Annotated in this window: 107 protein-coding genes, 1 other RNA gene, 2 pseudogenes and 1 riboswitch (1 of these 111 cut by a window edge); of the genes and pseudogenes, 44 read left to right on the top strand and 66 right to left on the bottom strand. The window is 69.5% G+C overall.

Going from position 1 to position 115,343, the window contains the following annotated elements; translation table 11 throughout:
- Window positions 1-674, bottom strand: the 5' portion of a protein-coding gene (rarD, locus tag ASG69_RS16980) for an EamA family transporter RarD (protein WP_056446237.1). Its footprint begins 226 nt before the window's first position; 674 of the gene's 900 nt are visible here — the first part of the coding sequence; its start codon is at window positions 672-674; its stop codon lies beyond the left edge, outside the window.
- 107 nt (window positions 675-781) lie between these two features.
- Between rarD and ASG69_RS23290 the strand changes: the two are divergent.
- Together ASG69_RS23290 and ASG69_RS23125 are read left to right on the top strand one after the other, a co-directional pair.
- Window positions 782-916: pseudogene (locus ASG69_RS23290) on the top strand (DUF2256 domain-containing protein); the annotation flags it as partial.
- Window positions 899-1,186, top strand: a complete 288-nt coding sequence (locus tag ASG69_RS23125) for a DUF3253 domain-containing protein (RefSeq protein ID WP_268788590.1) — start codon at window positions 899-901, stop codon at window positions 1,184-1,186. The pseudogene ASG69_RS23290 and the gene ASG69_RS23125, both read left to right, overlap by 18 nt.
- Window positions 1,187-1,198: 12 nt before the next feature.
- On the opposite strand, the gene ASG69_RS16970 is transcribed toward ASG69_RS23125, so the two are convergent.
- On the bottom strand, window positions 1,199-1,966 hold the full coding sequence (locus ASG69_RS16970; protein WP_027505869.1) for an MBL fold metallo-hydrolase: 768 nt from the start codon (window positions 1,964-1,966) through the stop codon (window positions 1,199-1,201).
- A gap of 186 nt (window positions 1,967-2,152) precedes the next feature.
- Between ASG69_RS16970 and ASG69_RS16965 the strand changes: the two genes are divergently transcribed.
- Window positions 2,153-2,806, top strand: a complete 654-nt coding sequence (locus ASG69_RS16965) for a hypothetical protein (RefSeq protein ID WP_321163717.1) — start codon at window positions 2,153-2,155, stop codon at window positions 2,804-2,806.
- A gap of 13 nt (window positions 2,807-2,819) precedes the next feature.
- Here the strand turns inward: ASG69_RS16965 and ASG69_RS23120 are convergent.
- Window positions 2,820-2,936: pseudogene (locus ASG69_RS23120) on the bottom strand (carbonic anhydrase); the annotation flags it as partial.
- Between the two features lie 96 nt (window positions 2,937-3,032).
- Entirely contained in the window at window positions 3,033-3,686 is a 654-nt protein-coding gene (locus tag ASG69_RS16960; protein ID WP_414891731.1) for a SanA/YdcF family protein, read from the bottom strand.
- 92 nt (window positions 3,687-3,778) lie between these two features.
- Here ASG69_RS16960 and ASG69_RS16955 point away from each other — a divergent pair, with 92 nt between their 5' ends.
- Window positions 3,779-4,369: a CHAP domain-containing protein gene (locus ASG69_RS16955; RefSeq protein ID WP_056445548.1), complete on the top strand. Its 591-nt coding sequence runs from the start codon at window positions 3,779-3,781 to the stop codon at window positions 4,367-4,369.
- A 2-nt stretch (window positions 4,370-4,371) separates the two neighbouring features.
- Here ASG69_RS16955 and ASG69_RS16950 read toward each other — a convergent pair whose 3' ends face one another.
- The 3 genes from ASG69_RS16950 to lspA are packed head-to-tail and all read right to left on the bottom strand — an operon-like array spanning window position 4,372 to window position 6,505.
- Window positions 4,372-4,998: a hypothetical protein gene (locus ASG69_RS16950; protein WP_082544517.1), complete on the bottom strand. Its 627-nt coding sequence runs from the start codon at window positions 4,996-4,998 to the stop codon at window positions 4,372-4,374.
- A 5-nt stretch (window positions 4,999-5,003) separates the two neighbouring features.
- Window positions 5,004-5,930, bottom strand: a complete 927-nt coding sequence (locus ASG69_RS16945; RefSeq protein ID WP_027505865.1) for an RluA family pseudouridine synthase — start codon at window positions 5,928-5,930, stop codon at window positions 5,004-5,006.
- The gene (gene lspA / locus ASG69_RS16940; RefSeq protein ID WP_235578982.1) at window positions 5,927-6,505 is read right to left on the bottom strand and encodes a signal peptidase II; all 579 of its coding nucleotides are present in this window, start codon (window positions 6,503-6,505) and stop codon (window positions 5,927-5,929) included. The genes ASG69_RS16945 and lspA overlap by 4 nt, the downstream gene beginning before the upstream one ends.
- Before the next feature lie 69 nt (window positions 6,506-6,574).
- On the opposite strand from lspA, the gene ASG69_RS16935 reads away from it, so the two are divergent.
- Window positions 6,575-7,516, top strand: a complete 942-nt coding sequence (locus tag ASG69_RS16935) for a hypothetical protein (RefSeq protein WP_156380553.1) — start codon at window positions 6,575-6,577, stop codon at window positions 7,514-7,516.
- Window positions 7,507-8,262: a sensor domain-containing protein gene (locus tag ASG69_RS16930; protein ID WP_056445558.1), complete on the top strand. Its 756-nt coding sequence runs from the start codon at window positions 7,507-7,509 to the stop codon at window positions 8,260-8,262. The genes ASG69_RS16935 and ASG69_RS16930 overlap by 10 nt, the downstream gene beginning before the upstream one ends.
- Window positions 8,263-8,324: 62 nt before the next feature.
- On the opposite strand, the gene ASG69_RS16925 is transcribed toward ASG69_RS16930, so the two are convergent.
- The 26 genes from ASG69_RS16925 to ASG69_RS16805 form a co-directional block, all read right to left on the bottom strand.
- A complete protein-coding gene (locus tag ASG69_RS16925; RefSeq protein ID WP_027505863.1) occupies window positions 8,325-8,837 on the bottom strand; it encodes a hypothetical protein in 513 nt (170 codons plus the stop codon).
- Window positions 8,838-9,160: 323 nt separating this feature from the next.
- The gene (locus ASG69_RS16920) at window positions 9,161-9,808 is read right to left on the bottom strand and encodes a cutinase family protein (RefSeq protein WP_056445560.1); all 648 of its coding nucleotides are present in this window, start codon (window positions 9,806-9,808) and stop codon (window positions 9,161-9,163) included.
- Between the two features lie 232 nt (window positions 9,809-10,040).
- Window positions 10,041-10,679: a hypothetical protein gene (locus ASG69_RS16915; RefSeq protein ID WP_056445563.1), complete on the bottom strand. Its 639-nt coding sequence runs from the start codon at window positions 10,677-10,679 to the stop codon at window positions 10,041-10,043.
- Between the two features lie 138 nt (window positions 10,680-10,817).
- Complete coding sequence (locus tag ASG69_RS16910; protein WP_082544558.1) at window positions 10,818-12,110, bottom strand: DNA polymerase IV; 1,293 nt, start codon at window positions 12,108-12,110, stop codon at window positions 10,818-10,820.
- Between the two features lie 55 nt (window positions 12,111-12,165).
- On the bottom strand, window positions 12,166-15,300 hold the full coding sequence (gene ileS, locus ASG69_RS16905; RefSeq protein WP_056445569.1) for an isoleucine--tRNA ligase: 3,135 nt from the start codon (window positions 15,298-15,300) through the stop codon (window positions 12,166-12,168).
- Between the two features lie 246 nt (window positions 15,301-15,546).
- Complete coding sequence (locus tag ASG69_RS22900; RefSeq protein WP_027505858.1) at window positions 15,547-15,705, bottom strand: hypothetical protein; 159 nt, start codon at window positions 15,703-15,705, stop codon at window positions 15,547-15,549.
- Between the two features lie 65 nt (window positions 15,706-15,770).
- A complete protein-coding gene (gene wag31, locus ASG69_RS16900) occupies window positions 15,771-16,631 on the bottom strand; it encodes a DivIVA-like cell division protein Wag31 (RefSeq protein WP_056445573.1) in 861 nt (286 codons plus the stop codon).
- A gap of 215 nt (window positions 16,632-16,846) precedes the next feature.
- Window positions 16,847-17,125, bottom strand: a complete 279-nt coding sequence (locus ASG69_RS16895) for a YggT family protein (RefSeq protein WP_027505856.1) — start codon at window positions 17,123-17,125, stop codon at window positions 16,847-16,849.
- A 181-nt stretch (window positions 17,126-17,306) separates the two neighbouring features.
- Window positions 17,307-18,014, bottom strand: coding sequence for a cell division protein SepF (locus ASG69_RS16890; RefSeq protein WP_056445576.1), 708 nt, complete (start codon window positions 18,012-18,014; stop codon window positions 17,307-17,309).
- An 81-nt stretch (window positions 18,015-18,095) separates the two neighbouring features.
- Window positions 18,096-18,821 (bottom strand): YggS family pyridoxal phosphate-dependent enzyme, encoded by a 726-nt coding sequence (locus ASG69_RS16885; protein WP_056445579.1) that lies wholly within the window; start codon window positions 18,819-18,821, stop codon window positions 18,096-18,098.
- The gene (gene pgeF / locus ASG69_RS16880; protein ID WP_056446252.1) at window positions 18,818-19,543 is read right to left on the bottom strand and encodes a peptidoglycan editing factor PgeF; all 726 of its coding nucleotides are present in this window, start codon (window positions 19,541-19,543) and stop codon (window positions 18,818-18,820) included. Before pgeF ends, ASG69_RS16885 begins: the two co-directional genes overlap by 4 nt.
- A gap of 2 nt (window positions 19,544-19,545) precedes the next feature.
- Window positions 19,546-20,727 carry a cell division protein FtsZ gene (gene ftsZ / locus ASG69_RS16875; protein WP_056446255.1) on the bottom strand — a complete coding sequence of 394 codons (1,182 nt, stop codon included), beginning with the start codon at window positions 20,725-20,727 and terminating at the stop codon, window positions 19,546-19,548.
- Window positions 20,728-20,901: 174 nt separating this feature from the next.
- Entirely contained in the window at window positions 20,902-21,693 is a 792-nt protein-coding gene (locus ASG69_RS16870; protein WP_082544518.1) for a cell division protein FtsQ/DivIB, read from the bottom strand.
- Window positions 21,694-21,707: 14 nt separating this feature from the next.
- The gene (gene murC / locus ASG69_RS16865; protein ID WP_056445582.1) at window positions 21,708-23,183 is read right to left on the bottom strand and encodes a UDP-N-acetylmuramate--L-alanine ligase; all 1,476 of its coding nucleotides are present in this window, start codon (window positions 23,181-23,183) and stop codon (window positions 21,708-21,710) included.
- A complete protein-coding gene (gene murG, locus ASG69_RS22895) occupies window positions 23,180-24,301 on the bottom strand; it encodes an undecaprenyldiphospho-muramoylpentapeptide beta-N-acetylglucosaminyltransferase (RefSeq protein ID WP_056445585.1) in 1,122 nt (373 codons plus the stop codon). Before murG ends, murC begins: the two co-directional genes overlap by 4 nt.
- Window positions 24,298-25,857: a putative lipid II flippase FtsW gene (gene ftsW, locus ASG69_RS22890; protein ID WP_082544519.1), complete on the bottom strand. Its 1,560-nt coding sequence runs from the start codon at window positions 25,855-25,857 to the stop codon at window positions 24,298-24,300. Before ftsW ends, murG begins: the two co-directional genes overlap by 4 nt.
- A complete protein-coding gene (murD, locus tag ASG69_RS16850) occupies window positions 25,854-27,344 on the bottom strand; it encodes a UDP-N-acetylmuramoyl-L-alanine--D-glutamate ligase (protein WP_056446262.1) in 1,491 nt (496 codons plus the stop codon). Before murD ends, ftsW begins: the two co-directional genes overlap by 4 nt.
- 7 nt (window positions 27,345-27,351) lie before the next feature.
- Window positions 27,352-28,431: a phospho-N-acetylmuramoyl-pentapeptide-transferase gene (gene mraY / locus ASG69_RS16845; protein ID WP_027505847.1), complete on the bottom strand. Its 1,080-nt coding sequence runs from the start codon at window positions 28,429-28,431 to the stop codon at window positions 27,352-27,354.
- A complete protein-coding gene (locus ASG69_RS16840; RefSeq protein ID WP_056445587.1) occupies window positions 28,428-29,879 on the bottom strand; it encodes a UDP-N-acetylmuramoyl-tripeptide--D-alanyl-D-alanine ligase in 1,452 nt (483 codons plus the stop codon). The genes mraY and ASG69_RS16840 overlap by 4 nt, the downstream gene beginning before the upstream one ends.
- On the bottom strand, window positions 29,876-31,456 hold the full coding sequence (locus ASG69_RS16835; protein WP_056445590.1) for a UDP-N-acetylmuramoyl-L-alanyl-D-glutamate--2,6-diaminopimelate ligase: 1,581 nt from the start codon (window positions 31,454-31,456) through the stop codon (window positions 29,876-29,878). The genes ASG69_RS16840 and ASG69_RS16835 overlap by 4 nt, the downstream gene beginning before the upstream one ends.
- 203 nt (window positions 31,457-31,659) lie before the next feature.
- On the bottom strand, window positions 31,660-33,576 hold the full coding sequence (locus ASG69_RS16830) for a peptidoglycan D,D-transpeptidase FtsI family protein (protein WP_082544520.1): 1,917 nt from the start codon (window positions 33,574-33,576) through the stop codon (window positions 31,660-31,662).
- On the bottom strand, window positions 33,573-34,373 hold the full coding sequence (locus ASG69_RS16825) for a hypothetical protein (RefSeq protein WP_235578981.1): 801 nt from the start codon (window positions 34,371-34,373) through the stop codon (window positions 33,573-33,575). Before ASG69_RS16825 ends, ASG69_RS16830 begins: the two co-directional genes overlap by 4 nt.
- Window positions 34,370-35,374, bottom strand: coding sequence for a 16S rRNA (cytosine(1402)-N(4))-methyltransferase RsmH (rsmH, locus tag ASG69_RS16820; protein ID WP_027505842.1), 1,005 nt, complete (start codon window positions 35,372-35,374; stop codon window positions 34,370-34,372). Before rsmH ends, ASG69_RS16825 begins: the two co-directional genes overlap by 4 nt.
- A 201-nt stretch (window positions 35,375-35,575) precedes the next feature.
- On the bottom strand, window positions 35,576-36,007 hold the full coding sequence (gene mraZ, locus ASG69_RS16815) for a division/cell wall cluster transcriptional repressor MraZ (protein WP_056445596.1): 432 nt from the start codon (window positions 36,005-36,007) through the stop codon (window positions 35,576-35,578).
- 512 nt (window positions 36,008-36,519) lie between these two features.
- Window positions 36,520-36,948, bottom strand: coding sequence for a DUF3040 domain-containing protein (locus ASG69_RS16810; RefSeq protein ID WP_056445599.1), 429 nt, complete (start codon window positions 36,946-36,948; stop codon window positions 36,520-36,522).
- A 167-nt stretch (window positions 36,949-37,115) separates the two neighbouring features.
- Window positions 37,116-37,556 carry an SAV_6107 family HEPN domain-containing protein gene (locus ASG69_RS16805; RefSeq protein WP_235578980.1) on the bottom strand — a complete coding sequence of 147 codons (441 nt, stop codon included), beginning with the start codon at window positions 37,554-37,556 and terminating at the stop codon, window positions 37,116-37,118.
- Window positions 37,557-37,953: 397 nt separating this feature from the next.
- Between ASG69_RS16805 and ASG69_RS16800 the strand changes: the two genes are divergently transcribed.
- The 5 genes from ASG69_RS16800 to ASG69_RS16780 are packed head-to-tail and all read left to right on the top strand — an operon-like array spanning window position 37,954 to window position 42,920.
- A complete protein-coding gene (locus ASG69_RS16800) occupies window positions 37,954-38,529 on the top strand; it encodes a GNAT family N-acetyltransferase (protein WP_231476337.1) in 576 nt (191 codons plus the stop codon).
- A complete protein-coding gene (locus ASG69_RS16795; protein WP_051613370.1) occupies window positions 38,526-40,142 on the top strand; it encodes a phytoene desaturase family protein in 1,617 nt (538 codons plus the stop codon). Before ASG69_RS16800 ends, ASG69_RS16795 begins: the two co-directional genes overlap by 4 nt.
- Window positions 40,139-40,990 (top strand): carotenoid biosynthesis protein, encoded by an 852-nt coding sequence (locus tag ASG69_RS16790; protein ID WP_056445602.1) that lies wholly within the window; start codon window positions 40,139-40,141, stop codon window positions 40,988-40,990. The genes ASG69_RS16795 and ASG69_RS16790 overlap by 4 nt, the downstream gene beginning before the upstream one ends.
- Before the next feature lie 23 nt (window positions 40,991-41,013).
- Window positions 41,014-41,745, top strand: coding sequence for an LppM family (lipo)protein (locus ASG69_RS16785; RefSeq protein ID WP_056445605.1), 732 nt, complete (start codon window positions 41,014-41,016; stop codon window positions 41,743-41,745).
- Window positions 41,742-42,920 carry a glycosyltransferase gene (locus ASG69_RS16780; protein ID WP_056445607.1) on the top strand — a complete coding sequence of 393 codons (1,179 nt, stop codon included), beginning with the start codon at window positions 41,742-41,744 and terminating at the stop codon, window positions 42,918-42,920. The genes ASG69_RS16785 and ASG69_RS16780 overlap by 4 nt, the downstream gene beginning before the upstream one ends.
- On the opposite strand, the gene ASG69_RS16775 is transcribed toward ASG69_RS16780, so the two are convergent.
- Window positions 42,852-43,898: a methylenetetrahydrofolate reductase gene (locus ASG69_RS16775; RefSeq protein ID WP_081821267.1), complete on the bottom strand. Its 1,047-nt coding sequence runs from the start codon at window positions 43,896-43,898 to the stop codon at window positions 42,852-42,854. The genes ASG69_RS16780 and ASG69_RS16775 overlap by 69 nt on opposite strands.
- 258 nt (window positions 43,899-44,156) lie before the next feature.
- Between ASG69_RS16775 and ASG69_RS16770 the strand changes: the two genes are divergently transcribed.
- From ASG69_RS16770 to ASG69_RS16755, 4 genes are all read left to right on the top strand, one after another.
- The gene (locus ASG69_RS16770) at window positions 44,157-45,224 is read left to right on the top strand and encodes a polyprenyl synthetase family protein (protein ID WP_027505836.1); all 1,068 of its coding nucleotides are present in this window, start codon (window positions 44,157-44,159) and stop codon (window positions 45,222-45,224) included.
- The gene (crtI, locus tag ASG69_RS16765; RefSeq protein WP_056445609.1) at window positions 45,221-46,789 is read left to right on the top strand and encodes a phytoene desaturase family protein; all 1,569 of its coding nucleotides are present in this window, start codon (window positions 45,221-45,223) and stop codon (window positions 46,787-46,789) included. Before ASG69_RS16770 ends, crtI begins: the two co-directional genes overlap by 4 nt.
- A gap of 101 nt (window positions 46,790-46,890) precedes the next feature.
- Window positions 46,891-48,555: an alpha-(1->6)-mannopyranosyltransferase A gene (locus ASG69_RS16760; protein ID WP_056445611.1), complete on the top strand. Its 1,665-nt coding sequence runs from the start codon at window positions 46,891-46,893 to the stop codon at window positions 48,553-48,555.
- Window positions 48,552-49,544, top strand: a complete 993-nt coding sequence (locus ASG69_RS16755; RefSeq protein ID WP_056445613.1) for a phytoene/squalene synthase family protein — start codon at window positions 48,552-48,554, stop codon at window positions 49,542-49,544. The genes ASG69_RS16760 and ASG69_RS16755 overlap by 4 nt, the downstream gene beginning before the upstream one ends.
- Before the next feature lie 12 nt (window positions 49,545-49,556).
- Here ASG69_RS16755 and ASG69_RS16750 read toward each other — a convergent pair whose 3' ends face one another.
- Window positions 49,557-49,925: an Rv2175c family DNA-binding protein gene (locus ASG69_RS16750; RefSeq protein ID WP_027505833.1), complete on the bottom strand. Its 369-nt coding sequence runs from the start codon at window positions 49,923-49,925 to the stop codon at window positions 49,557-49,559.
- A gap of 161 nt (window positions 49,926-50,086) precedes the next feature.
- On the opposite strand from ASG69_RS16750, the gene pknB reads away from it, so the two are divergent.
- Window positions 50,087-52,108 carry a Stk1 family PASTA domain-containing Ser/Thr kinase gene (gene pknB / locus ASG69_RS16745; protein WP_056446271.1) on the top strand — a complete coding sequence of 674 codons (2,022 nt, stop codon included), beginning with the start codon at window positions 50,087-50,089 and terminating at the stop codon, window positions 52,106-52,108.
- 15 nt (window positions 52,109-52,123) lie between these two features.
- Here the strand turns inward: pknB and ASG69_RS16740 are convergent, their stop codons facing one another.
- Both ASG69_RS16740 and ASG69_RS16735 read right to left on the bottom strand, forming a co-directional pair.
- Complete coding sequence (locus tag ASG69_RS16740) at window positions 52,124-53,509, bottom strand: class II 3-deoxy-7-phosphoheptulonate synthase (RefSeq protein ID WP_027505831.1); 1,386 nt, start codon at window positions 53,507-53,509, stop codon at window positions 52,124-52,126.
- Between the two features lie 46 nt (window positions 53,510-53,555).
- Window positions 53,556-54,065, bottom strand: a complete 510-nt coding sequence (locus tag ASG69_RS16735; protein ID WP_027505830.1) for a polyadenylate-specific 3'-exoribonuclease AS — start codon at window positions 54,063-54,065, stop codon at window positions 53,556-53,558.
- Between the two features lie 39 nt (window positions 54,066-54,104).
- On the opposite strand from ASG69_RS16735, the gene ASG69_RS16730 reads away from it, so the two are divergent.
- On the top strand, window positions 54,105-55,382 hold the full coding sequence (locus tag ASG69_RS16730) for a glycosyltransferase 87 family protein (protein WP_082544522.1): 1,278 nt from the start codon (window positions 54,105-54,107) through the stop codon (window positions 55,380-55,382).
- A 1-nt stretch (window position 55,383) separates the two neighbouring features.
- Here ASG69_RS16730 and ASG69_RS16725 read toward each other — a convergent pair whose 3' ends face one another.
- The 6 genes from ASG69_RS16725 to ASG69_RS16700 all read right to left on the bottom strand — a co-directional run bounded on the left by ASG69_RS16725 (window position 55,384) and on the right by ASG69_RS16700 (window position 59,919).
- Entirely contained in the window at window positions 55,384-56,121 is a 738-nt protein-coding gene (locus ASG69_RS16725) for a lysophospholipid acyltransferase family protein (RefSeq protein WP_027505828.1), read from the bottom strand.
- A gap of 190 nt (window positions 56,122-56,311) precedes the next feature.
- Entirely contained in the window at window positions 56,312-57,295 is a 984-nt protein-coding gene (locus tag ASG69_RS16720) for an ROK family protein (RefSeq protein ID WP_056446276.1), read from the bottom strand.
- A 37-nt stretch (window positions 57,296-57,332) separates the two neighbouring features.
- On the bottom strand, window positions 57,333-57,731 hold the full coding sequence (locus ASG69_RS16715; protein WP_056445616.1) for a hypothetical protein: 399 nt from the start codon (window positions 57,729-57,731) through the stop codon (window positions 57,333-57,335).
- Window positions 57,724-58,950 (bottom strand): ArsA family ATPase, encoded by a 1,227-nt coding sequence (locus ASG69_RS16710; protein WP_268788588.1) that lies wholly within the window; start codon window positions 58,948-58,950, stop codon window positions 57,724-57,726. Before ASG69_RS16710 ends, ASG69_RS16715 begins: the two co-directional genes overlap by 8 nt.
- 29 nt (window positions 58,951-58,979) lie before the next feature.
- A complete protein-coding gene (locus ASG69_RS23115; protein ID WP_027505826.1) occupies window positions 58,980-59,417 on the bottom strand; it encodes an SRPBCC family protein in 438 nt (145 codons plus the stop codon).
- 124 nt (window positions 59,418-59,541) lie between these two features.
- The gene (locus tag ASG69_RS16700) at window positions 59,542-59,919 is read right to left on the bottom strand and encodes a polyketide cyclase / dehydrase and lipid transport (protein WP_056445623.1); all 378 of its coding nucleotides are present in this window, start codon (window positions 59,917-59,919) and stop codon (window positions 59,542-59,544) included.
- 135 nt (window positions 59,920-60,054) lie between these two features.
- On the opposite strand from ASG69_RS16700, the gene ASG69_RS16695 reads away from it, so the two are divergent.
- Complete coding sequence (locus tag ASG69_RS16695) at window positions 60,055-61,863, top strand: AMP-dependent synthetase/ligase (protein WP_056445626.1); 1,809 nt, start codon at window positions 60,055-60,057, stop codon at window positions 61,861-61,863.
- Here ASG69_RS16695 and ASG69_RS16690 read toward each other — a convergent pair.
- From ASG69_RS16690 to ASG69_RS16670, 5 genes are all read right to left on the bottom strand, one after another.
- Window positions 61,851-62,975: a glycosyltransferase family 4 protein gene (locus ASG69_RS16690; protein WP_056446279.1), complete on the bottom strand. Its 1,125-nt coding sequence runs from the start codon at window positions 62,973-62,975 to the stop codon at window positions 61,851-61,853. The two genes, ASG69_RS16695 and ASG69_RS16690, sit on opposite strands and share 13 nt — an antisense overlap.
- A 26-nt stretch (window positions 62,976-63,001) precedes the next feature.
- Window positions 63,002-64,318 carry a hypothetical protein gene (locus ASG69_RS16685; protein WP_235578979.1) on the bottom strand — a complete coding sequence of 439 codons (1,317 nt, stop codon included), beginning with the start codon at window positions 64,316-64,318 and terminating at the stop codon, window positions 63,002-63,004.
- Window positions 64,288-65,289, bottom strand: a complete 1,002-nt coding sequence (locus ASG69_RS16680) for a C40 family peptidase (protein ID WP_081821287.1) — start codon at window positions 65,287-65,289, stop codon at window positions 64,288-64,290. Before ASG69_RS16680 ends, ASG69_RS16685 begins: the two co-directional genes overlap by 31 nt.
- Window positions 65,290-65,579: 290 nt before the next feature.
- A complete protein-coding gene (locus tag ASG69_RS16675; protein WP_027505820.1) occupies window positions 65,580-66,149 on the bottom strand; it encodes a C40 family peptidase in 570 nt (189 codons plus the stop codon).
- Between the two features lie 16 nt (window positions 66,150-66,165).
- A riboswitch (cyclic di-AMP (ydaO/yuaA leader) is annotated at window positions 66,166-66,331 on the bottom strand.
- 113 nt (window positions 66,332-66,444) lie between these two features.
- Complete coding sequence (locus tag ASG69_RS16670; RefSeq protein ID WP_082544524.1) at window positions 66,445-66,735, bottom strand: hypothetical protein; 291 nt, start codon at window positions 66,733-66,735, stop codon at window positions 66,445-66,447.
- 175 nt (window positions 66,736-66,910) lie between these two features.
- Here ASG69_RS16670 and ASG69_RS16665 point away from each other — a divergent pair, with 175 nt between their 5' ends.
- Window positions 66,911-68,653: a DEDD exonuclease domain-containing protein gene (locus ASG69_RS16665; protein ID WP_231476318.1), complete on the top strand. Its 1,743-nt coding sequence runs from the start codon at window positions 66,911-66,913 to the stop codon at window positions 68,651-68,653.
- Window positions 68,654-68,717: 64 nt separating this feature from the next.
- The gene (locus ASG69_RS16660; RefSeq protein WP_027505818.1) at window positions 68,718-68,993 is read left to right on the top strand and encodes an Lrp/AsnC family transcriptional regulator; all 276 of its coding nucleotides are present in this window, start codon (window positions 68,718-68,720) and stop codon (window positions 68,991-68,993) included.
- A 1-nt stretch (window position 68,994) separates the two neighbouring features.
- On the opposite strand, the gene trpD is transcribed toward ASG69_RS16660, so the two are convergent.
- On the bottom strand, window positions 68,995-70,038 hold the full coding sequence (gene trpD, locus ASG69_RS16655) for an anthranilate phosphoribosyltransferase (protein WP_056445633.1): 1,044 nt from the start codon (window positions 70,036-70,038) through the stop codon (window positions 68,995-68,997).
- Window positions 70,039-70,049: 11 nt separating this feature from the next.
- Window positions 70,050-70,541 carry a hypothetical protein gene (locus ASG69_RS16650; RefSeq protein ID WP_027505816.1) on the bottom strand — a complete coding sequence of 164 codons (492 nt, stop codon included), beginning with the start codon at window positions 70,539-70,541 and terminating at the stop codon, window positions 70,050-70,052.
- 287 nt (window positions 70,542-70,828) lie between these two features.
- Between ASG69_RS16650 and ctaE the strand changes: the two genes are divergently transcribed.
- The 4 genes from ctaE to qcrB all read left to right on the top strand — a co-directional run bounded on the left by ctaE (window position 70,829) and on the right by qcrB (window position 75,368).
- Window positions 70,829-71,443, top strand: coding sequence for an aa3-type cytochrome oxidase subunit III (ctaE, locus tag ASG69_RS16645; protein WP_027505815.1), 615 nt, complete (start codon window positions 70,829-70,831; stop codon window positions 71,441-71,443).
- A 78-nt stretch (window positions 71,444-71,521) separates the two neighbouring features.
- Window positions 71,522-72,403: a cytochrome bc1 complex diheme cytochrome c subunit gene (qcrC, locus tag ASG69_RS16640; RefSeq protein WP_056446281.1), complete on the top strand. Its 882-nt coding sequence runs from the start codon at window positions 71,522-71,524 to the stop codon at window positions 72,401-72,403.
- A complete protein-coding gene (qcrA, locus tag ASG69_RS16635) occupies window positions 72,400-73,635 on the top strand; it encodes a cytochrome bc1 complex Rieske iron-sulfur subunit (RefSeq protein ID WP_081821261.1) in 1,236 nt (411 codons plus the stop codon). Before qcrC ends, qcrA begins: the two co-directional genes overlap by 4 nt.
- A complete protein-coding gene (gene qcrB, locus ASG69_RS16630) occupies window positions 73,632-75,368 on the top strand; it encodes a cytochrome bc1 complex cytochrome b subunit (protein ID WP_037185718.1) in 1,737 nt (578 codons plus the stop codon). Before qcrA ends, qcrB begins: the two co-directional genes overlap by 4 nt.
- Before the next feature lie 255 nt (window positions 75,369-75,623).
- Here qcrB and ASG69_RS16625 read toward each other — a convergent pair whose 3' ends face one another.
- The 3 genes from ASG69_RS16625 to ctaC form a co-directional block, all read right to left on the bottom strand.
- Window positions 75,624-76,511, bottom strand: a complete 888-nt coding sequence (locus tag ASG69_RS16625) for an alpha/beta fold hydrolase (RefSeq protein WP_056445636.1) — start codon at window positions 76,509-76,511, stop codon at window positions 75,624-75,626.
- A 214-nt stretch (window positions 76,512-76,725) separates the two neighbouring features.
- Window positions 76,726-77,142 carry a cytochrome c oxidase subunit 4 gene (locus tag ASG69_RS16620; RefSeq protein WP_027505813.1) on the bottom strand — a complete coding sequence of 139 codons (417 nt, stop codon included), beginning with the start codon at window positions 77,140-77,142 and terminating at the stop codon, window positions 76,726-76,728.
- Window positions 77,143-77,148: 6 nt separating this feature from the next.
- Complete coding sequence (gene ctaC, locus ASG69_RS16615; protein WP_414891735.1) at window positions 77,149-78,195, bottom strand: aa3-type cytochrome oxidase subunit II; 1,047 nt, start codon at window positions 78,193-78,195, stop codon at window positions 77,149-77,151.
- Between the two features lie 295 nt (window positions 78,196-78,490).
- Between ctaC and asnB the strand changes: the two genes are divergently transcribed.
- On the top strand, window positions 78,491-80,416 hold the full coding sequence (gene asnB, locus ASG69_RS16610; RefSeq protein WP_056445642.1) for an asparagine synthase (glutamine-hydrolyzing): 1,926 nt from the start codon (window positions 78,491-78,493) through the stop codon (window positions 80,414-80,416).
- A gap of 14 nt (window positions 80,417-80,430) precedes the next feature.
- On the opposite strand, the gene ASG69_RS16605 is transcribed toward asnB, so the two are convergent.
- The 3 genes from ASG69_RS16605 to ASG69_RS16595 all read right to left on the bottom strand — a co-directional run bounded on the left by ASG69_RS16605 (window position 80,431) and on the right by ASG69_RS16595 (window position 83,099).
- Window positions 80,431-81,405: a carbohydrate kinase family protein gene (locus ASG69_RS16605; RefSeq protein ID WP_027505810.1), complete on the bottom strand. Its 975-nt coding sequence runs from the start codon at window positions 81,403-81,405 to the stop codon at window positions 80,431-80,433.
- A gap of 166 nt (window positions 81,406-81,571) precedes the next feature.
- A complete protein-coding gene (locus ASG69_RS16600) occupies window positions 81,572-81,952 on the bottom strand; it encodes a HesB/IscA family protein (protein ID WP_027505809.1) in 381 nt (126 codons plus the stop codon).
- A 97-nt stretch (window positions 81,953-82,049) separates the two neighbouring features.
- Window positions 82,050-83,099: a glycerate kinase family protein gene (locus ASG69_RS16595; protein WP_056445644.1), complete on the bottom strand. Its 1,050-nt coding sequence runs from the start codon at window positions 83,097-83,099 to the stop codon at window positions 82,050-82,052.
- Between the two features lie 85 nt (window positions 83,100-83,184).
- On the opposite strand from ASG69_RS16595, the gene ASG69_RS16590 reads away from it, so the two are divergent.
- Genes ASG69_RS16590 through cobS form a run of 4 tightly spaced genes read left to right on the top strand, consistent with a single transcriptional unit; the run spans window position 83,185 to window position 86,232 of the window.
- Window positions 83,185-83,853 carry a DUF3043 domain-containing protein gene (locus ASG69_RS16590; RefSeq protein ID WP_027505807.1) on the top strand — a complete coding sequence of 223 codons (669 nt, stop codon included), beginning with the start codon at window positions 83,185-83,187 and terminating at the stop codon, window positions 83,851-83,853.
- An 11-nt stretch (window positions 83,854-83,864) separates the two neighbouring features.
- Window positions 83,865-84,431, top strand: coding sequence for a bifunctional adenosylcobinamide kinase/adenosylcobinamide-phosphate guanylyltransferase (locus tag ASG69_RS16585; RefSeq protein ID WP_056445647.1), 567 nt, complete (start codon window positions 83,865-83,867; stop codon window positions 84,429-84,431).
- Complete coding sequence (gene cobT, locus ASG69_RS16580) at window positions 84,425-85,480, top strand: nicotinate-nucleotide--dimethylbenzimidazole phosphoribosyltransferase (protein ID WP_037185716.1); 1,056 nt, start codon at window positions 84,425-84,427, stop codon at window positions 85,478-85,480. The genes ASG69_RS16585 and cobT overlap by 7 nt, the downstream gene beginning before the upstream one ends.
- A 5-nt stretch (window positions 85,481-85,485) precedes the next feature.
- Entirely contained in the window at window positions 85,486-86,232 is a 747-nt protein-coding gene (gene cobS / locus ASG69_RS16575; protein ID WP_200933846.1) for an adenosylcobinamide-GDP ribazoletransferase, read from the top strand.
- Between the two features lie 4 nt (window positions 86,233-86,236).
- On the opposite strand, the gene ASG69_RS16570 is transcribed toward cobS, so the two are convergent.
- Window positions 86,237-87,340, bottom strand: coding sequence for a branched-chain amino acid aminotransferase (locus tag ASG69_RS16570; RefSeq protein WP_056446284.1), 1,104 nt, complete (start codon window positions 87,338-87,340; stop codon window positions 86,237-86,239).
- 33 nt (window positions 87,341-87,373) lie between these two features.
- On the bottom strand, window positions 87,374-88,489 hold the full coding sequence (gene gcvT, locus ASG69_RS16565; protein ID WP_027505803.1) for a glycine cleavage system aminomethyltransferase GcvT: 1,116 nt from the start codon (window positions 88,487-88,489) through the stop codon (window positions 87,374-87,376).
- 105 nt (window positions 88,490-88,594) lie between these two features.
- Here gcvT and ASG69_RS16560 point away from each other — a divergent pair, with 105 nt between their 5' ends.
- Window positions 88,595-90,103, top strand: coding sequence for a leucyl aminopeptidase (locus tag ASG69_RS16560; RefSeq protein WP_056445653.1), 1,509 nt, complete (start codon window positions 88,595-88,597; stop codon window positions 90,101-90,103).
- A gap of 22 nt (window positions 90,104-90,125) precedes the next feature.
- Here ASG69_RS16560 and ASG69_RS16555 read toward each other — a convergent pair whose 3' ends face one another.
- Complete coding sequence (locus ASG69_RS16555; RefSeq protein ID WP_056446287.1) at window positions 90,126-90,458, bottom strand: hypothetical protein; 333 nt, start codon at window positions 90,456-90,458, stop codon at window positions 90,126-90,128.
- A 310-nt stretch (window positions 90,459-90,768) separates the two neighbouring features.
- Between ASG69_RS16555 and sucB the strand changes: the two genes are divergently transcribed.
- From sucB to ASG69_RS16530, 5 genes are all read left to right on the top strand, one after another.
- On the top strand, window positions 90,769-92,613 hold the full coding sequence (gene sucB / locus ASG69_RS16550) for a 2-oxoglutarate dehydrogenase, E2 component, dihydrolipoamide succinyltransferase (protein WP_056445656.1): 1,845 nt from the start codon (window positions 90,769-90,771) through the stop codon (window positions 92,611-92,613).
- 138 nt (window positions 92,614-92,751) lie between these two features.
- On the top strand, window positions 92,752-93,639 hold the full coding sequence (locus ASG69_RS16545; protein WP_056445658.1) for a TIGR01777 family oxidoreductase: 888 nt from the start codon (window positions 92,752-92,754) through the stop codon (window positions 93,637-93,639).
- A 24-nt stretch (window positions 93,640-93,663) separates the two neighbouring features.
- The gene (lipB, locus tag ASG69_RS16540) at window positions 93,664-94,431 is read left to right on the top strand and encodes a lipoyl(octanoyl) transferase LipB (protein ID WP_056445660.1); all 768 of its coding nucleotides are present in this window, start codon (window positions 93,664-93,666) and stop codon (window positions 94,429-94,431) included.
- Window positions 94,432-94,455: 24 nt separating this feature from the next.
- Window positions 94,456-95,493, top strand: a complete 1,038-nt coding sequence (gene lipA / locus ASG69_RS16535) for a lipoyl synthase (RefSeq protein ID WP_056445662.1) — start codon at window positions 94,456-94,458, stop codon at window positions 95,491-95,493.
- 82 nt (window positions 95,494-95,575) lie between these two features.
- The gene (locus tag ASG69_RS16530; protein WP_056445665.1) at window positions 95,576-96,328 is read left to right on the top strand and encodes a DUF4191 domain-containing protein; all 753 of its coding nucleotides are present in this window, start codon (window positions 95,576-95,578) and stop codon (window positions 96,326-96,328) included.
- 61 nt (window positions 96,329-96,389) lie between these two features.
- Here ASG69_RS16530 and ASG69_RS16525 read toward each other — a convergent pair whose 3' ends face one another.
- Complete coding sequence (locus ASG69_RS16525) at window positions 96,390-96,863, bottom strand: RDD family protein (protein ID WP_027505795.1); 474 nt, start codon at window positions 96,861-96,863, stop codon at window positions 96,390-96,392.
- A gap of 226 nt (window positions 96,864-97,089) precedes the next feature.
- Between ASG69_RS16525 and glnA (ASG69_RS16520) the strand changes: the two genes are divergently transcribed.
- The 5 genes from glnA (ASG69_RS16520) (at window position 97,090) to ASG69_RS16500 (ending at window position 102,399) form a co-directional block, all read left to right on the top strand.
- Window positions 97,090-98,526 (top strand): type I glutamate--ammonia ligase, encoded by a 1,437-nt coding sequence (gene glnA / locus ASG69_RS16520; RefSeq protein WP_027505794.1) that lies wholly within the window; start codon window positions 97,090-97,092, stop codon window positions 98,524-98,526.
- A 241-nt stretch (window positions 98,527-98,767) separates the two neighbouring features.
- Window positions 98,768-99,418, top strand: a complete 651-nt coding sequence (locus tag ASG69_RS16515; protein ID WP_027505793.1) for an ABC transporter permease — start codon at window positions 98,768-98,770, stop codon at window positions 99,416-99,418.
- A complete protein-coding gene (locus ASG69_RS16510; protein ID WP_056445669.1) occupies window positions 99,411-100,616 on the top strand; it encodes an ABC transporter ATP-binding protein in 1,206 nt (401 codons plus the stop codon). Before ASG69_RS16515 ends, ASG69_RS16510 begins: the two co-directional genes overlap by 8 nt.
- Window positions 100,613-101,425, top strand: a complete 813-nt coding sequence (locus ASG69_RS16505) for an ABC transporter permease (protein WP_027505792.1) — start codon at window positions 100,613-100,615, stop codon at window positions 101,423-101,425. Before ASG69_RS16510 ends, ASG69_RS16505 begins: the two co-directional genes overlap by 4 nt.
- On the top strand, window positions 101,425-102,399 hold the full coding sequence (locus ASG69_RS16500; protein ID WP_056445671.1) for a glycine betaine ABC transporter substrate-binding protein: 975 nt from the start codon (window positions 101,425-101,427) through the stop codon (window positions 102,397-102,399). The genes ASG69_RS16505 and ASG69_RS16500 overlap by 1 nt, the downstream gene beginning before the upstream one ends.
- Window positions 102,400-102,486: 87 nt before the next feature.
- Here the strand turns inward: ASG69_RS16500 and ASG69_RS16495 are convergent, their stop codons facing one another.
- The 3 genes from ASG69_RS16495 to ASG69_RS16485 form a co-directional block, all read right to left on the bottom strand.
- Window positions 102,487-105,501 carry a bifunctional [glutamine synthetase] adenylyltransferase/[glutamine synthetase]-adenylyl-L-tyrosine phosphorylase gene (locus ASG69_RS16495; RefSeq protein WP_056445676.1) on the bottom strand — a complete coding sequence of 1,005 codons (3,015 nt, stop codon included), beginning with the start codon at window positions 105,499-105,501 and terminating at the stop codon, window positions 102,487-102,489.
- Between the two features lie 175 nt (window positions 105,502-105,676).
- Window positions 105,677-107,017, bottom strand: coding sequence for a type I glutamate--ammonia ligase (gene glnA / locus ASG69_RS16490; RefSeq protein WP_027505789.1), 1,341 nt, complete (start codon window positions 107,015-107,017; stop codon window positions 105,677-105,679).
- A 103-nt stretch (window positions 107,018-107,120) separates the two neighbouring features.
- Window positions 107,121-108,710 carry an alpha/beta hydrolase gene (locus ASG69_RS16485; protein WP_235578978.1) on the bottom strand — a complete coding sequence of 530 codons (1,590 nt, stop codon included), beginning with the start codon at window positions 108,708-108,710 and terminating at the stop codon, window positions 107,121-107,123.
- Between the two features lie 134 nt (window positions 108,711-108,844).
- Here ASG69_RS16485 and panB point away from each other — a divergent pair, with 134 nt between their 5' ends.
- The 4 genes from panB (at window position 108,845) to ASG69_RS16465 (ending at window position 112,710) form a co-directional block, all read left to right on the top strand.
- Window positions 108,845-109,681: a 3-methyl-2-oxobutanoate hydroxymethyltransferase gene (panB, locus tag ASG69_RS16480; RefSeq protein WP_056445683.1), complete on the top strand. Its 837-nt coding sequence runs from the start codon at window positions 108,845-108,847 to the stop codon at window positions 109,679-109,681.
- Window positions 109,682-109,750: 69 nt separating this feature from the next.
- The gene (locus tag ASG69_RS16475; RefSeq protein ID WP_307092374.1) at window positions 109,751-110,167 is read left to right on the top strand and encodes a hypothetical protein; all 417 of its coding nucleotides are present in this window, start codon (window positions 109,751-109,753) and stop codon (window positions 110,165-110,167) included.
- Between the two features lie 2 nt (window positions 110,168-110,169).
- Entirely contained in the window at window positions 110,170-111,135 is a 966-nt protein-coding gene (gene pip / locus ASG69_RS16470; protein WP_056446298.1) for a prolyl aminopeptidase, read from the top strand.
- A 39-nt stretch (window positions 111,136-111,174) separates the two neighbouring features.
- Window positions 111,175-112,710 (top strand): CYTH and CHAD domain-containing protein, encoded by a 1,536-nt coding sequence (locus ASG69_RS16465; RefSeq protein ID WP_056445686.1) that lies wholly within the window; start codon window positions 111,175-111,177, stop codon window positions 112,708-112,710.
- A 66-nt stretch (window positions 112,711-112,776) separates the two neighbouring features.
- On the opposite strand, the gene ASG69_RS16460 is transcribed toward ASG69_RS16465, so the two are convergent.
- From ASG69_RS16460 to rnpB, 3 genes are all read right to left on the bottom strand, one after another.
- Window positions 112,777-114,192, bottom strand: coding sequence for an RNB domain-containing ribonuclease (locus tag ASG69_RS16460; protein ID WP_056445689.1), 1,416 nt, complete (start codon window positions 114,190-114,192; stop codon window positions 112,777-112,779).
- A gap of 16 nt (window positions 114,193-114,208) precedes the next feature.
- Complete coding sequence (locus ASG69_RS16455) at window positions 114,209-114,394, bottom strand: hypothetical protein (RefSeq protein ID WP_056445692.1); 186 nt, start codon at window positions 114,392-114,394, stop codon at window positions 114,209-114,211.
- Window positions 114,395-114,863: 469 nt separating this feature from the next.
- An RNA gene (rnpB, locus tag ASG69_RS17460) (RNase P RNA component class A) lies at window positions 114,864-115,287 on the bottom strand.
- Between the last annotated feature and the right edge of the window lie 56 nt (window positions 115,288-115,343).

Here is a 115,343-nt window from a genome sequence, read left to right as displayed (position 1 = left end):
TTCTGCGCGGCGACCCCGAACAGCAGCAGCGGCAGTGCGGTGACGGGCCCGGCGAGGACGAGCAGCAGGGCGTGCGGCACCCCGAGCGAGAGGGCGCTCGCTCCCCCGGTGACGCCCAGCACCACCAGGTAACCGATCGCGATCGGCGCCCCCACGAGCCCCTCCGCGGTCAGCGACGTGGTGGGTTCGAGCCGGACCACCTTCTTCATGACGCCGTACAGCGCGAACGAGAAGGCCAGGGTGAGGGCGATGACGGGAGGCCGTCCGTAGTCGGCGGTGAGCACGACCACCGCGACGAAGGCCAGCGCGAGGGCCGCGATCTGCGCACGGCCCAACCGCTCCCGGAACACCACGACGCCGAGCAGGACACTGACGAGCGGATTGACGAAGTATCCGAGGGCTGCCTCGACCACACGGTCCTGCGAGACCGCGAAGATGTAGACGCCCCAGTTGATCGAGATGAACGCCGACGACAACGCCACCACACCCCACGTGCGCGCCGGGAGACCGCGCAGCGTGGACAGTCGTCCCAACACCGCCAGGACGACGAGCATGAGCACCAACGTCCACACGATGCGGTGCGCGAGGACCTCGACGGGTCCGGCGAAGGACAGCACGCCGAAGAAGGCTGGGAACAGTCCCCACAGTCCGTACGCACCGACACCGCTGGCCATGCCGACGCTGGAGGACGACCGGGGAGCTCCACCGCGCCGGGAGCCGAGAGAGGACGTGAGACTGCGCACGCGCTCACGCTATCCCCGACCGGTGCACAATCGACGAGGTGGCACACAGGAAGAAGGCGCCTAGCGGCGAGGCCGAGGCTCGGGCGGACAAGACCTGCGCCGTCTGCGGTCGACGGATCGAGTGGCGCAAGAAGTGGGAACGCGACTGGGACTCGGTGAAGTACTGCAGCGACGCGTGCCGACGCACCGGCTCCGCGGGAGCCGACGACGGTCTCGAGGACGCGATCCGGCGGCTGCTCGACAGTCGCGCCCGCGATTCGTCGATCTGCCCCTCCGACGTGGCTCGCGCCGTGGCGCCGGACGACTGGCGCCCCCTGATGGAACCCGTCCGCCGCGCCGCCCGCCGCCTCGTCGCCGCGGGCGAGGCGGAGATCACGCAGGGCGGGAACGTGGTCGACCCGTCGACGGCGAAGGGCCCCATCCGCATTCGGCGACCCCGCTGACCCGGAGTCGACTCAGGCGCGTGCGGACCGTACCCGCCGCACCGCGTCGTCGACGGACCCGCGATGCACTCCCCCGTGTCCGGGAATCAGGACGTCGGCGTCCAGGCCGACGAAGGCGTCGAGCGCGTCGAACTCCCGCGGCCGGTCGTGCGCGAACAGGGGCGGCAGCATCTGCGGTCCGGTCCGAACGCTCAGAGCGTGTCCGGTGACCAGAGCGTCACCGGACAGAACGGCCCCCGCACCCGGCACGTGATACCCGGTGTGACCGGACGTGTGACCCGAACTGTCGAGCGGCACCGGCCCGCCCGGCAGGTCCAGCGGCCCACCCGGCACGGATCCGACGACCGAGTCGAACCCCTCGGCGTCGGCGACGGCGCCCGATTCGGTTCCGCCCGCGCGAGCGATGCGCACCGTCCATGCGAGCGCACCGCGCCGCCAGACGTTACGCGCCACGTCGAGCGGCGATGCCTGTTCGAGATACTCACGTCGGGCATGCCGAGCCTCGGTGTCCGAGGTGAGCACCGGCGTGCCGTAGGTCGAGGCGAAGTGGCCGGCGCCGCCGATGTGGTCGATGTGCGCGTGTGTCAGCAGGATCGCCCGCACGTCCTCCGGACGCCGACCGACACGACGGAGCGATTCGACGACCGCACCGACGTACCGCGGATATCCCGAGTCGACCAGCGTCACGTCCTCGCCGTCGACCAACAGTGTCCAATTGACGTCCGGCCCGAACGCGACGTGCACGCCGTCGGCGACGGTCGTGACTTCGAGTGTGCTCACGACTGCCGAGTATGGACGGTCGGGAGCCCCGGGGGAAGACCGACGAGTCTGCTGACGCGACACGCCGATGACACGACCGAGCGGAGCCGGGTGTGTCATGACGTTGGTCACCGACGACGCGAAAAGCACGAGGCGACAGCCGCTCCCGCTGCTCGGGCCTCGTGTCGTGCACTACGCTGGTTCGACGTGATCGACGATCGAAATCTCGGCTCCGGCGCCTCCTCCACGATGACCACCACCTCACCCCACGACACCGCTGCGGACGACACCCCCGTCACCCGGCGGTGGAGTCCCGGCGGCTGCGTGTGGTGCGGCAGCCGGACCGACATCGAGATCTACCGGGACGAGCCCCGGTGCGGTGAGTGCCGTGAACACGAGAACACGATCGACGCGGCGCGTCGCTTCATCGGCATGTACGGCCTGCGTCCCCTGGGCGGCGCGGTGACGTCCGACGACGACGAGGAGCTCGAGCACCGCACCGCGGCTCGCAGTGCGCGTGCCGCTCTCGACCGGGTCCGCCTGCCGAAGCGTCCCGCGGCCGCCGACGTCCGGAAGGCCTCGGGCCGCGCCGGTGCGTCCGCCGCCGTCCGCACCACTCCGTCCCGCTCGGCGTCCTCCGCTCCGTCGGGTGCCGTCAGCACGGTGGACGTCGCCGTGCTCGCCGATCGCGTGACCGGTCTGCTCGAGCAGCTCACCGCCATCGAGGCCGGCATCGCCGACGCCGAGGCGTCGTCGGGTCTGCCCGCGCGTGCCCGGCTCAGCGACCTGCAACGTCAGCGCGCCACCGTCATGTCGACACTGGCCGCGCTGGAGAAGGCCCGCCGCGGCAGCGCGGGCTGACCGACACGCTCGATCAGGCCGGCTGAACCTCACGCAGCGCACCGGTCGCCGCGTCGAACACGAAGCCACGCAACGACGTCGTCCGCGAGACAGACGGACTGAGCTCGATGCGCCGGAGCTGTTGCCGCAAGCATCGCGACAGGAACACTCGCGCTCGGGTCTCCAGACTGCTCGCGGTGCGACGGTGCGAACAGGGTTGGGCTCGAGGTGATCCGAGTGACTCGGGTCAGCCGATCTCGACGGCGCGGCGCACCGCGTCGGTCGGTGGCGACTGCACCGCGGGCGCGGAGCCGCGGAGCACGTCCAGCACGGCCTTGGGACGCGCGAGCATCTCGCGTACGAACTGCCGCAGCAGCGAGCGCCGGGAGCAGTCACAGGGAGCGACGACACCGCCGGCATCGATCCCCGCAGCTCGGCACAGGGCCACCGCACGTGCGGCATGGGTGTCCTGACTGACGATCAGGGCCGTCGACACTCCGTACGTCGTCACGGCGCGTCGACACGTGTCGTGGGTCGTCAGACCGTACGGGTCGGCCACGATGCGGTCGGGATCGACGCCGCGGCGCACCAGGTAGCGCGTCATCACCTCCACCTCGTCACCCGACGTGCCGGCGGCGTTGCCCGACAACAGAAGTGCGCGCACGGTACCGCGCCGCACCAGATCGAGTGCCGCGTCGAGACGACCGGCGAGAAACGACGACGGTTCGCCCTCCTGGACCCGAGCGCCCAGCACGATGGCGACGGGAGCGCGCGGCGCGGTGTCCGCCGTGTACAGCCGACCGTGGGACGAGGCGGCGACCCACGCCGCCGATCCGAGCACGACGACGAGCACCGCGGCGGCGGACCCGCCGACGGCACGGATCAGATGTCGGCGCCCCACACGTCTCATGTCCCCAGTCCATCATGTGAGGGTTCCGTGAAGATCGGCGCCGCGATCCTGACCACGGAGACCCGGCTCGGTAGCGTCGAGGCATGCCCACCAGCACCCGCGTCCGCCGTACCGTCGCCGGCGTCGTCGCCCTCGCGGTGGTCGCCGTCGCGGCGGTGCTGTGGACCGCGCCCGAGCGGTGGTACCCGTGGGACACCGCCGACTTCCCCGCGGCCGACGCGTCCCTGTCCCCTGCGCAGCAGCGTGTGCTCGAGGTGGTGGAGCGTGAGTATCGCGATCCCCGTCCCGCCACGTTCTACTCCGAGGGCGTCGACGAGGCCTGGTGCGCCGACTTCGTCAGTCACGTGATGCGCCAGGCCGGACAGCCGTTCACCAATCCGCATTCGGGTGGGTTGCGCATTCCCGGTGTCTACACGTTGACGGAGTACTACCAGGAACAGGGCCGTTTCGCGCCGGTCGGCGACCACTCCCCCGCGGTCGGCGACGTCGTCCTGTACGAGTCGGGTGGGCCCGTCGGGGATCTGCTCGTCGGGCAGCACACGAACATCGTGGTCGCGGTGGACGGGGACACGGTCACGACCGTCGGCGGCAACGAGATGGGCGGGATCCGCATTCACGATCTGGACTGGGCGGACGACTCGGCGGTGCTCGGCTTCGGCCTGCTCGGGTCCTGAGGTCAGGAGGCGGGAACCGGGCCGTCGTCGGGCTGCACCGCGTCGCCGTCGCGTTCGGGATACAGCGGTGCCACCGCGAACCGGCCGTAGACCGCGTCCCCCGGCAATGCCTCGACCGCGCGGATGCCGTCCAGGCCCGCGAGCGCGGCGAGTTCCGGAACACTCGCACGTACCAGAACTCCTGCGGCGCAGTCACAGTCGGCCTGCAGGCGTGCGCGCACCACCGTCGCGATCGCGTTCCCGCGCTGGTCGCGTCCGGGCGGAACGAGGCCGGCGGCGAGACGGACGGACGACGCGAGCACGGAGTCGGTGTCCGGCACCGGGACCACCACGAGCGGGGTCTGCACGCGGTCGATCGGCACGTGCGCATAGACGACCGAGACCCTGATTCCGTCGACGGTGGGCGCGATCTCGTCGGCACGCATCGACCGGGTGAAGGACACCAGCGCCCACCGATCTCCGTCGCCGGAGGGCGGGTCCACCCGGGCCACGTACTGCGCGGCGGTCTCGTCGTTGTCGGGACCGAGGGCATCGGTGCGAACCGACGAACCACGGACCGGGTTGAGGACACCGAGCACGAGCACCGCGACGATCAACGCGACGACCGACGCCGCGGACACGGCGCGCACGCGTCTCAGCCCGCTCTCAACACGTCCAGTGCGTGCTGCAGATCCGCCGGGTACGGGCTCGAGAACTCCACGTAGCGGCCGTCACCGGGATGAGTGAACCCGAGTGCGCGGGCGTGCAGCCACTGGCGTTCGAGGCCGAGCCGTTCGGCCAGGCGCGGATCGGCACCGTAGGTCAGATCACCGCAGCACGGATGCCGCAGCGCCGAGAAGTGCACCCGGATCTGGTGAGTGCGCCCGGTCTCGAGGTGCACGTCCAGCAGGCTCGCGGCCTGGAACGCCTCGACCGTGTCGTAGTGGGTGATGCTGGGCTTGCCGTCGGCCGTGACGGCGAACTTCCAGTCGTTGCTGCGGTGTCGTCCGATGGGCGCATCGACGGTTCCGCTGCTCGGGTCCGGATGTCCCTGCACCAGAGCGTGATAGCGCTTGTCGATCGTGCGCTCCTTGAACGCGCGCTTGAGCACGGTGTACGCATGCTCCGACGTCGCCACCACCATCACGCCGGACGTCCCGACGTCGAGACGGTGCACGATGCCCTGACGCTCGTGGACCCCGGACGTCGAGATGCGGAATCCAGCGGCCGCGAGACCACCGATCACCGTCGGTCCCGTCCAGCCCACGCTCGCGTGCGCGGCCACTCCGACCGGCTTGTCCACGACGACGATGTGGTCGTCCGAGTACAGGATCTCCATGCCCGGCACCGGCTGTGCCTCGATGGTCAACGGACGCGCGGGCTCGGGCAGTTCCACCTCGAGCCACGTGCCGCCGCCGAGACGGTCGGACTTCGCCACAGTGGAACCGTCGACCTGGACGGCGCCCTCCTCGGCGAGGGTCGCGACGACGGTCCGCGACAACCCCAGCAGCCGAGCCAGTCCCGCATCCACGCGCATGCCGTCGAGCCCGTCCGGAACGGGCATCGACCGTGTCTCCCTCACGCCTTCTTCTCCGACTCCGTCGCCGCTGCGCTCTCGGTCACCGCGGGGTCGTCACCCTTGTCGTCGGCACGGCGAGTCCCGTCCGGCTCGATCCCGAACAGCGTGATGATCACCAGCAGGACGGCCCCGCAGACGATGGAGGAATCGGCGACGTTGAAGACCGGCCACCAGCCGATGGACACGAAGTCCACGACGTGACCCTGCAGCGGGCCGGGCGAGCGGAAGAATCGGTCGATCAGATTGCCGAGCGCGCCGCCCAGCACCAGGCCGAGGCCCACGGCCCACCAGCCGGAGCGAAGAGTGCGTCCGATGCGGATCACACCCACCACGACGGCGACGGCCACCAGCGTCAACAGCCAGGTCATGCCCGTGGCCATCGAGAACGCCGCGCCCGCGTTGCGCACCATGCGGAGGGTGACGGTGTCACCGATGATCTCGATCGGTCGACCGGGCTCGATGACGGCGACCGCGACGATCTTCGTGAGCAGGTCCAGGGCGAGCACGACCGCCGCGACAGCGAACAGCCGTCGGGTACGTCGGGCCAGGGGTCGGTCCGGATTCTCCAGGTCGGTCACCCCACCATTGTCCACTACCTGCCCTCACCGCTCACCGGCCGCTCAGGATCCGACGCTAACCTCGGGCGCGTGACACTGCTCTCGACACGACCCCGCCGACGCTCCACCACCCTCGTCGCCGCGGCAGCGGTCACCGTCGTCCTCTCGCTCGGGGCGTGCGGGACCGACACCGACGTACCCGCGACCGAGGAGCTGACCCCCAGCACGTCCGCGGTCACCCTCCCGGTCTCCGCCGTCACCACCACTCTGGTCGATGCCGGAGCCGAGCCGCGGACCGTCGTCACCGCGACCCCGTCGGAAGCAGAGCAGACCGCGACCCTCGTGGCCGAGTCGACCATCAGCCAGCAGATCGACGCTGCCGAGGCGCAGGACTTCTCGACCCCGCCGCTGACGCTGCCGATGACGGCGACCTCACGCTCGGCGGCCGGGTCCGACGGACTCCAGGTCGACATGACACTCGGTGCGGCCACCACGTCGGACGCCACCCTGCAGGCGAGCCTCGGGCCCACCGCGGGATCGTCCGCAGGCTTCGCGACCACGCCGTCGGGTGCCGTCACCGCACTCACCATCGATCCGTCGCCGGACGCCCGGGACATCGCTCGATCAGCCGTCGAGCAGGCGCTGTCCCAGGCGGTGTACCGCGCCGTCCCGTTCCCGGCAGAGCCCATCGGCGTCGGCGCGAGATGGACCGTCACCCAGGAGGTCGTCAGCGGGATCTCGCTGCTGCAGACGACGACGGCGACACTCACCTCGTTCGACGACGGCGTCGCGACGGTCGACGTCGCCGTGACCCAGTCGCCGGAGGAACCGATCTGGCAGCTGCCCGACGAGCAGGGCACCCTGAACATCGAGTCGTTCGTGATGACCGGCCAGGGGCAGTTGCGGATCGATCCGTCCAAGCCGCTTCCCCTGGGCGGCACGGTCGCCGTCGGCGGCGACCAGGTCTACCGGGACGCCAACAGCCAGACGACGCTGAAGCAGACCACCAGCAACACGGTGACGTGGAGTTGAGACGACTGGGCGCGGTCACGGCAGCGCTCGCGGTGGTGCTCGTCGGATGCGGCACCGATCGGGACGTCGGCGACACTCCGAGCGAGGCCACGCCCGAGGCGCCCACCGTCGGGCTCCCCACCTTCACTCCGGTCCCTCCGCCGTCGGCCACCGGCACCGGCCCGATCACCGACAACGCTCTGCTCGCCGGTCGGCTCCTGAGCATCGCCGACCTCCCACCCGGCTACACCGGCTACGACCTGCCTCCGCTCGACCCCAGCGCTCCGGGCGCGACGGCCGAGGACCGGTCGAGCACCGACCCCGCCGAGTGCGCCGCGGTGCTGGCGCCCATCGCCACCCAGGTGCCCGGCGTCATCAGCGCCGCATCCGTCTCCTACGGCGGACCCGACTTCTCGTCGATCGACCAGGACGCCGCGAGCTACGACGGTCCCGGCGCCCTCACCGCATTCGCGGCCGTGCAGGACTCGCTCACACGATGCGCGACCTTCAGCGGCACGGACGCCGACGGTGTGCGGGTGGACTACCGCGTCGGCTCCTCGACCCTGCTCACCGACGTCGCCCCGATCGGCGACGCCTCCGTGGCGGTGCGACTCGCGGTGAGCAGCGACGGCGTGTCCCTGACGACGGACGCGATCCTCACCGTCTCCGGATCCACCCTGAGCCAACTGGTGGCCACCGGGACCGAGCCCGTCGACCCCGACCTGGTGCGGACGCTCGCGCGCACCGCCGCCGACCGGCTGCGCTGAGACACGACGACGCCGGCACCACCCGAAGGTGATGCCGGCGTCGTGTGGTCGGTACTGCGGTGTCAGGCGGTGCAGGCAGGCGAGGTCAGCTGCGCCAGCGACACGATCGCGCAAGCGTTGTCCTTCGACAGCTTCCACTCCCCGTCCTCGGCCACGTAGGCGACCTGGAGCGGGTTGACCTGGCCACCGAGATCGATGGTGGCGTTGGAGCTGAGCGTGCCGTCGCCCAGATCGGTCACGTCGAGGACCTGAATCTTCGCGTTGTTCACGCGAGCGGCCTCGGCGACCTTGTTGATGAGCTCAGGATCAGCTTCCGCGCCCTGCACGTACTGGACCTTCTGCTCGAGCGGCACGTTCGGATCGAGGCTCTCCTGCAGGCGCGTGTTCAGCTCCTCGGCGGTGGGAACCGGGGGGAGATCGGACGGTGCCTCGGCAACTGCGCTGGAGGTGGTGGCTGCCGACGTGGTGGCGTCGGTGGTGCCGCCGTCCTCGCCGCTGCTGCACGCCGTCATCGTCAGGGCGGCGGCGACTGCCATGCCTGCCACCAGTGCGCGTCCGGTACGGGGAAGCTTCACGTGTACGTCCTTACATCTCGTGAGTTGACTCGGTATCGAGCGTCGGGCCAGACCTTACCGACCAGTTCTGAGGAAACGGTAAAGCTCGTCGCGCTCTCGAGAGGGGTCACAGGGTGGGCGGCGTCGGCCGGCGCGGTGGCCGGCGCGGTGGCCGCCGCGCGCACCGCACGGGGTAGCGCGCACTCTGCATCCTGCGCAGAACACCGCGCGCTGCGCACGGGGCGAACCCCTGGCCGGGTGGAGGATGCCGGGTTCGACGCCGAACCTGCATGCACCGCGCACATTCAGTCCACCGAGCTCCGATCAGTCGAACAATGAGCGATTCAGCTGATTCGGGAGGCTGCGAATGTCGCACCCTGACCCGCGCTGCCATTGCTCGCGTAGGTGAGATGCGCAAAGGAATTGAATCCGCCGATCTGGCACACCGGGTCTCCGAAGTTGCAGAAACTGCGGGCGCGCGGGCCGTAGGTTCCGCTCGCCGACTCGATGGTCCTCCCGGTCAGACCGAACGGGTTGCCGAACACGACGACGGCCTTGACCCTGTCGGCGACGCCGGCGGGCAGCACGGAACCGGTGAGACTGCTCGGGGTGCGCAGACCCACGGCATTGGTGACCACAGTGGCACCCTGTGAGTACCCACCGATGATGAATTGCGTTGCAGGACATGCTGCTGCGACGGAGGTGATGTGCGCGACCAGATCACGCGAGCCGGGCCCGGCGCTGGCCTGCGAGAAGTCGGCAGCGTAGTTCACGGCGTAGGTGCTGACGGACCGTCCGGCGAGCGTGGAGGTGACACTGCTGGTGAAAGGTCCACCGGTGATGCCGAGTCCGGGCAGTTCACCGGTCCCGCGTGCGAACGAGACGTCGACGTCCGTACACGGCGCCGCGGTGGCCACAGCGCTGGGAACGACCAGGGCCGCAGCGGCGACAGACGCCGCTGCACACACCCGAGCGAGAAGTCTGACATTCATGACGAGCCTTTCCCCGAAGGTCAGTGGACTCGGTCACAGTAACGGACGGAAATGTCGGGTGACAGTACTTGTTCGCACACATCACAATTGCACGAACGCATTTCCCGCATGTCACCGGAAACGCCGAAGACACGGAAGGAACGAGCGCCGGAAGACCGTCACGACGAGCAGTTCGGACGCCGAAACCTCCTCGTGTCGTCCCGGGCGTCGACAGATGCTGCCGACACACCGCTCAGACGCCGAGAACGGCTCGGGCCTGGAGGGCCACCGTGCGATCCGCCGCGAACGCCGCCGCCCGCAGCACGGCCGACGCCGCGGGCGCGTCGATCCGGTGACGACCGGCCAGGACACCGATGGCCTCGTCGATCAGGTCGCACTCACCGCCCGGATCCGCCGGTACGCCTGCCAGGCCGGAGGTGACCAGTTCGTCGCCCAGCACATCGGCGAGTCTGCCCACCGCCGCGACGGTCCTCTCGTCGGGTGTGCCGAGGGGACCGCGTCCGTGGCACTGCAGGGTGCCGACCCGGCTGCTCGCTCCGACCGCGACGGTCCGGACCCATCGCACCCCCGACTCGATGAGACAGTCGACCAGCAGGGGCCATCGCACGCGATCCGCCGCCGAGTCGACCGACACACTGTGCATCCGACCGTCCGCCATCGTCTCCGCGTGCGGTCCCTCGCCCAGGAGGTACTGCAGATCCGCCAGCTGCACGGCATCGTGGGCGGTCGGGTACAGCACGCGCCTGCTGTCCGGGGCGTGCGCGGAGGTGAGTACTGCGGTCGCTCCGTCCGCGTGCAGGAGATCTGCACAGACGGCGACCCACTCGGCTCCGCGCAGACCCGCGAGCGGGTGCCGCTGATCGCTCACCATGGGAGCGAGGCTCGCAGCGTGAACTCGGTGCCGGGCACGGGCACTCCTCGTCGTACGGGTGCGGCGACAGACGCCGCAGTCACGCGTATTCGGCGGTGCGCGCCCCGCGGATGGGTCACAGGACTCGATCGGTGAGCCTCAGGCCAGACTCTCCATCGGATCCGCCACCGCGAGGTGCTCGTCGTCTCCGGAGAAGGTCCGCGCCACCCCGGGGCCCGTGCTCCGCGTCTCGAACCGCACGGTCACCACGTCGTGCCCTGCGCCCTGCACCCACCCGTGGCCGTACTCGTCGTGTCGGACGTCGAGCCCCGGCCGCCAGAGCAGGACGTCGCTCGTGACGACCGGCGCGGGCTCGGCCGCGGTGACCGAGGAGTCGACGTCGAGGCCCTCCTGGTCGAGTTCGGGGAACAGCGACTCCTGCCGGACCGTCGACAGCCCGGCGAGGCCCACGCCCACGAGTCGGATACTGCCGAGCTCGCGCGGATCGAGAGCCTGCCGCTGCGCGGTGGCCACGATCGTCGCCAGATCGACCGTCGCGTACGGCAGTGTGGCCGAACGGGTCACGATGCTCATGTCGGACTTGCGGAGCTTGAGGACGACGGTGCGGGCCGCCCGCCCGTCCTTCGTCAATCGGGTGTGGGCGGCCTCCGCGCTGGCGACGATGGCGGATCGCAACCCGGCCATGTCGACGATGTCGGTGGCGAAGGTGGTCTCGGCACTGACCTGTTTGGACTCGGCGCGTTCCGCCACGGGTCGATCGTCGAGACCACGTGCGAGACGGTGCAGGCTGGGGCCGACGGCGGAACCGAGTACGGACGCGGCCTCCGCCTCCGGCATCGCGGCGAACGCACCGACCGTGTGCACTCCCAGTCGGCGGAGCTTGTCCTCGGCCACCGGCCCGATGCCCCACAACTTCCGCACCGGCAGAGTCTCGAGGAGGGCGGCCTGGTCCGCCGGAGAGACCACCCGGATGCCGTCCGGCTTCGCGAGACCCGAGCCGATCTTCGCGATCTGCTTGCCCGCTCCTGCTCCGATGGAGGCGACGAGCCCGGACGCGTCCAGGACTGACGCACGCAGCGCGGCGCAGAACTCCTCCACCTCGGCGACGGTCGCTCCCGCCAACTCCGCGGGCTCACCGAACGCCTCGTCGAGCGAGAGCTGTTCGATCACCGGCACGACGCGCCGCACGGTGTCGAAGACGACGGTGGAGAGAGCCGAGTAGACCTTGCCGCGGGGCGGCACCACCACCGCACCGGATCCGACGAGTCGTCGAGCCTGGTGCATCGGCATCGCCGACCGGGCACCGAACACGCGTGCCTCGTAGCTGCATCCCGCCACGACGCCTCGACCACCGCCACCGCCGACGAGCACGGGTCGGCCCCGCAGCGTCGGCCGGGTGAGCTGCTCGACCGACGCGAAGAACGCGTCCATGTCGAGATGCAACACCCAGCGTCTGCTGCGCTCGGCCGACCCGCCGCTCACACCGTCAGGCCTTCACCAGCGATGCCCGCACTCCGTCGCCGAGATCGACTGCTGCCGAACCCGGATCGCCGACCTGCAGATCGGTGGCCAGGATCTCGCCGGCGATGAGATCGCGGTGCGTGTCGAACCAGGACCGGCGCTCGGCGGGAACGTCGACCGTCACCGCGATGCGGTCGGACACGTCCAGACCCGCGGAGCGTCGGGCGTCCTGGAACTCGCGGATGCGATCCTTGGCCCACCCCTCGGCCTCGAGCTCCTCGGTGACCTCCGAGTCGAGCACGACCAGCCCGGCATTGCCCGGGAGCGCCGCCGTCGACTCCGGTTCCGCCGCGACCAGGCGCCGGGTGAACTCCTCGGGCAGCAGCTCGAGACCTGCCGCCGTGACGACGCCGTCGGTCTCGCTCCACTCCCCTGCCTTGACCGCCTTGATGACCGCCTGCACCTGCTTGCCCAGACGCGGACCGGCCACGCGGGCGTTGACGACGAGCTCGAAACGGCCGTGCACGTCGACGTTCTCGGTGAGATCGACACGCTTGACGTTCACCTCGTCGGCGATGAGGTCCGCGAACGGGCGCAGCCGCTCGGCGTCGTCGGCGGCGACGGTGAGCTCCTGCAGCGGCAGGCGGACGCGCAGGTTCTTCGCCTTGCGCAGCGACAGTGCCGCGCCGCAGACGGTGCGGACCTCGTCCATCGCCGCGACCAGCTCGGGATCGGCCGGCAACTCGGTACCGACCACCGGCCAGTCCGCGAGATGCACGGAGCGCCCACCGGTGAGTCCCCGCCAGACGACCTCGCTGACGAGCGGGAGCATCGGGGCCGCGACGCGGGTGAGCACCTCGAGCACCGTGTGCAGAGTGTCGATCGCGTCGGCGTCCTCGTTCCAGAAGCGCTGACGCGAGCGCCGCACATACCAGTTGGTCAGCGCGTCGCAGAACTGACGCAACTCGTCGCACGCCCCCGCGATGTCGACCGCCTCCAACGCCTCGGTGATGACGCGCGTGGTCTCGGCCAACTTGGCCAGGATGTAGCGATCGAGCACGTTGGTGGAATCGGTCCGCCACGTCCCCGGCTTCGACGCGTACAGCTGCAGGAAACTCCACGCGTTCCACATCGGAAGCAGCGCCTGGCGCACACCCTCACGGATGCCCTGCTCGGTGACGATCAGGTTGCCGCCCCGCAGGATCGGGGACGACATGAGGAACCACCGCATGGCATCGGAGCCGTCGCGGTCGAACACCTCGTTGACGTCCGGGTAGTTGCCCTTGGACTTGCTCATCTTGAGCCCGTCCTCGCCCAGCACGATGCCGTGTGCGGCGACCGTCCGGAAGGCGGGCCGGTCGAACAGCGCCGTCGCCAGGACGTGGAGGGTGTAGAACCACCCACGCGTCTGACCGTTGTACTCCACGATGAAGTCGCCCGGGTTGTGCGTGGAGAACCACTCGGCGTTCTCGAACGGGTAGTGCACCTGGGCGAAGGGCATCGATCCCGACTCGAACCAGCAGTCCAACACCTCGGGGACCCGGCGCATGACGGACTTGCCCGTGGGGTCGTCCGGGTTGGGACGTGTCAGCTCGTCGATGAAGGGCCGGTGCAGATCGGTCGGACGGACGCCGAAGTCGGCCTCGATCTGGTCGAGGCTGCCGTACACGTCGGTACGCGGGTAGGCGGGATCGTCGGACACCCACACCGGAATGGGACTGCCCCAATACCGGTTCCGGCTGATGTTCCAGTCGCGGGCACCTTCGAGCCATTTGCCGAACTGGCCGTCGCGGATGTGCTCGGGAACCCACGTGATGTCCTGGTTCAGCTCGACCATCCGGTCGCGGAAGCTGGTCACGGAGACGAACCACGACGGCACCGCCATGTAGATCAGCGGCTGACCCGAACGCCAGCTGTGCGGGTACGAGTGCTCGATCGTCTCGTGCCGCACCAGCTTTCCCGATGCCTTGAGGTCCTTGATGATCACCGGGTTGGCATCGAAGATCATCAGACCCTCGTACGGCGGCACCATCGCGGTGAACTTGCCGCCGGCGTCGAGGGGCTGCACGACCTCGATGCCGTTGGCCGTGGCGACGTCCATGTCCTCCTCACCGAAAGCCGGTGCGAGGTGGACGATTCCGGTACCGGAGTCGGTGGTCACGTAGTCGGCCGACAGCACACGGTGACTGTTCTCGTGACCGAGGAAGAAATCGAACGGCGGCGCGTAGGCGAGACCGATCAGATCGGCACCGGTGTGTTCGGACACCACCACGGGCTCGTCGCCGAACTCACGGGCGTAGTGCGACACCCGATCTCGGGCGAGCACGACACGGCCGCCCGCGCCGTCCTCGATCTGCACGTAGTCGATGTCGGGGCGTACGGCCATCGCCAGGTTGGACGGCACGGTCCACGGGGTGGTGGTCCAGATCAGTGCGTCCGCACCGTCGAGCGGGGAGCCGGGCGCGCTCAACGTCATCCGCACCGTGACCGCTGGGTCCTGACGCATCTTGTAGGCGTCGTCGAGCCTGGTCTCCTGGTTCGACAGCGGCGTCTGCTCGTACCAGCTGTAGGGCAGCACGCGGAAGCCCTGGTACACCAGGCCCTTGTCGTGCAGTTCCTTGAACGCCCACATGACCGACTCCATGAAGTCCAGGTCGAGCGTCTTGTAGTCGTTGTCGAAGTCCACCCACCGCGCCTGGCGCGTGACATAGTCGCGCCACTCGCCGGTGTACCGCAGAACGGACTGCTTGCAGTACGCGTTGAACTCCGCCAGACCCATCGTGTCGATCTGGCTCTTGTCGGTGATGCCAAGCTGCTTCTCCGCCTCGAGCTCGGCGGGGAGACCGTGACAGTCCCAGCCGAACCGTCGCTCCACCTTGCGCCCGCGCATGGTCTGGAAACGCGGGATCAGGTCCTTCACGTAGCCGGTGAGGAGATGGCCGTAGTGCGGGAGGCCGTTGGCGAAGGGCGGCCCGTCGTAGAAGACGAACTCATCCGCGTCGGCACGCGCGTCGACGCTGGCTCGGAATGTGCCGTCCGCGTCCCAGTGCGCGAGGACCTGCTGCTCGAGAGCCGGGAAATCGGGACTGCCGGACTCCGAGGCGTAGCGGACGCGGGGGTACCCGGCGTCGGGTGTCGAGGTGTCGTCGGTGGTGGTCATGGCTGCGGTGCTCCTGTGCCCGTTCGATGCGGCACGGGGACGACGACCGGCACTCTGCGCCGGAAGCCGCGGTACCACCCCGCTTGGCCGCCGAGGCGACCCACTCTCCGATCGAGCTGTGACGGGCTCGACCCGTCCGGTTCTACTGAGCACCGACCCGTGCGGGCCGAGACCGTTCTTCCGGACAGCTCCCCGGTGATGGCCGGATCATCGCTGGACCTACCTGTACTTCGAGCGTGAGGCAGTCTACCGCCGCCGGCCCGCGAGGGCACCGGCGAGCAGCAGGACCGCACCCACGAGACACACCGCGATGCAGGCCCAGGCCCACACCACGGATCCCGTGACGAGCGAGACGACGAGTAACGCGAACCCGACGCCCGCCAGAACCAGCGTCAGAACAAGCACGCACTCATCCGTTCACCCTCGATCCCCCCGCTGGTTCCCCCCGGAACAGCCTCGACGAGGACGGATCAGTTGTTGCCCTTGGCGTACGACTGTCCGAAGTTCGACGACTGGCCGTTGTCCTTGCTGAACGGATCCTGACCACTGTCGACCGGCAGTGCGGACGAACGCTGGTCGAGTTCCTGCAGCTGCGACTCGAGGTAGGACTTGAGGCGGACCCGGTACTCGCGCTCGAACGTCTTGAGGCGCTCGATGCGCTCCTCGAGGACCGAACGCTGCTGGTTGATGGTCGCCATGATCTCGGTGTGCTTGCGCTCGGCATCGCTCTCGAGCGCGTCGGCCTTCTCCTTGGCCTGGCGCAGCTGTGTCTCCGAGCGCGTCTGTGCGTCGGACAGCAGCGCGTCGGCCTTCTGGCGAGCCTCGGAGACGAGGGACTCGGCGCGGCTCTGCGCCTCGCTGACCAGACGGTCCGAGTTGGCGCGAGCGCTCCCGAGCAGCTGCTCGGACTCGGTCTTCGCGTCACCGGTGAGGCGATCGGCCATCTCCTGGGCGAGACCCAGGATCTTCGCAGCCTGCATGTTCGAATCGCCGGCGGACGACGCCGCGGCGGGGGCAGGAGCCGGTGCCGGAGCGGCCTGGACGACCGGTGCCGGCTTGGTGGGCTCCGGACGCGGTGCCGGTGCGGGGGTGGGAGCAGGCGCGGGGGCAGGGGTGCTCTGACGCGACGCTGCCGAGCTCTTGGCCTCGGCGAGATCCTGATCGAGCTCTCCGACCCGCTGACGCAGGTCGGCGTTCTCCTCGATCAGGCGCGACAGCTCCTGTTCGACGAGATCGAGAAATGCATCGACCTCGTCCTCGTTGTATCCGCGCTTACCGATGGGCGGCTTGCTGAACGCGACGTTGTGCACATCGGCGGGAGTCAGCGGCATGGAAGGGTCCCTTCACGCGTCTCGAGAGCGGTGGAGCATCGACAAGCGATGTACGCGAGCATTCGTTCGATCAACAGTGGCTTGGCACCCGGCTGCCGTAGTGGGGGCAACCAGGACATTCAGTTATATCGCACAAAGAGCGATGGTCACTCATCGTGCACCTTCGAGCAACATTCTGTCACACGGGACACTGTCGCCGTCGACGGAACTCACCGTCAGCCGACGCCCTGCACCACGCGCATCAGGATGAAGACGATGAAGAGCAGCACCATGATGGACAGGTCGAGCCGGACACCGCCCAGATTCAGTGGCGGGATGATGCGCCGCAGCAGTTTGACCGGCGGATCGGTGACCGTGAAGATCGCTTCGAGTACGACCACGACCACACCCGTCGGACGCCAGTCACGTGCGAACGAACGGATGAACTCGACGATGATCCGGCCGATGAGCAACAGCCAGAAGACGAAGAGGATGAAGTACAGGACCGCGAACACTCAGCTCACCGTCCTGCGAGACGCAGGAGAGACCGACACCGACACAACTTTCTGATCACGCACGACACCACAATGCCATCTCGCGACACGGGGAGGCCATCTCGCGACACGGGGAGGCCATCTCGCGACACGGGGAGGCCATCTCGCACCGCGAGACCGGCCCACCGCGCCGTGTGAGACGTCACTGCTGGTTGTAGAAGCCCGTCTCGGCGATCCGGCGACGCTCCTCGGCGGAGACGTCGACGTCGGCGGGTGAGAGCAGGAACACCTTCGTGGCGACCTTGTCGAACGAACCACGCAACGCGAACGCGAGGCCCGCGGCGAAGTCGACGAGGCGCTTGGCGTCGGCGTTGCTCATCTCGACCAGATCCATGATGACGGGCGTGCCTTCACGGAAGCGCTCGCCGATCGTGCGCGCCTCGCTGTAGTCGCGCGGACGCAGCGTGGTGATGGTCGACATGGGGCCCCCGTCGTCGAGTGCGGCCTGGCGGCGGTCGGACACGCGCGGTTCGGCGTGACGGGGCTCGCTGCGACGCAGCTCCGAGTGCGGGTCCATGCGAGTGTCCATCGCGAGGGCGCCGCGGGTGGAGGTGCGCATCGCGCCGCCGGAGCGGGATCCGCCACCGGAGCGCGACGACAGCGGCGCCACCCGAGCACTGTGCCGGGGCTCGGGACGCTCGTAGTCGTCGTCCTCGTCCCGGCGACCACCGACGAACGCCGGCTCGGCGTAGTCGCGATCGGCGTAGTCATGGTCGTCCATCGATTTTCCGTATCCGCCACGCGACGACCGGGATGCGACGGGCGCATCCGTGTCGTCGAGGTAGTCGTCCTCGAAATCGTCGAGTGGGACCATGCCGAAGTAAGCCTTGAACTTGTGCAACGTGCTCATCGGTCGACCTTCCTGGCGTGGCGGTGTGGCTGGTACTCGTGTGACTGGAGTAAGTCCATGGTGACGATGGTGTTCATGTCGTCAAGGCGAGGTTATCGGCCGTGGACCGAGGATTGCGGTTCCGACACGCACACACGTGGACCCGTGTCGGACAGCCTCTTCCAGGTCGCCCGTCATCCCGGCCGAGAGTCCGGTCGCGCCCGGATGCGAGGCGAGGACCTGCGTGTGAAGACGCTGCAGATCCTCGAACGACGCCTCGGCGTCCGCACCCAACGGGGGCACCGCCATGAGCCCGGCGAGTCGCAGACCCGAGGTCTCGGACACCTGTGCGGTGAGTGCCTCCAGGTCTTCGCGGTCCACGCCTCCGCGATGCGTGTCACCGTCCAGACTCACCTGCACGTAGACGTCCAGATCCGCAGTCCTGTCACCGTTGTCCACCGCACCCGCGACCGCCTTGCCGAGCGCGGTGACCAGACGGTCGGTGTCCACCGAGTGGATCGCATGTGCCCAGGCGGCAACAGCTTTCGCCTTGTTGCGCTGCAGGCGGCCGATCATGTGCCAGCGCACACCGTCGGTGCCGATCTCGGCGACCTTGGGAGACGCGTCCTGCTCGCGCGACTCGCCGAACTCGGTGCACCCGAGCTCGCGCAGCAGTGCGACGTCGGAGGCCGGGAAGAACTTGGTGACGGGAAGCAGGGTCACGGAATCGGGTGCGCGATCCGCGGCCGCACAGGCGCGCGACAGCCGATCACGGACCTCGGCGAGATGGTCCGCGAGATACGTCCGCCGATCGTCCGGCGCGGTCACGAGGTCGTGTCCATCCACACGACACCGGCGTGCCGCCCCGTGGGCGACCCCCGGCGGTGGCTGAACAGCGAACGGTCCGTGATGGTCTCGCGCGGATCGGCGGCCACTCCGGCGACGCCGGCCTCGAGCAACTGGCGACGCAGGCCCGCCCGGATGTCGAGACCGGGTGTGCCCTTGCGAGTACGCGTCGCACTGCCCGGCAGGTGGGTCTCGACGTCGATCTGCATGGTGCGGGGCACCTCGTAGTCGTCTCCCCCGGCCGCCGGGCCGAGGAACGCCTCGATCCGGGAGACGGCGGCGCCCGCGGCCACCATGGCGTCGAGAACGCGCGGGACGATGCCGATCCGAGCACCGACGCGGCCGGCGTGAACGGCGGCGACGACGCCCGCGGCATCGTCGGACAACAGGAGCGGCACGCAGTCGGCGGCCAGGACGACGAGCGCGAGGTCGCGCTGGGTGGTGACGAGGGCGTCGGTGGCCTCGACCGGTCCGGCGACCGGTCCGTCCACCGTCGCGACGGATCGACCGTGTATCTGGTCCATCCACACGAGACGCTCAGGAGACAGACCGATCTTCTCGGCGAGACGACGCCGATTGGCCTCCACGTGCGCCGGGTCGTCACCGACGTGATCACCGAGATTGAAGGAATCGTAGGGCGGTTCGGACACGCCTCCGGCGCGTGACGTCGTCACGCGCCGGACACGGTAGCCGCGGTCGGAGATGCTCACCGACGCATGAAGGAGGGCACGTCCACGTCGTCGTCGCCCTCGTCCTCCACCCGGACGGGATGTCCGGTGGCACGCGCGGCGCGCTCGCCGATGGGGGGAAGAGACGAGGACGGCGCGTCGCGGAAGACGGCGGGACCGTCGTCCTCGGTACGCGTCTCGCCCGCGCGAGCCGTTCCCACGGTGGCGCTGCGAGACTGACTCTGCGGTGCCTCGATGGGGCGACGGGCCGGACCGCTGCCGTCGAAACCGGCGGCGATGACGGTGACGCGCACCTCGTCGCCCAGCGAATCGTCGATCACGGTGCCGAAGATGATGTTGGCGTCGATGTGCGCGGCCTCCTGCACCAGCGATGCCGCTTCGTTGATCTCGAACAGACCGAGATCGGATCCGCCGGCGATGGAGAGGAGCACTCCGCGTGCACCCTCCATGGACGCCTCGAGCAACGGCGAGTTGATGGCCGACTCGGCCGCCTTGATGGCGCGCCCCTCGCCGCGCGAGGACCCGATGCCCATGAGGGCGCTGCCCGCACCGGACATGACGCCCTTGACGTCGGCGAAGTCCACGTTGATGAGGCCGGGAGTGGTGATGAGGTCGGTGATGCCCTGGACACCGTTGAGCAGCACCTCGTCGGCGGAGCGGAACGCGTCCATGAGGCTGACGGCCGCGTCGCCGAGCTGCAGCAGCCGGTCGTTCGGGATGACGATGAGGGTGTCGCACGACTCGCGCAGACCCTGGATGCCGACGTCGGCCTGACCGCCGCGTCGCTTGCCCTCGAAGGAGAAGGGCCGCGTCACCACACCGACGGTGAGGGCGCCGAGCTTGCGCGCGATGCTCGCGACGACGGGGGCTCCACCGGTGCCGGTACCGCCACCCTCGCCCGCGGTGACGAACACCATGTCGGCACCCTTGAGCACCTCTTCGATCTCGTCCTTGTGATCCTCGGCGGCCTTGCGGCCCACCTCGGGATCGGCACCCGCGCCGAGGCCTCGGGTGAGTTCGCGACCGACGTCGAGCTTGACGTCGGCGTCCGACATGAGCAGCGCCTGCGCGTCCGTGTTGACCGCGATGAACTCGACTCCCTTGAGTCCCTGCTCGATCATGCGGTTGACCGCGTTGACGCCGCCGCCGCCGATGCCGACGACCTTGATTACGGCGAGGTAGTTGTGCGGGGGCGTCATGGGCTCTCGCCTTCCGTGGTTGGTGTGCATGATGCAGTCGAGGCAAACCCTCAACCTGAACCATAGGTTCATAGTTATGTCAAGTGATCGACTGGGTGAAACGCTAGAGACACCGCTCGGCGGGTTCCATTAGGCGCGCCGACACGCGCAGGAAAATTATGTGGGACGTCACCGTCACCGAATGGTCGGCAGATCCGGACTCGACACGTCGTAGGTCTGACCCGGCTGAGTGAGCAGTGGCAGAGCGATGGACGCCTTGTACTCCGTGTCCTCACTGCTCCCCCACACCACGACCCGGCCGTCGTACAGCGTCAACGACACCGCCGAGATGGTCGGCGCGTCGATCTGTGCCACCTGCGATCGCAGCGGACCGGGCAGCGCGGTGAGCACCGACAGGGCCGCACGGGTCTCGAGGTTGCCGAAGGACGGGCTGGCCACCACCATGCGCACCACCCCGGGCGGGGGCGGTTCCACCGCGAAGTCGACGGCCTCGGCGTCCATCAGATGGGTACCGTCCGCCGCGTCGAAGAAGACGACGGGAACGCGCTCCTCGACCGTGACCCGCACCGTGGACGGGTACACGCGCTGGACCCGGACCGACGCGACCTTCGGGATGGCGGCGACCCGCGCCGCGGCAGCATCCGTGTCCACTCTCGGCAGGGGTGTCCCCTCCGCGACCTGCAGCGTCTGCACGACCTGCTCGCGCGAGACCGCGGCGTTGCCGTTCACCTGCACGGAGGAGACCGCCCACAGCGGACCGAAGTACGACACCGCCACGAAGGCGACCGAGGCGACGAGCGCGAGAAGGATCAACAGCTTGCCGCGGCGACCGACACGCGGTTCGCGCGCCGGCGCCCGCGTCGACGTGCGCGACCGCGTCGACCGCTCCGCACCGACACGACGCGGTGTGGCCGCGGGTCGGGTGCGGCCGGTACCGCGCGCGTTCACGGTCTGTCGTCCTGCCATGTCACGTCCCGAACTCAGCGCCGCGCCGGGGTGGAGCGGAGAGCGTCGAGGATCTGGCTTCCCAGCATGGTCACGTCGCCTGCGCCCATCGTCACCACGATGTCGCCGGCGACACACAGGTGCGCCACCTGACGCGGCACCGCGGACAGATCGGGCTGGTAGTGCACCGGCTTGGTCACCGACCGGGCCACCGTCGCTCCGCTGACACCGGGAACCGGCTCCTCGCGCGCGCCGTAGACGTCGAGCACGACCACCTCGTCGGCCAGATCCAGGGCGGCCGCGAACTGGTCCGCGAAGGTCACCGTGCGCGAGTACAGGTGGGGCTGGAACACGACGATCACGCGACCGGGGGTCGCGGTGTCCGCGGTGCGCACCAGGTCCGCCGCGGCACCGAGCACCGCGCGGACCTCGGTGGGATGGTGGGCGTAGTCGTCGAACACGCGCACGCCGCGCTCACGGCCCTGCAACTGGAACCGTCGGTGCACACCGGCGAACCCGGCCAGCCCCTCGATGATCTCGTCGACTCCGGCCCCGGTCTCGCGCGCGGCGACGATGGCGGCCAGCGCGTTCAGCGCCATGTGCCGGCCGGGCACACCCAGGCGCACGGTGCGGGCACGGTCCTCGCCGGCCAGCCGGAACTGCACCACGCCGCCGGTGTCCTCGGGCTCCCACCCGAGCAGCGTCGCGGACACCTCGGCGCCGTCGACCTGCGCGTCCTCGGAGCCGTACGTCAGAACCCGCACACCGTCGGTCGCCTTCGCGGCGACCCGACGCGCCAGCTCCCGCGACCCGGGGTCGTCCGTGCACACCACCAGGGCACCGCCGGCGGACAGACGAGCGGCGAAATCGTCGAACACCTGGACGTAGGCGTCCTCGCTGCCGAAGTAGTCGAGGTGATCCGCCTCCACGTTGGTGACGACGATGACGTCGGGGTCGTACTGCAGCAGCGACCCGTCGCTCTCGTCCGCCTCCGCGACGAAGACCTCGCCAGTGCCGTGATGAGAGTTGGTTCCCGCTTCGTTCAGCTCGCCGCCCACGGCGAAGGACGGATCCGCACCGCAGTGCTGCAGCGCGACGACGAGCATCGACGTGGTGGAGGTCTTGCCGTGCGTCCCCGACACCAGGACGGTGCGGAAACCCTTCATCAGCGAGGCGAGCACGGCCGGACGCAGGAGGACGGGCACACCACGCTCGGCGGCCGCGACCAGCTCCGGGTTCGTCTTCGGGATGGCCGCGTGCGTCGTGACCAACGCCGTCGGGCCGCCTTCGAGCATGTCGAGCGCCGACGCGTCGTGCCCGATCCGTATCTGGGCACCGCGGGCGCGCAGCGCCTTCACGCCACGACTCTCCTTGGCGTCGGAGCCCGACACCTGGCCACCGCGCGAGAGCAGGATCCGGGCTATCCCCGACATGCCCGCTCCCCCGATGCCGACCATGTGCACGCGCTGCAGTTCGGGCGGCAGGGTCGCGTCGACGGTGTGTCGCGTCATGCCCGACCACCTCGTCCGGCGACCTCGAGAACGATGCGCGCGACCTCCGCGGCGGCGCCTCGATGACCCGCGCCCGCGGCGGCCGCACTCATGGCCGACACGCGATCGGGATCGGTCAGCAGCGACACCACGTCGGTGGCCACGAACTCCGGCGTGAGGTCGGCGTCGGCGATCACGACACCACCGCCGGCCGCGACGATCGGGCCCGCGTTGAGTTCTTGTTCCCCGTTGCCATGGGGCAAGGGTACGTAGAAGGCGGGCAGACCGACGGCCGAGACCTCCGCGACGGTCATCGCGCCGGACCGGCACACGACGGCATCGGCGGCAGCGTAGGCGAGGTCCATGCGGGTCAGGTACGGCACCGCCACGTAGGGGGCGTCCGGATCGGCCGTGGCGACGTCGAGGGTGTTCTTCGGGCCGTGCGCGTGGAGCACCGACACGCCGGCGGCCGCGAGCGCGGCCGACGCGCCGGACACGGCGAGGTTGAGCGAGCGGGCGCCCTGCGACCCACCGAACACGAGCAGCACGGGACCGTGCTGCGGCAGTCCGAAGTGCGCACGCGCCTCGGCGCGCAGTCCGGCGCGGTCGAGCTCGGTGATGGTCGGCCGGACGGGGATGCCCACGATCTCGGCCTCCGACGACCCGCGGCCGTGGATCCCGGAGCCGGCGACGGCGGCGAGGACTCTCGTCGCCACGCGGGCGCCCACCTTGTTCGCGATACCGGCGCGCGCGTTCGCCTCGTGCACGATCACGGGCACCGTGCCGCGAGCGGCGAGGTAGGCCGGCAGCGCGACGTACCCGCCGAAGCCGATCACCACGTCGGCGTCGACGTCGCGCAGGACCGCACGCGTGGCGCGGACCGATCGCACGACGTTCGCCGGCAACGCGAACAGCGACCGGGTCAGCTTGCGCGGCAACGGCACCGGCGGAACGAGCGCCAACTCGTAACCGCGAGCGGGCACCAGCGTCGTCTCGAGCCCGCGTTCGGTTCCGAGTGCCGTCACCCGTATCGACGGGTCCAGCTCCCGCAGGGCGTCGGCCACCGCGAGAGCTGGTTCGATGTGTCCCGCCGTGCCGCCGCCGGCGACGACGACGGACACGCCGGAAGAGCCTGTCACCGGTGATGTCTCCGTTCTCGTGATCGTGCGTCGCGGGCAGCGGCGCTGCGTGCCATGTCCGCGGCGCCCCGTCGGGGATCCCGCGCGGACGGGCGTCCGGACGAGTGTCGCTCGGGAGCGGGGCGTGCCGCGCGGGACTCGGACTCGCGTCGTCGCGCCTGTGGCGGCAACGCCTGGCGCGCAGCGGGTCCCGCCACCCCCGGTCGGCCCGGACCACGCGGTCCGCCTCGCGCCTGCGACGCCTTGACCGGCGAGTAGGGCTCGGGCACCGGCAGTCTGAGCAGTCTGCCGAACTTCCCGTCGTGACCCGACGAGAGTGCGGCCACCGCCTCGGGCTCGTGTCGCGAGATGTTGGCGAGCAGCCCGAGAACCAGAAGTGTGATGGCGGTGGACGTTCCGCCCGCGGACACCAGGGGCAACTGCAGTCCCGTCACGGGCAGGAGCCCGATGACGTAGCCGATGTTGATGGCGGCCTGCGCGAGGATCCAGACAGTGAACGTCGCCACCAGGATCTTCATGAACGGATCGGGCACCCGCGCCGCGATGCGCAGGCCCGTGAAGACCAGCAGCCCGAACAGTCCGATGACCGCGATGCACCCGACCAGGCCGAGTTCCTCGCCGATGATCGCGAAGATGAAGTCGTTGTGCGCGTTGGGAAGATAGCTCCACTTGGCTCGGCTCTGACCCAGGCCGAGACCGAACAACCCACCGTCGGCCAAGGAGTACAGCGCCTGCCGCGACTGGTACCCGGTGCCCTGCGGGTCGCTGCCGGGGTTCAGCCACTGCTGGATACGCGCGGAGCGGTACCCAGCCGTCAGGGCGAGCACCACCGCCGCCAGGAAGAGGCCGCCGACGACCGATCCGAACACCTTGACCGGCAGACCCGCGAACCACAGCAGAGCCATGAGGATGATGCCCAGGGCCACGGTGGTACCGAGGTCGGGCTGCATCACGATGAGGAAGAAGATCACCATCGCGGCGGGCACCAGGGGAATCAGCAGACCCTTGAGGTCGGCACGCTCCGCCCGGCGCGACGCCAGCAGGTGCGCGCCCCACACGGCGAAGGTCACCTTCGAGATCTCCGACGGCTGGAGGCCGACTCCGCCGATGGTGAACCATCCGCGGGTGCCCTGCGCGACCGTTCCGATGCCGGGGATCAGCACGAGCACCAGCAGGATCACCGACACCACGAACATCGGGAACGACATCTTGCGCAGGATCCGGATGGGGAGGCGCAGCGCCACGACGAAGAGCACCAGGCCGACCACGGTGAAGATGGCCTGCCGGGTGAACATCGTGTACGCGGAACCGTCCTCGGCGTAGGCCTCGACCGACGACGCGGACAGCACCATGACGAGTCCGAGGATGGTGAGCAGCGCCGCCACGGTGACGATCAGGTGGAAGGACGCGAGGGGCCGGTCCACCCATGTCTCGAACTTCGCGCGGACGGGTCGTCGACGCGGAGCCGTACGGCCGGGGCGGGCGGCGGTGACCGGCTCGGTCACGGGTCCGCCGGCGCGCGACGGGGGTGTCGTGGCGCCGCGGGCCGGGCTCATGCCGGCGTGCCGTGGTCGGCGGTGGGAGCGAGATCGTGCGGGCCGAGGCTCGCGGCGGCGGCGGCGAAGCTGTCGCCGCGGTGCCCGTAGTCCCGGAACTGATCGAACGAGGCGGTCGAGGGTGCCAGGAGCACGGTGGTTCCCGGCTCGGCGCGGCGCGCGGCTGCCCGCACCGCCTGTGCCATCACTTCGTCACCGTCAGTCACATCAGTCGCATCGGCCACTCCAGCATCGTCTCCCGACGGCACCCGATCCACGGGCACATCCGGCGCGTGTCGCCCGAGTGCTGCCGCGATCACGTCGCCGTCCTGGCCGAACACCACGGCACCGACGAGCCGCGGGGCGACCTCGGCGACGAGATCGTCGACCTCCGCGCCCTTGAGCAGACCGCCCGCGAGCCACACGACGCGCTCGCGCGCGAGGATCGACGACCTCGCGGCGTGCGGATTGGTGGCCTTCGAGTCGTCGACGAACAGCACCCCACCGAGCTCACGCACCACGGCGGCGCGGTGCGGTCCGACGCGGAACGACCGCAGACCGGCCGCGATGTGCTCGGCCGAGACCCCGGCCGCGCGCGCGAGCGACGCCGCGGCGAGCGCGTCCTGCAGTCCCGCGGGCCCTGCGGGTTCGATGGCGTCCGTCTCCACCAGCGACTCGGCGTCACCGAACGCGCGGTCCACGATCGTGCCGTCCACGACACCGACATCGCCGGCAGCAGGGTCGTGCGCAGTGAACCCGACCGTGATCGGAGCCGCGGCGCGCGCTCGCAGCGTGGACGCGATCGCGTCGTCCAGCCCCACCACGGCGACGTCGCCGTGCAGCGCCTGGAGCTTCGCCTGGACGTAGGCCTCCATGCCGCCGTGCCAGTCGAGATGGTCCTCGGCGATGTTGAGCACCACTCCGGCCGCCGGTCGCACCGACGGCGCCCAGAACAATTGGAAGGAGGACAGTTCCACGGCGAGCACGTCCGCCCGGGGGTCGCGCCGCAGCGCGTCCACGACCGGTACGCCGATGTTGCCGCACGCCGCGGACGCCACTCCCGCCGCGTCGAGGACGGCCGCGAGCATCGACGTCGTCGTGGTCTTGCCGTTGGTCCCGGTGACCACCAACCAGGTGCGCGGCGGCCCGTAGACCTCGGCCTGATCGATACGCCAGGAGAACTCGATGTCGCCCCACACCGGCACGCCGACCGTGAGCGCGGTGGTGAGCAACGGCGAATCGGGGCGGAATCCCGGGCTGGTGACGACGAGGGCGCTCTCGGCCACCGCGTCGCGGTCGGTGGCGATCGCGTCCATCGACACCGTGTCCACGCCGAGATCGGCGCAGGCCTCGAGGGACGACGTGTCCGAGTCGGCCACCGTCACCGAGGCTCCCACCTCGAGCAGCGCGGGAATCACGGCGCGGCCGGACACCCGACCACCGGCGACGAGAACCCGGCGACCCCGGAGGTCGAGCGGTGACGTGAGGGGTTCGCGGGGATCGTGCAACACCACGTCAGTCGCCGATCGCCGAGAGGTACTCGCTGTAGAACAGAGCCAGTCCGACGGCCGACGAGATGGCGGCCAACAACCAGAAACGGATGATCACCGTCGTCTCGGCCCATCCTCCGAGCTCGAAGTGGTGATGGAACGGGGCCATCCGGAACACTCGTCGGCGGCTCGACCGGAAGACCGCCACCTGGATCACGACGGACGCGGCCTCGGCCACGAAGAGCGCACCGATGACGACCATCAGCAGCTCGGTCCGGGTGACGATGGACAGGCCGGCGAGCAGGCCACCGAGCGCGAGCGAGCCCGTGTCGCCCATGAAGATCTTGGCGGGCGCCGCGTTCCACCACAGGAAGCCGATGCACGCACCCGCCGCAGCGGCACAGATCAGGGCCAGGTCGAGCGGATCACGGACGTCGTAGCAGCCGGGTCCCGGACTCGTGGTGCACGCCTGCCGGTACTGCCAGAACGTGATGACGGTGTACGCACCCAGCACCAGGGTCATCGATCCGGCCGCGAGTCCGTCGAGGCCGTCGGTCAGGTTGACCGCATTGGACCAGGCACTGACGAGGAGGTAGCAGAACAGGATGAAGACGATGCCGCCCATGGAGACGGTCGCGATGTCGCGCACGTAGCTCAGCTGGACGCTGCCCGGCGTCAGTCCGCCGGCACCGTTGAACTGCAGTGCGAGGACACCGAAGATCACCGCGGCGAACAGCTGACCCACCAGCTTGGCCGTCTTGTTCAGTCCGAGGTTGCGCTGCTTGCGGATCTTGATGAAGTCGTCGAGGAAGCCCACCACGCCCAGCACCGTCGTCAGACCCAGCACCAGGAGCGCCGACACGGACGGCCCGTCCGCGTCGTAGCCGATGCCGATGAGGTGCGAGCCCCAGTAGCCGGCCCACAGACCGGCGAGGATCGCGACGCCGCCCATGGTGGGCGTGCCGCGCTTGGACTGGTGGCTCGCAGGACCCTCGACCCGGATCTCCTGGCCGAACCCCTGCTTCGAGAACGCCTTGATCAACACGGGCGTCAGCAGGATCGCCACCGCCAGCGCGATACCGCCCGCGAACAGAATCTGTCTCACCGAGTCTCCCCTTGCTCGCTCAGCAATGCCTCCGCGACGGTCCACAACCCCACCGACTGGGACGCCTTCACCAACACCAGGTCACCCGGCTCCACCTCGTCGCGCAGCAGCGCGATCGCGGCGTCGGCGTCGGGAACCAGGTGGGCCTCCTCGCCCCAGGACCCTTCCATGACGGCACCCTGGTACAGGCCGTGCGACGGGCGACCCGTTCCCACGACGATGATCTTGCTGACGGCCAGACGCACCGCGAGACGCCCGATCCGATCGTGCTCGATCACCGACTCGTCGCCGAGTTCGGCCATCTCACCCAGCACGGCCCAGGACCGCCGACCCCTGTCGCGGCCACTGCGCGCCATCGTGACGAGCGCCTTCAGCGCGGCGCGTACCGAATCCGGGTTGGCGTTGTAGGAGTCGTTGACGACGGTGACGCCGTCGGCGCGCGTGCGCACGTCCATGCGCCGGGCCGAGGCGGCCTCCGCGCCCGACAGCGCGGCCGCGACGGTCTCGACGTCCATGCCGCAGTCCAGGCCGACGGCCGCCGCCGCCAATGCGTTGCCCACCTGGTGCTCGCCGTGGACCAGCAGCGACACCGGAGCGCTCCCCGACGGCGTGACCATGGTGAACGACGCGCGCGCGGTCTCGTCGAGGCGGACGTCCAGCGCGTGGACGTCGGCACTGGTGTCCGACCCGTAGGTGACGACGCGAGCGGTGGTCTTCGAGGCCATCGCTGCCACCAGCGCATCATCGGCGTTGAGGATCGCCAGACCACCGGCCTCCGCAGCCGGAAGCGCTTGCACCAGTTCGGACTTGGCCTCGGCGATGTTCTCGCGCGAGCCGAACTCGCCGAGGTGCGCGGTGCCGACGTTGAGTTCCACACCGATCCGCGGCGGTGCGATCGCGGCCAGCGCGGCGATGTGGCCGCGTCCCCGCGCCGACAGCTCGAGGACGAGGAACCGTGTCGAGGCGTCCGCGCGCAGCACGGTCCAGGGATGCCCGAGCTCGTTGTTGAAGGAGCCGGGCGGTGCGACCACGGTGCCCGCACGCTCGAGCACCGCGCGGATCAGATCCTTGGTCGATGTCTTCCCCGAGCTTCCGGTGACACCGACGACGGTGAGATCGCCGGCGGCCAGTTCGGCGACGGACGCCGCGGCCAGCTTCCCGAGTGCGTCCAGAACAGCCGCGCCGGGTCCGTCCTCGTGCTCGACGACGATGGCGGGAACGCCCACCGGCCGCGCTGCGAGCACCGCGACGGCACCGGCGGCGACGGCACCGGCGGCATGATCGTGGCCGTCCACGCGCTCACCGGGCAGAGCGAGGAACAGTCCGCCCTCGGTGATCTTCCGGGAGTCGAACTCGACGCCGGCGGTGATCTCCACGGAGGGATCGGGGACGTCGTGCAGTGTGCCCTCCACGATGTCCGCGACGGCGGACAGGGACAGTCGGATCACATCGAGCCTTTCTGTCGGTCGAGGGCGTCGGCGAGCACACGGCGGTCGTCGAAGGGGTACTTGATACCGCCGACGTCCTGCCCCACCTCGTGGCCCTTGCCGGCGATCAGGACGACGTCGCCGTCCTTCGCCCACTGCACCACGGCGTGGATCGCCTCGTCGCGCGGAGAGATCTCGCGCACCTCGGCGCTACCGCCGACGGCGTCGGCGCCTCGCCGAACGGCCGCGCGGATGGCGGCCGGGTCCTCGGATCTGGGGTTGTCGTCGGTGATGACGACCAGGTCTGCGGCGCGCGCCGCGGCCTCGCCCATCAGCGGCCGCTTCTCGGCGTCGCGGTCTCCCCCGGCGCCGACGACGACGGCGATGCGGCCGTCGGTCTGAGCGCGCAGAGTGGCCAGCACCGCCTCGAGTGCGGCGGGTTTGTGGGCGTAGTCGACGACGGCCAGGAAGTTCTGACCACGCTCGACGCGCTGCATGCGGCCGGGCACGTCGACCTCGGCCATCGCAGCGAGGGCGACCGCCGGATCCACCCCGACCTCCGCGCACACGGCGGCGGCGACCACGGCGTTGGCGACGTTGTAGCGCCCCGGCATCCGGAGTGACGCCGACAGGACGGTGTCCCGTGCGGCGACCTCGAACTGCTGGGTGCCGTCCGGCCCGGACGACCAGGACGTCACCGCCCAGGAGGCCGACCCCTCGGTCGTGGTCGCCACGGTGAGCGGGGCGGCTCGGCCACCGGCCGCCGCGATCTCCGCCATGCGCCGGCCCCACCGGTCGTCGACGCAGACGACGGCGCGATCCGCGCGGACCGGCGAGTCCTCGGCGAACAACCGGGCCTTGGCCGCGAAGTAATCCTCGAAGGTGAGATGGAAGTCGAGGTGGTCCTGCGAGAGGTTCGTGAACGCACCCACCGCGAAGGTGGTGCCGTCGACCCGGCCGAGGGACAGCGCGTGGGAGGACACCTCCATGACGACCGTGTCCACCCCCTGCTCGTACATCGCCGCGAACATCGCGTGCAGATTCGGAGCCTCGGGCGTGGTCAGCGCGGACGGCACCGGTTCGGTGCCGATACGGGTCTCGATGGTGCCGATGAGCCCGGGAGTGCGTCCGGCAGCGCGCAGCGCCGCCTCCACCAGATAGGACGTGGTGGTCTTCCCCGAGGTGCCGGTGATGCCGATGACCGTCATCTTGGCGGACGGCCGATCGTGCACCGCCGCGGACAGCGTGCCGAGGATCGAGCGGGGCTGCGGATGCACCAGGACGGCAGTGCCGTCGGGCACGCCGGAACCGATCATGAGGGCCACACCCTCGTCGTCGGTGACCACGGCGACCGCTCCGCGTTCGAGCGCCTCGCCCGCGAAGGCGGCGCCGTGCGACCGAGCGCCCGGCAGGGCCGCGAAGAGATCGCCCGCCAGGATGCTCTGCGCGCGCAGTTCGATGCCCGTGACGCCGACGTCGTCCGTCGCGTCGACCAGCGCACCGTCGACGAGCACTCCGTGGCGCAGACCGATCTCTCCGGCCAGCTCGGTCGCCGACGTGACCGTGGGCCGCTGCGGGCGGAGAGTCGAGCTGGGCACTTCGAGACGCTCCTCTGCTGTGGTGACGGGCGGACGGTGGGTGTTCGGGCCGGTGCGGTGACTGCCTCGGCGCCGAACATGCGAGTGCCGCCGACCGGTGGTCGGCGGCCGACGCATCAGATTACCGGCGAGTCGGCACGCCACGAGACGTGCCATGGCGAAGTCCGCCCCGGTGCAGGTGAACGCCCTGCACCGTCGTCGGATCAGTCCGCCTGCAGGAGGAGCCGACGACCTTCCTGCGAGAGCGGCACCGCGTCACGCTGCAGCATCCAGGACGCGATCGAGTGGAACAGCGGAGCGGCGGACTGCCCGCCCGATCCGTCGGAGCTGCGGGTCGGGGCGTCGAGCATGATGCCGATCACGTAGCGCGGATCGTCCGCCGGCGCGATGCCGGCGAAGGTGATCCAGTAGTTCGAGTTGGAGTAGCACTTGCACTCCGGATCGACCTGCTGCGCGGTGCCGGTCTTGCCACTGACCTGGTATCCCTCGATACCGGCGGCGACACCGGTGCCGCGCTGGTTGCCGGTGTCGTTCTGCGTGACGGCCCGGAACATGTCGCGCACGGTGCGCGCGGTGTCGGCACTGACCACCGGCACGCCCTCGGGCTGCGGCTCCGCGGTGCGCTGACCGTCCTTGCCGACGGTCGCCGACACGATGCGCGGCGGGATGCGCACGCCGTCGTTGGCGATCGCCTGGTACATACCGGTCATCTGCAGCAGGGTCATGGACAGGCCCTGCCCGATCGGGAGGTTCGCGAACGTGCCGCCGGACCACTGGTCGCGGGCCGGGACACTGCCGGCACTCTCGCCGGGCAGGCCCACGTCGGTGCGCTGTCCCAGCCCGAACTTGTCCAGCATGTCCGCGTAGCGATCCTCGCCGACCCGCTGCGCGAGCATCAGCGTGCCCACGTTGGAGGACTTACCGAACACACCGGTGGTCGTGTACGGCGCGACGCCGTGATCCCAGGCGTCCTTGACCGTCGCACCGGACATCGTGATACTGCCGGGAACCTGCAGCACCTCGTCGGGGTTCGTCAGACCGTCCTCGACGGCGGCCGCCGCCGTGACGATCTTGTTCACCGATCCCGGCTCGAACGGGCTGGACACCGCGAGGTTGCCCATCTGCGCCGTCGGCGAGTTGTTGCCCACGCCGATGGCCGGGTCGAAGGTGCCGTCGTTCGACATGGCCAGCACCTGGCCGGTGTGCGAGTCCAGGACGACGGCCGACGCGTTCTTGGCGCCCGACAGATCCTTGGCCTGCTGGACCTGCTGCTGAACGTAGTACTGGATGTCGCTGTCGAGCGTCAGCTCCACATTCGAGCCGTCGATGGCGGGTTGCTGGTCGCGCCAACTGCCGGGAATCACCGCGCCGTCGCTGCCGCGGTCGTAGGTGCGGGAGCCGTCGGTACCGGCCAACACCGGGTCGAGCGAGTCCTCGAGGCCGAGCAGGCCGTGGCCGTCCCAGCCGGTCGCCCCGACGATGTTGGCGGCGAGCGCCCCACCCGGGTACTCGCGGATGTCCTGCCGCTCGAGGCCGACCTCGGGGTACTGCTCGGCGATGGTCGCCGCGACCGCGGGATCGATGCTGCGCACGAGGTACTCGAACGACGAGGATCCGGTCATCTTGTCGAGAAGGTCCTTCTCCGACACCAGGTCGCCCAGGATGCCGTGGACACCGGCAGCGACCTCCCGGATGCGATCGTCCGGATCCGGCTTCGTGTCGTCCTTCGCCTTCGCCTCCTCGAGCTCCACACGCACTCGCTGCGGCTGGAAGGTCAGCGCCTTCGCCTCCATCGTGAACGCGATGGGATTGCCGTCCCGGTCCGTGATGGACCCTCGCGTCGCCGGATCGACGATGGTGGTGGTGCGCTGACTGGCCGACTGCGCCGACAGCGACGGGGCGTCGATGCCCTGGATCCACAGCAACTGCAGCGTCGCGACGCCCAGGATCGCGAACATCGCGAAACGGCCGTAGCGGAACCGGAAGTCGAACGTCTCGGACTTGCGTGGACCCTGTCGACGCGGCGGACGAGGACCGCGAGGACCGGAGCCGGTGGCCGGCCGAGCGCGTGGGTCGCCGTGGTCGCGGCCAGTGCTCCGGTACGGCTGTCGAGTGGTCACCGAGCGCCTCCTGCGATGGGTACCTGCTGCTCGCCCACCGCGGCGGCGGGAGCCGGAAGAGGCGGCGGCGCAGCATTCTCGGGCATCGGCGTGGACGTCGGTGCCGCGGGTGCGGACGCCGTGGGGGCCGGCGTGGTGGATGCTGCCGGTGCCGACGTGGTCGGGGTCGCGGACGCACTCGGCGACGTACCCGGGCGCCCGACGGGTGTGAGCGCCTCCCCGCCGGACGCGGGTGCCCCGGGGCGCGCACTCGGAGTCGCCGCACCGCCCGACGGGGTGGCGGCCGCGAAGTCGGGAGCCGGTGGACCGGCGGCCGGTGCCGGCGTACCGATCACCTGGACGACGCCGTCCGGCAGGACCACCAGTCGCGGAACGTCCTTCGTCGGGATCATTCCCTGTGCGGTCGCGCGACGGGCCAGCTCGGGAGCCGAGTTCGCGGTCTCCACGTCACGTTGCAGCGCGGCGGCCCGTTCCGTCAGCTCCTGGTTGGTGGCACGCCCCGCACTGAGCAGGTACGAATCCTCCGCAGCGCGTGTGCTCAACAGCAGTGTCGAGGCGAGTCCGATGGCGAGGAGCCCGATGATGCTGGCCACGAACGGGATCCGAGCCGCGACGGATCGGGTGGGTCGATGCGCGCGCGGGTCGGACTCGTGGGACATCGCACGCTGGCGACGCTTGTCGTACGCGCGCTTGGCCGCGCCCGTGCGAGCGGGAGGCCGCGGTGCGCGCACCGTCTCGAGCGAGGACCCGGCGCGGCGGTTGCCGTCCGATCCGGTCACGTCCACCGGAACACTCATGACGACCTCCTGGAAATGCGTTCTGCGCCGCGCAGTCTGACCGGAGCCGCGCGGGGGTTGTCGTCGATCTCGTCCTGCGAGGCCTTCTCGGCGCCGCGAGTGAGCAGCCGGAACTCGGGTCCGCTTCCCGGCAGCTCCATCGGGAGCCCCTCCGGAGTGGTGGACCGGGTGCGCGGTGTCAGCTCCTGCTTGACCACGCGGTCCTCGAGCGACTGGTACGACATGAAGACGATGCGTCCCCCGACGACCAGCGAGTCGAGAGCCGGTGCGATGGCGTCTCGCAACGAGTCGAGTTCCTCGTTCACCGCGACCCGCAGTGCTTGGAAGGTCCGCTTCGCCGGATGTCCGCCGGTGCGACGCGTCGCGGCCGGGATGCTCGCGTAGAGCAGTTCGACGAGAGGCCCGCTGGTGACGAACGGTTCCGTCTCCCGGCGGCGCAGGATCGCCGAGGCGATGCGGCCGGCGAAGCGTTCCTCGCCGTACGTGCTGAGGATGCGGGCGATCTCACCGTGCGACGCGGTGTTGAGGATGTCCGCGGCGGTCCGACCCGTCGTGGGATCCATCCGCATGTCGAGCGGTGCGTCCACGGAGTAGGCGAAGCCACGATCGGCGGAGTCGAGCTGCATCGACGAGACGCCGAGATCGAAGAGGATCCCGTCGACGCTGTCCGTCGCGCCGAGGCCGACCGACGCCAGCGCGTCCTCGATACCGTCGTACGTGGTCGCGACCAGCGAGACGCGGTCACCGAAGGGAGCCAGCCGTTCTCCGGCCATGGCCAACGCGTCCGGGTCGCGGTCGAGACCGACGAGACGCAACCGCGGATACGCGGTGAGGAAGTGTTCGGCATGACCGCCGAGGCCGAGAGTGGCGTCGATGTAGACGGGATCGCGGTCGTTCGCAGCAGCGGCGACGAACGCCGGTCCGAGAAGTTCGTCGGCCCGAGGAAGACGGACCGGAACGTGCGAGAAAGGCGAGGCGGATGCCTGCTCGTCCTCCGCCATGGTGGTGATCTCCCGCCTGATTCGCATTCGAGCTGTGTGTCGTGCCAGGTGGAGCGGTGAGTGCGTCGAGGTCTCTGTCCGACAGTGGAACCTGGCGTTGGGGAAGTACGTCAGGGTCCGACCGGTACTTGGCGTTGGGGAAGTACGTCAAGGCCCGGTTCGGGCAGAGGCCACGCGGCACTCGCCGCCGGCCGGGTGTGGCTACAACATGTCTATGAGCGATTCGTCCACTGCCTGCGAGAAATCTTCTTCATGCTCCTGCGAGTACCGCTCCCACGACGCGGCGTCCCACAGCTCGAGATGATCCATCGAGCCGATGACGACGCAGTCCTTCGACAGCGCCGCGTACTCGCGGTGCGAGGACCCGATGGTGATGCGACCCTGCGAATCCGGCCGCTGCTCGTCCGTACCGGCCGCGAGGTTGCGGATGTACGCGCGCGCCTGCGGGTTCGACCGCGAGGCCTTCGACAGCTTCGCCACCCGCTCCGCGAACACGTCACGGGGGTAGATGGCCAGGCTGTGGTCCTGCCCTTTGCTCACCATCACTCCTCCCGCCAGGTCTTCGCGAAACTTCGCCGGCAACGTCAGTCGAAACTTGTCATCGAGCTTGGGCGTGTAGGTACCGAGAAACACTCGGCACCTCCTCGACCCTGTGTCGTGCAGTTCGCGGGACTCCATCGATCCCCGCTGTCCGCCACATTACCCCACTTTCCCCCACATTCAATCGACACGGCGGAACATTTCAGTGACTCGTCACTAAAGGGCCAGGTCGCACGCACAAAGAGCGGCGAAGTCGATCCGGCAGCGGGAGGACCCACGTGCGCGTGGTGGAGGTGTCCCCCACCGTTCCGCGGCACCCGTGAACCGGATAATCCGAGGTCGAACGGCACGTTCGCGCGTCACGGGCCCGGGTGACCGCGCGCGGCAGAGTCGCCAGGGGTGCCGGGTGGGGCGTGGTGGGGATCCGGGGGCCGAGACCACCCTCGGTGGGGCGCGGTGGGGGGATCGACACCCACGGGGCCCTGAACGGCATCAGCGCGGCACCCGTGGTGGGTGCCGCGCTGATGTGTCACAGCATCGGTGTGAGAGGCGTGCTGCCCCTCACGCGAGAATCGGAGCGGTCGATGTGACCGCTCCGGTCTCTCTCATTCCTGGTCGAACCGTCGCTTGAAACGATCCTCCATCCGCGAGGAGAATCCCTTGCGAGGACCTCGGCGCGGTGCGGAACCGGAACGGCGCGGGCCGCTTCCCGGTGCCGGCGGGTTGTCGCCCTCGGTCTGCTCGGACTGGGGCGCGGTGGGCTTGCGCAGCAAGAGCAGAACGCCGGAGCCGAACATGAACACGAATCCGACGAGACTGATGATCGGGAATCCACCGGGCTTGAACGGGAGGGCCACGCCTGCAATGAGCAGAATGAGGCCGATCACGAACAGAGCGACGGCCTGAAAACGACGCCGCGTGGATGCGGCTCGAATCCGTCCGCCGCGCACGGTCGACGCGAACTTGGGGTCCTCGGCATAGAGAGCGCTCTCGATCTGGTCGAGCATGCGCTGCTCGTGCTCGGAGAGTGGCACGGTACCTCCCCCGGCACTGGATGGTGGCTCTCACTTCTTGGCCAGAAGTGAGAGGTAGCCGATCGGTCCGGCTACCTGTTGTCGATGATACGAGCAGAATCGGCGGCGAGCCACCTACCTGCACCACCAGTATGCGAGAAAAAGTCGCTCCGTGGTGGCGACCAGGCCTACGCGGGCACCGCGACCGCGTCGGACCGCGAGGTCACACGGTCCTCGACGCGGTGCAGAAAGCGTCCCACCTGCAAGAAGAACTCGTCCGCCTCGGCCGCGTCGAGCCGATCGGCCGAGCCCGCCTCGATGGACGCACGCAGCGTGGAATACGCGGCGAAGTACGACGCCCACTCCGTGAACTCCGGCGCAGCCGTCCGCATGCGCACCCAGGCGCTGCGGGACGCCCCACGCTTGGGCACCGGATCGACCGCGTCGAGCAGGGCGCCGGCACCGCGCAACGCGGCGACGTAGGACTCGAGGAACATGTCGGCCGCCGACGGTGCACCGGCCGCGTCACCGAGAATGGCGTCCGCGCGACGCAGCAACATGCGGGCGCGGGCGTGCGTGCGCGACGGCGCCGCGGAGGCGTCGAACGAGACCACCGTGCCGTTCGTCATCGTCTCACCACCCTCCGTGCGGTCTGCAGAGCTGCGGCGTGCCGCAGTGTGACCACCCGTCCTCCGAGCCATTGCGCTACCTCCCTCTCCGACACGTGAACCGATCGGCGTCCCACGTCCTTCTCAACACCGTCGGCCTGTCGGTTACTCCCCTGAGCGGGCCGATCGAGCGCGATGTAAGCATGGAGGTCGGACATGTTCTCCGGACCGTCTCGCGCGATCGACCCGATGTCGGGCCGATCGACCCGAGGTCGATTCGTTCGAACGTGTGTTCGATGACTTCACTGTAGCGCGGACGTCCGACACGATGCGAGGGATCGAGGTGAGTACCGTTCACGACGCCCGAGGCGGCCCCTCCGACGAGGGCATTCGTCTGATCGAACTCACCCCGCAGGACATGCGCCGACGGTTGACCGAAGCCCTGTCCGTCTACGTCGCCGCGATGGGCTACCCGCGCGGAACCGAGTTGCATCGGGCGCCGATGTGGGCGGAGCACATCCTGCGGCCGGGGTGGGGCGCGGTGGGAGGAGTCTCACACGACGACCACCTGGTGGCGATCGCCTACTGCTATCGCGGAGCGCCACATCAGTGGTGGCATCAGCAGGTCCGCGACGGAATGCGACGAGCGGGGTGGTCCGCCGAGAACGCCGAGCGGGTCCTCTCGGACTACGTCGAGTTGACCGAGCTGCACGTCTCCCCCGAGGCTCAGGGGCACCGTCTCGGCGAACGGCTCCTGCTCGCCCTCATGGCGGGCCGCCGGGAGAGTTCCGTGCTGCTCTCCACCCCCGAGGTCACCGGCGAGGACAATCGAGCATGGCGTCTCTACCGGCGGACGGGGTTCCAGGACGTCGTGCGCCGATTCCACTTCGCCGGGGACGCCCGACCCTTCGCGGTGCTCGGCCGCGAATTACCCCTGACACCCGGGACCGGACTCGGTCTCGACACCACCACAGAAGAGGGGCCGACCACGTGATCGATGCCGCCGTCGTCGGATCGGGTCACAACGCACTCGTCTCCGCCGCCTACCTGACCGATGCCGGATGGTCCGTCCGCGTCCTCGAACGAGACACCGTCGTCGGAGGCGCGGCCTCCACGGTCGAGCGCTTCCCCGGCCACAAGGTGGATCGGGGCTCGTCCGCGCACATCATGATCCGGCAGACCGGCATCATCGAGGAGTTGCGTCTCGCCGATCACGGCCTGCGCTATCTCGACTGCGACCCGTGGGCGTTCGCGCCGCCTCCGCCCGGCACCGACGAGCCGGGCATCGTGTTCTCCGTGGACCTGGACGCCACCTGTGCCTCGATCGAGGCGGCGTGCGGACGCAAGGACGCGGACGCGTACCGCGCGTTCGTCGCACTGTGGGGGCCCCGCAGCGCACGTGTCATGACGTCGTTCGGGAGTCCGCCCACCGGGAGGGCTCTGCTGTCCTCCTTCTGGGGCATGGACGCGAGCGACGGTGCGGCGGCCCTGTCCCGCGAGTTCCTCGCGTCGGGCGACTCGCTTCTGAACCGGTGGTTCGACAGCGAGCGCCTGAAAGCGGCTCTCGCGTGGTTCGGCGCCCAGTCCGGTCCGCCGATGTCCGAGCCCGGCACGGCCCCGATGGTGGCCTTCAACGCTCTGATGCACACGACCCCGCCCGGCCGCGCCGTCGGCGGCAGTGGCGCGCTGAGCGTCGCGCTGCAGACTAAGATCGAGGCCGACGGAGGCACCGTCACCCTCGGTGACGCCGTCGTGTCGGTCACGCGTGTCGGAGACGGATGGTCGGTCCGCACCGCGAGTGGCGAGGAGGTGCGCGCACGCACGGTCATCGCCGGGTGCCACATCCTGACCACGCTCGACCTCCTCGACGCCGGCGGTTTCGACACGGCGACGACGGAGTCGTGGCGACGGCAGATCGACGTGGGGCCGGGCATCGGCATGGTGGTCCGCGCGTCGACGTCGTCGCTGCCGCAGTATCCCGGCGCTCCCGGCGTCGAGTCGTCCAGCCGCGGACTGCAACTGCTGGTACACGACCGGGCCCAGCTCCGTCGGGCGCACGGAGCGGCATCGGCAGGCGATCTCCCGCCGGCGCCGGTGGTGCTGGCCATGAGCTTCAGCGCGGTCGACCCGTCGATCGCGAAGCCCGGCGAACACCAGGTCTCGCTGTGGTCGCAGTGGCACCCGTACCGACTGGCCGACGGTCGGAGCTGGCGAGGTGGCAGCCCCGAGGTGGCGGAACTCGAGGGTGATCGGATCGTCGCCGAGGTGGACAAGTACGCCCCCGGCTTCGCCGACAGCATCCTGCAACGGCACACCCAGTCCCCGTGGGACCTCGAACAGGAACTCGGGCTCGTCGGGGGCAACGTGATGCACGTCGAGATGTCACTGCACCAGATGATGATGTGGCGCCCCATGCCGGCGCTCGCGGACATGACCGTGCCCGGAGCCCCGTCGTTCTTCCTGACCGGCGCCTCGATGCACCCCGGCGGCGGTGTCTCCGGATCCAGCGGCCGCAGTGCCGCCCGGCTCGCGATCGCCGAACGCGCGGGCAGTCCTCTGAAGCGCGTGGCGTCGCGTCTGGGCGCCGCTCTCCCGGGCCGCCGATGAGGTCGGGAGACACTCTCCGCGCGTCGGGGCGAGCCACACCCGTCGCGGTGGGCTTCGCCGTCGCGGCCGTCCTCGCGCAGATCAGTTACCCGCTCGTCTCGGGCGGCGTCAAGGACGCCGTGACGTTCTGTGTCGTCGCTCTGCTCGCCGCCGCCTGCGTCACGCACGCGGCGAGCGCACGCGGGGCCGGGTGGGCCACGCTCATGGTGCTGCTCACCGCCGGGATCGGTCTGACGGCCGAGATCATCGGCACGCGAACCGGCATGCCCTTCGGGTGCTACGAGTACGCGCAGGACCGCATCGGACCCTCCCTGGCCCACGTGCCGGTGGTGGTTCCGTTCGCCTGGACGGCCGGCCTGTACCCGGTGTGGTGCGCCGCCACCGTCGTCGCGCAGCGGATGCGCCGACCGGTGCTCACCCGCGTGGGACTCACGACCGTCGGAGTCGTGGGGTGGGATCTGTATCTCGACCCTCAGATGGTGGCCGACGGTCAGTGGACCTGGTGCAGTCCCTTCGCTCCCCTGCCCGGGCTCGACGGCATCCCGTGGACCAACTATGTGGGATGGCTGCTCGTCGCGGCGCTCATGGCCGCCGCCATGGAGGTCCTGGGGCGGTCACCGATGCGCACGCCCACGGTGAGCCCGCTGGTGCCGTGGGGGCTGTTCGTGTGGACGTGGCTCGGCTCTGCTCTCGCCCATGCGGTCTTCCTGCCGGACCTCGGTTGGTCCGCTCTGTACGGCCTCGTCGCCATGGGCGTCGTCGGTGTCCCCTTCCTCCTCGCCCTGTCCCGACCCCGGTCGGACATCGCTCGCGACGCGCCACGCCGCGCTGACCGACCCGTTCACTGACGGTGTCGCGGCGGCCTGGCACGATGACCGCTGTGCCCCACCCCGCTGCTCCTCGCACGTCGCCGCGCGTTTCCGTACCGCGCCGCGTGGTCTCCGTCCTCGTGCTCGCCCTGCTGACGGTTCCGCTGCTGGCCGGGTGCCTCCGGGCACAGGTGTCCATGGGCGTGTCCTCGAACGATCGGGTGTCCGGCCGCATCGTCGCCGCGACGGTGCCGACGGCCGAGGGTGACACCGGACCGGGCATGGAGGTCCCCGACAGCCTGGGCAGCAAGATCCGGGTGCAGCCGTACGACTCGGACGGGTACGTCGGCAGCGAGGCGCTGTTCAGCGACCTCACGTTCGGTGACGTGCAGCAGCTCGCGGCACTGTCCGACCAGTCGGTCGGCCTCTACCAGCTGTCCCTGGTCCGCGCGGGTGACCTCGTCACTCTCGCCGGCCAGGTCGATCTGAGCTCCGTACCCGCCGAGGGCAGCGACGTGCAGTTCACCATCGCCTTCCCCGCTCGTGTCACCACCACCAACGGCGCCCGCGAGGGCGACAACGTGGTGTCCTGGAAGCTCCCCGCCGGCGAGCGCAGCACCCTGCGCGCCGAGGTGCGCTACTCGGATCCGAACACGCGCAGCTTCGCCGGGTGGGCCGGCATCGTCTTCGGTGTCACCGTGGGTATCGCGGCCATCGTCGGCGGCATGGCCTACGTCGCCCGCGACGCTTCCGGCGGACGCCGACGCGATGCGGAGTCGGCCGGCCGCCGGTGACCGCCCGGCGCCGAGCCCGGAACGCGGTTCGAGTCGGCTCTCTCGCCTCGATCGCCACCGCGGGCATCGCCCTGATCAACGCAGCGACCGCACCCCGCGTGCTGCCCTCGTCCGCGGCGACGGTGCGGGCCGGTGAGCGCATCACGGTCTGCATTCCTGCCCGTGACGAGGCAGACCGTCTCCCCGACCTGCTGCGGGATCTGATGGCTCAGCGCTCCCGGTCCGCGATGACCGTGCTCGTGCTGGACGACGACTCGTCCGATGGGACCGCGGACGTCGCCCGGGCCGTCGTGGGTGACGATCCGCGTTTCCGGATCCTGGCGGGCCGCACGACCGAGCCGGCCGACGCGCCGGGAATGGGCAAGTCCCTCGCCTGCCTCGACCTCGGCCGCCGCGCGCTCGCGACCACCGATCCGACCCTCGTCGTCTTCCTCGACGCGGACGTGCGATTGCATCCTGATGCACTGGACGCCGCCGCGTCCGTTCTCCGCGAGCACGACGTGGCCATGCTCTGCCCGTGGCCCGCGGAGACGGCGGTGACGACGATCGAGCGGGTCGTCCAGCCTCTGCTGTCGTGGTCGTGGTCGGTGACCCTCCTCGTCCGGGCCGCCAATCGAGGCCGTCGGCCGTCGATGGGCGTGGCCAACGGGCAGTTCCTCGTGCTCGACGCACCGTCCTACCGCGTGGTCGGCGGACACGAGTGCACACGCTTCGCGGTGGCCGACGATCTGACGCTGGTGCGGCACGTCCGCTCCCGCGGTCTCCCGACGGCAGTGGCGTACGGCGGGCGCGTCGCGACGTGCCGCATGTACACCGACGCCGCGCAGGTGCGTGCCGGTCACGCGAAGTGGCTCTGGTCCCAGTTCGGCGGCGCTGCAGGCACTCTCGCCGTCTCGGCGATCGCCACAGCCGTATGGGTCCTGCCACCGATCGCGATGGCCGCGCGCGGATCGACCCGCCGGTGGGGAGTCGCCGGGTACCTGGCGGGATGGGTGTCGCGCATCGCTGCGCGGCGCGCGGAGGGCAGCGACGACTCGCTGGCCCGCGACGTCGTCACCTCGGCGCTGCACCCACTGTCCATCGCGGCGGGCTCGGCGCTGCTGGCCTCATCGGACCGGGGACGCCGCCAGGGCACTCTCGTGTGGAAGTCGCGCGTTCTGGCCACCCGGCACTGATCCGGTACCGATCCCACCCGTGCCCTCCGGAACCGGGCGGGCGAGCCCGAGATTGCCGACGACCTCACTGGTGGCCTTCGCGAAGTTCAGCGTGATGAAGTGCAGGCCGGGGGCGCCCTCGGCGATCAGTCGCTCCCCCATCTCGGTGGCGATCTCGATGCCCACCGCGCGCACGGCGGCCCGGTTCTCGTCCGGGTCGGACCCGGCCGCGGCGGACAGGCGCTTCTCGACGGATGCGGGCAGCGCAGATCCCGACAGCTCCATCGCACGCTTGACGCTGCGCAGCGACGTGATGGGCATGATCTCGGGGATGATCGGCTTGGCGCCCTGCTCCGGATCGAACGCGGCGACACGGTCACGCAGGCGGAGATAGTCCTCGACGTCGAAGAACATCTGGGTGATCGAGTACTCGGCGCCCGCACGCAGTTTCGCGACCAGATGGCGGGTGTCGTGGTCGAGATCGGGCGCGCGGTGATGTCCCTCGGGGAACGACGCGACACCGACGTGGAAGTCGCCCAGCTCGCAGACCAACCGCACCAGTTCCTCCGCGTACTCGACGCCGTCCGGATGCTTCTCCCACGGACCCAGCGGATCGCCGGGAGGGTCGCCACGCAACACGAGAATGTTGGAGATGCCGCGGTCCGCGTAGGCCCCGACCATCGCGCGCAGCTCGGTGCGGCTGTGCCCCACGGCCGTGAGGTGGGCCACGGGCAGCAGGTTGGTGACCTCCGCCAGCTCGCCGGTGACCCGCACCGTGCGATCACGCGTGGATCCGCCCGCCCCGTACGTCATGGACACGAAGGCGGGATGCATCTGCTCGAAGGTGCGCACGGCACGCCACAGGCGGTCCTCGGCGGCCTCGTCGCGAGGAGGCGAGAACTCGACGGAGAACGGAACACTCCCGTGCGCCGCGGAATTCAACCGGTCGATCACCGACGGAGTGCGGCTGACCCGCGCGCGGGAGGATTCGTCTGTCACGCCTCACAGCATAGATTCCCGCGCCGACCTGCTCGGGCCCCCAGGTCGTCCGCACCGGCGCCGTGTCCGAATACCCGGATAGAGTCGGGGGTGCCAGGACGCTGCGCCCGAGACCCGACCGCATCCCGACCGACTGCCCGCGGACTCCGTCCGCCGCACCGAACACCGGAGGAAACTCTGTCCGCCGCACCGCACAGCCCCGCCGCCCACCGACCGCTCGACGCGGAGTCCGCCGCGGACGACCGTGATCAGTGGCCCCTGGGGACGTTCGTCGATGCGGTCGAGACGTCCCTGCGCGATTTCGTCGCGACGCAGCAGGCCACGGTCGACTCGGTCGGTCCCATCTACACCGACGCCGTGGCAGAGCTCACCTCCTTCGTCTTCCGCGGCGGCAAGCGGATCCGCCCCGCCTTCGCGTGGACGGGCTTCCTGGGTGCGGGCGGCGATCCGCACGCCGCCGAGGCCGACGCCGTCCTCGACGTGTGCTCCGCCCTCGAATTCGTCCAGGCGTGCGCGCTGGTGCACGACGACATCATCGACGCGTCCTCGACCCGTCGCGGATTCCCCACAGTCCACGTCACCTTCGCCGAACGGCACCGCGCGGCCGGGTGGCGCGGGAACTCGGACAAGTTCGGCGAGTCGGTCGCGATCCTGCTGGGCGACATCGCGCTCTGCTGGGCCGACGATCTCGTCCGCGCGGCGGCACTGGACTCCGCCACGTCGGCACGCCTCGCTCCGGTGTGGTCTGCGATGCGCACCGAGGTGCTCGGCGGACAGCTGCTCGACATCGCCGTGGAGGCCAGTGGAGACGATTCCGTCGAGGCCGCGCTCCAGATCGACCGCTACAAGACGGCGGCCTACACGGTGGAACGCCCTCTCCTCATCGGCGGCACGCTCGCCGGCGCCGGCCCCGACCTGCTGGAGGTCTACAGCACGTTCGGTGCGGACATCGGCATCGCCTTCCAGCTGCGGGACGACCTGCTGGGAGTGTTCGGGGATCCGTCCGTGACCGGCAAGCCGTCCGGCGACGATCTGCGTGAGGGCAAGCGGACGGTGCTCCTCGCCGCAGCCCTGGACGCGGCGGACGAACGCGATCCCGCCACCGCGGCAGCTCTGCGCGCGGGAATCGGCACCGACCTCTCCGAGGCTGCCGTCGACGACCTGCGTGCGCACATGATCGATCTCGGTGCCGTCGACGACGTCGAGCGCCGCATCACCACACTGACCGACAGCGCCCTGGCGGCGCTTAACGCGTCCGATGTCACCGAGGACGCCAAGAGGCGGCTCACGGCCATGGCCTACACCGCCACCAGGAGAACCTCATGACGCATGCCACCGTGTCCGGACCCACCGATCACGTGATCGTCGTGGGCGCCGGTCTGTCCGGCCTCGCCGCGGCGCTCCACCTCCGCGGCACCGGTCGCGAGGTCACCGTGATCGAGAGGTCCGACACCGTCGGCGGCCGGGTGGGTTCCGTCGCGGCGCCGGGCTACCGCATCGACACGGGCGCGAGCGTTCTCACGATGCCCGACCTGATCGATCAGGCGCTCGCCGCGGTGGGTGCGACCCGCGAGTCCACCACGCCTCCCCTGCGTCTGACACCGTTGCATCCGGCGTACCACACCCGTTTCGCCGACGGCACCACCATCGACGTGCACTCCGATCCCGAGCGGATGATCGCGGAGGTCGGCGAGAAGTGCGGGCCGGACGAGGCTCGGCGCTACCGCACGCTCCGCGCGTGGATCGGATCGATGTTCGACGCGGAGTTCGACCGCTACATCGACGACAACTTCGACTCACCGCTCGACCTCGTGGGCGAGCGCACGGCACGAGCGAACACGCTGACCCTGCTGCGCCTCGGGGGGTTCGGAAAACTCGGAAAGCGGATCGACAAGCTCATCGACGACCCGCGACTGCGCCGTATCTTCACCTTCCAGGCTCTCTACGCCGGGGTCGCGCCCGCCAAAGCTCTCGGGGTCTACTCCGCGATCTCGCACATGGACACGTCGTTGGGTGTGTCGTTCCCGGACGGCGGAATGCAGTCGATCGCGAACGCGATGGCCGACGCGTTCGTGAGCGCGGGCGGCACGCTGCTGCTCTCCACCGGCGTGGCCGCCGTCGAGAAGGGCGGGACCCGCGCTCGCGCGGTGGTGACCGAGAACGGCGAGCGGCACACGTGCGACTCCCTGATCCTCACTCCGGATCTCCTGGTGACGGATCGCCTTCTCGCCACCGCCGGCATCACCGTGCGCCGCAAGATCCGGGCGTCACCGTCCTGTGTCGTGGTGCACGGCCGCGTGCCGGTGGACGTCACCGCGCGGTGGTCGTCCCGCTCGCACCACGTCATCGACTTCGGGCACAACTGGAACGAGACGTTCGAGGAGCTCACCGCCTCGCGCGGGCGCGGCACACTCATGTCGGACCCGTCGTTGCTCATCACCCGGACCTCGCTGACCGATCCGGCTCTGCGCGTCACGCACGACGGCGTCGAGCAGGAGCCCATCTCGATCCTCGCGCCCTGCCCCAATCTCGACAGCGCGCCGTTGGACTGGTCCGCCATCACCGACCCCTACGTGCGGGAGATCCTGCTCGAGATGGATCGCCGCGGTTACACCGGCGTGTCCGAGCACCTCGAGATCGACCACATCGACACGCCGGCCACCTGGCTCGCGCAGGGGATGGTCGCGGGAACCCCGTTCTCGGCGTCGCACATCTTCCGCCAGACCGGCCCGTTCCGGCGCCGCAACCTGGTCAAGGGCATCGACAACGTCGTCCTCGCCGGGTGTGGGACCACCCCCGGAGTGGGTGTGCCGACGGTGTTGATCTCGGGTCGACTGGCCGCCGAACGCATCGATCCGTCCGTGCGTCGCTCGGCCCGTGTGGCCGTCTGACGGCGGGCCGGTTCGTCTTCCGGTCCGGAGCCTCTAAACTCACGTGAGTTCAGCCCGGCTTCCGCACGGTCGCCGGCATGTCGCGTCTTCCGGGGAGGAACATGACGACGTCCTCCCCACTCCGGGCCGCGGACGCCACCGACGAGTCGTCGTGGCGATCGACACGACGGTTCTTCGGGGGACGCGCCGGCCGCGCCACGTTGGTGGGTCTGGCCGGGTCCGCGCTCATCACTTTCGGCGGTTTCGGCTCGGGTGCCGTGCGCCGTCGTGACCCGCTGCTCGAGGCGATGCACCTGTCCTGGCTCCGCTTCGGGCACGGACTCGTGTTGTCGACCGTCATGGTGTGGATCGGCGTGCTGCTCATGATCGCCGCGTGGGTCCGTCTCGGACGCGCCACTCTCGGTCACCGGACCACGGTGCGGCAGCTGCGCTGGGTGGTGCCGCTCTGGATCGCGCCGCTCCTGCTCGCGGTCCCGATGTTCAGCCGCGACGCGTACTCCTACCTCGCACAGGGCGCCCTCCTCCGGGACGGGTTCGACCCGTACGCCGTCGGTCCCGTCGCCAATCCCGGTGTGCTGCTGGACAACGTGAGCAACGTCTGGACCACCACCACCGCGCCCTACGGCCCGCTGTTCCTCCTGCTGGGCGAGGGCATCACCTCGCTCACGGGCGACAACGTGATCGCCGGGACGATGCTCCTGCGCCTGACCATGCTGCCGGGGCTCGCCCTCACCATGTGGGCGGTCCCCCGCATCGCCCGACACTTCGGCGCGGATCCTGCCGTGGCCCTGTGGCTCGCCGTGCTCAATCCCCTGGTCCTGATCCACCTGATCGGCGGCGTCCACAACGAGATGCTCATGGTCGGTCTCATGACGGCCGGCATCGCCGCCGTCCTCGACCGGCACCACGTCGCCGGGATGGGGCTCGTCGCGGTCGCCGTGGCGATCAAGGCCACCGCGGGCATCGCGCTGCCCTTCCTGGTGTGGATCTGGATGCTCCACGAGCGCGACCGGCTCCGCACCGAGAACGAGGCGCGGGCCGAGCGTGGTGACCCGCCGCGACGCCAGCACGTCCTGCTGGTGTTCGCGAAGACCGCAGGTATCGGTTTCGCCGTGTTCGTCGCGGTGTTCGTCGTCGCGTCCCTGGTGGCCGGCGTCGGCATCGGCTGGCTGACGGCGCTCTCGGGCTCGGCCAAGATCATCAACTGGCTCTCGCTGCCGACCATCCTCGCTCACCTGGTCACGGTCTTCACCGGGTGGTTCACGGGCGCTCGGCTCGGCCCCGTGCTCGAGGTGACCAGGATGCTGTGCGCGGTGGCTCTTGCCGCGATCCTGGCCACGGCGTGGTGGCGATCTCGCCACTCGGAGCGCGGCGCACTGCTGGGCATCCTCGTGTCGCTGGTGGCCATCGTGATCCTGTCCCCGGCCGCTCTCCCCTGGTACTACTCGTGGCCTCTCGCCGTCGCCGCAGGTCTCACCATGTCGGCGACCACTCTGACCGTGCTGGTGGGTCTCTCCGCCTGGCTCATGTTGGTGTTCCAGCCGGACGGGTCCATCGGTCTCTACACGTTCCCGCACGTCGTGCTGGCGACGTTCGCCGCAGTGGTGGCCGCGCTGTCGCTCCGGACGGTCGATCCCCTCCGCCTGCGGGCCGTCACACACCCGGAGCACGAGAACACGTTCGTCCCGGCCCCGCGCGTCCGCGCCGAGACCGCCCGCTCGGACCAGCCCCGTCCGGACCAGCCCAGCCAGGAGTTGACCGAGTGACCGATCTTCCCGAGGCCTACGCGCTGTGCCGGGACGTGGCAGCCGAACACGGTAAGACGTACTTCCTCGCCACCCGCCTGCTGCCGACCGACCGTCGGCCCGCGGTGCACGCGCTGTACGCGTTCGCACGCATGGTCGACGACATCATCGACGTCGACATGATCGCCGAGCGCGGCGACGACACGGCGGTCGCACTCGACCTGGCGCTGCTCACCCGCATCGAGGAGCGACTGAACGAGGGTCTCGCCTCGACCATCGCCCCGCCGACGTCGGTCCCGCCCGGACCCGACCGGCGCAACGAGCTGATCCTGGCGGCCCTGTTCGACACCGCACGTCGCTACGACATCCCGTCCGAGTACTTCACAGCCTTCATGACGTCGATGCTCATGGACGTACCGCACTCGGCGATCTACAAGGATCGCTACGCCACCATGGACGAGTTGTCGACGTACATGTACGGCTCCGCCGCCGTGATCGGGCTGCAGATGCTCCCCGTCCTCGGCACCGTGTGTCCGGTCGAGGAGGCCCGCCCGACGGCGTCCGCTCTCGGCGAGGCCTTCCAGGTCACGAACTTCGTTCGCGACGCGGGCGAGGATCTCGCGCGCGACCGCATCTATCTGCCCGGCGACGTGCTCACCGCCTACGGCGTCGACGAGGACCTCATGTGGTGGTGCCGCCGCACGGACTCCGTCGACCCTAGGGTCCGCCGCGCTCTGGCCGACATCATCGCCACCACCCGCGCGCTCTACCGCACCGCCGAGCCCGGCATCGCCCTGCTGGAACCGCGGGCGCGCGAGGGCATCCGGGTCGCGTTCGCGCTGTACCAGGACATCCTCGAAGCCGTGGAGAACGACGGTTACCGGTCGTTGTCCGTCCGCTCTCGCGTGGGCACTCCTCGGCGCGCTCGTGTCGCCGCGACCGCGGCCGGTCGAGGTCTTCTCGTCAGAGCCGGAGAACGGCTCCCGCGGCCCGGGTCACGCGCCGCCTGATCCGATCGAGCGCTAGAAGGCCATGGCCTGGGCGCGGCGGATGATCTCGCGGGCGTGGTCGCCGCGCAGCACGTCGGCCGGCATGCCCGGCAGACTGTCGTCCGGGGTGAAGAGCCACCGCAGAATCGACGGGTGGTTGTAGCCGCCGTCGAGCAGAACCGCGATCGCACCGGCGAGGTACTTGATCGGCTCGCCGTCCTCGCCGACGAACTTCGCGGGGATCGAGACCACTCGATCGCGGCGCACCGCGATCAGCTTGTGCTCACGCACCATCTGGTAGAGCTTCGTCACGGGGACGCCCATGATCTCGGCGGCGTCGGGAATCGCGATCACGGCCTCGTCGGCAGGCAGGACGTCGTCGCAGTAGGGAATGGCACTCACGCGGTCAAAGGTAGTCACGGCCCGCCGCCAGGACAATTCGCCGACGCCCGCCTCCCGCGCCGTGTTCCCGCACACGTGACTGCTACCTCATCCGTCACACTGGCTACCATCGGATGATCGGCATCGATCGATGCGAGAACACGACAGGAGAGTGGACGCAGGTGACAACGTCAGGTCCGTCGCTGCTCGGCGCGCTGCTGGACCGTCGTTACCGCGTCGACGCGCCGATCGCCCGCGGCGGTATGTCCACGGTCTACCGGGGTCTGGACCTGCGTCTGGACCGGCCCGTGGCCATCAAGATCATGGATCCCCAGTTCGCCGCCGACCCCGAGTTCGTGCGTCGCTTCGAGTTCGAGGCGCGCGCTGTCGCCCGGCTCAGCCACCCGGGTCTGGTCGCCGTCCACGATCACGGTCGCGACGGTCAGCACGCCTTCCTGGTCATGGAACTGGTCGAGGGCGGCACTCTGCGCGAGTTGCTCCGCGAACGCGGTCCCATGCCCCCGCACGCCGTCGCCGCCGTTCTCCAACCCGTACTCGACGGACTCGCGGTCGCGCACCGCGGTGGCCTCGTGCACCGCGACGTCAAACCGGAGAACGTGCTGATCTCCGACGCGGGCGAGGTCAAGATCGCCGACTTCGGTCTGGTGCGCGCCGTGGCCGCGTCGACGACGACGTCCAACAGCGTCATCCTCGGCACTGCCGCCTACCTCTCCCCCGAGCAGGTGACCACCGGATCGGCCGACGCGCGCAGCGACGTGTACTCGGCGGGCATCCTGCTCTTCGAACTGCTGACCGGACGCACGCCGTTCCAGGGAGACACCTCCCTCTCGATCGCGTACCAGCGCATCGAGAACGACGTTCCGCCGCCGAGCTCGGTGATCGCAGGGGTGCCGCCCCACTTCGACGCACTGGTGCGCGACGCGACGGCGCGGCGGCCCGAGGAGCGGTTCCGCGACGCCGGCACGATGGGCGACGCGGTGCGCTCGGTCACCAGGACCCTCGCTCTGCCCCACTATCGGGTGCCGTCCCCGTCGCGGTCGGCCGAGCATCTGAGCGCCGAGACGCTGAACGCTCCGCGCCCCTACGCTCCGCAGGCTCCGCGTACTCCGGAGACGGAGATCGTGTCGGTCCCCGCGGACGACTTCTCCGCCGCCTCCGACCGCGGGCAGCCGTCCACCGGCGGCGTTCAGCACACGCGGATGGTGACCACCGCGACTCCCCGCGGCGCCGACAAACCGCGGTCCACCGCCGCCGAGCCGGTGGACCGGAAAGCCTTCGCGTTCCCGGACTTCGACGCGGACAAGCGCAGGTCGCGTCGAGTCGCACTCACGTGGCTCGCGATCGTCGTGATCGTGGCGGTCCTGCTCGGCACCGTCGGCTGGTGGGCCGGGTCCGGCCGCTTCACCGCGGTGCCGGCGATCGACGGGCTCGACCGATCCACCGCCGTCTCCGCCATCGAGGCGGCCGATCTCTCGGCGACCGTCGAGGGCCGCTACACCGACAGCGATCCCGTGGACCGATTACTCGGAACCGATCCTCCCGCAGGGTCACGGATCGCCCGGGGCGAGACCGTGACCCTTCTCGTTTCTCAGGGCAGGCCCACCGTCCCGGCCCTCGGGAACGCGGACTCGACCACGGTGGAGGCGGCACTGCGGGAGCGGACGTTCGTCCCCGTGGACGGCGGTGACGCCTTCAGCAGCGCCGCACCCGTCGGTGCGGTCGCCGCACTCGACCCCGCGCCCGGGACGGTCCTGCCGGTGGGCAGCGAGGTCCGGGTGGTGACCAGCAAGGGCGCTCCCCCCGTCGACGTTCCCGACGTCCGGGGCGAGACGGAGCAGCAGGCGCGTGCGGAACTCGATCGGGTCGGCATCACCGTGGCGACGGTGGACTCCGTCTTCGACGAGGACGTCGACGGCGGCCGTGTCATCGGGACCGACCCGGCGAGCGGCACGTCCGTGACCGCGGGATCGACCGTCACGCTGCGGGTGTCGACGGCCGTGGAGGTGCCCTCGATGCTCGGACGTACCGTCGGCTCGGCGCGGTCGGAACTCGAACGCCTGGGGCTCGCCGTCGTGGTGCGCCAGGTCGCGCAGACGGATCGCTCGCTCGTCATCGCCCAGTCGCCCGGTCAGGGCGACCGAGTGCAGAAGGGCAGCACGGTCACTCTGACCGCGCTGCCCTGAGTTCTGCTCCGGCGATCAGCCGCGCAGCATCTCCGCGACGAGGAAGGCCAGCTCGAGAGACTGCTGCGTGTTCAGTCGCGGGTCGCAGGCCGTCTCGTACCGTCCGGACAGATCGAGGTCCGAGATGTCCTGGGCGCCGCCGAGGCACTCGGTGACGTTCTCACCGGTGAGCTCGACATGAATGCCACCCGGGTGCGTCCCGAGCTCGTTGTGCACCTCGAAGAAGCCCTGGACCTCGTCGACGATGCGGTCGAAGTGGCGCGTCTTGTAGCCGGTGGACGCCTCGTGCGTGTTGCCGTGCATGGGGTCGCACTGCCAGATGACCTGGTGACCGGTGGCCTGCACCTTCTCGATGATGGGCGGCAGCAGGTCCCGCACCTTGCCGTTGCCCATGCGCGAGATCAGCGTCAGCCGGCCGGGCTTGTTTGTCGGGTCGAGCCGCTCGACGTACTCGACGGCCATCTCTGGCGTCGTGCTGGGACCGATCTTCAGTCCGATGGGATTGGAGACCAACTCGGCGAACGCGATGTGCGCGCCGTCCAGCTGCCGCGTGCGGTCGCCGATCCACAGGAAGTGTGCCGACAGGTCGTAGAGCTTGGCGTGCTCGTCGTCGTTGTCCAGACGCAGCATCGCGCGCTCGTAATCGAGCACGAGCGCCTCGTGAGAGGCGTAGATGGTGGCCTGGTGCAGGTTCGGATCCGTGACGCCGCACGCGTCCATGAACTTGAGACCGTTGTCGATCTCGGAGGCGAGCTGCTCGTACCGGGCACCGGCAGGCGAGTTCTGCACGAACTCGCGGTTCCAGTCGTGCACCTTGTGCAGGTCGGCCATGCCGGCGCCGGTGAGCGCGCGCACCAGGTTCATCGCGGCGCTGGCGTTGGCGTAGGCGCGGACCAGGCGCGACGGGTCGTGCTGGCGGACGGCGTCGTCGGCCACGAGGGAGTTGACCATGTCGCCGCGGTAGGACTTCAGGCCCAGGGCGTCCACGTCGGAGGAGCGGGGCTTGGCGTACTGGCCGGCGATGCGCGCGACCTTCACCACGGGCATCGACGCGCCGTAGGTGAGCACGACGGCCATCTGCAGCAGCGTGCGGATGTTGCCCTTGATGTGGGGCTCGGTGTTGTCGACGAAGGTCTCGGCGCAGTCGCCGCCCTGCAGCAGGAACGCCTCGCCGCGGGCGACGGACGCGAGCTTCTCCGACAGCGCCTCGACCTCGCTGGCGACCGTGATGGGCGGCACGCTCTCGAGGACCTTGCGCATGGCCTCCGCCTGATCGGCGGGCCAGCTGGGCTGCTGCGCCGCCGGCTTGGCCAGCGCCACGTCGAGTTGCTCGCGCATCGACTCGGGCAGCGGGGGAAGCTCGGGCAAGCGTTCGATCGGAACGTCGACAGTCCAGTTCACGCGTACAGAGTAGTCGCCCGCTCCGACGGCCGGGACCAGCGGTGTGTCACTCCCGACCGGACCACGCTCTCGCGGCCTCGACGGCCCGGAACTTCGCGAGATTGTGCCGGGCGTCGGCGAGCGCGTCGTGCGAGTCGTCCGGCACCGGCGGCAGCGCGGGCGACCCGTGCTCCTCCCAGTACTGCTTCAACTCCCGCGTGTACCGCGGCATGATCCGCGGGAGCGCCGTCATCGAACCCCACAGCTGGCACAGCGCGACGTGGTCGTACGCCGCCACCCAGGCCCACATCTCGACGGTCGGTCCGACGGTGCCGTGCGGCGCCGACACGAACTCAAGAATGTCGTCGCGGATGCGGCTGCGCGAGCGCCAGAGCGGCGACGAGAACGGCGGGAGCTTCGGCAGGACGTTGCGGCGGACCCAGGTGCCCGCGCGCTCGGGATCGAACTCCGTGGACACGGCGTAATATTCACGCCCGTCCTCCGCCACGATCCCGATGGACACCAGATCGATCGTGCGGCCGTCCTCGATGAACTCGCAGTCGTAGAAGTAACGCACGTCTGCGAGCCTAGGTCACCGAAAGGATCCACCCCGACCATGACGTGGACTCTGCCGTCCGCCCCTCCCTACACCGGGCCGGGGGCGTCGCTGCCCCGACCGGTCGCCGTGATCGCGAAGGTCGCGGTGTGCGTCGGGCTCGTGGCGGGCATCGCGTTCAACGTGGTCGGTCTGCCCCCGCTGCGGGAGTGGGGTGCGATCTACCGGCTCGACCTCGACGTGTACCGCATCGGTGGCCGCGCTCTGCTCGACGGCGTGAATCTCTACGGAGTCCTGCCGCGCACCTTGGTGAACATCCCGCTGCCGTTCACCTATCCCCCGATGGCCGCGGTGTCCTTCGCGCCGATGGCGGTCCTCCCGCTGCCGGCGGCCTCCTTGATCATGACGGCGATGACGATGATCCTGCTCGCCGTCACGGTGGCGGTGTGCCTGCGCTCTCTGGTGCACCTGTCGGCCGGGACGACGGCGTGGGTCACGGGCGGCATCACCGCGATCGCGTTCGCGCTCGAACCGGTGTGGTCCACCCTCGACTACGGGCAGATCAACGTCGTGTTGATGTGCCTCGTCGTCCTCGACGTCCTGCTGAAGCGCACCCCGTGGCCGCGCGGTCTGCTCATCGGCTTCGTCACGGCCATCAAGCTCACGCCGGCGGTGTTCGTCCTCTACTTCCTGCTGCGCAAGCAGTACCGGGCGGCCGTGGTCACCGGCCTGTCGTTCCTCGGGTTCACGGCACTCGGATTCGTCGCGACGTTCCGCGACTCGGTGCAGTACTGGACCGAGGTGCTGCTCGACTCCGACCGCATCGGCGGGCCGGGGTACATCTCGAACCAGTCCCTCACCGGGATGCTCGCGCGGCTGGGTCTCGCGGACGGCCCGCGGACGATCGTCTGGATGGTGTGCAGCGCCGTCGTGGGGCTGGTGGCCCTCGTCGCGATGCGACGCGCTCTGGCGGCACACGAGTACCTGCTGGCCCTGTGCGTCAATGCCGCTCTGGGCCTGCTGGTCTCACCGGTGTCGTGGTCGCATCACTGGGTGTGGACGGTGCCGATGCTGATGGTCCTGGTGCACGTCGGCGTGACGCGGCGCGCCCCCGCACTGGTGGCCCTCGCCGTGATCGGCGCAGTGCTGCTGCACTATCCGTCGCACTGGCGCCTCGCGCCCGGACGCTGGAACGGCCTGGGCTGGCCCCTGTGGGACCAGATCCAGGCCTCGTCCTACGTGTGGTGGGGACTGGTGTTCGTGATCGCGGTGGCGGCGGTGCCGCTGCGCGATCGACGCAGTCCCGAACGCCCCGGGGTGACCGCCGAGGCGGTCTGACTCAGCCCGCGCGGGTGTCGGGGATGCGCGCGGCCTCGGTCGACGGAGCCGGATCCACCACGGGGGCGGGCGTCTTCTTCATGCTCGCCGCGTACACGTCGACGTACTGCTGACCACTGAGCTTCATGAGCTCGTACATCACCTCGTCGGTGACGGCGCGCTCGACGAACCGGTTGCCGGCCATGCCCTCGTACCGCGAGAAGTCCAGTGGCTTACCGAACTTCACGCCGAGCTTGGTGGGGCGCGGAATCCGCGAGCCGATGGGATTCATCTTCGCGGTGCCGATCATCGCGACCGGAATCACCGGGACGCCGCTCTCGAGAGCCAGACGCGCCATACCCGTCTTACCCTTGTAGAGCCGATCGTCCGGCGAGCGCGTGCCCTCCGGGTAGATACCCAGCACCTTGTTCTTCGCCAGCACGCGCAGTCCCGCGTCGAGCGCGTCCTGCGCGGCGGAGGCACCGGTGCGATCGATCGGGACCTGTCCCGCCGACGAGAAGAACCACTTCTGGAAGCGGCCCTTGAGGCCCTTGCCGGTGAAGTACTCGCTCTTCGCGAGGAACGTGATGCGACGCGGCACGACCAGGCACGCGTAGAACGAATCGAACACCGCCTGGTGGTTGCTGGCGAGAATCACCGGCCCGTCGTCGGGGATGTTCTCCAGGCCCTCCACGCGAGGACGGCCCATCACCTGCAACACCGGCCCGAGAAGGACGTACTTGAATATCCAGTACCACATGCCCGACATGCCTTTCTCGAAGTACCCGCGACCCGCACCGCGATGCCCGCGGCCCGCTCGGACATCTCGTGGGCGTAACTGTACCGGGGCTTTATGACACCAGCCACAGTTCGAGCGTCAGCTCGGACACATCTCACACCGCCGTCATCACCCGGCCATCGGCCGGACACGAATCCGTCCGCCGAGGCGGTCAGGCGCGTGCCGCGCCCACCTCGACGCGCGCCAGCTCGGCCGCGCCGATCATGCCCGCGGCCTCCCCCAACTGGGTTCCGCGTATCCGGGCGAGGGGCCGGTGGCCGGCGCCCGTGATCTGCGCGGCGTAGTGCTCACGGGCGGTGTCCAGGAACAGCGCGGACGACGTGGCGACGCCGCCGGCGATGACCATGCGGTCGGGGTCGTAGACGTCCGACACCAGCGCCATACCGATGCCGAGCCACCGTGCGAACTCGGACATCGTCTCGATGGCCACCAGGTCACCGTCCTGCGCGGCGTTGGCGATGCGTCGACCGGTGAGGGATCCGGGATCGAGGAAGGCCTCACGCGCGAGCACCGTCGATCCCCGCGGGTTGGCGGCGAGGAGCTCGATCGCCGTGTCCACCAACGCGGTACCGCTGCAGTAGCGCTCCCAGCAGCCGCGCTTGCCGCACGCGCACTGACGCCCGTCGGGAACCACCTGCAGGTGGCCGAGTTCCGGCGCGATGCCGTAGCTGCCGCGGTAGAGCTTGCCGTCGATGAGGAGTGCGGCGCCGATGCCGGTGCCGATCGCGATCATGACGACGTTCCCACCGCCCGCGGCCGCACCGAAGCGGTGTTCCGCCCACGCGGCGGCGTTGGCGTCGTGCTCGAGGATGACCGGGATGCCGAGGCGTTCCGTCATCTCTCGCGCGACCGGGCGGTTCACCCACGGCAGGTGGGGGGCGAAGCGCACGACGGTGCGGTCGGAGTTGATGAACCCGGCGACGGCGAGACCGACGGCCGCGATGTCGTGGCGGCTCGCGAGTTCACGCACGGCCCGGTCGATGCCGTTCTCGAGTGCGCGGGAGGACTGCGGCGTGGGCGCCTGGGTGGAGTCGAGCACCTGGCCGTCGACGTCGACCACCGACGCGCGGATGCTGGTGCCGCCCACGTCGATGCCGATGGTCAGAGGCCGGCTGGACCGGGACTGGGCGCTCACGTCTGCGGCATCCTCACGTGGTGGCGGGCGACCGGTGTCACCGGTCGCGATCGGGTCTGCGTGCCGGGTCGGGTTCACGCGTCCTGGTCACCGTAATCGGCTGGTAGCTCGCGGGGCGAACGACGGGTGACGCAGCGCCCTCCGGCGCGTCGGCTCGTTCCGCGGCGCCGGGCGTGTGTCGCCCCGAACCGTGGGTCTGCAGGAAGTCCCGGAGCACGTCGATCAGACCGTCCATCTCACCGGTGACCAGCGTCAGCAGATCGTGGCGTTCCCCGCGCAGGGCGGCGGCGAGAGCGCAGAACGGGCACCAGGAGCAGCCCTGCCACTCGGGCGCGTCCTCGGTGTCGAGGCGGCGCAGCACCGGCTCGACCCGGTCGATGAGCAACTCGGCCAGCACCCGGAGCTCGGCCGCCAGGTCCCGCCGGCCCTCATCCATCGCCGGACTCCCCCGGTACGTCCGCCTTCTGCAGGTTCTCCGGCCACAGCGCCGGGTCGGGAGCGAAGGTCACGGACAGCACGCCGTCGTCGACGCCGGCACCGGTGACCACGCACCGACGCAGCACCGACGCCAACCGCAGTCGTCGTCGACTGCCCTGCGCACTCACGATCACGTCGTCCTCCACCCGACCCACCGCCACCGAGTCCGTGTCGACGAACGGCAGCGGGACGTCCATCACGTACACCGAGTCCAGGCCCTGCCCGGACTCGTGCCGCACCCGCGGCGACAGCGCGGGCAGCGCGCCGCCGTGTCCGGCCGCCACCTGCCCGTTCAGGTCGGCCGCGACGGCCCCCAGAGCAGTCGACCCTACCGGCTCGGTGGGCTGGGCCGACACGACGTCGACGCGGAGGTCGCCCACAGCGCCGCGGAACTCCGCCAGCGCCGCGCGATGCTCCGCGTGCGCCCGGTCCATCCAGAACACGCCGGGATGCGTGCCCAGCACGGACGACGGCGCCCCGGCCCCGAGGTCCGGGATCACCCCCACGGCCACCACACGATCGACGCGGACGCCGTGGAAACTGGTGACTGCCAACAGCTCTCGCGCCGTTGCGAAGGACCGCGCGGTCGGACGCGAGACGACGACCGCAGAGGTCCGTCCGTCGTCCTCGAGCACGGCGGTGACCGACGTCGCCGCCGCCACGACACGATCGACGAGCTCCACCAGGACGGCCGCGCGGACGTCCTGGCCCGTCGAGGCCACGACGCGGGCATGACGTGGCCAGATGCGTTCGACGTACCCCGCGACAGCTCCGGGGGTCGCGACGATCTCCCGCCAGGACATCGGTCCGGGGCAGTCGACGATCACGTCGTCCCACTCGCCGCTGTCGGCGACGCGCACCACCTCGAGCAGCGCGGTGAGCGGCTCGGCGCCCGGCAGCGACGTCAGCTCCTCGGGATCCGGCAGCGTCGGACCGGCGCCGTGGTCGTGGCGTCCGGCCATCGCCAGAGCCGTGGTCAGCAGGCGGTACTGCGATTCGAGAACGGCCGAGGGGTCGATGCGCAGCACCTCGACGGCGACGTCGGGCACCAGGTCCGACGGATCCGCGCCGTCGACGGACGCGAGAAGCACACGCCGACCGGCGCGGTGTGCGTCGACGGCCAGGGCCGCGGCGACGGTGGACTTGCCCGCACCGCCGGCTCCGACGACGAACGTGATCCGCGCGGCGGTCTCGGAAACGCGATCGCTCAGCCTTCGACTCGCTTCTTCAATTCCTTCAACGCGGTGTCGGTGATGACCTTCTCCGCCTTGCGCTTGAACAAGCCGATCATGGGAATGGCGAGATCGACCGTCAGTTCGTAGGTCACCTCGGTGCTTCCGGCACCTTTCTCGGTGAGCACGTAGGACCCGACCTGGGACTTCTGCATCTCCCCCGCGACGAGCGTCCACGACACCGCGGTGCCGTCCGGCCGCCAGTCGTACTCGAGCTCGTAGGTGTCCTTGACCATGCCCGCGTCGAGCACGAACCGGACCCGGCGAGCCCGGCCGGACTCCCCCTCCTCGAGGATCTCGACCGACTTGGCCGCGGTGACCCATTCCGGATACCTGGGGAAATCGGCGATGACCGCCATCACCTCGTCCGGCGCCGCTCCGACGACGATCGATTTCGTGGTCTTGTCTGCCATGGAACTCGTTCCCTCCGCGCCGCGTGCCGTCACCTGATCGGCGTCCGTGTACCCACATGATCGACCGTCCGGTGGCACCGCCCGAACGGCGGGGTCGGTTCCTGTCGCCGCGAGTACCCGCGAGTCAAGACCGAAGCCCCGGGACCGGCCGTTCTCCCGCCGCCCGCCCGGCCTCGAGGAGCGCCTTGATCTCGAACGACATCTGCTTGCCCAGTACTCGTCGGCGGTGGGTGGACGGTTCCTGCACTCCGTCGGTCGGCTCCGCGTGCAGGAAGTAGTGGAGTACGACGCCGTCGAGCATCGGCTCGAGCCACACCTCCATGGTTCCCCGGAGCTGTCCCGCGACGACCCATCGGACACCCTTCTCGGCCCGGTCCTCCTGGACCGTGACGGTGAGACCCGGGAACCAGGCCCGCCATCGACGGGTGTCCGACACGAGCGCCGCGACGTCCTCGGCCCGCGCCGCGACGAACGTCTGGTCGGCGACCTGCACACTGCTCATGCGGACCAGAATCCCACGTGCCCTCGTCGACGGCGTCGACGACCTCGGTCGACGAGCACGTGCCGGTGACATCCGGGGAATGGACAGGATTACTGTGAAGCCTCGTCCGAAACCGCTACGACATCGGAGGAATCCGTGCGCGAGTTCACCGTCCCGGCACCATTCACCATCGAGGACGACGCGTCGGTGGTCGACGCCGTGTTCGCGCACGAGAAGACTCGGCCCGACGTCGTGGTGTACCGCCGCGCCACCCGCGACGGGTGGTCGGACGTCCGCGCAGCGGACTTCGCGGCCCAGGTTCGCGCAGTGGCCAAGGGGCTCATCGCATCCGGCGTCAAGCAGGGCGACCGGGTCGCCCTCATGTCGTCGACCCGCTACGAGTGGCCCCTGCTCGACTACGCGATCTGGTCCGCCGGCGCCGTCACCGTTCCGGTGTACGAGACGTCGTCGTCGGACCAGGTGCGGTGGATCCTCGAGAACTCGGGCGCCGCCGCAATGATCGCCGAGACGGTGGCCCACACGAACATCCTCACCAACATCCTTCCCGTGCTGCCGGGTGTCGCGACGGTACTGCAGATCGACGCCTCCGCCGAGCGGCCCGGCGCCATCGACGTCCTCACCGACGCCGGTGCCCAGATCACCGACGCGACGGTGGCCTACCGCGTCGCGGCGCTGCGCTCCTCGGACCCGGCGACGCTCGTCTTCACCTCCGGCACCACGGGACGGCCGAAGGGCTGCGTGCTCACGCACTCCAACCTGATCGCCGAGTCCCGCGGTATCGCCGCCAGTTCCATCGGCCGCATGCTCACCGAGGGACGCACCACCCTGATGTTCCTGCCGATGGCCCACGTGCTGGCACGTGCGGTGTCCATCGCCGCCTTCGACCAGGGCGCGACACTCGGGCACACCCACGACATCCCGCACCTCGTCGACAACTTCGGCTCGTTCCGACCGCACTTCATCCTCAGCGTCCCGCGCGTGTTCGAGAAGGTGTACAACACCGCGCGTCAGAAGGCTCACGGCGACGGCAAGGGCAAGATCTTCGACGCGGCCGCCGACACCGCCGTCGCCTACAGCGCGGCGCGGGACACCGGTGGCCCGTCGATCGTGCTGCGCGCCAAGCACGCTGTGTTCGACCGTCTGGTCTACGGCAAGCTTCGCGCAGCGCTCGGTGGGCAGTGCGAACTCGCCATCTCGGGCGGCGCCCCGCTGGGTGAGCGCCTCGCGCACTTCTACCGCGGCATCGGTGTGACCATCTACGAGGGTTACGGCCTGACCGAGACCACCGCCGCGGCAGCGGTGAACACGCCGGACGAACAGCGCATCGGCACCGTCGGAAAGCCGTTGCCGGGCAACGCCGTCCGCATTGCCGACGACGGCGAGATCCTGCTCAAGGGCGGCGTGGTCTTCGAGGGCTACTGGAAGAACGACGACGCCACCGCCGAGGCGCTGACCGACGGGTGGTTCCACACCGGCGATCTCGGCGCCGTGGACGAGGACGGCTTCATCGCCATCACCGGGCGCAAGAAGGAGATCATCGTGACGGCGGGTGGCAAGAACGTCTCACCCGCCGGCCTCGAGGACTCGCTGCGGGCCAGTGCGCTCATCGGTCAGGCCATGGTCGTCGGTGACCAGAAGCCGTTCATCGGCGCGCTCATCACCATCGACCCCGACGCGTTCCCCGGCTGGAAGCAGCGCAACGGCAAGGACGAGGGCGCCACCGTCGCCGACCTGACGAAGGATCCCGACCTCGTCGCGGAGATCGATGCTGCCGTGGCCGAAGCCAACAAGACGGTCTCGCACGCGGAGTCCATCAAGAAGTACCGGATCCTGCCGGCGGACTTCACCGAAGAGGGCGGCGAGCTGACCCCGACGATGAAGCTCAAGCGCGCCGTGGTCCAGAAGTCCTACGCGAGCGACATCGAGGCCATCTACAGCAAGTGAGCCAGTCGGGCGGCGAGGTCGTCCCACCGCCACTCGGTGGAGACGAACTCGCGTCCCGCGGCCCCCATCGCCGCGGCGCGGTCACGATCGGACAGCACGTCCACGACGGCGCGCCGGACGTCGTCGACCGAGGTGCCGTCGACGGTTGTGCCGGTGACGCCCTCGACGACGGTCTCCGGCGCTCCACCCGACCGGCCCGCGACCACCGGCACGCCGGACGCGGACGCCTCGAGGAACACGATGCCCAGGCCCTCGACGTCCAGACCGGCACCGCGGGTGCGACACGGCATGGCGAACACGTCGGCGAGGGTGTGGTGTGCCGCCAGTTCCTCGGCCGGCACCGACCCCGTGAACACGACGTGATCCGCCACCCCGCACGACTGCGCCAGAGCCCGCAGGGTGTCGCCGTACGGACCGCCGCCGACGACGACCAACACGGCCCCGTCGATCTCCGCGCGAATCCCCGGTAGCGCCCGGATCAGCATGTCCTGTCCCTTGCGCGGCACCAACCGCGACAGGCACAGGACGGTCGGCCGATCACCCAGGCCGTAGCGCGCGCGCAGTGTCTCCCGTGCCGACGTGTCGGGCGCGAACACGGTCGAGTCGACCCCCGGCGGCACGTGTTCGAGGGCCGCGTCCGCCCCGAAGGCCGCGGCGAATCGGCCGCGCGTGTAACGGCTGACGAAGGTGACGACGTCCGTCGTCGAGCCGATACGACCGAGCACCTGCCGCGCCGCCGGCAGCATCGACCAGCCCACCTCGTGACCGTGGGTGGAGGCCACGACGCGCTCGGCTCCGGCACGGCGCAGGTGCGGTCCGAGCACGGCGAGCGGAGCAGCGGCCCCGAACCACACCGTGTCGCACTGTCGGTCGGCCACCAGCCTGGCCGCCCGACGGGCAACGGCCGGTGTCGGAAGCATCAACGTCGTCGGATGCCGCACCACCTCGAAGGGCTGCTCCGCGTCGAACCGCACGTGGGAGTCGCCACGCCACCGCGGTGCGTAGACCACCAGTTCGTCCGCGGGCAACAGCTGGGCGAAGGTGTGCAGATACGACTGGATGCCGCCGCGCCGCGGAGGAAAGTCATTGGTCACCAGCAGCGTTCGACGCATGGGACCACCGTAGACGGAGACCGCCGTCAGCTCTGCCCGGCGGCCTGTTCCGCCACCCACTGCCCCCACTGCGCGAGGAAGTCGACGGTGCCGAAGCCCAGCGTGGCCGAGAAGACCGAGTCGGTCACGGTGGGATCGGTCGGTCCGGCCGCGAAACGGTCGTACAGCTGCCGGAGCACCGGCTCCCCGAACCGGTCGGCGACGAACGAGGCCACCGACCAGGCGGACTCGTACGCGATCGATCCGCGACTGCCACCCGCGGCGAAGTCCGAGTCCTCCGGGAGGACCCTGGGCGGTCCCGCCGCGCGGACCACGGCCGCGAGGGTGGGCGCGATCTCGTCGAAGGACAGTCCCGAGCCTCGATAGCCCGAGTAGTCGGCGAAACCCTCGAGCATCCACAGGGGCGCGTCCTCCCCGGTGACCGCGCGCATGGCCACGTGGGTGAGCTCGTGGCGCAGCACGGTGCGGCGGGTCGAGTCGGTGAGCCGGTCCGGCGCAGTCGGGCCGAAGACGATGCGCTGGCCGGTGACCAGGCCCCCGCGGACCGGATCCGCGATCGTCGAGGCCGCGACATCGGTGGACGTGAATCCGTCTGCCGCACTGATGAACTCGGCATCGGAACCGGTGACCGTCAGGACCGCGCGGCGAGACCATCCGAGCCCGGCGAACTCGGTCACGGCCGCCACCGCGGAGGGCAGCTCCGCCGCGAGGTCGTCGATGAAGGCGCGCTGCGCCTCGTGACCCACGACGAGCGACGTGGTCGACCCGGTGGCGACTCGCTCCGTGACCACCGGCCCGAAGTCCCACGGGCCACGCCACGTGGTGCGCCCGTACTGCGGCAGGTCGGCATCGGAGACCAGACGCCACGTGTCGCCCCGACGAGCGACGACGAGTGCGATGTCGCGACTCGTGGAACCGATGTCGGCGTCGGCCCAGGCGTACCGCAGTGCGACGTTCGGCGCCCACACCTCGGTGGCCGCGAGTGCATCCGCCCGATCGACCGGCACCGGAGTCTCCGGACCCGGAGTGATCTCGTAGCCGAAGTCGGACAGCGGCAGACCGCGCAGCGCCTGCGCGCGGGCGATCTCGCGATCAGCGAATCCCGGGTCAGCGTCGGAGTCGATCAACTCGCGCAGCGCGGCCTCGTCGTCGGAGCGGAGTGCGGCCGTCCAGGAATCGAGCAGTGCCGTGACACCGACGGTGCGGGCGTCCGGGCCCGCAGTCGTCGTGGGCGTCTGCTCGTCGGGTGCCGACGGCGAACACGCCACCAGAAGGGAGAGAACCAGGCCCAGCGCCGCCAGGGCGCGGACCGTCAGTAGCGGCGAGCGCCGTAGAAGGGCCACGATGCCATCGACTCGACACGAACGGGAACACCGAAGGTCGATGCATGGACCACGTTGCCGTTACCGGCGTAGAGACCCACGTGCGATGCGTCGGGATAGAACAGGACCACGTCGCCGGGCTGGAGGTTCGCCTTGTCGACGGGGGTGCCGCCGGCGGCCTGCGCCTGACTCGACCGCGGGAGAGTCTTACCGATCTGCTTGTAGGCCCACACCACGAGGCCCGAGCAGTCGTACCCGTCCGGGCCGGTCGCACCCCACACGTACGGCTTGCCGATCTGCGTGAACGCGGCCGACAGTGCTCCGGCCTGCGATCCCGGCGGGAGGGCGCCGAGGATGGCGGAGGGATCGAAGCCCGGCGGGAACGCGGCGCCGGCCAGCCCCTGCTTCTCCGTGTCGGACAGCGAACCGAACGCGGCGACGACATCGGCTATCTCGCTCTGCAGACGGCTCTGCTTGCCCTGCAGGTCGTCGCTGACAGCCTTCGCCTGCTCCGTGGCCACCCGGGCCGCGTCAGCGGACTGCTGTGACGCCGCCTCGGCTGCCGCTGCGGCGTCGCTGGCCTCCCGGAACGTGCCGACGGTGGCGGCCGCGTCGGTGGAGATGATGTCGAGAGCGGACATCTGGTCGAGCAACTGCTGCGGGGAATCACTGACCATGACCGCGAAGAGCCGGTTCGTCCGAGCGCCCTGGTAGTTGGCACGGGCGATCTTGTCGACGGCGGGCCGCACCGTGTCGATCTGCGCCGTGGCCGCGTCGAGGGCGGCACGGTCGGCGTCGTGTCGAGCGTCCGCCTCCTGCTGGGCGGCGAGCTTCGCGTCGAGCTCGATCTGGGCGTTGTGCATCGCCTCGGTGGTCTGCTCGGACTCGCGCGAGAGATCGGTGAGCTTCGTGACCGCCTCGGAGGCGGACGCGCCGGGAACCGGGTCGGCGCCGGCGGGACCGGCGGGGAGGACGGCGATCGCCGCTGTCATCGCACTCGCGATCACCAGTCCACGCAGTCTCGTACGAGAAGTGGGACGAACGCGGGGGTGGACCGATGACGGCACGATGAACGGTTCTCCGATCTGGACGAGTCCGGGTCGCTCGGCGGCGCGGATGATGGCCGAGGACGTCACGGAAAGATTACGACGCGAACGATGATTCTGTCCACGAAGCCCGAGAACCCGTCGAAAACGGCGGATTCACCGACTGACGCCGCACAGAACCGACCGGGCGATCGGTTTCGTGCGGCGTCAGGGTGTCGAGCGAAGGTGTCGCTGCGTCAGGCGTAGCGACGTGCGCCGTCGAAGGGCATCGACGACAGCGGAGCGATCTTGACGGGCTGGCTCTCGGTGGACGCGTGGACGACGTTGCCGTTGCCCACGTACATGCCGGAGTGCGAGCCGCCGTAGAAGGACACGACGTCGCCGGGCTTCAGATCCGCCTGCGAGACGGGCACGCCGGCCGCGGCCTGGTCGTAGCTCGTGCGGGGAAGCTCGATACCGGCCTGCTGGTACGCCCACTTCATGAGACCGGAGCAGTCGAACGCACTGGGGCCTGCGGCTCCGTAGACGTACGGTGCGCCGACCTTGCTCTCGGCTGCCTGCACGGCGACCTGCGCGGCGCTGGACTGCGGTGCGGCCGGGCCGGGAAGCGCGGGGACCTGCGGCATGGGGGGAAGCTGGCTCAGGATCTGGTCCGGGACCTCGAAGGTGCCGATACCGGGGATCTCCACCGGTGCCGCGAAGGCGGGGGCGGCGGGGATGGCGACAGCGCCTGCGGTGAGCGCGCCGGCGACGAGAACGTTGCGGACCGGCCGCGAGGCAGTGCTGGGTTTGCGGTGTTTCGCCACGAAAAGATGTGCTCCGTTTCTTCCTGATATCCGCCGACCGAGTTAGCTGACGGGTTCGGGCTGGGAAGATCAGCCCTACCCGACGAGCCGCTGGTGCGACTACGACGGGATTCACCCCGGTGTAACGGTGGGTTCCCGGTACGACCACCCGGAAGAGGTGGCCGATTAGGCGGTGACCTTGCGGCGCAGTCCCTGGTGGCTCTGCTCGACTCCGCAATGTCTCGGAAAGATTACGAAACGGCATCCCCGATGTCGAGCCCAGCCGACTCGTGTCGCGAAACGATCACGGTCCGACTCACCCCGCGGCGTGCTCCGGCCCCGCAACGGGTCGGTCGTGGCCGGTCTCCTGCGGTGAGGGAATTTCTCTGCCGACCAACCGCAACCGGGGCACCAACCCGCTTTCCGCCAGAACGGCCATCGCCTCCTGTTCGTCCTGCTCGAGACGCATTCTGCGCGTGGCGAAGGGGGTGTCACGCGAGCCGCCGGCCGACGCCGCGGGCATGCCCGGCACCCCCAGCAACACCGAGACGACACAGTCCGAACACGCGTCTCCGCGCACGGTGCACTCGCCGCAATCGACAATCATGTGATCTCCGTCTCATTGTGGTTCACGGTCTCTCGCCGTGATGTTCAGCCCGGATCACACCCGATCCGACGCTCGATCACGCCTCGGAAACGGACGCTAACGACGTGCACCGACACGGCGTGCTCGTCGTGGACGGACCGGGTTCCTGTCGGTGGGACCACCTACGGTGACGCACGTGACTGATGGGGCGACTGTGGTGTCGGGGCATGCACGCGGTGTGCAGCTCGCATTCGACGAACTGGACCAGTCGTTGCGGGACACGACCTTCGTGGTGGTGGACCTCGAGACCACCGGAGGCCGACCGGGCGAGGACGCGATCACCGAGATCGGTGCCGTCAAGGTTCGCGGCGGCCGGGTGATCGGTGAGATGGCGACGCTCGTGGACCCGGGCCGGTCCATTCCGCCCGCCATCGTCGCGTTGACGGGCATCACCGGTGCGATGCTTCTCGACGCCCCTCGTATCGAGCGGGTCCTTCCCACGTTCGTCGAGTTCGCCCGCGGCAGCGTGCTGGTGGCGCACAACGCGCGCTTCGACACCGCGTTCCTCCGCGCGGCGGCGACGCGAATGGATCTGGCGTGGCCGTCGTTCCGGGTGCTGTGCACCGTCACGCTCGCCCGGCGGGTGCTCACGCGCGACGAGGCACCGTCGGTCAAGCTGTCCTCGCTGGCCACCCTCTTCCAGGTGTCCACCAGGCCCACCCACCGGGCACTCGACGACGCCCGGGCCACCGTCGACGTCCTGCACGGGCTGATCGAACGGGTGGGCAACCAGGGCGTCCACAGCTACGCCGAACTCGTCGACTACCTGCCGACGGTGTCCTCGGCGCACCGCGCCAAACGCACGCTCGCGGCGGGCCTTCCGCACGCCCCCGGTGTCTATCTCTTCCGCGGACCGTCCGACGAGGTGCTCTACGTCGGCACCTCACGGAACCTCCACCGCCGTGTACGGAACTACTTCACGGGATCCGAGACCCGCGGACGCATGAAGGAGATGGTCGCCCTCGCGACCCGGGTCGACCACGTCGAGTGCAGCCATGCCATCGAGGCGGGCGTGCGCGAACTGAGGCTCATCAGTGCGCACACGCCCCCGTACAACCGTCGATCGAAGTACCCCCGCAAGGGCTGGTGGCTGACCCTGACGAGCGAGGCGTTCCCGCGCATCTCCATCGTCCGGACACCGGCGCCCGGCGCGCTCGGACCGTTCTCCGTTCGCGGGGCGGCAGCCGAGGCCGCCGCTCTCGTCGCCGAGCACACGCGGTTGCGCTCCTGCACCCACCGCATCGCCGCCTCGGCGGTGCACGACTGTTCCACCGAGGCCGTCGGTGGATGCACGGCGGCGACGGCGAGCCCGCTCACTCCCGAGGAGTACGCCGACGCGCCCGTCGCCTTCCGCGCTCTCACCGAGGGTGCCGACGCAGCGGTGCTCGATGCCGTCGCCGCCCGGATCGACGCACTGTCCGAGGATTTGCTCTTCGAGTCCGCGGCCCGCCTGCGCGACCGCGCGGCCACCCTGTTGACGGCCCTGCGGTCGGTGCAGCGGCTGCAGGCACTCGCGGCCATCGAGCAGTTGATCGCCGCGCGCCGCGCCGACGACGGCGGGTGGGAGTTCGTCGTCGTCCGGCACGGACGTCTCGCCAGTGCCGGTCGTTCCCGCCGCGGCGTCGCGCCCATGCCCGTGGTGGAAGCACTCGTCGCCGGTGCGGAGACCGTCGTGCCGGACGCCACTCCCCTACGCGGTGCCACGCCGGAGGAGGTGGCGCTGATCGCGCGGTGGCTCGAGTCGGGTGGCGTCCGCATCGTCGACACCACGGACGGATGGTGCGAACCGGCGCACGGAGCGGGGCGATGGGCACAGTGGTGCGCCGCCGTGCGCGACGTCGGACGCCGCGAGAAGGAACGCACGATGGCCTGGGGATGACCGCACGGCCGAGAACTAGGCTGACCCGCAGTTCGCCCTCTCACGACAGTTCGGAAGGTTCACCATGATCACCGCCATCGTTCTGATCCACGCCGAGGTGCACTCCATTCCGGAGACCGCGCGTGCCGTCGCCGACGTACCGGGTGTGTCCGAGGTGTACTCGTGCGCCGGCGACGTAGACCTGATCGCCGTGGTCAAGGTGCGTACGCACGAGGAGATCGCCGAGGTGATCACCGAGCGCGTCAACCGCGTCACCGGCGTGGTGCGGACAGACACGCACATCGCGTTCAAGTCCTACTCGAGCGCCGACGTCGACGCGGGCTTCTCCATCGGCGAGTGACTCAGGCCGACGTGAACGCCGCCCACCGCGTCAGCAGGGTCTGAGCGGCTCCGTCGTCCACCGCGGCGGCTGCCGTCGTCAACGCACCGGCCATCGCGTCCTCGAGCGAACCGTCGACGCCGCGGAACGCCGCGATGGCACCTGCTGCATTGAGCAGCACCGCGTCCCGCACGGGGCCTCGTTCGCCGCCGAACACCCGACGCGCCACGTCCGCGTTGTATGCGGCGTCCCCGCCTCGGAGGGCGTCGAGGGAAACCCGCTCGATACCTAGATCGCGTGGATCGAGCACCGCGTGGTCGACGACACCGTTCCGGACGACGCGCACCGACGTGGTCGTCGACGTCGTGATCTCGTCCAGCCCGTCGTCGCCGCGCACCACGAGGACGGAGTTGCCGCGCGCCGCGAACACGCCCGCGACGACGTCGATCAGATCGTCGAATGCGCATCCCACCAGACCGGCGCGCGGACTCGCAGGGTTCGTCAGCGGCCCGAGGACGTTGAACGCCGTAGGGATGCCGATCTCCTTGCGAGGCGCCGCGGCGAAGCGCAGCGCCGGGTGGAACACGGGCGCGAAGCAGAACCCGATGCCCAGCTCGGCGACACTCGCCGCGACCCGCTCCGGCCCCTGGTCGATACGCACGCCCAGCGCTTCCAACACGTCGGCTCCGCCGCTCTTGGACGAGGCGGCCCGGTTGCCGTGCTTGACCACGCGGATACCCGCAGCGGCCACCACCACCGAGGCCATGGTGGAGATGTTGACGGTGTTCGACCGGTCGCCGCCCGTGCCGACGATGTCGACCACGTCGTCGTCCACGGGCACACGCTTGGCATGGCCGAGCATCGAGTCGGCCAGTCCGCGCAGTTCGTCCGACGTGGGGCCCTTCATCTTGAGGGCGACACCGAAGGCAGCGATCTGGGCCGCGGTGGCGTTGTCCGACATGATCTCGTCCATCGCCCACGCCGTGTCGGCACCCGTCAGGTCCTGGCGTGATGCCAGGGCCCCGAGGACCTGTGCCCATGTACGCGTGCCATCCCCAGCGCTCATGAGCGGGAAGCCTAGTGCTCCGGCGATGCGTCCTCGGCAGCCGGTTGGAGGGCGTCCCAGCCCAGTACCACCCCGTCGCGCCGTTGGGCCAACCCCGCCATCCGTGACCGTTCCTGCGAGCAGTGCAACGCGTCGAGCACCTGCACCCGCTGCAGCACCAGGACGGTCGCGTCGGAGACACCGCCGGGCAGATGCCCGGGAGTCTGCGCCATGGGACCTGCGGTCGCCTCGCTGTAACCGTCCTGCGCCGCCACCGACACCGCGTCGGCGATCTGATCGGCGGGGAGAAGCAGGTGGTGGCGCAACACCACGTCGTCGTCCGCGGACCAGAGGGGGTCCGTGTGCGCCGCGCGCTCGAGGGTCGTCGAGCACGCCTCCACGTCGTCGAAGCACGACGCGACCACGACGAGGTCGGTGCGAGTGGGGTCGAGGGGCTCCGGAGCCGCCCGGCCGAACAGCCGCTGCCACCACCGTGTCCGCCCACGACCAGAGCCCGAAGTCATGCCACGACAGTGCCAGATGCCGCTGGAACCGGTCCCGGAGTCGCTCGGGAGGCATCGAGTCTGAAGCTCGGGTCGAGACTCCGGCGTGCGGGATACATCACGGGCGCGGGGGTCGACGGAACCCGGTCCGACGTGCACAGACGAGTACTATTGAACAGAAAGTCCAGGAAGACGGGCCGACCGGACCACGAGGAGGCATTCTGTGTCACGCGCGCGCGAACGATGCTCGACTCGCCAATACCGCCCCGGCTATGCCATCCGTACTACGACGAGTCATACTTCTCGATGTGACGAGCGCAGTAGGTACTTCGGGATCCGCCATCACCCAGCGTGTCCACTCGCTGAACCGACCGAACATGGTCAGCGTGGGCACCATCGTGTGGCTGTCCAGCGAGTTGATGTTCTTTGCCGGCCTCTTCGCGATGTATTTCGTCGCGCGGGCTCAGGCCGCTCCCGGCCAGTGGCCGCCGGAGCCGACCGAGCTCAACCTGACGCTGGCCGTCCCCGTGACCGCGGTGCTCATCGCATCGTCCTTCACCTGCCAGCTGGGCGTGTTCGCCGCCGAGCGTGGCGACGTGTTCGGACTGCGTCGCTGGTACACGATCACTCTGGCCATGGGCGCGTTCTTCGTCGCCGGCCAGGGCTACGAGTACTACCACCTCGTCCACGAGGGCACCTCGATCTCGAGCAGCGTCTACGGCTCCGTCTTCTACATCACCACCGGCTTCCACGGCCTGCACGTGATCGGCGGTCTGATCGCCTTCGTCTTCCTGATCGCCCGCACCCTGGTCAGCAAGTTCACGCCGGCTCAGGCCACCGCCGCCATCGTCGTGTCGTACTACTGGCACTTCGTCGACATCGTCTGGATCGCGCTGTTCGCGACGATCTACTTCATCCGCTGACCGAGCAGGCGTCGAATACCCGATGACAGCCTCATCGGTCGCATCCGACAAGCCGTCCCGACACGACAAGGGATACAGATGAGTTCCTCTCCCCCCGCCACTCCCGACGACGACGGCACTGTCGTGTCCGCCGGTACGCCGGACGCCTCGGCGACCAAGGCGCGTCGCAAGCGTCGTACCCGTCGCCGGGTCAGTGGCGCCATGGCGCTGTTCATGGGTCTCGTCGGCGCGGGCTTCCTCGCCGCCGCCCTCACCCCCGACGCCCAGGTCGCCACCGCGCAGGAAGACAGCGCGGCCATGGTGCGCGAAGGCCAGCAGATCTACGACACGTCCTGCGTGACGTGCCACGGCGCCAACCTCCAGGGTGTCCAGGACCGCGGACCGTCCCTCATCGGCGTCGGCGAAGCAGCCGTCTACTTCCAGGTCTCCTCCGGTCGCATGCCGATGGCGCGCAACGAGGCCCAGGCCGAGCGGAAGCCCCCGAAGTACAACCAGTCGCAGGTCGACGCTCTCGGCGCCTACATCCAGGCCAACGGCGGCGGACCCACGGTGGTGCGCACCGACAACGGTGAGATCGCGCAGGACTCACTCCGTGGCGGCGACATCGCCCGCGGCAGCGAGCTCTTCCGCCTCAACTGCGCGTCCTGCCACAACTTCACCGGTCGCGGCGGCGCGCTGTCCTCGGGCAAGTACGCACCCACACTCGACCCGGCGAACGAGCAGCAGATCTACCAGGCGATGGTCACCGGCCCGCAGAACATGCCCAAGTTCTCGGACCGCCAGCTCACGCCCGAAGAGAAGAAAGACATCATCGCGTACGTCAAGTCCTCCTCCGAGACGCAGCCTCCCGGTGGATACGGACTCGGCGGCTTCGGCCCCGGTACGGAAGCCATCGCCATCTGGGTGGTCGGCATCGGAGCGGTCGTCGCAGCAGCACTGTGGATCGGAGTGAGGTCATGAGCGACGACAACCGCAAGGACGACGGCGTGCCCGGCGATCCGAACAAGTTCCCCGAGGGCTTCGACCCAGACCGCAAGTACACGGACGAGGAACTGGCCGCCATGAGCCGCGACGAGCTCGTCGCACTCGGCACCAACCTCGATCACGTGGACGTGGCGTTCCGTCGCGCACGCTGGCCCGTCCCCGGAACCAAGGCCGAGAAGCGCGCCGAGCGCAGCGTCAGCCTCTGGTTCTTCCTGGCGGGTGTGTCGGCCGTGGCCTTCATCGCCATCTACCTGTTCTGGCCGTGGCAGTACGCCGGCATGGGCGAGGACAGCTACGGGCTGTACAGCCTGTACACACCGCTCATCGGTCTCACCATGGGTCTCGCGATCATCGGTGTCGGCGTCGGTGCCGTGCAGTTCACCAAGAAGTTCATCCCCGAAGAGGTGTCCATCCAGGATCGCCACGACGGTGGATCGAGCGAGGTGGACAAGAAGACGGTCGTCGCCGAGCTCAGCGACTCCTTCGACACCTCCACGCTGGGTCGACGCAAGATGATCAAGCGCAGCCTCGTCTTCGGCGGCGGCGCGCTCGGCGTCATGTCGATCCTCCCGCTCGGCGGTCTGATCAAGAACCCGTGGGCCGAGGGCGACGAGTCCTCGCTCTGGGTCTCGGGTTGGACGCCGAACTACGAGGGCGAGACCGTCTACCTGCGTCGCTACACCGGACGCGTCGACGACATCGTTCTCGTCCGCCCGGAGGATCTCGACGCCGGCGCCATGGAGACCGTCTTCCCGTTCCGTGAGTCGGAGCGTGGAAACGAGGAGGAGCTCTCGCACGCACTGAAGGGCATCCGCAACGCGGTCATGCTCATCCGTCTGCGTACCGAGGACGCCGACCGCACCATCAAGCGGAAGGGCCAGGAGAGCTTCAACTACGGCGACTACTTCGCCTACTCGAAGATCTGCACCCACCTCGGGTGCCCCACATCGTTGTACGAGCAGCAGACCAACCGGATCCTGTGCCCGTGCCACCAGTCGCAATTCGACGCGTTGGAGTACGCCAAGCCGATCTTCGGACCGGCCGCCCGCGCTCTTCCGCAGCTGCCCATCACGGTCAACGACGAGGGCTACCTCGTCGCCGCGGGCGATTTCATCGAGCCGCTCGGACCCGCCTACTGGGAACGTCCGGCCGGAGTACACGAGCAGGAGAGCGCTTCTGCTGCGTCGTCATCGGAAGGTTCACGATGAGTCCATCCATCGCCACGCTCGCTGCGAAGCAAGCCGAGGACGTCGACTCCCGCTATCACCTCTCAGCGGGTATGCGTCGTCAGATCAACAAGGTCTTCCCCACCCACTGGTCGTTCCTACTGGGTGAGATCGCGCTGTACAGCTTCGTCATCCTGCTGCTGTCCGGTACGTACCTGACCCTCTTCTACGACCCCTCCATGACAGAGACCACCTACCAGGGCGCCTACGCTCCCCTGCGCGGTGTCGAGATGACCAAGGCGTACGCCACCACGCTGGACCTGTCCTTCGAGGTGCGCGGCGGTCTGTTCATCCGCCAGATCCACCACTGGGCAGCTCTGCTGTTCGCCTGCTCGATCATCGTGCACATGATGCGCATCTTCTTCACCGGTGCGTTCCGTCGCCCGCGTGAGGCGAACTGGGTCATCGGCTCGCTGCTGCTCATCCTGGCGATGTTCGAGGGCTTCTTCGGCTACTCGCTCCCCGACGACCTGCTGTCCGGTACCGGCCTGCGCGCCGCCTTCTCGGGCATCACGATCTCCATCCCGGTCATCGGAACGTGGATGCACTGGCTGATCTTCAACGGTGACTTCCCCGGCACGCTGATCATCCCGCGCCTGTACGTCGCGCACGTGCTGCTCCTGCCCGCCATCATCCTGGCGCTCATCGCAGCTCACCTCGCGCTCGTCTGGTACCAGAAGCACACGCAGTTCCCCGGCCCCGGCCGCACCGAGACCAACGTGGTGGGTGTCCGCATCCTCCCGGTCTTCGCGGTCAAGTCCGGCGCCTTCTTCGCCATGACCTTCGGTGTCCTCGCGGTCATGGGTGGCGTACTGCAGATCAACCCGGTGTGGGCCCTGGGCCCGTACAACCCGTCGCAGGTCTCGGCCGGCTCGCAGCCCGACTTCTACATGATGTGGACGGACGGACTGGCTCGACTGTGGCCCGCGTGGGAGCTCTACATCGGCAACTACATGATCCCGGCCGTCTTCTGGGTCGCCGTCATCATGGGTGCGGTGTTCGCGATCATGATCGCGTACCCCTGGATCGAGAAGCGCTTCACCAAGGACGACGCTCACCACAACCTGCTGCAGCGTCCCCGCGACGTTCCGGTGCGTACCGCGGTCGGCGCCATGGCGATCGCCTTCTACGTGGTCCTGACGCTCAGCTGCGTCAACGACATCATCGCGTACAAGTTCTCGATCTCCCTGAACGCGATGACCTGGATCGGCCGCATCGGCCTCGTGGTGCTGCCTCCGATCGTCTACCTGCTGACCTACCGCTTCTGCATCGGTCTCCAGCGCAGCGATCGCCAGGTGCTCGAGCACGGCATCGAGACGGGCGTCATCAAGCGTCTGCCCCACGGCGCCTACGTCGAGATCCACCAGCCCCTCGGCCCGGTCGACGATCACGGCCACCCGATCCCGCTCGAGTACCAGGGTGCTGCGATCCCGAAGAAGATGAACAAGCTCGGTTCCGCCGGCAAGCCCGGCTCGGGCAGCATCTTCACCCCGGACTCGGACGAGGAGCACCGGCTGCACGAGCGTCTGTCGCACGAGGGTGAGCACGATCAGCTCACCATGCTCCGCACCTACCAGGCGAAGATCCTGTCGCAGGGCAACGGGCACTCGAACGGCAACGGGCACTCGAACGGCAACGGCTCGTCCAACGGCCACTCGAACGGCAACGGCTCGTCCAACGGCAACGGTCACGGACCGGAGTCCAACGGGCACTGAGCGACCCGCTGAACGGTAGAAGAGGCGCCACCCACTCGGGTGGCGCCTCTTCTCGTCTGTCCCCTCCCCCACCACTCGTTCCCGCACCCGTCGTCGCTCGGCGAGGCGGGGTGTCAGCGCAGTCCGAGATCCGCGCCGGCGGATCGGGATGCCACCCACCACTCTTGTGTGCAGTGATCCGCGCCGACCGCGGATCACTGCACACGAACACCCCGCCCCAGCAGATCCGGTGCACTGGACCGTGTGGAGCGCGGGCTACTGCACTGAATCCCACCGCTCCGCCGAGGCGAGGAACGGCAGCAGCGCGTCGACGAGGTGGTGCGGGGCCTCCTCGGCCATGTGGTGTCCCGAATCGATGCCGTGCCCGACGACGCCCGGCGCCCATGCACGCCAGATGGTCAACGGGTCACCGTACAACTCCTCGAGGTCGTCCCGTGTGGACCACAGCACCTGCACCGGCACGGCCAACGTCCTCCCCTGCGCTCGGTCGGCGCGTTCGTGGTCGGCGTCGACAGTGAGTCCCGCTCGGTAGTCCTCGAGCATCGCGCGTACGACATCGGGATCGTGGATCGCCGTCAGCCACTCACGGTGGTTCTCCACTCCCATGAGGGCCGGATCGCCGCGGTACCACGAAGAGGGATCGGCAGTGATGGCGCGCTCGGGGAGGTCGTGCTGGGCGTAGAAGAACCAGTGCCACCATCGGGTCGCGAATCGACTGTCCGCCCGGTCGAGGTGCTCGCTGATGGGGATGCAGTCGAGCAGGGACAGCGCGGCCACGAGGCTCGGGTGGTCGAGGGCCAGGCGCAGGGCCACGTAACTTCCACGGTCGTGACCGACCACGGCGAAGCGTCGGTGCCCGAGTGCGGCCATCACCTGCACCATGTCCGAGGCCATCGCCCGCTTCGAGTGTGCGGAGTGGTCGGGTGTCGGCGCCGGGCCCTGCGAGCGTCCGTACCCGCGCAAGTCCGGGCAGACGACCGTATGTCCTGCGTCGACCAGCAGTGGGGCGACACGGTGCCACGTCGCCGACGTACGCGGGTGCCCGTGCAGCAACAGCACGGGGAGATCGCCCGCGCCGCAGTGCCGGGTGAGGATCGACGCGGCCTCGACCTCGATCATCGATTCGTCGAAGTTCTCGAACACGTCGTCATCATCGCGCGAGCGGCCGGCAGGGCACCAGTTCCCGCACCCTTCCTTGCGTCACGCATGCGTGTTGCTCGGCAAAGCGACGTGCGACGGCGCAGCGTGGGTGCGGGAACACCGGGGGCGCGAGAAGCCCACCAGAGGGGCGCAATCCCACCCCACCGACGCCGAACGCCCCCGACCACAGGCCGGGGGCGTTCGGGGTGGAGCCGTGTCAGTGCTTCTCGGGTCCCACGTGGTACTCGAAGACCAGTCCGGCTGCGGCGGCGATGATGGCGAGGGCGCCGACCGCGAGCATCCAGGGCTCGTAGAACGCGAATGCCAGGGCCATGAAGGCGGCGCATCCGGCGAGGATGATGGGCCAGAAGCTACCGGGGCTGAAGAAGCCCAGGTCGCCGGAACCGTCGGCGATCTCCGCGTCGTCGTAGTCCTCGGGACGGGTGTCCAGTCGACGAGCGACGAACCGGAAGTACGTTCCGACGATCAGCGTCAGGCCCGCCGAGAGGGCGATGGCGGTGAGGCCGGCCCACTCGATGCCGGTCCGCGAGAAGCCGGTGAACACGCCGTAGAGGATTCCGACGAGGATGAAGAACCCGGTCAGGATCTCGAAGAGTTTCGCTTCGATCTTCATGAGATGTCAGTTTCCTTCTGCCACGGTCGCAGCCTTGACGGTGCGGTCGGTGTTGAACGGCGAGGTGGAGGTCGCGCGAGGCTCTTCGCCGATGGACTCCAGCGCCTGAGCGTTGGTCTGGCCGTCGCGACGCGCCGCCATGTAGTTCTCGAAGGCCTCGGGGCTGACCGCGCGAACCTCGAAGTTCATCATCGCGTGGTACGTGCCGCACATCTCGGCGCAGCGCCCGACGAAGGCACCCTCACGCTCGATCTCGCTGATCTGGAACACGTTGTCGGAGTTGTTCTCGTCCGGGTTCGGCATGACGTCGCGCTTGAACAGGAACTCGGGAACCCAGAACGAGTGGATGACGTCGGAGGACGCGATCTCGAACTCGATGCGCTTGCCCGTGGGCAGCACGAGGATCGGGACCTCGGAGCTGGAGCCGACGGTCTCGACCTCGTTGTAGTGCAGGTAGGACTGGTCGGACTTCTCGCGGCCGAACAGGGGGCCCGGCTCCTCACCCTCGGGGGTGCCGGCCTCCTCTGCTGCCTGCTCGCGCTCCTGGTCGGTGCCGTCGTACAGCGGCTGCCCGTCCTTGAGGTCGACGGTGCGGTAGCCGAACTTCCAGTTCCACTGGAACGCGGTGACGTCGACGACCACGTCGGGGTTGTCCTGCTTCTCCTGGACGTAGTTCTGCACGACGACCGTGAAGTAGAAGAGGACGGCGATGATGACGAACGGCACGGCCGTGTAGAACAGCTCGAGCGGGACGTTGTACGCGGTCTGGCGCGGGAACTCCGGCGAGTCCTTCTTCTTGCGGTGGAACGCCACCGTCCAGAAGGTCAGGCCCCACACGATGACGCCCATGATGAGCGCCGCGATGACGGACCACGTCCACAGCTCGCGCATCCGCTCGGCCTGCGGCGTGACGCCCGACGGCCATCCGAATCGAAGTACGGAATTGTCGATGCCGCAGCCCGACAGCACCACGGCGGCCGCTGCAAGAGAGGCCACCAATCCGACTCGTCGTGTCGTCCGACGACCGGATCCACCACCACGCTGCGCCACGATCACGCCTTCCTGATTGCCAGATGGAGAGTACGAGAACCGTCCGGACGAGCCACCGAAGTCGCTCACACGCACGAGGTACTCGTGTACTACGCAGCGTAGACCAAAGCGGGCTCGGTTCTCGTGTCGGGTCGGGTGCGAGTTGGGCGGCGACACCGGGCCCGGCCGGTCACTTCGGCGTTCCCGCCGCACTGCGGCATACTCGGACCGATGCGCGTCGGGCCGTCGAGGTCCCGGCGACGCCTGTGACCAGGCCCGCTACCGGGCCGACACCCGAACGAAACGAGGCGTACCGACCGTGTGTGGACTGCTGGGACTGCTGACGTCGAACGCATCCGCGGAAGATGTCGTCGATGCCGTCGGCCACGCGTCGCACTGCATGCGACACCGCGGGCCGGACGAGCCGGGAACGTGGCACGACGACGATCTGGCGCTGGGCTTCAACCGGCTCTCGATCATCGACATCGAGCACTCGCACCAGCCGCTCCGCTGGGGCCCCGCGGAGAGTCCTGAGCGCTACGCGCTGGTGTTCAACGGCGAGATCTACAACTACCTCGAACTGCGCGAGACGTTGGCACGCGAGCACGGCGCGACGTTCGCCACCGAGGGTGACGGCGAGGCCATTCTCGCCGCGTTCCACTTCTGGGGCGACGACGCCGTTCGACGCCTGCGGGGCATGTTCGCCTTCGCGCTGTGGGACACCGAGAAGCGGGAACTGTTCCTCGCGCGTGACCCGTTCGGCATCAAGCCGCTGTTCTACTCGACGGGCGCCGCGGGCACCGCGTTCGCGAGCGAGAAGAAGAGCATTCTCGAACTCCTCGAGTCGTTGGGCGTGTCCGACGAGCTCGACCCCCGCGCCCTGGAGCACTACACCGTGCTGCAGTACGTGCCGGAACCCGAGACGCTCCACGCGGGCATCCGTCGCCTGGAGTCCGGCTGCACCGCTCGCCTGACTCCCGGCTCCGAGCCGACCGTCACTCGCTACTTCCGGCCGACGTTCCCGGTGCGTCCCGTCCCGTCGGGCACCGAGGCGGCGCGCTACCGCGAGATCGCCGAGGCGCTCGAGGACTCCGTCGCCAAGCACATGCGTGCCGACGTCACCGTCGGCTCGTTCCTGTCCGGCGGCATCGACTCCACGGCGATCGCCGCGCTCGCCATGCGGCACAACCCGGATCTGGTCACCTTCACCACCGGTTTCGAGCGTGAGGGCTACTCCGAGGTGGACGTCGCGGCCGAGTCGGCCGCCGCGATCGGCGCCAAGCACGTCATCAAGGTCGTCGGGCCCGAGGAGTTCGCCGCGGCGATCCCCGAGATCGTCTGGTATCTCGACGATCCGGTGGCGGACCCGGCGCTGGTGCCGCTCTACTTCGTCGCCAAGGAAGCACGTAAGCACGTCAAGGTGGTGCTGTCGGGCGAGGGTGCGGACGAGTTGTTCGGCGGCTACACCATCTACCGGGAGCCGTTGTCGCTCGCACCGTTCGAGAAGCTGCCACCCTCCCTGCGACGCGCCGCCGGTCGACTGAGTGAGCGCATCCCGGAGGGCACCCGCGGCAAGAGTCTCCTGCACCGCGGGTCGATGAGCCTGGAGGAGCGCTACTACGGCAATGCGCGCAGCTTCAACGATGCGCAGTTGCGGTCGGTGTTGCGGGAGTTCCGGCCCGAGTGGACCCATCAGGACGTGACGGCGCCGATCTACGCGCAGTCCGCCGGCTGGGACCCGGTGGCGCGGATGCAGCATCTGGACCTGTTCACGTGGCTGCGCGGCGACATCCTGGTGAAGGCCGACAAGATCACGATGGCCAACTCGTTGGAGTTGCGCGTGCCGTTCCTCGACAACGAGGTGTTCCGGGTGGCGGAGCAGTTGCCGCTGGAGCAGAAGATCACGAAGTCGACGACGAAGTACGCGCTACGCAAGGCACTCGACGGCATCGTGCCCGATCATGTGCTCAACCGCGCGAAGCTGGGTTTCCCTGTGCCGCTTCGGCATTGGCTGCGGGGCACCGAGCTCTTCGACTGGGCGCACCAGCAGATCGCCGATTCCCAGACCGATCACCTGCTCGACAAGGCCGCGATCACCCGCATGCTGAACGACCACCGCGAGGGACGCAGCGATCACAGCCGCCGGTTGTGGACCGTGCTCATCTTCATGGTGTGGCACGGCATCTTCGTCGAGAAGCGCATCGTGCCAACCATCGCCGAACCCACGTACCCGGTTCGGCTCTAGCCGGCAGACGCGAACTACTGCGGGAGGATCGCGGCGATCTCGGCCGCGGCCTCGTCGCCGTACGCGTCGGTGAGGCGCTTGATCGCGTCGTCACGGACGAGCGTCCATTCCTGGGTGCCGGTGGTCTCGAGCACGAGCACCGCGATGAACGATCCGAGCTGGGCGGCGCGCTCGAGGCCCAGCCCGTTGGCGCGGCCGACGAGGAAGCCGGCGCGGAACGCGTCACCGACACCGGTGGGGTCGACCTTGCTGGTCTCCGGGACCACGGAGACGCGAATGTCCGTGCCGTCGGCGCCGACGATCTCGACGCCGTTCTTGCCGAGCGTGGTCACGCGCAGGCCGACGGTGTCGCGGATCTGGCGTTCGGTCAGCCCGGTCTTCTGGCGGAGGAGGCCCCACTCGTACTCGTTGGTGAACAGGTACTCGGCACCCTGGATGAGCTCGGTGGCCTGCGTTCCGTCGAGGCGTGCGAGCTGCTGCGACGGATCCGCGGCGAAGGGGATGCCCAGTTCGCGGCACTCCGCCGTGTGGCGCATCATCGCGGCCGGGTCGTTGGCGCCGACCAGGACGAGTTCCAGGTCGCGACCCTCGGCCACGGTGTGGACGGAGATGTCGCCGGCCTCGGTCATCGCGCCGGGGTAGAACGAGGCGATCTGTGCCATGTCCTCGTCGGTGGTGCAGACGAAACGCGCGGTGTGAGCCGTCTCGGAGAGGGTGACGGCGGAGCAGTCGACGCCGTTGTCCTCGAGCCACGTCTGATACTCGGCGAAGTCGGGACCGACCGAGCCGACGAGCAGCGGTGCGCCGCCCAGAACACCCATGGCGTAGGCGATGTTGCCGCCCACGCCGCCCTTGCGGATGACGAGGTCGTCGACGAGGAAGCTCAGCGAGACGTGTGCCAGCTGATCGGCGAGGAACTGGTCGGCGAACCGACCGGGAAACCGCATCAGATGGTCGGTAGCAATGGAGCCGGACACCGCAATGGTCACGTCCGAGGGCCTTTCGCAGCAGGTGGAGGAGAACTGCTGTGAACCTTACCCGGGTGACGAGTGGGTGAACCCCATCAGACGGACGCCCCGGGACGACGCACCCCGGACACACGTCGTCCCCGGCACCCACGCAGGGTGCCGGGGACGGCGGGAGACTACTCGGGACTCAGTTGAAGGAGTCACCGCACGCGCACGAACCCGTGGCGTTGGGGTTGTCGATCGTGAAGCCCTGCTTCTCGATGGTGTCGACGAAGTCGATCGATGCGCCCTCGACGTACGGCGCGCTCATCCGGTCCACGGCGAGCGTGACGCCGCCGAAGTCCTTGACCAGGTCGCCGTCGAGCGAGCGGTCGTCGAAGAACAGCTGGTAGCGCAGCCCTGCGCACCCGCCGGGCTGAACCGCGATGCGCAGCGCCAGGTCGTCGCGGCCTTCCTGATCCAGCAGTGCCTTGGCCTTGGACGAGGCCGCTTCGGTCATCAGGACGGCGTGCGTCTCGGTGTCGGTGGTGGTCACGTCACTGGTGGCGACGTCGTTCTGCACAGTCATGGGTTCTCCCTATCGTTCGTGCCCTCTCGGCGACAACGCCGGCGAACACAGTCAACGGTACTCCCGACCCCGCTATTCCACACGATCGCCGGGGCGGTCACGCCCACGAGCCGGTGCGGGCGACGTTCGCGGCGAGGCCGGTCAGCTGGGCACGCGCGTCCGACATGGCGATGTCGACCGATCCGGCGAAATCGGTCACCGAGTGCGCCGACTCGATGCCCGCCGCGCGCATGTCGTCCTCGCCCAGACGCACCTGACCGGCGAGGACCACCGTGCGCACACCGTGCTCGCGAGCCGACCCCGCGAGAGCGGTCACCACCTTTCCGCGCAACGACTGCGAGTCGAACTTCCCCTCGCCCGTCAGCACCACGTCGACCGTCGGCATCACCTCGTGGCGACGGGTGCGCTCGGCCACCAGATCGGCCCCGGACGTGCGGGTCGCTCCCAGCGCGAGCAACGCGGCGCCCAGGCCGCCTGCCGCACCCGCCCCCGGCAGGTCCGCCACCGCGCGCTCGGCGACGCGATCGAGCTCGACGCACCAGTCGGCGTTCCGCTCCTCCAGGACACGCACGGTGTCCGCGTCCGCACCCTTCTGCGGTCCGAACACCGCGGCCGCACCGGCCGGACCCAGCAACGGATTGTCGACGTCCGTGGCCGCGACGAGGTCGACGTCCGCGAGAGCCGCGACCGCCGCGTCGGGTCCCCCGAGGGCCTCGATCATGCCCGCGCCGCCGTCGGTCGAGCTGCTGCCACCGAGACCGACCACCACGGTGGTCGCACCACGGGTCAGCGCCTCCGCGACGATCTGCCCCACTCCCCTGCTGGACGCCGCGACGGCCGACTCCGGATCCGGCGAACGACCGAGCAGTCCGAGACCGACGGTCTGCGCGACCTCCACGTAGGCGGTCGCGCCGTCGAGCAACCAGCGCGCGGTCACGGCGACGCCGAGGGGTCCGGACACGGTCGACTCGATCACCTCGCCGCCGTCGGCCGCGAGTGCGTCGACGAACCCGGGTCCGCCGTCGGACTGGGGCGCGAGGATCAGCTCGTCGTCGCGCGCGCTCGACCACCCCGCCGCGATGGCATCGGCTGCTTCGGCCGCGGTCAGGGTGTCTCCGAAGGAATCGGGGGCGATGAGAACGCGCATCGGAACACTCTAACGAGGAGCGCCGGTCGTGAGAGCCCACGACTGCGGTGTTCGCGTGGTGGTGAACGTCGAATAACCTGTGGGGGTGAAGCTGCCCTTCGGTAAGTCGAGTGAGAAGTCCGACACCCAGACCCCCGTCGACCACGAGTCGACGAGCCTGGACGAGAGCACGGCGCAGACCCGCGGCAACGTCAGCCTCGGCAAGGGCCGTCCCACGCCCTCCCGGCGTGAGGCCGAGGGCCGCCGCCGTGGCCCGGTCGCACCGGCACCGCTGACGGCCAAGGAGGCCCGGGCGCGACGCAAGGCGACGCGGGGCAGCAAGGACGAGCGCAAGGCCGCCTCGGCCGAGCGTCGCGCGAAGGCCGCGGACCAGCGTGCCCGCATGATGGCCGGCGAGGACAAGTTCCTCCTCCCCCGCGACAAGGGCCCCGTCCGCGCCTACGCGCGTGACCTGGTCGACTCGCGTCGCAACTTCGTCGGGCTCTTCATGCCGATGGCCCTGATCCTGCTCGTGGCACTGTTCCTGAGCCCCGAGGTGCAGTCGATCGTCACGCTCGCGCTGTTCATCATGATGATCTTCATGGGTATCGACGGCTATCTGCTCGGCCGCCGCGTCAACAACAAGGTGCGGGACCGTTTCCCCGAGACTCCGGACGGCGGCTTCAAGCTCGGCTGGTACTCGTTCGTCCGCGCGTCGCAGGTCCGCAAGATGCGTGCCCCCAAGCCTCGCGTCGGCCCCGGCGACGCGGTCTGAGCGCACCCGCGGTGACGCGCACGCTCGTCCTCGGAGGTGCCCGGTCCGGCAAGTCCGGCCATGCGGAGTCGTTGCTGGCCGGTCACGCCGAGGTCCGGTACGTGGCCACCGGGCGGCGGAACAGTGCGGACGCCGATTGGGACGCCCGCATCGACACGCATCGACGGACGCGGCCGGAGCACTGGTCCACGGTCGAGATCACCTCGTACGCGGCACTGTCCGAGGCCCTGCGGGACGACGTGCCCACACTGGTCGACGACCTGGGGACCTGGCTCACCGGCGCGCTGGACGATCTGCGCGCGTGGGACTCGCCGCGGGGCACGGTGGTGGCCGCGGTCGATGACCTGGTGACGGCCGTCGACCGGTTCGAGAGTCCGCTGGTGCTCGTCTCCCCCGAGGTGGGTCTGGGCGTGATCCCGGAGTCGCGGGCGGGCAGACTCTTCCGCGACGAGATCGGTGCCGCGAACGCCCGTCTCGCGCAGGTGTGTGACGCGGTGACGTTGGTGGTGGCCGGGTTGTCCGTCCCCCTCACCCGACCGAGTGACCGACCCACCGACCGATCGAGAGGCACGTGGTGACCGAGAGTTCCGCACTGTTCCGTCCGGTGGATCCACCCGACGCCGAGATCGCCCGCGAGGCGAGAGCCAGGCAGTCGTCGTTGACCAAGCCCGCGGACTCGCTCGGCCGTCTCGAGGACCTCGCCGTGTGGGTCGCGTCGTGCCAGGGCGTGAGCCCTCCGCATCGGTTCGCTCGGGCTCGCGCCGTGGTCTTCGCCGGCGATCACGGCATCGCCCGCGGTGGGGTCTCCGCGTACCCGCCCGAGGTGACGGCGCAGATGGTCGCGAACATCGCCGCCGGCGGCGCCGCGATCAACGCGTTGGCGACGGTGTCCGGTGCGACCGTGCGAGTGGTGGACATCGCGGTCGACGCGGACACCGACGACTCCGTGTCGTCGCACAAGGTGCGTCGCTCCAGTGGGTCGATCGACCGCGAGGACGCACTGTCGCAGGACGAGGTGATCGCCGCCCTGACAGCGGGCCGCGACATCGCCGACGAGGAGGTCGACGGCGGCGCCGACCTGTTGATCGCCGGCGACATGGGCATCGGCAACACCACCCCCGCCACCGTGCTGATCGCTGCCGTCACCAACACCGAACCGGTGGCGGCGGTCGGCCGCGGTACCGGCATCGACGACGCGGGGTGGATCCGCAAGACCGCCGCGATCCGTGACGCCCTGCGGCGTGCGCGTCCCGTCACCCGCGACCCGATCGCACTGCTGCGCACCGTCGGCGGCGCCGATCTCGCCGCGATGACCGGCTTCCTGGTGCAGGCCGCGGTGCGTCGCACACCGGTGCTGCTCGACGGCGTCGTCGTCACGGCGGCGGCACTGGTCGCGAACGATCTCTCGGTCGGCGCCTCGTCGTGGTGGCTGGCCGGCCATCGGTCGACGGAACCGGCACACGCCTTGGCGCTCGCACACCTGCGACTCGATCCCCTGCTCGACCTGTCGATGCGTCTCGGCGAGGGCTCGGGGGCGATGGTCGCGCTACCGATCCTGTCCGGTGCCGTCGCGACACTCGCCGACATGGCGACGTTCTCCGATGCCGGAGTGAGCACGCGGCCCTGATGTTCCTGGACCCGGTGCGCCTGGCGTTCTCCTGGCTGACGGTGCTGCCGGTGCGTGGTCCGGACGCCGTCGATCGCGACGACGCACGCCGCGCGATCGGGATCGTCCCACTCGTGGGCCTGGCGCTCGGCGGCGCGGCCGCACTGGTGGTGTGGTCGTGCGCCGCAGCCGACCTGCCGCCGACGCTCGCGGGACTGCTGGGCGTCGGCACCCTGGCGCTGCTGACCCGCGGAATGCATCTCGACGGGCTCGCGGACACCGCGGACGGACTCGGGTCCTACGGCCCGGCCGAGCGTGCGCTGGCGATCATGAAGTCCGGGTCCACCGGACCGTTCGGGGCCGCGACCCTCGTTCTGATTCTCGGCGTGCAGGCGGTGGCCATGGGCGAACTCGTCTCTCGGGGAGACGCTCTCGCGATCGTGGTCGCTGCCGTCGTGTCCCGGTGCGCCGTCGTGATCGTGTGCCGCCGCTCGGTGCCCGCCGCCACCGGCAGTGGCTTCGGCTCACTCGTCGCGGCGTCGCAGTCACCCGCCGTGCTCACCCTGTGGGTCCTCGTGGCACTCGCCGCCGGGCTGCTCGCCGTCCCCGGCGTCCCGCTGCAGGGAGTGGCAGCCGTCGCGGTGGCACTCGCTGCCGTCACTCTGCTCGCCCGGCACTGCGTTCGGCGATTCGGCGGTCTCGTCGGTGACGTGCTCGGGGCGAGCATCGAGCTGACCACCGCCGTGGTGCTCGTGCTCTGCCTCGTCGGCTGAGCGATCAGTCGCGCAGCGTGCTCATCCAGCCGTGGGTGTCGGCGAAGGTGCCGCGCTGGATTCCGGTGAGTGTGTCGCGCAGCGCCATGGTGACCTCGCCGGGCTCTCCGGTACCGATGCGGAAGTCGCCCTCGGCCGACTTCACGCTGCCGACGGGGGTGATCACGGCTGCGGTGCCACACGCGAAGACCTCGGTGATCTCGCCCGACTCCGCCTTCTTCTGCCACTCGTCCGTGGAGATCTTGCGCTCCTCCACGGCGAAGCCCGCGTCGGTGGCGAGCGCCAGCAGCGAGTCACGCGTGATGCCGGGCAGCAGCGAGCCGGACAGGGACGGCGTGACCAACCGCGCGTCGGGTCCGGAGCCGAAGACGAAGAACAGGTTCATCCCGCCCATCTCCTCGACGTAGCGGCGCTCGAGAGCGTCGAGCCACACGACCTGGTCGCAGCCCTGGTCCGCGGCCTGCGCCTGGGCCAGCAGGGAGGCCGCGTAGTTGCCCGCGAACTTCGCGGCTCCGGTGCCGCCCGGCGCGGCGCGCACGTACTCGGTGGAGAGCCACACGCTGACCGGCTTGACCCCGCGCGGGAAGTACGCGCCGGCGGGCGAGGCGATGAGGAGGTAGCGGTAGGAGGACGACGGGCGCACGCCCAGCCCCGCCTCGGTGGCGAACATGAACGGCCGCAGGTAGAGCGCGTCCTCGCCGCCGGCGACGGGCACCCACTCGTGGTCGACGGCGAGCAGCTGCTCGATGGACTCGCGGAACAGCTCCACCGGCAGGGCCGGCATCGCCAACCGCGCGGCCGAGCTCTGCAGGCGCTCCGCGTTCGCGCCGGGGCGGAACGACGCGAGACTGCCGTCGGGCTGGCGGTAGACCTTGAGACCTTCGAAGATGGCCTGGCCGTAGTGCAGAACCATGGCCGCGGGATCCGTCGGGAACGGCGCGTAGGGCGTCACCACCGCGTCGTGCCACCCGGTGCCGGCGTCGTAGTCGATGGCCACCATGTGATCGGTGAAGTGCACGCCGAACCCGGGCGCCTGCAACACCGCTGCCCGCGCTTCCGCGGTGGCGGGCGACGGGTGCTCGTGACGCGTGAATTCCAGGCCTGTCATGCCGAACACTCTAAAGCAGCGTGGTGTGGCATCTCACCGCACGTGCGCCTCGACGAACGGCGGCCTGACCACCTCGCACGCGATCGCCCGACCACGCACGTCCACGTCGACCGCGTCACCGACGGCGACGCCCGCCGCGGTGTCGAGCAACGCGAGCGCGATGCCCACCTTGAGGGTCGGCGAGAAGGTGCCGGACGTGGTCGCACCGACCGGTTCTCCGGTGCCGACCGAATTCCCCGGGCGCAGGACGGTCAGATCCGGACGCAGCACACCGCGTCCGACGGCGCGGAGGCCGACGAGGGTGCGGGGTGCGCCCGCCTCCTTCTGCGCCACGAGGGCGTCGCGTCCGCGGAATTCGTCCTTCTTCCAACCCACCGCCCAGCCGCAGCGCGCTTCCAGCGGACTGATGTCGACGGACAGCTCGTGCCCGTGCAGCGGGTAGCCCATCTCGGTGCGCAGCGTGTCGCGCGCTCCGAGACCGGCGGGCTCGCCGCCCACCTCGCGCACCGCGCCCAGCAGCGCCTCGAACAGCGACGCGGCCGTGTCCCACTGCGGCAGCAGCTCGTACCCGTGCTCCCCCGTGTAGCCGGTGCGACAGACCCGTACCGAGCCGGATCCGAACGCGACGTCCTCGAACGCCATGTAATCGAGGGAGGACGGCAGCCCGACGGCGGCGAGGACGTCGGCCGACCGCGGTCCCTGCACGGCGAGGACGCCGTACTCCCGGTGCGCCGAGCGGACCTCGATGCCGGCCGGGGCACCCTGCGCGAGCACCTCGACCACGGCGGCGGTGTTGGCCGCGTTGGGCACGAGGAACACCTCGTCGTCGGACACGAGGTAGGCGATGAGGTCGTCGACCACTCCGCCGTTCTCGGTGCAGCACAACGTGTACTGCGCCTGGCCGGGCCCGATGCGGTCGAGCGCGTTGGTCAGCACCGAATCGACGTACGCCGCGGCACCGGGACCGGAGACGACCGCCTTGCCCAGGTGACTCACGTCGAACAACCCCGCGGTGGTGCGCGTCGACGTGTGCTCGGAGACGGTGCCCGCGTACGACACCGGCATCGTCCACCCGCCGAAGGGGGCGAACGTGGCTCCGAGGGCGACGTGCGCCTCGTGGACCGGACCGTGCAACAACTCTTCGCTCATGGTGGGGAACGCTAACTCAGACGAGCCCGATGTCGGGGTCGGCATACGATCGACTGCGTCGCTCCACCCTCACCGACCGTCCCCGACCATCAGGAGCAGCAGCACGTGAGCAGTCAGTCGCAGCGCACACTCGGACCCGAACTGGTCCTCGCCGGAACCGTCGACAAGGCCGTCGAGGTCGTCGTCGTCGGACTCGAGAAGACCGACGACGGTGTCCGCATCGTCGGCGAGGACTTCCTCGGGAACGCCGCCGCAGACGTCCTCGCCGCGGTCACGGCCCTCGGCGCCACCGGCCGGGCCGATCAGGTCACCCGCGTTCCCGCACCCTCGTCCCTGCCCGCCGCCAGCGTTCTCGCCGTCGGTCTGGGCACCGCCGCCGAGCGCACCGACGACGTGCTGCGTCGTGCGGCCGGATCGGCGGCGCGCGCGCTCACCGGCATCGGCCACGTCGCGACGACCCTGTCCGCCGTCGGCCTCGCCGCCGCCGCGGAGGGCCTCTACCTCGGCGCCTACCAGTTCAGCGAGTACAAGCAGAAGTCGGCGCCCAAGGACGACGCGACACCGATCACCCGGGTGGATCTGCTCGTCGGATCGCCGCGCGACAAGCAGGCTCGCGCCGAACTCGCGCGCTCCGAGGCCGTCGCCGAGGCGGTCGCCACCGCGCGTGACCTCGTCAACACGCCCCCGAGCCACCTCTTCCCGGCCGAGTTCGCCGAGCGCGCCCGTGCCCTCGGGACCGAGGCCGGCCTCACCGTGCAGGTGCTCGACGAGAAGGCACTCGAGCGTGGGGGCTACGGCGGCATCGTCGGCGTCGGCAAGGGCTCGTCCCGCCCGCCGCGTCTGGTCCGGCTGTCCTGGTCCGGCGGGAAGAAGAAGTCCCCCACCGTCGCTCTCGTCGGCAAGGGCATCACGTTCGACACCGGCGGCATCTCGATCAAGCCCGCGGCGGGCATGGAGAACATGACCTCGGACATGGCCGGCGCGGCCGCCGTCGTCGCGACGGTGGTGCTGGCGGCCAAGTTGAAACTGCCGATCGACGTCACCGCGACGGTGCCGATGGCCGAGAACATGCCGTCGTCCACGGCGCAGCGTCCCGGCGACGTGCTGACCCAGTACGGCGGCACCACGGTCGAGGTCATCAACACCGACGCCGAGGGCCGCCTCATTCTCGCCGACGCCATCGTGCGCGCCTGCGAGGACGAGCCGGACTATCTCATCGACACCGCGACCCTCACCGGAGCGCAGATGGTCGCCCTCGGCACGCGCACCCCGGGTGTCATGGGCACCGAGGTGTTCCGCGACCGCGTCGCCGCCATCTCGCAGCGCATCGGCGAGAACGCCTGGGCGATGCCGCTGCCGGCCGAACTGCGACCCGATCTCGACTCCCGCGTCGCCGACCTCGCCAACGTCACCAACCACCGGTGGGGCGGCATGCTCGCGGCCGGGCTCTACCTGAAGGAGTTCGTCGCCGAGGGCGTCCAGTGGGCGCACATCGACGTGGCCGGGCCGGCCTTCAACACCGGCGGGCCGCACGGCTACACGAGCAAGGGCGGCACCGGTGTACCGGTGCGCACCATGATCTCGGTGCTCGAGGACATCGCCGAGCAGGGCTGACCCGCTCGCGCGAGCGGGGAGCTCAGGCTCCCTGCTCGCGCCTCCGGATGATCTTCTGTCGGGCGTCGTGGTCCCGCATCCGCTGCGGATACCCGGTCTTGCGCACGTCGTAGACCGGGATCTTCAGGTCCTCGCCCAGCTTGCGCGCGCCCTTCTCGCCGCCCACCGCGCGGCGGGTCCACTCACCGTCGTTCGCGACCAGCACCACGGTGATCGGAGTGACCGTCGTCTCCGGTTCGACGTAGGCCTCGACGCCGATGCGGGCGGCCGTCCAGTCGGCGAGATGCGCTCTGTCGGACGACGACGCTCCGCCTCGGGATCGACTCTGGCGCTTGAATCTGTCGAACAGTCCCACGGTGTCTCCTCCATCCGCCGAGCAGTGCACGCGACTCTCGCGTGCACGAAATGCACTCAATCCGGTCCACACCATCATCCGGACGGCACGCCGACCCCACCGAGCGCGAACCGTCTCACGAAGTGACAGGATGATCGGGCATCGCGTGAACCATCTCACGGTGCGCGTCACCCGTTACCGGCACAACTCGCCGCGAGAACGGTGCGACGCGGCCACAATGGTCCACGTACCGCGACCGGCTAGACACCACACCCGCTAGCGACCACGAGCCGCTACACCCGTACTACAACTTGTCGAGGAGTCAACAGACATGACCTTCTCCGTCCAGATGCCAGCTCTCGGTGAAAGCGTCACCGAGGGGACTGTCACACGGTGGCTGAAACAGGAGGGGGACACGGTCGAAGTCGACGAACCCTTGCTCGAAGTCTCCACCGACAAGGTGGACACGGAGATTCCGTCTCCGGCAGCGGGTGTCCTGACCAAGATCGTCGCGCAGGAGGACGACACCGTCGAGATCGGCGGTGAGCTCGGTGTCATCGGTGACGCGGACGAGGCGCCGTCCGACGGCGACGACTCGAGCAGCGACGACTCGAGCAGCGACGAAGCCGACGCAGGCCCGTCCGACGCCGCCGAGCAGGCGTCCGTCGAGGGCGAGAGCGAGGCCGACGCGCCCGCACCCGACAGCGACGACGACGGCGGTGCGAGCAGCGGTTCCACCGGTGGCGGCGACGGCACTCCCGTCACGATGCCCGAACTGGGCGAGTCCGTCACGGAGGGCACCGTCACCCGGTGGCTCAAGGCCGTCGGCGACGAGGTCGCCGTGGACGAGCCGCTCCTCGAGGTCTCCACCGACAAGGTCGACACCGAGATCCCGTCCCCGGTCGCCGGCACTCTGCTCGAGATCAGCGCCGAGGAGGACGACACCGTCGAGGTCGGCGGCCAGCTCGCCGTCATCGGTTCCGGTGCTCCCGCGAAGAAGGAGCCCGCGCCCGAGCCCGAGCCGGAGAAGAAGCCCGAGCCGGAGAAGAAGCCGGAGCCCGAGGCCGAAGCGAAGCCCGCCGAGAAGCCCGCCAAGCAGGCCGACCCCGAGCCCGCCGGCGAGGTCTACACGCCGGAGCCGAAGTCCGAGAGCAAGTCCGAGAACTCCTCGAAGTCCGAGTCCGAGGCGCCTGCAGGTGACTCGAACGCAAGCGGTTCCAGCCCGTACGTCACTCCCCTGGTGCGCAAGCTCGCGCAGGAGAACGACGTCGACCTGAACTCCGTGTCGGGAACCGGCGTGGGTGGGCGCATCCGCAAGCAGGACGTCCTCGCCGCCGCAGAGGCGAAGAAGGCACCGGCCGAGGAGAAGGCCGCTCCGGCTGCCGCAGCTCCCGCCGCGTCCGCCACGCCCTCGGCACCGTCCACTGCCGGCGTGCGGCCCGAACTCGCGCACCTGCGCGGTTCGACGCAGAAGATCAACCGCATCCGGCAGATCACCGCCAAGAAGACCCGCGAGTCGCTGCAGACGTCGGCGCAGCTCACGCAGGTGTTCGAGGTCGACCTGACCAAGGTGGCAGCACTGCGCACCCGCGCCAAGGCCACGTTCAAGGAGCGCGAGGGCGTCAACCTGACGTTCCTGCCGTTCTTCGCGAAGGCCGTCGTCGAGGCGCTCAAGGTTCACCCCAACGTGAACGCGAGCATCGACGAGGAGAAGAAGGAGATCACGTACCACGACGCCGAGCACCTGGGCATCGCGGTGGACACCGAGCAGGGCCTCCTCTCCCCCGTCATCCACAACGCGGGCGACCTGTCGCTGGCCGGCATCGCACGCGCCATCGCGGACATCGCGGCACGGGCACGGTCGAACGGCCTCAAGCCGGACGAGCTGTCCGGTGGCACGTTCACCATCACCAACATCGGCAGCCAGGGCGCCCTGTTCGACACGCCGATCCTGGTTCCGCCGCAGGCCGCCATGTTGGGCACCGGGGCCATCGTCAAGCGCCCGGTCGTGGTGACCGACGCCTCGGGCAGCGAGTCCATCGGTGTCCGCTCCATGGCGTTCCTGCCGCTCACCTACGACCACCGTCTCGTCGACGGCGCCGATGCGGGTCGCTTCCTGACCACCATCAAGCACCGCCTCGAGGAGGGCGCGTTCGAAGCCGACCTCGGCCTCTGACGCTTCTTCGGTAATCTCGGAAGTCCCCGACACTTCGCAGCCCCGACCTCCGGGAATCTGTGACCTGTCGAACGAGGGGGCACTCGCTGCACACCGTGCAGTGGGTGCCCCCGTCGCCGTCCCAGGAGGCAGTCACTCGTGCGCATCGTCATCGCAGGTTCGTCCGGACTCATCGGCACGTCGCTCGTGGCGGCGTTGCGCAGCGGAGGGCACGACGTCTTCCGCCTCGTCCGCCGTGCACCCGCGGGACCGGACGAGATCGGCTGGGATCCCACCGCCGGATCGCTCGACCCGGAGGCGCTGAAGGGCGCCGACGCCGTGGTGAACCTGTGCGGTGTCGGGATCGGTGACAAGCGGTGGACCGGCGCGTACAAGCAGGCCGTCCGCGACAGTCGCATCGTCCCCACAGAGGTGATCTCCCGCGCCGTCGTCGAGGCGAAGGTGCCGACGCTCGTCAACGCCAGCGGCATCAACTTCTACGGTGACACCGGCGACACCGTGGTCGACGAGACGGCGCCGGTCGGTACGGGCTTCCTCGCCGAGGTGTGTCGCGACTGGGAGGACGCCACGTCCTTCGCGGCCTCGAACGGCGTCCGGGTGGTGTTCCTGCGCAGCGCTGCCGTCCTGTCCCGGCACGGCGGCATGATGGGCAAGCTCCGCCCGCTGTACCTCTTCGCGCTGGGCGGTCGGCTCGGCAGCGGCCGCCAGTACTTCCCGTGGATCTCACTGACGGACGAGGTCCGGGCGATCGTCTTCACCCTCGAGAATCAGGACATCACCGGACCGGTCAACCTCCAGGGGCCCGCACCGGTGACCAACGCCCAGTTCAACAGCGCCATGTCGCGAGCGGTGCATCGCCCGGCACCGTGGATGGTGCCCGGGTTCGCGATCTCCGCGATCATCGGCGAGTTCGCGAACGAGGCCATCCTGCACAATCCGCGAGCCATCCCCGCGGTGCTCGAGAAGCACGGATTCACGTTCGAGCACAACACCATCGGAGAGGCGCTCGCGGACACCGTCGGCTGACCCGGCGGCGTACTCTTCGATGTCATGATCACCCGCTCCGCCCGCGCCGACTCCCGGCCGATGCTCGTGCGTTCGCTCGGCACGATCGACTACCTCGACGCTCTCGAGATCCAGCGCGAGGTCGCCGGCCGTCGTGCCGAGAACGTCGGCGCCGACGAGTTGCTGCTTCTCGAGCATCCCGCCGTCTTCACCGCGGGTCGGCGTACGGCTCCCGAGGATCGGCCGCGCGACGGCACCCCCGTCATCGACGTCGACCGTGGCGGCAAGATCACCTGGCACGGTCCCGGGCAGCTGGTCGGCTATCCCATCGTGCGGCTCGCGGAGCCCGTCGACGTCGTTCGGTACGTCCGGCTGATCGAGGAGGCACTCATCGCCGTGTGCACCGATCTGGGCCTCGAGGTCGGGCGTATCGACGGCCGTTCCGGCGTCTGGCTCGCGGCCGGCGAGGTGCGCGGAGCCCGAAATTCTGGTCCGGGACGGCAGCCCGAACGCAAGGTGGCTGCCATCGGGGTCCGCGTGCAGCGGGGTGTGGCTCTGCACGGCTTCGCCCTGAACTGCAATGCGTCCCTGGAGGGCTTCGGCACCATCGTTCCGTGCGGTATCGCGGACGCCGGCGTCACCACACTGTCGGACGAACTCGGCCGCGACGTGACCGTCGACGAGGTCACTCCGGCGGTCACGCAGCGCATCCTGGACGCACTCGACGGTCGCCTGCCGTTGGCGGTGCACGATCTGGACAGAACGCCCGTCGCACCCACGCCACGCTTCACCACGGTGAACTTCGGCGGATGACCCCCCGCGAGTAGCATCGATGCGGTGACCGTCGCACCCGAGAACTCTCCTGCACAAGCTCCGAACGGACGCAAGCTTCTCCGCCTCGAGATCCGAAACGCGGAGACCCCGATCGAACGCAAACCGTCGTGGATCAAGACCCGCGCGAAGATGGGCCCCGAGTACTCCGAACTCAAGGGACTCGTCAAGCGCGAGGGACTGCACACGGTGTGCGAAGAGGCCGGGTGTCCCAACATCTACGAATGCTGGGAAGACCGCGAAGCCACGTTCCTCATCGGCGGTGAGCAGTGCACCCGTCGCTGCGACTTCTGCCAGATCGACACCGGCAAACCTGCCGACCTCGATCGGGACGAGCCGCGCCGCGTGGCCGAGTCGGTGCAGGCGATGGGTCTGCGCTACTCCACCATCACGGGTGTCGCCCGCGACGATCTCGGGGACGGCGGCGCCTGGCTGTACGCCGAGACCGTCCGTGAGATCAAGCGCCTCAACCCCAACACCGGTGTCGAGCTGCTGATCCCCGACTTCAACGCCGACCCGGACCAGCTGGCCGAGGTCTTCTCCTCGCGCCCCGAGGTGCTAGCGCACAACGTGGAGACGGTGCCGCGCATCTTCAAGCGCATCCGTCCCGCGTTCCGCTACCAGCGCAGCCTCGACGTCATCACCGCGGCGCGCGACGCCGGCCTGGTGACCAAGTCGAACCTGATCCTGGGCATGGGCGAGACCTACGAGGAAGTCACGCAGGCGATGCAGGACCTGCACGACGCCGGCTGCGACATCCTCACCATCACCCAGTACCTGCGCCCGTCGCCGCGGCACCATCCGGTCGACCGGTGGGCCAAGCCGGAGGAGTTCGTCGAGCACTCCAAGGCCGCCGAGGCCATGGGCTACGCCGGCGTCCTCGCCGGTCCCCTGGTCCGCTCCTCGTACCGCGCGGGTCGCCTCTACGCGCAGGCCATGGCTCACCACGGCCGTGCGATCTCCGAGAACATGTCCCACCTCGAGCACGGCGGCGAGGCGTCCCAGGAAGCCAGCTCGCTGATGGCGCGCCTGGCAGCCCGCTGACCCCACACCCCCAGCGACACCACGCGGCCCGCCGTCCTACCGGATGGCGGGCCGCGCTGCGTCTGCGCCTATCCTGGGAGCCATGGCGAACGGCGGTACAGCAGGCAAGGGCAAGGCCTCGAAAGAGGCGAAGGCCGCGGCGAAGGCAGCACGCAAGCAGGCCTCGAAGGAACGGCGCTCCCAGTTGTGGCAGGCCTTCCAGATGCAGCGCAAGGAGGACAAGCTCCTCCTGCCGCTGATGATCGGATCGGTCGTCGGCATGGCGGTGCTGTTCTTCCTGATCGGGCTGATCTTCGGGATCGAGTGGCTCCTGCTGCCGTTCGGGCTCCTCATCGGTGTGCTCATCGCGTTCGTGATCTTCGGTCGCCGCGTGCAGAAGTCGGTGTACGGCAAGGCCGAAGGCCAGGCCGGCGCCGCCGCGTGGGCACTGGACAACCTGCAGGGCGGGTGGCGTGTCAAGACCGCCATCGCCGGCACCACGCAGCTGGACGCCGTGCACCGCGTCATCGGTCGTCCCGGCGTCATCCTGGTGGCCGAGGGCGCACCGCAGCGCGTGAAGGCACTGCTGGCGCAGGAGAAGAAGAAGACCGCACGCCTCGTCGGCGACACCCCGATCTACGACGTCGTCGTCGGCAACGACGAGGGCCAGGTGCCGCTCTCGCAGCTGCAGAAGTACCTGACCAAGCTGCCGAAGAACATCGACAGCAAGCGCATGGAGACCATCGAGTCACGGCTCTCGGCGCTGGGCGCGCGCGGTGGCCCGGCACTCCCCAAGGGACCGATGCCGGGCGGCGCGAAGATGAAGGGTGTGCAGCGCACCATCAAGCGTCGCTAGTGGCCTCCGGCCCCGTGCGCCTTGTGCGTGTCCAGGGATGCGCAAATGTCGCACGGGGGGACTACCGGGACATGAGGAGTGCGGTGCCCGTCGCGCGGTCGTGCATGCCGCGGCTGTCGATGTCGGTGATGACGGCGGGCACCACGAAGGCGATGAAGACCTGACGCACCAGCGCGCGCACGACTCCCACGCGGCCCGGAGCGTCGATGCGCGCCACCTGCATGCCCATGCAGAACTGACCGGGCGTGAAGGAGAACAAGCTCACGGACACGAATCCGAGCAGGAACCACACTCCCAGGGTCAGGGTCGACAGGTTGCCCCCGGCGACACTGCCGCCGAGGAACAGCGCGGACACACCCATCGACATAAGCCAGTCGATGGCCAACGCCGCGACACGCCTCGGTGTCGGCGCGAGCGAACCCGGCCCCACCTTGGGAAGTCCCAGGTACTCGCCCTGGTAGGCCTGCTGCTCGTGGTCACCGTCGGGCAGCGCGGCGGCGGGGCCCGAGAGCCACGATCCGGTCATCCGTGCCATGAGTGTTCTCCATACTGGTGTGCGTGCGGGGCCATTGCTCCAGGATAGGTGTCGCCCCGGCGGGAGGGTCTTCCCACCGGCCACCAGCTGCGACGACGGGACGCGTAACACCGACGAAACACGGACTTGACGGTGAGGCAACACCGCTTCCCTACCGTCGGCGTGGCGCAGCTGCCGCACTCACACAGACGTCGCGGACCAGCACTCGACAAGAAGGAGTTCCAGCGTGGATTTCACCACGGCCGAAGAGGTCATCAAGTACATAGCGGACGAGAGCGTCGAGTACGTCGACATCCGTTTCACCGATCTCCCGGGTATCCAGCAGCACTTCTCGATCGCGGCGAAGGCGTTCACCAAGGACACCCTCGAAGACGGTCTCGCGTTCGATGGCTCGTCCGTGCGTGGCTTCCAGTCGATCCACGAGTCGGACATGATGCTGCTGCCCGACTACGGCACCGCTCAGATCGACCCGTTCCGTCACGCCAAGACGCTGAACATGGACTTCTTCGTCCACGATCCGTACACCCGCGAGTCCTACAGCCGCGACCCCCGCAACGTCGCGCGCAAGGCCGAGGAGTACCTCGCCAGCACCGGCATCGCCGACACCGCGTTCTTCGGTCCCGAGGCCGAGTTCTACATCTTCGACTCGGTCCGCTACGACTCGCAGATGAACGGCGCGTTCTACGAGCTCGACTCGAGCTCCGGCGCCTGGAACACCGGCGCCGAGACCGAGGCCGACGGCTCGCCGAACCTCGGCTACAAGGTCCGCCCCAAGGGTGGCTACTTCCCCGTCGCGCCGTACGACCACTACGTCGACATCCGCGACGCCATCTCCACCAACCTGCAGAACGCGGGCTTCGAACTCGAGCGTGGACACCACGAGGTCGGAACCGGCGGCCAGCAGGAGATCAACTACAAGTTCAACACCATGCTGCGCGCGGCCGACGACCTGCAGCTGTTCAAGTACATCGTCAAGAACACCTGCTGGCAGCACGGCAAGTCCGCGACCTTCATGCCGAAGCCGCTCTTCGGTGACAACGGCTCGGGCATGCACGTGCACCAGTCGCTGTGGAAGGACGGCAAGCCGCTCTTCTACGACGAGAAGGGCTACGCGGGTCTGTCGGACCTCGCACGTCACTACATCGGCGGCATCCTGCACCACGCCCCGTCGCTGCTCGCGTTCACGAACCCGACGATCAACTCGTACCACCGCCTGGTGCCGGGCTACGAAGCCCCCATCAACCTGGTGTACTCGGGCCGTAACCGTTCCGCCGCCGTCCGTATCCCCACCACGGGCAACAACCCGAAGGCCAAGCGCCTCGAGTTCCGCGCACCCGACGCGTCCGGTAACCCGTACCTGTCGTTCGCCGCGCAGATGATGGCCGGCCTGGACGGCATCAAGAACAAGATCGAGCCGCTCGCTCCCGTCGACAAGGACCTCTACGAGCTCCCGCCGGAGGAAGCGAAGAACATCCCGCAGGCACCCACGTCGCTGCCTGCCGTGATCGACCGCCTCGAGGCCGACCACGAGTACCTCACCGCCGGTGGCGTCTTCACCACCGACCTGATCGAGACCTGGATCTCGCTCAAGCGTGAGAACGAGATCGCGCCCGTGAACCTGCGTCCGCATCCGTACGAGTTCCAGCTGTACTACGACTGCTGAGTCTCGCTCCAGCGCATTCGAGCCCGCTCCGGACCATGTCCGGGGCGGGCTCGAGTCGTTGGTGAGCGCGTCGTCGAACACGGACAGAGAACGAAAAGTACGAAACCTGGATTGAACTGCGCACTTTCGGGGTAGAGACGAGTGTCCGCTGTGTTCCGGGTGACGATCCACCCGGCCGCCGGACGTCGTGGCACCACCACAGTCGCGTCTTTCCTGTTGCCGAACGAAGGATCTGCACCTGATGGATGCTCTGTGGGACTTCATCGTCGGCCGCCGAAGGCAGCTCGCGATCGATTCCTATCTTCACGTCTCCGCCGTCGTCCAGTGTGTCGTCATCGCGACCATCCTGGGTGTCGCCATCGGAGTTCTCGTCTACCGCAGTCCCGCCGGCTCCGCCGTCGCCACCGCTCTCGCGAGCACGGTGCTCACCATCCCGTCGTTCGCGCTGCTGGGACTGCTGATTCCCATTCTCGGTCTCGGCGTCAAGCCGACCGTCACCGCGCTGGTGCTGTACTCGTTGCTGCCGATCATCCGGAACACGGTGGTCGGACTCGACGCGGTGAATCCTGCGGTCAGCGATGCGGCACGCGGTATCGGCATGAGCCGAGCCACCGTGTTGCGTCGCATCGAGATTCCTCTCGCGTGGCCGTCGATTCTCACCGGGATGCGCGTCAGCACCCAGATGGCGATGGGCATTCTCGCCATCGCCGCGTACGCCAAGGGCCCCGGCCTCGGAAATCTCCTGTTCTCCGGCCTCGCCCGCGTCGGCAGCCCCACCGCAGTTCCCCAGGCCCTCACCGGCACCGTCCTGATCGTCATCCTGGCGCTGATCCTCGACGGGATCTACGTCCTGATCGGCAAACTCACCACCTCGAGGGGTATCCGTGACTGACACGACTCGCACCACCACCGGAGCAGAGATCGTCCTCGAGGACGTGACGAAGTCCTACCCCAACCAGAAGGCCGCCGCGGTCGACCACGTGTCGCTCACCATCCCCGCGGGTGAGGTCGTCGTGTTGGTGGGACCGTCGGGCTGCGGCAAGACGACGACGATGCGGATGATCAACCGCCTCATCGAGCCCACGTCCGGCCGGATCACGATCGGCGGCAAGGACGCGCTGTCCATCGATCCGAACGAGCTGCGGCGCACCATCGGCTACTCGATCCAGCAGGCCGGCCTGTTCCCGCACATGACGATCGCGCAGAACGTCGGCATGGTCCCCGGGCTCATCGGGTGGAACAAGAAGAAGATCTCCGACCGCACCGACGAGATGCTCGATCTGGTCGGACTCGATCCGGGCCAGTACCGCGAGCGCTACCCGCGCCAGCTCTCCGGTGGGCAGCAGCAGCGCGTGGGTGTGGCCCGCGCTCTGGCGGCCGACCCCCCGGTGCTGTTGATGGACGAGCCGTTCGGTGCCGTCGACCCCATCACCCGCGGCCTCCTGCAGGACGAGCTGATGCGCCTGCAGGCCGAGCTGGGCAAGACCATCGTCTTCGTGACACACGACTTCGACGAGGCCGTCAAGCTGGGCGACCGGATCGCCGTCCTGGGCAACCAGTCCCGCATCCTGCAGTACGACACCCCCGAGGCCGTGCTGGCCAATCCCGCCGACGAGACGGTGGCCGGCTTCGTCGGCGCCGGTGCGGCTCTCAAGCAGCTCACCCTCATGCGTGTGCGCGACATCGAGCTCAGCGATGTTCCCGCCTTCGGTGAGGACGAGCCGGTCGAGACGATGAACCGGGCGCTCGGCACCGATCCGGAGGCGTGGGGTCTCATCCTCGACTCCCGGAAGCGGCCCATCCGGTGGACCGACCGTCGTCACCTCGCCGGCGTGGGCAGCCTCCGCGACGTCGGTGTGCCGATCGGTGAGCTCGTGTCGATCCAGTCCACGCTGCAGGACGCGCTCGAGGCCCTGCTCGCCGAGGGCAACGCGACGGCGACCGTGACGGGCAAGCGCGGCGAGTACGTCGGCACCGTCACCATCGAGGCACTGATCGACACCATCAAGACCATCCGTTCGCAGCACGCGCACGACCACGACGACGTGGTCGACGCGGGCGCGGCGTCCGTCTCGGGCGCATCGTCGTGACGGCGTCGGTCGAGGCGTCCGTCGTCGACGATCCCGCCGACGCAGAGGGCGATGCGAAGTCCGCGGCCAGGGCAGCGCGGCGAGCCGAACGGATCCGTCTGGTCGTTCAGCCCGCACTGGTTCTCGTCCTCGTGGTGGTCACGCTGGTCTACGCCCTCACGCGTGATCTCACGGCGACGCAGGCGGCGACGATCAACGTCGCCACGATCTCCCAGCGCGTTCTCGAGCACGTCCTGATCACGTTCGTCGTGACGGCACTCGTCGTGCTGATCGCGGTGCCCCTCGGAATCATCCTCACTCGCAATGGCTATCGACGACTCGCTCCCGTCTTCATCGGTATCGCGAACATCGGTCAAGCAGCGCCTGCCGTCGGCCTGCTCGTGCTGTTGTTCCTCGCGACCGGCAGCACCGGGTTCTGGGTCGGTGTCCTGCCCATCGCGTTCTACTCGCTGCTCCCGGTGCTGCGGAACACCATGCTGGGGTTCCAGCAGGTGGACGCCAGTTACATCGATGCCGCACGCGGACAGGGCATGTCGGGCTCCGGCATCCTGTGGCGCATCGAGTTCCCACTCGCGGTGCCGTACATCCTCGCCGGCCTGCGCACCTCTCTCGTGCTGGCGGTCGGTACCGCCACGCTGAGCTTCCTCGTGGGCGCCGGCGGCCTCGGCGTGCTCATCGACACCGGGTACAAGCTCAATCAGCCGCTCATCCTCGTCGTGGGCGCCGTGCTCGCGGTGGCGTTGGCGTTGCTCGTCGACTGGTTGGGCGCTCTCGCCGAGGCCTTCCTCGGACCGAAAGGACTGCGCTGATGCGCCGTACCCTGATCACACTGTGCGCGGTCTCCACCCTCGCCCTCACCAGCTGCGGGCTGCAGTCCGGCAGCGCGGTGCCCCTGGCCGTCGAACCCGGAAGCATCACGGCGCAGCCGGGTCTCGAAGGTGCCGAGCTCACCGTCGGTTCCAAGGACTTCACCGAGCAGATCATCCTCGGCTACATCCTGGAGTTCGCGCTCGAGGCGGCGGGGGCGAACGTCCGCGACCTGACCAACATCTCGGGATCCAACAGCACGCGGCAGGCCATGATCAGCGGCCAGGTCGACGTCACCTACGAGTACACCGGCACCGGCTGGATCAACTACCTCGGCAACGAGACTCCCATTCCCGACGCGACAGAGCAGTACGACGCGGTGCGCGATGCGGACAAGGCGAACGGCATCGTCTGGGTCAACCCGGCGCCGATGGACAACACGTACGCACTCGCGATGAACCAGCAGACGGCGCAGGAGACCGGCGTGAAGACGCTGTCCGACTACGCCGCCCTGGTGCAGCGTGATCCCGCCGCCGCGGCGGTGTGCGTGGAGACCGAGTTCAACTCGCGCCAGGACGGTTTCCCCGGCATGGCGGCGGCGTACGGCTTCGACGCGAACGCGGTGAACCGCCAGATCCTGCAGACGGGCATCATCTATCAGGCGACGGCGGACGGCTCGCAGTGCAAGTTCGGCGAGGTGTTCACCACCGACGGCCGCATCAAGGGGCTCGACCTGGTGGTCGTCGAGGACGACAAGCTGTTCTTCCCGCGCTACAACGCGACGGTGAACCTGCGTCAGGAGATCGCCGACCGCTACCCGGAGATCGCGGAGATCACCGCGCCGGTGTCCGCGGCGCTCACCATCGACGCCATCACCGAGCTGAACAAGCAGGTCGACGTCGACGGCCGGGAACCCGCCGAGGTGGCGCGTGACTGGATGGTGCAGCAGGGTTTCGTCACCGCCGGGGCCGACTGACACCGAGGTACACCTACTGCACAGAAGACGACCCCGCCCGGCACAGACGGCCGAGCGGGGTCGTTCTCTGTGCAGAACCGGTACGGGTCAGGAACCGAACGCGCGTTCCACCACGGCCTTGGCCCGACGGGTGACGCGCAGGTAGTTGTCGAGGAACTCCCCCGCGTCGCCACTGGGCCAGCCGGCCACCTGCGCGACGGCCGACAGCACCTTGCCGGGAGCCGGCAACTGATCGGTCGGCTTGCCGCGCACCAGGACCAGCGCGTTACGGGCCTTCGTGGCCGTGAGCCACGCCTGGCGCAGGAGGTCGACGTCGCCCGGGCTCATGAGCTCCGCGGCGCCGATCGCGTCGAGGCACTCCAGGGTCGACGTGTTGTGCAGCGCCGGAATGCGGTGGGCGTGACGCAGTTGCAGCAACTGCACGGTCCACTCGACGTCGGCCAGTCCCCCGCGCCCCAGCTTGGTGTGCGTCTTCGGGTCGGCTCCCTTGGGCAGTCGCTCCGCGTCGACCCGGGCCTTGATGCGCCGGATCTCGCGGACGGCGTCCTCGGAGACTCCGCCCTCGGGGTACCGGATGCGGTCGGCCATGAGCAGGAACCGGATTCCCAGGTCCTGATCGCCGGCGACCTGGTGGGCGCGGAGCAGGGCCTGCACCTCCCACGGCTGCGCCCACTGCGAGTAGTACGCGTCGTAGGCCGAGAGTGTGCGCACGACAGGCCCGTTGCGCCCCTCGGGACGCAGTCCGGTGTCCACCTCCAGCGGCGGGTCCTGGCTCGGCGAACCCAGGAGCTTGCGGACGCGATCGGCGATGGCGTTGGCCCACTTGACGGCGTCGCTGTCGTCGGCGCCCTCGGCCGGCTCGCACACGAACAACACGTCGGCGTCGGACCCGTAGCCCAGTTCACCACCACCGAGTCGACCCATGCCGATGATGGCGATCGACGCGGGAGCGGTGCCGCCGCGCTCGGCGACGGACGCACGGACCGCCGCGTCCAGAGCGGCGTTGATGACCGCTGCCCACACCGAGGACAGCGCCCGGCACACTTCGGGGACCTCGAGCAGTCCGAGGATGTCCGCCGAGGCGACCCGCGCCAGTTCGTAGCGACGCAGGGACCGCGCCGCCGCGACCGCGCGTACCGGATCGTCGTAGCGCGCAGAGGACTTCAGGATGGCGCCGTACGTCTCGGTGGGATCGACGTCGAGCAGTTTGGGGCCGGTCGATCCGTCGGCGAAGAGCCGGATGACCTCCGGCGCGTTGACCAACACACCGCGCAGGTACTCCGACGACCCGAGCACCTGCATCAGGCGCTGCGCCACCGGGCCCTCGTCGCGGACCAGCCGCAGGAACCAGGACTGCTCGGCGACCTCCTCCGACAGCCGTCGGTAGGCCAGCAGGCCCGCGTCGGGATCCGGTGTGTCGCCCAGCCATTCGAGCAGCGTCGGCAGCAGCAGCGACTGGATGCGACCCTTGCGCGCACCCATGCCGACGAGTGCGCTCAGGTGTCCGAGCGCGTTCTGTGGAGCCGAGTAGCCGAGCGCCGAGAGCTGCCGGATCGCGGAATCCGAACTGAGGCGCAGCGAGTCGCTGTCCAGCCGGGCCACCGATTCGAGCAGAGGGCGATAGAACAGCCGAGCGTGCAACCGCCGGATCCGCTGCGCGTTGCGACGGATCTCCTGGCGCAGAACGCCGGTCGCGTCGTGGTTGCCGTCGGGACGCATGTGGGCGGCGCGGGCGAGCCAGCGCATCGCCTCGTCGTCGTCGTCCGGCGGCAGGAGGTGCGTGCGCTGCAGCTTCTGCAGCTGCAGCCGGTGCTCGATGAGGCGGAGGAACTCGTAGGACGCGGTGAGGTTTGCCGCGTCGTCACGCCCGATGTAGCCGCCGGTGGCGAGAGCGGACAGCGCGGCGACGGTACCGCGTTCGTGGAGGGAGTCGTCGGCTCGTCCGTGCACGAGTTGCAGCAGCTGGACGGCGAACTCGACGTCACGCAGGCTGCCGCGCCCCAGCTTGATCTCGCGCTCGCGCAGCTCGGCCGGCACCATCTCCTCGACGCGGCGGCGCATCGCCTGCACCTCGGGGACGAAGTCCTCGCGCTCACTGGCCACCCACACCATCGGCGTCACCGCGTCGACGTAGGCCTGGCCCAGCTCGGCGTCACCGGTCATGGCGCGCGCCTTGAGCAACGCCTGGAACTCCCAGGTCTTCGCCCACCGCTGGTAGTACGCCAGGTGCGAGTCGAGAGTGCGGACCAGTTCGCCCTGCTTGCCCTCGGGACGCAGTGCGGCGTCGACCTCGAAGAAGGCGGACGAGCCGATGCGCATCATCTCGCCGGCCATGCGGGTGGCGAGGGAGTTGGAGGGTTCGGCGACGAAGACGACGTCTACGTCGCTCACGTAGTTCAGTTCCTGCGCACCGCACTTGCCCATCGCGATGACCGCGAGTCGGACCGAGCATGGCCCGTCGGGGAACGTGACGGTGACGGCCACCGACAGTGCCGCGGTGAGCGCCGCGTCCGCCAGATCGGACAGCTGACGACCGACCACCTCGTAGGGCACGACGGGCTCGTTCTCCACGGTCGCCGCGAGATCGGCGGCGGCCAGGATCATGAGGTGGTCGCGGTACGCCGTGCGCAGCGCGATGATGGCCTTGGGTCCGGTCAGCTCGGCCCGGAACACCTGACCGAGGGCGTCGTCGCCCGTCTCCGCGACGGCACCGACGCTCGCGAGCATCGAGTCGCGCAGCTCGTCGGCCGTGGGCAACGACTCCGTGCAGGTGGTGAGCAGGCGCCACTTCTCCGGCTCGGACACCAGGTGGTCACCGAGAGCGCTGGACGATCCGGCGAGAGCGAACATGCGGCCGCGCAGACTCTTGTCGGTGCGCAGGCGGGCGTCGAGGTCGGACCAGTTGTCACCGAGATCCTCGGCGAGGCGCGCGAGAGTGCGCAGCGCGAGATCGGCGTCGGGCGAACGCGACAGCGACCACAGCAGCTCGGTGCTGTCCTCGTCGGTCCAGCCCAGCAGCGACAGGTTCGCCGGGGCCGACGCCTCGACGAGACCGAGCCGTCCGGGGCTGGGCACGGTGGAACGGGAACTGGGCGGAATCACGGGCGAGCCTCCACCACGGTGTACGAGTCGACCGCCGGGTCGGCGTCAGCGAACGTCGGGTGGACGAACCGCGGGTCGACGAATCTCGGGACGGTGGTGCATTCCGACATGTTCATGGCGTGTCGACGTTACTCGACAGCCCCGTCCACTCGACAATCGCGCAGTCGCGCCGGCCCTACAGACCCAGGTAGGTCTTGAGCTCGAACGGCGTCACGTGCGAACGGTACGACTCCCACTCACGACGCTTGTTGCGCAGGAAGTAGTCGAAGACGTGCTCGCCGAGCGCCTCGGCCACCAGCTCGGAGCCCTCCATGGCGGCGAGCGCCTCGTTGAGGCTGCTGGGCAGCTCCCGGTAGCCCATGGCGCGGCGTTCGGCGGAGGTCAACGACCACACGTCCTCCTCGGCCTCGGGCGGCAGCGTGTACCCCTTCTCCACACCGCGCAGTCCGGCCGCGAGCAGCACGGCGAAGGTGAGGTACGGGTTGCACGCCGAGTCGGGGCTGCGGATCTCGACGCGGCGAGACGACGCCTTGTTCGGCGTGTACATCGGAACGCGTACCAGCGCAGAGCGATTCGACGGACCCCAGGACGCCGCCGTGGGGGCCTCGCCGCCGTGGATCAGACGCTTGTAGGAGTTGACCCACTGGTTGGTGACCGCGCTGATCTCGTTGGCGTGCTCGAGGATGCCCGCGATGAAGGCCTTGCCGGTCTCGGACAACTGCATGGGGTCGTCCGGGTTGTGGAAGGCGTTGGTCTCGCCCTCGAACAGGCTCATGTGCGTGTGCATGGCCGAGCCGGCCTGATCGCTGAACGGCTTGGGCATGAACGTCGCACGCACGCCCTCGTCGATCGCGACCTCCTTGACGAGGTAGCGGAAGGTCATCACGTTGTCGGCCATGGACAGGGCGTCGGCGTAGCGCAGGTCGATCTCCTGCTGACCGGGCGCGGCCTCGTGGTGGCTGAACTCCACCGAGATGCCCATGGACTCGAGGGCGTCGATGGCGTGACGCCGGAAGTTCGGCGCCTCGTCGTGGACGGCCTGGTCGAAGTAGCCGCCGTTGTCCGCGGGGACGGGGGGCCGACCGTCGTCGGGCAGTTCCTTGCACAGGAAGAACTCGATCTCGGGATGCACGTAGCAGCTGAATCCGAGGTCTGCGGCCTTGGAGAGCTGGCGACGCAGCACGTGCCGGGAATCGGCCCAGGACGGCGACCCGTCGGGCATCGCGATGTCGCAGAACATGCGGGCGGAGTGCTGCTCGCCCTTGCTGGTGGTCCAGGGCAGGATCTGGAACGTCGTGGGGTCGGGCTTGGCCACGGTGTCGGCCTCGGAGACTCGCGAGAAGCCCTCGATCGCCGAGCCGTCGAAGCCGATGCCCTCCTCGAACGCGCCCTCGAGTTCGGCCGGAGCGATGGCCACGGACTTGAGGTAGCCGAGCACGTCCGTGAACCACAGACGGACGAACCGGATGTCGCGCTCCTCCAGAGTGCGAAGCACGAATTCCTTTTGGCGATCCATGACCGTCAGGCTAGGCACGTTGCATTAAATCCGTGTTACATCGTGAAACCGGTCGCACTTTCTGGACCTCACAGCGCGGTGGCGACGACTGTGAGGTCACGGCTCAGCAGCGCAGACCTGCTGGTGGAGGCGTCAGGTCGACGAGGTAGGCGGACACGGCGTCGTCGATGCAGGCGATCCCGGCGAACGAGGCGGTGTGCTGATTTCCCTCGTAGGTGATCAGCGACGAGCCCAGCTGCGCGGCCAGAGCGACCCCGGCCTCGTACGGGGTGGCGGGATCGTCGGTGGTCGAGACCACCACGGTCGGTGCGAGTCCCGGTATCGAGACCGGCCCCGGGTCGGCTGCCGAGGGGACCGGCCAGAAGGCGCACGGCTCGAGCGGCGCGGTGCCGTTGCCCCGGCCGTCGTCCAGGAACGGCGCGGCGGCGCGGAACCGGGCGTCGAGCGCGCCCTCCTCCGCCCGGTCGGTCACCCGCGGATCGTCGACGCACCGCACGGCGGTGAACGCGTCGTTGGTGTTGCTGTACGTGCCGTCGCTCAGGCGCCCGTTGTAGAGATCGGCGAGCGAGAGCAGGATGTCGCCCTGACCGTTCTCCAGCTGAGTCAGTCCGCGCCGCAACGGTCCCCACAGTTCGGTGCTGTAGAGCGCCTGCTGCACTCCGGTCACGGCGTCGTCGTAGCTCAGCGAGCGGGCACCCTCCGGCCCGGTGAGCTCGGTGCTCGCGGGCCGGTCCACCAACGGATCGACCAGGGCCCGGAAGGAACGCACGGCTCCCGCCGGGTCGGTACCGAGTGGACAGTCGGACCGTCCCGCGCAGTCGGCCGCGAAGGCGTCGAACACCGACTGGAAGCCTGCGCCCTGCGCGACCACCTCGTCGGCCGCGTTCGCAGCGGGGTCGAGAGCGCCGTCGAGCACCATCGCGCGCACGTTCTCGGGGAAGAGTTCGGCGTAGGTGTAGCCCAGCCGCGTCCCGTACGAAAATCCGAGATACGTCAGCTGATCGTCGCCGAGCACCGACCGGACGACGTCCATGTCCCGCGCGACGTCGGCCGACGTGAGGTGTTCGAGCAACACCGGATCGTTGCGCTCGGCGCACCGCGCGGCGTAGTCCTGATTCTCCTTCTCGGTCTCGGCGATGCCGGCGGGCGAGGTGTCCACGTCGTTGTCCGCACGCTCGGCGTCGAACTCCCGCGGAGTGTCGCAGCGCACCGCCGGCACCGACGCACCGATGCCCCGAGGGTCGAATCCGATGACGTCGAAGGACGATTCGACGGCGGTACCCCGCGCCACCGTCGCAGTCGAGAGGCCCGACGCGCCGGGTCCGCCGGGGTTGACGAGCATCGAGCCCACCTTCTCCCCCGTCGCCGCCAACCGGGACAGCGCCAGTGAGGCGGTGGGCCCGGCCGGATCGTCGTAGTCGATCGGCACGGTCACCCGGCCGCACCGCAGGCTCGGGTCCAGCTCGGACCCGTCGGTCACGAATCCCTCGCACGATCCCCACGTGACACGCTGCGCCCGAAAGGCGTCCAGCGTCGACGGTTGATCGGCACGCGTCTCCGTCGTCGTGACGGGCACGGACCCACCCTCGTCGTCGGTGGGAGTGCCGCCGACATCGGAGCCGCACGCCGCGGCCAGCACTGCGAGAACCGAGAGGGAGACGGCGAGACGGACGGACACGCGACGGGAGGACACGTCTCGATGGTGGCACGGCGTGGTGTGTGACCAAGCGCACTCGTGCCGCGGAACCCGGCGGTGGCAGACTGAACGCGTCATCACCTCTACCCGGGGACCCGCCGAGCGGGCCTCGAGGACGAAAGGGACGCTCGATGTCTGTTGCTGAGACCCCGCTGTACGGATCCGCACCCACGGGCCGCAAGACCCGCACCCACCACCTGCAGGCGATGAAGGCCTCCGGCGACCGCTGGAGCATGCTCACCGCCTACGACTACTCGAGCGCGCGCATCTTCGAGGAGGCCGGCATCCCCGTCCTGCTCGTGGGCGACTCGGCCGCCAACGTCGTCTACGGCTACGACACCACGGTGCACATCGACATCGCGGAGCTCATCCCCCTGGTCCGCGGCGTGGTCCGTGGTGCCCCCAACGCACTCGTGGTCGCCGACCTGCCGTTCGGCACCTACGAGATCTCTCCGCAGCAGGCCGTCGAGACCGCTGTCCGCTTCATGCGCGAGGGCCAGGCCAACGCGGTCAAGCTCGAGGGCGGCGAGCGTGTCGCCCCGCAGATCGCCGCCATCACCGCCGCCGGTATCCCCGTGATGGCGCACATCGGCTTCACCCCGCAGAGCGTCAACGGACTCGGTGGTTTTCGCGTGCAGGGCCGCGGCGACGCGTCCGAGCAGCTCGTGGCCGACGCCATCGCCGTCCAGGAGGCCGGCGCCTTCGCCGTCGTCATGGAGATGGTGCCCGCCGATCTCGCCGGCCAGGTGACGCGCAAGCTGACGATCCCCACCGTCGGCATCGGTGCCGGTCCGGAGTGCGACGCCCAGGTTCTCGTCTGGCAGGACATGGCCGGTTTCACCAGCGGTCGCACCGCCAAGTTCGTCAAGCGTTTCGGCGACGTCGGCGACCAGCTGCGCGCCGCGGCGTCGAACTACGCCGCCGAGGTGCGGTCGGGGGCCTTCCCCGCGCAGGAGCACAGCTTCTAGGACTGCGACCCCTGGCGAGCGACGCGGGCGAGCCGGTCGGGGAAGCACCCGGGTGGCACACTCGGGGCCATGATGATGCGACATGGACTCGCCGCGGCGGGTGTTCTGGCAGCAGCGACCGTGACCCTGACGTCGTGCGCAGGCGGGACGGACACCACCACTGCGTCGACGACGACGGCCGCTCCCACGACGACCACATCCGCGGCTCCGGCCACCCCGACGGTGTCCGAGGATCAGGCTCAGTCGCTGTGCACCGACCTCGAGGCGCAGCTGTCGAACTGGCGCGTGCAGGGCCCGACCGTGGGCCGCGGCGGCCTGAACATCCTGGTGCAGACGTGGGCGGCGCGCTACGGACTGAACGCCGCGGTGATCCAGAACCGCGGGATCGTCGACACGGCCGCCACCGACGCGTGCTCCGACGTCCGGAGCCAGGTCGTCGACATCCTCGAGATTCCCGATCTCGCGTCGGGCCTCGTGGGGCTGTGACGATGACGGCGCTCCGGTCCCTCTACCCCGAACTCGACCCGCACGACTCGGGGATGCTCGACGTCGGCGACGCGCAGCACCTCCACTTCGAGGTCAGCGGCAACCCCGACGGCACTCCGGTGGTGTTCGTGCACGGCGGACCGGGCGGCGGCACGGGTCCCGATCAGCGTCGCTACTTCGATCCCGAGGCCTACCGGATCGTGCTGTTCGACCAGCGCGGGTGCGGTCGGTCCACGCCGCACGTCGCCGACGGCGCCGATCTCTCCGTCAACACCACCGGACACTCCATCGCCGACATGGAGGTCCTGCGTGAGCATCTCGGCATCGACACGTGGTCGGTGTTCGGCGGGTCGTGGGGATCGACGTTGTCGCTCGCGTACGCCCAGGCGCATCCGCACCGCGTCACGTCACTGGTGCTGCGCGGCATCTTCCTGCTGCGTGAGTCGGAGATCGACTGGTACTACCGCGGCGGCGCGGGACACCTCTTCCCAGAACTGTGGGAGAAGTTTCTCGCCCCGATCCCGGCGGCGGAGCGCGACGGCGACCCCGTGGAGATCTACCACCGACTCCTTCACTCGTCCGACCCGGAGACCGCGTTGAACGCGGCGGTCGCCTGGTCCACGTGGGAGGGCGCCACCAGCACCCTGCTCCCGAAACCGGAACGCGTGGAGCAGAACTCCGAGGCACGGTTCGCACTCGCGTTCTCGCGCATCGAGAATCACTACTTCGTGCACCAGGGGTTCCTGGAACAGAATCAGTTGCTGGCGAACATGGACTCCATCGCCCACATCCCCGGCGTCATCGTGCAGGGCCGTTACGACGTGGTGTGCCCGGCCACGAGCGCCTGGGATCTGCATCGATCCTGGCCGTCGTCGACACTCCACATCGTCGACGACGCCGGGCACTCCGCCGCGGAACCGGGGATCATCCATCACCTCGTCGAAGCGACGGACTCCTTCCGCCGCTGACGAACCGGCCGTTCACCTGCAGGTGGTAAAGATGTCACCATGAGTTCAGGTGGTGCGGATGCGCACACGGAGATCGAGGCCAAGTTCGACGTCGGCATGGACACGCCGGTTCCCGAGCTCACGGGGGCGAAGTCGATCGTGTCCGCGTCCGCGCCGGAGCTGACACACCCGGTCTCCACGTACTTCGACACCCCGGATCTCGATCTGGCGCGTCGACGCATCACGGTGCGTCGACGGACCGGAAGCTCCGACGCGGGATGGCACATCAAGATGCCCGTCTCGTCCGACGAGCGTCTCGAGCTGCGGAGCCCGCTGTCCGCGGGCGGCAACACCGCTCGCGTGCCGGCCGAGGTCGCCGATCGTGTGACGGCGCACGTGCGAGGCAAACCGCTCGTGCCCGTCGCGAGCATCGAGACCCGCCGCATCGTCACCGTCGTGGCCACGAAGCGGCACCAGACCGCCGCGGAGCTGTGCGACGACACCGTCACCGCCCGGAACCTGCTGGACGACACCACTGTTCGCTGGCGTGAATGGGAGGTGGAACTGATCGACGGTGACCGCCGCACCCTGGAGAAGGTGAGCACCTACCTGCTCTCCCACGGCGCCGACCCCGGTTCCTCACCGTCGAAGCTCGCACGGGCGCTCGGATCCCGCCTGGCGGATCTCCGGACCGGCGATGCCACGCCCAGCGGCACCGCCGGGTCCGCGCTGCTCGCCGCCCTGGCCACCGACGTGTCCGCTCTCCTCGCGGCGGATCCGCGCGTGCGGGAGAACGACGACGACGCGGTGCACGCCATGCGCGTCGCCACGCGGCGACTGCGCAGCGTGCTGCGGTCCTACCGCGATCTGCTCGACCGACCGTCCGTCGACGCGGTCCGTGGCGAACTGTCCTGGCTCGCCGACATTCTCGGCACCGCTCGTGACGCCGAGGTGCTGGCGGCCCGTTACGACGCGGCGCTCGCGGCGCTGCCGTCAGACGCTGTGCGCGGTCCCGTGGTCGAGACCCTCGTCGGCACCCAGCGACGGCTGTACACGCTCGCGCACGACGAGATCGTGCGGGAGTTGAGCGGTGAACGCTACTTCGCCCTGCTCGACGCACTCGACGCTCTCCTGGCAGCACCCACCGTCGGTCCGTCGGACAGCCGCGCGGACAAGGTCTTCCGGAAGGTGCTGCGGGGCCAGTACCGGAAGATCGCCCGAGCCGAGGCCCACGCGGCCGCGCTCACCGGAGACGAGCGTGCCGAGGCGCTGCACGACGTGCGCAAGAACGCCAAGAAGCTGCGCTACGCGGCCGAAGCAGGGGCGGGCGCGCTCTCGGACGGAGCAGTACGAGCGACGGCCGCCGGCGTCGCGAAGGCCGCGAAGAAGGTGCAGTCCGTCCTCGGCGACGTCCAGGACAGTGCGGTGTCGCGCACCACCATCCTGACCGAGGCCGCCTCCGCGGCCGAACGGGGTGAGGACACCTTCACCTTCGGTGTCCTGTACGCGAACGAGGGACACGACAGCGCGGACGCGCTGGAGCCGCTCCCCCGCGCGTGGACGAAGCTGCGGCGCCGCGCAGCCTCGCTCGGCTGACAACCTGAGCGGCCTACCCGACCACCGACGACCGGCCTCCGGCCTACCCGACGACCGGCCTCCGGCCTACCCGACCGAGAACTCCACTCGCCGGGTCACGACGTCCACCGGCCCCACCCGCACGGTGACGGTCGTGCCCTCGGCCGGGTCTCCCGAACACGGGCCGACGACGGTGTACTCGGGAACGAAGACCTCGGCGGGCCGCTTGTCGGTTCGTCCGCGCAGCACGACGGCCGAGACGGTGTCGCCGACTCGGTCGGCCAGCACTCTGGCCTCGACGAGGTCGATGCACGCACGGTCCACCTTCGACGCCAGCGAGTCGCTGCGCCGCATCGCGTCGGGCAGGTCCGCGAATTCGGCGAGCACCCAGTCGGGGACAGCGGTTCCGGCGCAGTGGGCGAGACACACCTCGGTGGCGTACCTGTCGACGCGCCGACGCAGCGGCGCGGTGACGTGGGCGTACGGACCACCGATCCCGGAATGATCCGGCTCCTCGGGTGTCTCACCGTCGAAGGCGACGTACGCGGCGCCGCGCAACAGCGTGGTCGCCTCGGTCATCACGGCGAGAGTCGTGGGAGCCGCCGGATCCAGGCCGGCGAGAACCTGGCCGGGCGAGGCACCGGTCGGCCACTGCAGGCCCAGTGCCCGCACCACCGCCCGCAGTGCCTCGACGTCCGACGCGCCCGGCGGCGGGAGAGTGCGCAGGATGCCGACCCTCGCCTCGAGCATGATCGCGGCGGCGCACATCCCGGTGAGCAGGGACATCTCGGCGTTCCACGCGTCGGCCTCGGTGCGCGGCGCGATCTCGAGGCGCCACCCGCCGCGGTCGGAACCGTTGGCGACGACCTCCTGCTCGGGCAACGCGAGTTCGATGGCTCCGCGCTCGACCGCGAGGGCCCGCCGCGCCCGACCGAGATCCTGCAGCGCCGTCAGCGACGGATGCACGGTGCCGGAGTCGACAGCCGACTGCACCTCGGCGTAGGTGAACCGTTGCCGTGAGCGCACCGTCGCCGGCTCGACGTGCCAGGACGTCGCCGTCCCCGCGGGGTCGGTGTCGATGGTCCACAGCGCGGCCGGCCGTACCCGGTCCGGCAGGAGGGACGACGCGTCCTCGGACATCTGCCGAGGGTGCAGCGGCACGCTGTCGTCCGGGAGGTAGAGCGTCTGTCCGCGGCGGCGCACCTCCTCGTCCAGCACGCTTCCCGGCGCGACGACCGCACCGACGTCGGCGATGGCGTAGTACAGGCGGAAACCCGCGTCGGTGCGGTGGACGACGAGAGCCTGGTCCAGATCCATCGACCCGGGCGGGTCGATGGTCACGAACTCCAGGTCGGTCGCGTCGCGCCGCGTCGGACGAGAGTCCGCCACCGGGACCGCGTCGGGCGGGTACCCGGTCGGCAGGTCGAACTCGGCGCGCAGGGCCGAGAAGTCGACTCCGTCGACCCGAGGCGCAACGGCCCGCCTCGACACCGACGCGGTCACGAGCGCGCCGATGCGGTCACGAAGACCAGGTGTCGTCGGCGTCGTCCGCGGCCTTGTTGCGCTCCGCGGCGATCTCGAGGGCGCGCTCGGCGGTGGCCTTGTCTGGGTAGGGCCCCATGCGGTCCATCGCACCGGCCTCCTTACCCTGCACGACAGCCTTGTCGCTGATGCGGAAGTACCACTGATCGTCGTCGTCACTCATGATCGACAGTGTGCCCCAGATCTGCCCCGACGGAACAGACTTCGCGTTCTGCGGCCCTGCGATTCACGGTCGGCGACGCGCCGACCGCACACACCGCGGGACCAGCGGCCGCGTTACACTTCTCGCATGTCCGGGTACACACGCCGGACCGGAGCCGGACCACGCACCCGATAGGAGTACGACATGTCGACCCTTCTCTTCGATCAACTGTTGCCGCTGATGGGCCATGACGCCGCGACGTACTGGGCCACCCTGCTGGTGGTCGACCCCATCTGATCCACTCTGCTCACGAACGGCTCCGCCCTCATCGAGGACGGGGCCTTTCGTCGTTCAGGAGGACTCGATACGTGGCGGCGGGCCGACGCTTCCCGTAGTTTCCTACCGCCGGCCCGCCGAGACTCACTGTAGAGGACATCGAACATATGTTCTAGTCCGCCCTCGAACAGGGCGGTCGGACCGGTCGTGTGCGCGGACGAGTCGGCGTGTAAGCCGGATCCTGTCCCCGGGACGAATCCCGGGTGGCGACCATCCATCTGGGCACACCGTCGCCGGGTACCTCGAGCGATCAACCCGCAGGCTCGGGCGAGCAGCCCTCGAACACCTGCGCAGACGCACCACCGCGAACGGCGGTGCGACCTTCGATCTTGCTCCGGGCGGGGTTTACCGAGCCACCCCGGTCACCCGGGGTGCTGGTGCGCTCTTACCGCACCGTTTCACCCTGACCGACCGATCCGAGGACCGGTCGGCGGTCTCTTCTCTGTGGCACTGTCCCGCGAGTCGCCTCGGGTTGCTGTTGGCAACCGCCCTGCTCTGTGGAGTCCGGACTTTCCTCGGCTCGAAGCTTGACGACGCCGGTCGTCAGTTCTCCGTGCCGCGGTCGCCCGGCCAACTCGTCCGCCCCGTCATGGTAGCCGCTCCGCCACGCCCGTCCCACCCACGCTCCGACCCC

It is taken from the genome of Rhodococcus sp. Leaf225, from assembly GCF_001426145.1.
In the GTDB taxonomy this organism is placed as follows: Bacteria; Actinomycetota; Actinomycetes; order Mycobacteriales; family Mycobacteriaceae; genus Rhodococcoides.
Note: the sequence above shows the minus strand (reverse complement) of the source record. Positions and strands in the feature narration are given on the sequence as shown.

Bases quoted from the DNA above. Each gene is read 5' to 3' on its own strand.
- ASG69_RS16955 (WP_056445548.1), top strand. From the start codon at position 3,779: ATGCCCACCAGCACCCGCGTCCGCCGTACCGTCGCCGGCGTCGTCGCC.
- ASG69_RS16920 (WP_056445560.1), bottom strand. From the start codon at position 9,808: ATGAATGTCAGACTTCTCGCTCGGGTGTGTGCAGCGGCGTCTGTCGCC.
- ASG69_RS16915 (WP_056445563.1), bottom strand. From the start codon at position 10,679: ATGGTGAGCGATCAGCGGCACCCGCTCGCGGGTCTGCGCGGAGCCGAG.
- ASG69_RS16910 (WP_082544558.1), bottom strand. From the start codon at position 12,110: ATGGACGCGTTCTTCGCGTCGGTCGAGCAGCTCACCCGGCCGACGCTG.
- ileS (WP_056445569.1), bottom strand. From the start codon at position 15,300: ATGACCACCACCGACGACACCTCGACACCCGACGCCGGGTACCCCCGC.
- wag31 (WP_056445573.1), bottom strand. From the start codon at position 16,631: ATGCCGCTGACTCCCGCCGATGTGCACAACGTCGCGTTCAGCAAGCCG.
- ASG69_RS16890 (WP_056445576.1), bottom strand. From the start codon at position 18,014: ATGAGCACGTTGCACAAGTTCAAGGCTTACTTCGGCATGGTCCCACTC.
- ftsZ (WP_056446255.1), bottom strand. From the start codon at position 20,727: ATGACGCCCCCGCACAACTACCTCGCCGTAATCAAGGTCGTCGGCATC.
- ASG69_RS16870 (WP_082544518.1), bottom strand. From the start codon at position 21,693: ATGGCAGGACGACAGACCGTGAACGCGCGCGGTACCGGCCGCACCCGA.
- murC (WP_056445582.1), bottom strand. From the start codon at position 23,183: ATGACGCGACACACCGTCGACGCGACCCTGCCGCCCGAACTGCAGCGC.
- ftsW (WP_082544519.1), bottom strand. From the start codon at position 25,857: ATGAGCCCGGCCCGCGGCGCCACGACACCCCCGTCGCGCGCCGGCGGA.
- ASG69_RS16825 (WP_235578981.1), bottom strand. From the start codon at position 34,373: ATGAGTGTTCCGGTGGACGTGACCGGATCGGACGGCAACCGCCGCGCC.
- rsmH (WP_027505842.1), bottom strand. From the start codon at position 35,374: ATGGCGGAGGACGAGCAGGCATCCGCCTCGCCTTTCTCGCACGTTCCG.
- ASG69_RS16805 (WP_235578980.1), bottom strand. From the start codon at position 37,556: ATGACGAACGGCACGGTGGTCTCGTTCGACGCCTCCGCGGCGCCGTCG.
- ASG69_RS16800 (WP_231476337.1), top strand. From the start codon at position 37,954: ATGCGCCGACGGTTGACCGAAGCCCTGTCCGTCTACGTCGCCGCGATG.
- ASG69_RS16790 (WP_056445602.1), top strand. From the start codon at position 40,139: ATGAGGTCGGGAGACACTCTCCGCGCGTCGGGGCGAGCCACACCCGTC.
- ASG69_RS16785 (WP_056445605.1), top strand. From the start codon at position 41,014: ATGACCGCTGTGCCCCACCCCGCTGCTCCTCGCACGTCGCCGCGCGTT.
- crtI (WP_056445609.1), top strand. From the start codon at position 45,221: ATGACGCATGCCACCGTGTCCGGACCCACCGATCACGTGATCGTCGTG.
- ASG69_RS16760 (WP_056445611.1), top strand. From the start codon at position 46,891: ATGACGACGTCCTCCCCACTCCGGGCCGCGGACGCCACCGACGAGTCG.
- ASG69_RS16730 (WP_082544522.1), top strand. From the start codon at position 54,105: ATGACGTGGACTCTGCCGTCCGCCCCTCCCTACACCGGGCCGGGGGCG.
- ASG69_RS16725 (WP_027505828.1), bottom strand. From the start codon at position 56,121: ATGTGGTACTGGATATTCAAGTACGTCCTTCTCGGGCCGGTGTTGCAG.
- ASG69_RS16715 (WP_056445616.1), bottom strand. From the start codon at position 57,731: ATGGATGAGGGCCGGCGGGACCTGGCGGCCGAGCTCCGGGTGCTGGCC.
- ASG69_RS23115 (WP_027505826.1), bottom strand. From the start codon at position 59,417: ATGGCAGACAAGACCACGAAATCGATCGTCGTCGGAGCGGCGCCGGAC.
- ASG69_RS16700 (WP_056445623.1), bottom strand. From the start codon at position 59,919: ATGAGCAGTGTGCAGGTCGCCGACCAGACGTTCGTCGCGGCGCGGGCC.
- ASG69_RS16690 (WP_056446279.1), bottom strand. From the start codon at position 62,975: ATGCGTCGAACGCTGCTGGTGACCAATGACTTTCCTCCGCGGCGCGGC.
- ASG69_RS16680 (WP_081821287.1), bottom strand. From the start codon at position 65,289: ATGACAGCGGCGATCGCCGTCCTCCCCGCCGGTCCCGCCGGCGCCGAC.
- ASG69_RS16670 (WP_082544524.1), bottom strand. From the start codon at position 66,735: ATGATTGTCGATTGCGGCGAGTGCACCGTGCGCGGAGACGCGTGTTCG.
- ASG69_RS16660 (WP_027505818.1), top strand. From the start codon at position 68,718: ATGATCACCGCCATCGTTCTGATCCACGCCGAGGTGCACTCCATTCCG.
- trpD (WP_056445633.1), bottom strand. From the start codon at position 70,038: ATGAGCGCTGGGGATGGCACGCGTACATGGGCACAGGTCCTCGGGGCC.
- ASG69_RS16650 (WP_027505816.1), bottom strand. From the start codon at position 70,541: ATGACTTCGGGCTCTGGTCGTGGGCGGACACGGTGGTGGCAGCGGCTG.
- qcrC (WP_056446281.1), top strand. From the start codon at position 71,522: ATGAGTTCCTCTCCCCCCGCCACTCCCGACGACGACGGCACTGTCGTG.
- qcrA (WP_081821261.1), top strand. From the start codon at position 72,400: ATGAGCGACGACAACCGCAAGGACGACGGCGTGCCCGGCGATCCGAAC.
- qcrB (WP_037185718.1), top strand. From the start codon at position 73,632: ATGAGTCCATCCATCGCCACGCTCGCTGCGAAGCAAGCCGAGGACGTC.
- ASG69_RS16620 (WP_027505813.1), bottom strand. From the start codon at position 77,142: ATGAAGATCGAAGCGAAACTCTTCGAGATCCTGACCGGGTTCTTCATC.
- ASG69_RS16600 (WP_027505809.1), bottom strand. From the start codon at position 81,952: ATGACTGTGCAGAACGACGTCGCCACCAGTGACGTGACCACCACCGAC.
- ASG69_RS16595 (WP_056445644.1), bottom strand. From the start codon at position 83,099: ATGCGCGTTCTCATCGCCCCCGATTCCTTCGGAGACACCCTGACCGCG.
- ASG69_RS16570 (WP_056446284.1), bottom strand. From the start codon at position 87,340: ATGACAGGCCTGGAATTCACGCGTCACGAGCACCCGTCGCCCGCCACC.
- gcvT (WP_027505803.1), bottom strand. From the start codon at position 88,489: ATGAGCGAAGAGTTGTTGCACGGTCCGGTCCACGAGGCGCACGTCGCC.
- sucB (WP_056445656.1), top strand. From the start codon at position 90,769: ATGACCTTCTCCGTCCAGATGCCAGCTCTCGGTGAAAGCGTCACCGAG.
- lipB (WP_056445660.1), top strand. From the start codon at position 93,664: ATGATCACCCGCTCCGCCCGCGCCGACTCCCGGCCGATGCTCGTGCGT.
- ASG69_RS16530 (WP_056445665.1), top strand. From the start codon at position 95,576: ATGGCGAACGGCGGTACAGCAGGCAAGGGCAAGGCCTCGAAAGAGGCG.
- ASG69_RS16525 (WP_027505795.1), bottom strand. From the start codon at position 96,863: ATGGCACGGATGACCGGATCGTGGCTCTCGGGCCCCGCCGCCGCGCTG.
- ASG69_RS16515 (WP_027505793.1), top strand. From the start codon at position 98,768: ATGGATGCTCTGTGGGACTTCATCGTCGGCCGCCGAAGGCAGCTCGCG.
- ASG69_RS16500 (WP_056445671.1), top strand. From the start codon at position 101,425: ATGCGCCGTACCCTGATCACACTGTGCGCGGTCTCCACCCTCGCCCTC.
- glnA (WP_027505789.1), bottom strand. From the start codon at position 107,017: ATGGATCGCCAAAAGGAATTCGTGCTTCGCACTCTGGAGGAGCGCGAC.
- panB (WP_056445683.1), top strand. From the start codon at position 108,845: ATGTCTGTTGCTGAGACCCCGCTGTACGGATCCGCACCCACGGGCCGC.
- ASG69_RS16475 (WP_307092374.1), top strand. From the start codon at position 109,751: ATGATGATGCGACATGGACTCGCCGCGGCGGGTGTTCTGGCAGCAGCG.
- pip (WP_056446298.1), top strand. From the start codon at position 110,170: ATGACGGCGCTCCGGTCCCTCTACCCCGAACTCGACCCGCACGACTCG.
- ASG69_RS16465 (WP_056445686.1), top strand. From the start codon at position 111,175: ATGAGTTCAGGTGGTGCGGATGCGCACACGGAGATCGAGGCCAAGTTC.
- ASG69_RS16455 (WP_056445692.1), bottom strand. From the start codon at position 114,394: ATGAGTGACGACGACGATCAGTGGTACTTCCGCATCAGCGACAAGGCT.